The 115,343-nt window shown below is 69.0% G+C and carries 87 protein-coding genes and 19 pseudogenes; 55 read left to right on the top strand and 51 right to left on the bottom strand.

Going from position 1 to position 115,343, the window contains the following annotated elements; all coding sequences use genetic code 11:
* Window positions 1-95: 95 nt before the first annotated feature.
* On the bottom strand, window positions 96-707 hold the full coding sequence (locus tag ADK64_RS15245) for a TetR/AcrR family transcriptional regulator (RefSeq protein WP_053659125.1): 612 nt from the start codon (window positions 705-707) through the stop codon (window positions 96-98).
* A gap of 144 nt (window positions 708-851) precedes the next feature.
* Between ADK64_RS15245 and ADK64_RS15240 the strand changes: the two genes are divergently transcribed.
* Both ADK64_RS15240 and ADK64_RS15235 read left to right on the top strand, forming a co-directional pair.
* Window positions 852-1,586 carry an SDR family NAD(P)-dependent oxidoreductase gene (locus ADK64_RS15240; RefSeq protein WP_053659124.1) on the top strand — a complete coding sequence of 245 codons (735 nt, stop codon included), beginning with the start codon at window positions 852-854 and terminating at the stop codon, window positions 1,584-1,586.
* Between the two features lie 33 nt (window positions 1,587-1,619).
* The gene (locus ADK64_RS15235) at window positions 1,620-2,243 is read left to right on the top strand and encodes an NADPH-dependent F420 reductase (protein ID WP_053659122.1); all 624 of its coding nucleotides are present in this window, start codon (window positions 1,620-1,622) and stop codon (window positions 2,241-2,243) included.
* Between the two features lie 125 nt (window positions 2,244-2,368).
* Here the strand turns inward: ADK64_RS15235 and ADK64_RS15230 are convergent, their stop codons facing one another.
* The 8 genes and pseudogenes from ADK64_RS15230 to ADK64_RS15190 form a co-directional block, all read right to left on the bottom strand.
* Complete coding sequence (locus ADK64_RS15230; RefSeq protein ID WP_053659119.1) at window positions 2,369-2,941, bottom strand: DUF6262 family protein; 573 nt, start codon at window positions 2,939-2,941, stop codon at window positions 2,369-2,371.
* On the bottom strand, window positions 2,938-4,797 hold the full coding sequence (locus ADK64_RS15225; RefSeq protein ID WP_234384581.1) for a tyrosine-type recombinase/integrase: 1,860 nt from the start codon (window positions 4,795-4,797) through the stop codon (window positions 2,938-2,940). Before ADK64_RS15225 ends, ADK64_RS15230 begins: the two co-directional genes overlap by 4 nt.
* A 269-nt stretch (window positions 4,798-5,066) precedes the next feature.
* Window positions 5,067-5,890: pseudogene (locus ADK64_RS44975) on the bottom strand (IS3 family transposase); the annotation flags it as partial.
* 112 nt (window positions 5,891-6,002) lie between these two features.
* The gene (locus ADK64_RS15210) at window positions 6,003-6,437 is read right to left on the bottom strand and encodes a hypothetical protein (RefSeq protein WP_053659117.1); all 435 of its coding nucleotides are present in this window, start codon (window positions 6,435-6,437) and stop codon (window positions 6,003-6,005) included.
* A gap of 82 nt (window positions 6,438-6,519) precedes the next feature.
* Window positions 6,520-7,494 (bottom strand): hypothetical protein, encoded by a 975-nt coding sequence (locus ADK64_RS15205; RefSeq protein ID WP_053659112.1) that lies wholly within the window; start codon window positions 7,492-7,494, stop codon window positions 6,520-6,522.
* Between the two features lie 471 nt (window positions 7,495-7,965).
* Entirely contained in the window at window positions 7,966-8,952 is a 987-nt protein-coding gene (locus ADK64_RS15200; RefSeq protein WP_053659110.1) for an MsnO8 family LLM class oxidoreductase, read from the bottom strand.
* A gap of 425 nt (window positions 8,953-9,377) precedes the next feature.
* Complete coding sequence (locus ADK64_RS15195; protein WP_053659107.1) at window positions 9,378-9,842, bottom strand: hypothetical protein; 465 nt, start codon at window positions 9,840-9,842, stop codon at window positions 9,378-9,380.
* A gap of 29 nt (window positions 9,843-9,871) precedes the next feature.
* Window positions 9,872-10,855 (bottom strand): annotated as a pseudogene (locus ADK64_RS15190) (IS256 family transposase); the annotation flags it as partial.
* A gap of 274 nt (window positions 10,856-11,129) precedes the next feature.
* On the opposite strand from ADK64_RS15190, the pseudogene ADK64_RS47260 reads away from it, so the two are divergent.
* From ADK64_RS47260 to ADK64_RS15175, 6 genes and pseudogenes are all read left to right on the top strand, one after another.
* Window positions 11,130-11,353: pseudogene (locus ADK64_RS47260) on the top strand (MerR family transcriptional regulator); the annotation flags it as partial.
* Window positions 11,354-11,907: 554 nt separating this feature from the next.
* The gene (locus ADK64_RS15185) at window positions 11,908-12,441 is read left to right on the top strand and encodes a hypothetical protein (RefSeq protein ID WP_053659145.1); all 534 of its coding nucleotides are present in this window, start codon (window positions 11,908-11,910) and stop codon (window positions 12,439-12,441) included.
* A gap of 92 nt (window positions 12,442-12,533) precedes the next feature.
* Complete coding sequence (locus tag ADK64_RS15180) at window positions 12,534-13,064, top strand: WD40 repeat domain-containing protein (protein WP_053659105.1); 531 nt, start codon at window positions 12,534-12,536, stop codon at window positions 13,062-13,064.
* A 99-nt stretch (window positions 13,065-13,163) separates the two neighbouring features.
* A pseudogene (locus tag ADK64_RS47255) lies at window positions 13,164-13,286 on the top strand (FHA domain-containing protein); the annotation flags it as partial.
* Window positions 13,287-13,384: 98 nt separating this feature from the next.
* Window positions 13,385-13,531: pseudogene (locus ADK64_RS42925) on the top strand (RICIN domain-containing protein); the annotation flags it as partial.
* Window positions 13,532-14,204: 673 nt separating this feature from the next.
* The gene (locus ADK64_RS15175; protein WP_053659103.1) at window positions 14,205-15,107 is read left to right on the top strand and encodes an FG-GAP repeat domain-containing protein; all 903 of its coding nucleotides are present in this window, start codon (window positions 14,205-14,207) and stop codon (window positions 15,105-15,107) included.
* A 138-nt stretch (window positions 15,108-15,245) separates the two neighbouring features.
* On the opposite strand, the gene ADK64_RS15170 is transcribed toward ADK64_RS15175, so the two are convergent.
* On the bottom strand, window positions 15,246-15,656 hold the full coding sequence (locus ADK64_RS15170) for an IS110 family transposase (RefSeq protein ID WP_234384587.1): 411 nt from the start codon (window positions 15,654-15,656) through the stop codon (window positions 15,246-15,248).
* A gap of 166 nt (window positions 15,657-15,822) precedes the next feature.
* On the opposite strand from ADK64_RS15170, the pseudogene ADK64_RS48640 reads away from it, so the two are divergent.
* The 3 genes and pseudogenes from ADK64_RS48640 to ADK64_RS15160 all read left to right on the top strand — a co-directional run.
* Window positions 15,823-15,951 (top strand): annotated as a pseudogene (locus tag ADK64_RS48640) (ATP-binding protein); the annotation flags it as partial.
* Window positions 15,952-16,411: 460 nt separating this feature from the next.
* Entirely contained in the window at window positions 16,412-17,239 is an 828-nt protein-coding gene (locus ADK64_RS15165; RefSeq protein ID WP_420712977.1) for a polysaccharide deacetylase family protein, read from the top strand.
* Window positions 17,236-17,667: a hypothetical protein gene (locus ADK64_RS15160; protein WP_234384580.1), complete on the top strand. Its 432-nt coding sequence runs from the start codon at window positions 17,236-17,238 to the stop codon at window positions 17,665-17,667. The genes ADK64_RS15165 and ADK64_RS15160 overlap by 4 nt, the downstream gene beginning before the upstream one ends.
* A 152-nt stretch (window positions 17,668-17,819) precedes the next feature.
* Here the strand turns inward: ADK64_RS15160 and ADK64_RS15155 are convergent, their stop codons facing one another.
* On the bottom strand, window positions 17,820-18,023 hold the full coding sequence (locus ADK64_RS15155; RefSeq protein ID WP_053659098.1) for a cold-shock protein: 204 nt from the start codon (window positions 18,021-18,023) through the stop codon (window positions 17,820-17,822).
* Window positions 18,024-18,605: 582 nt separating this feature from the next.
* On the opposite strand from ADK64_RS15155, the gene ADK64_RS47250 reads away from it, so the two are divergent.
* On the top strand, window positions 18,606-19,574 hold the full coding sequence (locus tag ADK64_RS47250; RefSeq protein ID WP_053659095.1) for an RNA polymerase sigma factor: 969 nt from the start codon (window positions 18,606-18,608) through the stop codon (window positions 19,572-19,574).
* Window positions 19,575-19,728: 154 nt separating this feature from the next.
* Window positions 19,729-20,367, top strand: a complete 639-nt coding sequence (locus ADK64_RS47245; RefSeq protein ID WP_053659093.1) for a hypothetical protein — start codon at window positions 19,729-19,731, stop codon at window positions 20,365-20,367.
* Between the two features lie 307 nt (window positions 20,368-20,674).
* Here the strand turns inward: ADK64_RS47245 and ADK64_RS47240 are convergent, their stop codons facing one another.
* A complete protein-coding gene (locus tag ADK64_RS47240) occupies window positions 20,675-20,977 on the bottom strand; it encodes a phosphotransferase family protein (RefSeq protein ID WP_234384579.1) in 303 nt (100 codons plus the stop codon).
* Window positions 20,978-21,569: 592 nt separating this feature from the next.
* On the opposite strand from ADK64_RS47240, the pseudogene ADK64_RS48980 reads away from it, so the two are divergent.
* Window positions 21,570-21,709: pseudogene (locus ADK64_RS48980) on the top strand (IS256 family transposase); the annotation flags it as partial.
* Between the two features lie 162 nt (window positions 21,710-21,871).
* On the opposite strand, the gene trpC reads toward ADK64_RS48980, so the two are convergent.
* Both trpC and ADK64_RS45910 read right to left on the bottom strand, forming a co-directional pair.
* Window positions 21,872-22,780 (bottom strand): indole-3-glycerol phosphate synthase TrpC, encoded by a 909-nt coding sequence (gene trpC, locus ADK64_RS15130; protein ID WP_107092997.1) that lies wholly within the window; start codon window positions 22,778-22,780, stop codon window positions 21,872-21,874.
* Between the two features lie 39 nt (window positions 22,781-22,819).
* Entirely contained in the window at window positions 22,820-23,011 is a 192-nt protein-coding gene (locus tag ADK64_RS45910; RefSeq protein WP_159046255.1) for a hypothetical protein, read from the bottom strand.
* On the opposite strand from ADK64_RS45910, the gene ADK64_RS46650 reads away from it, so the two are divergent.
* Window positions 23,010-24,041, top strand: a complete 1,032-nt coding sequence (locus tag ADK64_RS46650; protein WP_199829616.1) for a hypothetical protein — start codon at window positions 23,010-23,012, stop codon at window positions 24,039-24,041. The genes ADK64_RS45910 and ADK64_RS46650 overlap by 2 nt on opposite strands.
* Window positions 24,004-24,762, top strand: a complete 759-nt coding sequence (locus tag ADK64_RS15120) for a FadR/GntR family transcriptional regulator (RefSeq protein ID WP_053659087.1) — start codon at window positions 24,004-24,006, stop codon at window positions 24,760-24,762. Before ADK64_RS46650 ends, ADK64_RS15120 begins: the two co-directional genes overlap by 38 nt.
* A 125-nt stretch (window positions 24,763-24,887) precedes the next feature.
* On the opposite strand, the gene ADK64_RS47235 is transcribed toward ADK64_RS15120, so the two are convergent.
* From ADK64_RS47235 to ADK64_RS15085, 7 genes are all read right to left on the bottom strand, one after another.
* The gene (locus ADK64_RS47235) at window positions 24,888-25,301 is read right to left on the bottom strand and encodes a universal stress protein (RefSeq protein WP_234384578.1); all 414 of its coding nucleotides are present in this window, start codon (window positions 25,299-25,301) and stop codon (window positions 24,888-24,890) included.
* A gap of 480 nt (window positions 25,302-25,781) precedes the next feature.
* Window positions 25,782-27,560, bottom strand: a complete 1,779-nt coding sequence (locus ADK64_RS15110; protein ID WP_053659086.1) for an RICIN domain-containing protein — start codon at window positions 27,558-27,560, stop codon at window positions 25,782-25,784.
* A gap of 139 nt (window positions 27,561-27,699) precedes the next feature.
* Window positions 27,700-29,436 (bottom strand): amylo-alpha-1,6-glucosidase, encoded by a 1,737-nt coding sequence (locus ADK64_RS15105; RefSeq protein WP_053659084.1) that lies wholly within the window; start codon window positions 29,434-29,436, stop codon window positions 27,700-27,702.
* Window positions 29,437-29,520: 84 nt separating this feature from the next.
* Entirely contained in the window at window positions 29,521-30,345 is an 825-nt protein-coding gene (locus ADK64_RS15100; protein WP_053659082.1) for a carbohydrate ABC transporter permease, read from the bottom strand.
* On the bottom strand, window positions 30,342-31,322 hold the full coding sequence (locus ADK64_RS15095) for a carbohydrate ABC transporter permease (RefSeq protein WP_053659080.1): 981 nt from the start codon (window positions 31,320-31,322) through the stop codon (window positions 30,342-30,344). Before ADK64_RS15095 ends, ADK64_RS15100 begins: the two co-directional genes overlap by 4 nt.
* Before the next feature lie 20 nt (window positions 31,323-31,342).
* Complete coding sequence (locus ADK64_RS15090) at window positions 31,343-32,590, bottom strand: sugar ABC transporter substrate-binding protein (RefSeq protein ID WP_053659079.1); 1,248 nt, start codon at window positions 32,588-32,590, stop codon at window positions 31,343-31,345.
* Window positions 32,591-32,730: 140 nt separating this feature from the next.
* Window positions 32,731-33,744, bottom strand: a complete 1,014-nt coding sequence (locus ADK64_RS15085; protein WP_053659078.1) for a LacI family DNA-binding transcriptional regulator — start codon at window positions 33,742-33,744, stop codon at window positions 32,731-32,733.
* Window positions 33,745-34,168: 424 nt separating this feature from the next.
* Here ADK64_RS15085 and ADK64_RS15080 point away from each other — a divergent pair, with 424 nt between their 5' ends.
* Window positions 34,169-37,834, top strand: coding sequence for a LamG-like jellyroll fold domain-containing protein (locus ADK64_RS15080; RefSeq protein ID WP_078992659.1), 3,666 nt, complete (start codon window positions 34,169-34,171; stop codon window positions 37,832-37,834).
* Between the two features lie 314 nt (window positions 37,835-38,148).
* Here the strand turns inward: ADK64_RS15080 and ADK64_RS15075 are convergent, their stop codons facing one another.
* Window positions 38,149-39,195 carry a LacI family DNA-binding transcriptional regulator gene (locus ADK64_RS15075; RefSeq protein WP_234384577.1) on the bottom strand — a complete coding sequence of 349 codons (1,047 nt, stop codon included), beginning with the start codon at window positions 39,193-39,195 and terminating at the stop codon, window positions 38,149-38,151.
* 196 nt (window positions 39,196-39,391) lie between these two features.
* Here ADK64_RS15075 and ADK64_RS15070 point away from each other — a divergent pair, with 196 nt between their 5' ends.
* From ADK64_RS15070 to ADK64_RS15045, 6 genes are all read left to right on the top strand, one after another.
* Complete coding sequence (locus ADK64_RS15070; protein ID WP_053659073.1) at window positions 39,392-40,711, top strand: ABC transporter substrate-binding protein; 1,320 nt, start codon at window positions 39,392-39,394, stop codon at window positions 40,709-40,711.
* Window positions 40,712-40,720: 9 nt separating this feature from the next.
* Complete coding sequence (locus ADK64_RS15065) at window positions 40,721-41,653, top strand: carbohydrate ABC transporter permease (protein WP_053659071.1); 933 nt, start codon at window positions 40,721-40,723, stop codon at window positions 41,651-41,653.
* Window positions 41,653-42,471, top strand: a complete 819-nt coding sequence (locus tag ADK64_RS15060) for a carbohydrate ABC transporter permease (protein WP_053659069.1) — start codon at window positions 41,653-41,655, stop codon at window positions 42,469-42,471. The genes ADK64_RS15065 and ADK64_RS15060 overlap by 1 nt, the downstream gene beginning before the upstream one ends.
* Before the next feature lie 8 nt (window positions 42,472-42,479).
* Window positions 42,480-44,840: a beta-glucosidase family protein gene (locus tag ADK64_RS15055; protein WP_053659140.1), complete on the top strand. Its 2,361-nt coding sequence runs from the start codon at window positions 42,480-42,482 to the stop codon at window positions 44,838-44,840.
* Between the two features lie 134 nt (window positions 44,841-44,974).
* Window positions 44,975-45,103, top strand: a complete 129-nt coding sequence (locus ADK64_RS48425) for a hypothetical protein (protein WP_267888549.1) — start codon at window positions 44,975-44,977, stop codon at window positions 45,101-45,103.
* A gap of 92 nt (window positions 45,104-45,195) precedes the next feature.
* Window positions 45,196-46,731, top strand: a complete 1,536-nt coding sequence (locus tag ADK64_RS15045; protein ID WP_053659065.1) for a glycoside hydrolase family 43 protein — start codon at window positions 45,196-45,198, stop codon at window positions 46,729-46,731.
* 325 nt (window positions 46,732-47,056) lie between these two features.
* Here the strand turns inward: ADK64_RS15045 and ADK64_RS15040 are convergent.
* From ADK64_RS15040 to ADK64_RS15005, 8 genes and pseudogenes are all read right to left on the bottom strand, one after another.
* Window positions 47,057-48,248 (bottom strand): annotated as a pseudogene (locus ADK64_RS15040) (ricin-type beta-trefoil lectin domain protein); the annotation flags it as partial.
* A gap of 74 nt (window positions 48,249-48,322) precedes the next feature.
* Window positions 48,323-50,305 carry an alpha-L-fucosidase gene (locus tag ADK64_RS15035; RefSeq protein ID WP_053659063.1) on the bottom strand — a complete coding sequence of 661 codons (1,983 nt, stop codon included), beginning with the start codon at window positions 50,303-50,305 and terminating at the stop codon, window positions 48,323-48,325.
* A gap of 52 nt (window positions 50,306-50,357) precedes the next feature.
* A complete protein-coding gene (locus ADK64_RS48420; protein WP_267888550.1) occupies window positions 50,358-50,459 on the bottom strand; it encodes an arabinofuranosidase catalytic domain-containing protein in 102 nt (33 codons plus the stop codon).
* 54 nt (window positions 50,460-50,513) lie between these two features.
* Window positions 50,514-50,927 (bottom strand): annotated as a pseudogene (locus ADK64_RS47225) (arabinofuranosidase catalytic domain-containing protein); the annotation flags it as partial.
* A 191-nt stretch (window positions 50,928-51,118) separates the two neighbouring features.
* A complete protein-coding gene (locus ADK64_RS15020; RefSeq protein ID WP_053659058.1) occupies window positions 51,119-52,753 on the bottom strand; it encodes a glycoside hydrolase family 27 protein in 1,635 nt (544 codons plus the stop codon).
* A gap of 519 nt (window positions 52,754-53,272) precedes the next feature.
* Window positions 53,273-54,370: an endo-1,4-beta-xylanase gene (locus tag ADK64_RS15015; RefSeq protein ID WP_078992657.1), complete on the bottom strand. Its 1,098-nt coding sequence runs from the start codon at window positions 54,368-54,370 to the stop codon at window positions 53,273-53,275.
* A 75-nt stretch (window positions 54,371-54,445) separates the two neighbouring features.
* Window positions 54,446-55,582, bottom strand: coding sequence for an SGNH/GDSL hydrolase family protein (locus tag ADK64_RS15010; RefSeq protein ID WP_053659056.1), 1,137 nt, complete (start codon window positions 55,580-55,582; stop codon window positions 54,446-54,448).
* A 294-nt stretch (window positions 55,583-55,876) separates the two neighbouring features.
* Window positions 55,877-57,313 carry an arabinofuranosidase catalytic domain-containing protein gene (locus ADK64_RS15005; RefSeq protein ID WP_053659138.1) on the bottom strand — a complete coding sequence of 479 codons (1,437 nt, stop codon included), beginning with the start codon at window positions 57,311-57,313 and terminating at the stop codon, window positions 55,877-55,879.
* Window positions 57,314-58,393: 1,080 nt separating this feature from the next.
* Between ADK64_RS15005 and ADK64_RS15000 the strand changes: the two are divergent.
* From ADK64_RS15000 to ADK64_RS14990, 3 genes and pseudogenes are all read left to right on the top strand, one after another.
* Window positions 58,394-59,100, top strand: a pseudogene (locus ADK64_RS15000) (glycoside hydrolase family 6 protein).
* A gap of 161 nt (window positions 59,101-59,261) precedes the next feature.
* Complete coding sequence (locus ADK64_RS14995) at window positions 59,262-60,536, top strand: glycoside hydrolase family 6 protein (protein ID WP_053659054.1); 1,275 nt, start codon at window positions 59,262-59,264, stop codon at window positions 60,534-60,536.
* Between the two features lie 1,123 nt (window positions 60,537-61,659).
* Window positions 61,660-63,558: an alpha-L-fucosidase gene (locus ADK64_RS14990; protein WP_234384576.1), complete on the top strand. Its 1,899-nt coding sequence runs from the start codon at window positions 61,660-61,662 to the stop codon at window positions 63,556-63,558.
* 329 nt (window positions 63,559-63,887) lie between these two features.
* Here ADK64_RS14990 and ADK64_RS14985 read toward each other — a convergent pair whose 3' ends face one another.
* Both ADK64_RS14985 and ADK64_RS14980 read right to left on the bottom strand, forming a co-directional pair.
* On the bottom strand, window positions 63,888-64,625 hold the full coding sequence (locus ADK64_RS14985) for a X2-like carbohydrate binding domain-containing protein (RefSeq protein ID WP_053659050.1): 738 nt from the start codon (window positions 64,623-64,625) through the stop codon (window positions 63,888-63,890).
* A gap of 615 nt (window positions 64,626-65,240) precedes the next feature.
* Window positions 65,241-66,146: a LysR family transcriptional regulator gene (locus ADK64_RS14980; protein WP_053659048.1), complete on the bottom strand. Its 906-nt coding sequence runs from the start codon at window positions 66,144-66,146 to the stop codon at window positions 65,241-65,243.
* A gap of 146 nt (window positions 66,147-66,292) precedes the next feature.
* On the opposite strand from ADK64_RS14980, the gene ADK64_RS14975 reads away from it, so the two are divergent.
* Together ADK64_RS14975 and dctA are read left to right on the top strand one after the other, a co-directional pair.
* Window positions 66,293-67,411: a PrpF domain-containing protein gene (locus tag ADK64_RS14975; RefSeq protein WP_053659046.1), complete on the top strand. Its 1,119-nt coding sequence runs from the start codon at window positions 66,293-66,295 to the stop codon at window positions 67,409-67,411.
* Entirely contained in the window at window positions 67,408-68,826 is a 1,419-nt protein-coding gene (gene dctA / locus ADK64_RS14970; protein WP_053659044.1) for a C4-dicarboxylate transporter DctA, read from the top strand. The genes ADK64_RS14975 and dctA overlap by 4 nt, the downstream gene beginning before the upstream one ends.
* 425 nt (window positions 68,827-69,251) lie before the next feature.
* Here the strand turns inward: dctA and ADK64_RS14965 are convergent, their stop codons facing one another.
* Both ADK64_RS14965 and ADK64_RS14960 read right to left on the bottom strand, forming a co-directional pair.
* Complete coding sequence (locus ADK64_RS14965; RefSeq protein WP_159046254.1) at window positions 69,252-69,644, bottom strand: hypothetical protein; 393 nt, start codon at window positions 69,642-69,644, stop codon at window positions 69,252-69,254.
* A gap of 468 nt (window positions 69,645-70,112) precedes the next feature.
* A complete protein-coding gene (locus ADK64_RS14960; protein ID WP_053659040.1) occupies window positions 70,113-71,603 on the bottom strand; it encodes an RICIN domain-containing protein in 1,491 nt (496 codons plus the stop codon).
* A 371-nt stretch (window positions 71,604-71,974) separates the two neighbouring features.
* Between ADK64_RS14960 and ADK64_RS14955 the strand changes: the two are divergent.
* The 3 genes and pseudogenes from ADK64_RS14955 to ADK64_RS14945 all read left to right on the top strand — a co-directional run.
* A pseudogene (locus tag ADK64_RS14955) lies at window positions 71,975-72,274 on the top strand (RICIN domain-containing protein); the annotation flags it as partial.
* Window positions 72,275-72,445: 171 nt separating this feature from the next.
* Entirely contained in the window at window positions 72,446-74,398 is a 1,953-nt protein-coding gene (locus ADK64_RS14950) for an RICIN domain-containing protein (protein WP_053659036.1), read from the top strand.
* 293 nt (window positions 74,399-74,691) lie between these two features.
* Window positions 74,692-75,417 (top strand): glycoside hydrolase family 16 protein, encoded by a 726-nt coding sequence (locus tag ADK64_RS14945; protein WP_053659034.1) that lies wholly within the window; start codon window positions 74,692-74,694, stop codon window positions 75,415-75,417.
* Window positions 75,418-75,953: 536 nt separating this feature from the next.
* Here the strand turns inward: ADK64_RS14945 and ADK64_RS14940 are convergent.
* Window positions 75,954-77,111: a non-reducing end alpha-L-arabinofuranosidase family hydrolase gene (locus ADK64_RS14940; protein ID WP_107092994.1), complete on the bottom strand. Its 1,158-nt coding sequence runs from the start codon at window positions 77,109-77,111 to the stop codon at window positions 75,954-75,956.
* 657 nt (window positions 77,112-77,768) lie between these two features.
* Window positions 77,769-77,912, bottom strand: a complete 144-nt coding sequence (locus ADK64_RS48975; RefSeq protein WP_420712978.1) for a DDE-type integrase/transposase/recombinase — start codon at window positions 77,910-77,912, stop codon at window positions 77,769-77,771.
* Between the two features lie 704 nt (window positions 77,913-78,616).
* Here ADK64_RS48975 and ADK64_RS14935 point away from each other — a divergent pair.
* From ADK64_RS14935 to ADK64_RS42875, 7 genes and pseudogenes are all read left to right on the top strand, one after another.
* Window positions 78,617-79,883 (top strand): annotated as a pseudogene (locus ADK64_RS14935) (thiamine pyrophosphate-dependent enzyme); the annotation flags it as partial.
* The gene (locus ADK64_RS14930) at window positions 79,880-80,989 is read left to right on the top strand and encodes an enolase C-terminal domain-like protein (RefSeq protein ID WP_053659030.1); all 1,110 of its coding nucleotides are present in this window, start codon (window positions 79,880-79,882) and stop codon (window positions 80,987-80,989) included. The pseudogene ADK64_RS14935 and the gene ADK64_RS14930, both read left to right, overlap by 4 nt.
* An 89-nt stretch (window positions 80,990-81,078) precedes the next feature.
* Entirely contained in the window at window positions 81,079-81,636 is a 558-nt protein-coding gene (locus ADK64_RS14925; protein ID WP_053659027.1) for a hypothetical protein, read from the top strand.
* A gap of 37 nt (window positions 81,637-81,673) precedes the next feature.
* Complete coding sequence (locus ADK64_RS44950) at window positions 81,674-82,174, top strand: hypothetical protein (RefSeq protein ID WP_053659025.1); 501 nt, start codon at window positions 81,674-81,676, stop codon at window positions 82,172-82,174.
* A gap of 33 nt (window positions 82,175-82,207) precedes the next feature.
* The gene (locus ADK64_RS46640) at window positions 82,208-82,363 is read left to right on the top strand and encodes a DUF6131 family protein (RefSeq protein ID WP_199829614.1); all 156 of its coding nucleotides are present in this window, start codon (window positions 82,208-82,210) and stop codon (window positions 82,361-82,363) included.
* A 284-nt stretch (window positions 82,364-82,647) separates the two neighbouring features.
* Window positions 82,648-83,148: a hypothetical protein gene (locus tag ADK64_RS14915; protein WP_053659023.1), complete on the top strand. Its 501-nt coding sequence runs from the start codon at window positions 82,648-82,650 to the stop codon at window positions 83,146-83,148.
* Between the two features lie 101 nt (window positions 83,149-83,249).
* Window positions 83,250-84,412 (top strand): annotated as a pseudogene (locus tag ADK64_RS42875) (complex I subunit 5 family protein); the annotation flags it as partial.
* A gap of 311 nt (window positions 84,413-84,723) precedes the next feature.
* Here ADK64_RS42875 and ADK64_RS14900 read toward each other — a convergent pair.
* A complete protein-coding gene (locus ADK64_RS14900) occupies window positions 84,724-85,479 on the bottom strand; it encodes an SDR family NAD(P)-dependent oxidoreductase (protein WP_053659017.1) in 756 nt (251 codons plus the stop codon).
* 128 nt (window positions 85,480-85,607) lie between these two features.
* Here ADK64_RS14900 and ADK64_RS14895 point away from each other — a divergent pair, with 128 nt between their 5' ends.
* The 3 genes and pseudogenes from ADK64_RS14895 to ADK64_RS14885 all read left to right on the top strand — a co-directional run bounded on the left by ADK64_RS14895 (window position 85,608) and on the right by ADK64_RS14885 (window position 89,367).
* Window positions 85,608-86,042 carry an Rrf2 family transcriptional regulator gene (locus ADK64_RS14895; protein WP_053659015.1) on the top strand — a complete coding sequence of 145 codons (435 nt, stop codon included), beginning with the start codon at window positions 85,608-85,610 and terminating at the stop codon, window positions 86,040-86,042.
* A 130-nt stretch (window positions 86,043-86,172) separates the two neighbouring features.
* Window positions 86,173-86,292, top strand: a pseudogene (locus ADK64_RS14890) (transposase); the annotation flags it as partial.
* 807 nt (window positions 86,293-87,099) lie between these two features.
* Window positions 87,100-89,367 carry a SpoIIE family protein phosphatase gene (locus tag ADK64_RS14885; protein ID WP_234384575.1) on the top strand — a complete coding sequence of 756 codons (2,268 nt, stop codon included), beginning with the start codon at window positions 87,100-87,102 and terminating at the stop codon, window positions 89,365-89,367.
* A gap of 79 nt (window positions 89,368-89,446) precedes the next feature.
* Here the strand turns inward: ADK64_RS14885 and ADK64_RS47215 are convergent.
* Window positions 89,447-89,634: pseudogene (locus ADK64_RS47215) on the bottom strand (PhoU domain-containing protein); the annotation flags it as partial.
* Between the two features lie 212 nt (window positions 89,635-89,846).
* Between ADK64_RS47215 and ADK64_RS14880 the strand changes: the two are divergent.
* Together ADK64_RS14880 and ADK64_RS48970 are read left to right on the top strand one after the other, a co-directional pair.
* Window positions 89,847-91,931 (top strand): SpoIIE family protein phosphatase, encoded by a 2,085-nt coding sequence (locus ADK64_RS14880; RefSeq protein ID WP_053659013.1) that lies wholly within the window; start codon window positions 89,847-89,849, stop codon window positions 91,929-91,931.
* A gap of 348 nt (window positions 91,932-92,279) precedes the next feature.
* Window positions 92,280-92,573, top strand: coding sequence for a SpoIIE family protein phosphatase (locus ADK64_RS48970; RefSeq protein ID WP_053659011.1), 294 nt, complete (start codon window positions 92,280-92,282; stop codon window positions 92,571-92,573).
* Window positions 92,574-92,698: 125 nt separating this feature from the next.
* Here the strand turns inward: ADK64_RS48970 and ADK64_RS14870 are convergent, their stop codons facing one another.
* A complete protein-coding gene (locus tag ADK64_RS14870; RefSeq protein ID WP_053659009.1) occupies window positions 92,699-94,042 on the bottom strand; it encodes an erythromycin esterase family protein in 1,344 nt (447 codons plus the stop codon).
* A gap of 384 nt (window positions 94,043-94,426) precedes the next feature.
* The gene (locus ADK64_RS14865) at window positions 94,427-94,807 is read right to left on the bottom strand and encodes a winged helix-turn-helix transcriptional regulator (RefSeq protein WP_053659008.1); all 381 of its coding nucleotides are present in this window, start codon (window positions 94,805-94,807) and stop codon (window positions 94,427-94,429) included.
* A 75-nt stretch (window positions 94,808-94,882) separates the two neighbouring features.
* Between ADK64_RS14865 and ADK64_RS14860 the strand changes: the two genes are divergently transcribed.
* On the top strand, window positions 94,883-95,812 hold the full coding sequence (locus tag ADK64_RS14860) for an NADP-dependent oxidoreductase (protein WP_053659006.1): 930 nt from the start codon (window positions 94,883-94,885) through the stop codon (window positions 95,810-95,812).
* Between the two features lie 898 nt (window positions 95,813-96,710).
* On the opposite strand, the gene ADK64_RS14855 is transcribed toward ADK64_RS14860, so the two are convergent.
* Complete coding sequence (locus tag ADK64_RS14855; RefSeq protein WP_234384574.1) at window positions 96,711-96,974, bottom strand: hypothetical protein; 264 nt, start codon at window positions 96,972-96,974, stop codon at window positions 96,711-96,713.
* 566 nt (window positions 96,975-97,540) lie between these two features.
* On the opposite strand from ADK64_RS14855, the pseudogene ADK64_RS14850 reads away from it, so the two are divergent.
* Window positions 97,541-98,058, top strand: a pseudogene (locus tag ADK64_RS14850) (transposase family protein); the annotation flags it as partial.
* A 7-nt stretch (window positions 98,059-98,065) separates the two neighbouring features.
* Here ADK64_RS14850 and ADK64_RS14845 read toward each other — a convergent pair.
* Window positions 98,066-98,290 (bottom strand): annotated as a pseudogene (locus ADK64_RS14845) (GNAT family N-acetyltransferase); the annotation flags it as partial.
* Window positions 98,291-98,325: 35 nt separating this feature from the next.
* On the opposite strand from ADK64_RS14845, the gene ADK64_RS14840 reads away from it, so the two are divergent.
* A complete protein-coding gene (locus ADK64_RS14840) occupies window positions 98,326-100,149 on the top strand; it encodes a hypothetical protein (protein ID WP_053659002.1) in 1,824 nt (607 codons plus the stop codon).
* Window positions 100,150-100,340: 191 nt separating this feature from the next.
* Here ADK64_RS14840 and ADK64_RS48965 read toward each other — a convergent pair whose 3' ends face one another.
* The 3 genes and pseudogenes from ADK64_RS48965 to ADK64_RS14830 form a co-directional block, all read right to left on the bottom strand.
* Window positions 100,341-100,550 carry a helicase associated domain-containing protein gene (locus ADK64_RS48965; protein ID WP_420712974.1) on the bottom strand — a complete coding sequence of 70 codons (210 nt, stop codon included), beginning with the start codon at window positions 100,548-100,550 and terminating at the stop codon, window positions 100,341-100,343.
* A gap of 15 nt (window positions 100,551-100,565) precedes the next feature.
* Window positions 100,566-100,856, bottom strand: a complete 291-nt coding sequence (locus ADK64_RS48960; RefSeq protein WP_420712973.1) for a hypothetical protein — start codon at window positions 100,854-100,856, stop codon at window positions 100,566-100,568.
* A gap of 443 nt (window positions 100,857-101,299) precedes the next feature.
* Window positions 101,300-101,665: pseudogene (locus tag ADK64_RS14830) on the bottom strand (GDP-mannose 4,6-dehydratase); the annotation flags it as partial.
* A 295-nt stretch (window positions 101,666-101,960) separates the two neighbouring features.
* Here ADK64_RS14830 and ADK64_RS14825 point away from each other — a divergent pair.
* Window positions 101,961-102,767, top strand: a complete 807-nt coding sequence (locus ADK64_RS14825) for a hypothetical protein (protein WP_053659000.1) — start codon at window positions 101,961-101,963, stop codon at window positions 102,765-102,767.
* A 41-nt stretch (window positions 102,768-102,808) separates the two neighbouring features.
* On the opposite strand, the gene ADK64_RS14820 is transcribed toward ADK64_RS14825, so the two are convergent.
* Together ADK64_RS14820 and ADK64_RS14815 are read right to left on the bottom strand one after the other, a co-directional pair.
* Entirely contained in the window at window positions 102,809-103,306 is a 498-nt protein-coding gene (locus ADK64_RS14820; protein ID WP_053658998.1) for a hypothetical protein, read from the bottom strand.
* A gap of 109 nt (window positions 103,307-103,415) precedes the next feature.
* Window positions 103,416-104,582, bottom strand: a complete 1,167-nt coding sequence (locus ADK64_RS14815; protein WP_234384573.1) for a nitric oxide synthase oxygenase — start codon at window positions 104,580-104,582, stop codon at window positions 103,416-103,418.
* Between the two features lie 288 nt (window positions 104,583-104,870).
* On the opposite strand from ADK64_RS14815, the gene ADK64_RS45895 reads away from it, so the two are divergent.
* On the top strand, window positions 104,871-105,260 hold the full coding sequence (locus tag ADK64_RS45895) for a hypothetical protein (protein WP_159046251.1): 390 nt from the start codon (window positions 104,871-104,873) through the stop codon (window positions 105,258-105,260).
* Between the two features lie 232 nt (window positions 105,261-105,492).
* Here ADK64_RS45895 and ADK64_RS14805 read toward each other — a convergent pair whose 3' ends face one another.
* From ADK64_RS14805 to ADK64_RS14795, 4 genes and pseudogenes are all read right to left on the bottom strand, one after another.
* Window positions 105,493-107,355: an NAD-binding protein gene (locus tag ADK64_RS14805; protein ID WP_053658994.1), complete on the bottom strand. Its 1,863-nt coding sequence runs from the start codon at window positions 107,353-107,355 to the stop codon at window positions 105,493-105,495.
* A gap of 107 nt (window positions 107,356-107,462) precedes the next feature.
* Window positions 107,463-108,041 (bottom strand): DUF4118 domain-containing protein, encoded by a 579-nt coding sequence (locus tag ADK64_RS47210; protein ID WP_234384572.1) that lies wholly within the window; start codon window positions 108,039-108,041, stop codon window positions 107,463-107,465.
* Window positions 108,014-108,277 (bottom strand): hypothetical protein, encoded by a 264-nt coding sequence (locus ADK64_RS47205; protein WP_234384571.1) that lies wholly within the window; start codon window positions 108,275-108,277, stop codon window positions 108,014-108,016. Before ADK64_RS47205 ends, ADK64_RS47210 begins: the two co-directional genes overlap by 28 nt.
* Window positions 108,277-108,648 (bottom strand): annotated as a pseudogene (locus ADK64_RS14795) (sensor histidine kinase); the annotation flags it as partial. The pseudogene ADK64_RS14795 and the gene ADK64_RS47205, both read right to left, overlap by 1 nt.
* A 243-nt stretch (window positions 108,649-108,891) precedes the next feature.
* On the opposite strand from ADK64_RS14795, the gene kdpF reads away from it, so the two are divergent.
* From kdpF to ADK64_RS42855, 7 genes are all read left to right on the top strand, one after another.
* A complete protein-coding gene (kdpF, locus tag ADK64_RS42190) occupies window positions 108,892-108,981 on the top strand; it encodes a K(+)-transporting ATPase subunit F (RefSeq protein ID WP_063789906.1) in 90 nt (29 codons plus the stop codon).
* A gap of 37 nt (window positions 108,982-109,018) precedes the next feature.
* Window positions 109,019-110,683 (top strand): potassium-transporting ATPase subunit KdpA, encoded by a 1,665-nt coding sequence (gene kdpA / locus ADK64_RS14790; protein WP_053658990.1) that lies wholly within the window; start codon window positions 109,019-109,021, stop codon window positions 110,681-110,683.
* Complete coding sequence (gene kdpB, locus ADK64_RS14785; RefSeq protein WP_053658987.1) at window positions 110,683-112,815, top strand: potassium-transporting ATPase subunit KdpB; 2,133 nt, start codon at window positions 110,683-110,685, stop codon at window positions 112,813-112,815. Before kdpA ends, kdpB begins: the two co-directional genes overlap by 1 nt.
* Before the next feature lie 21 nt (window positions 112,816-112,836).
* The gene (gene kdpC, locus ADK64_RS14780) at window positions 112,837-113,472 is read left to right on the top strand and encodes a potassium-transporting ATPase subunit KdpC (RefSeq protein ID WP_078992652.1); all 636 of its coding nucleotides are present in this window, start codon (window positions 112,837-112,839) and stop codon (window positions 113,470-113,472) included.
* A gap of 118 nt (window positions 113,473-113,590) precedes the next feature.
* Window positions 113,591-114,295: a response regulator gene (locus ADK64_RS14775; protein WP_053658985.1), complete on the top strand. Its 705-nt coding sequence runs from the start codon at window positions 113,591-113,593 to the stop codon at window positions 114,293-114,295.
* Complete coding sequence (locus ADK64_RS14770) at window positions 114,292-114,711, top strand: DUF3592 domain-containing protein (protein ID WP_159046250.1); 420 nt, start codon at window positions 114,292-114,294, stop codon at window positions 114,709-114,711. The genes ADK64_RS14775 and ADK64_RS14770 overlap by 4 nt, the downstream gene beginning before the upstream one ends.
* 512 nt (window positions 114,712-115,223) lie before the next feature.
* The coding region (locus tag ADK64_RS42855) for an SDR family NAD(P)-dependent oxidoreductase (protein WP_159046249.1) at window positions 115,224-115,343 on the top strand (120 nt) is incomplete at its 3' end.

Genomic DNA, 115,343 nt, shown 5'->3' with positions numbered 1-115,343 from the left:
CCGGCGATAGAGCTGCAGGCTCGCCGGTTCGCCTGGAATCACGGCAAGCACTTGGAGTCGCTGCGCAAGGATACGTGCGGCTGCGCAGGGCCACGTTAGCTCGAAAATTCCTCCCGTCGCCGGTCATCGCTGGCTGTGGCGGGGATGGCGTTGTCGATGAGGACGGCGGCGATGGCGGCGGCGGTGGGGAAGGCGTCGGCGTCGAGGACCCGGGTGCGGGCCGCGGCGCCGTCGAGGAGCAGCGCGAGCTGCTCGCCGAGTTGTTCAGGGTCGGCGGCGCCGGCTTCGCGGGCGGTGTCGGCGAGCCGCGCGGCGACGGCTTTCTTGTAGTCGCGTGCGTACTGGGATGCGGGGTGCTGGGGGTCGTGGAGTTCGACGGCGGCGGCGATGTAGGGGCACAGGGGGGTGGTGGGGGGGATGTCGAAGGCGGCGAGGAGCCGTTCGCGGGGCGTGAGGTCGGTGCGGTCGAACACGCCCGACAGAACGGAGGGGTCGAACCGGCGCAGGTACTCGGCGACGAGTTCGTCCTTGCCGGTGAAGTGCTGGTAGGCCGTGCGCTTGGACACCTCGGCCGCCGCGCAGAGCTGGTCCATGCCGGTGCGGTTGATGCCCTGCTCGCGGAACAGTCGCTGGGACGCGCTGAGGATGCGCTCGCGGGCGCCCCGGCCGCGGCGGCGGCCCGTGGGGCCCTTCTCCAACTCCGTCATGGGTCCATGGTACCCCCGTTGGGTAACGACCGGTGTACATAGTTTGCGCCCCAGCCGCTCGCCCCGTACCGTAAGCACACAGGGCGGTGTACATAAAACCGTCGTCCCAGGTGCACACGGCACCACCGACCCCAGGGAGCAACCATGGGAAAGCTCGACGGCAAGGTCGCGGTCATCACCGGCGGCACCACCGGCATGGCGCTGGCCGGCGCGAAGCTGTTCGTCGACGAGGGAGCGCACGTCTTCATCACCGGCCGCCGCCAGGACGCCCTGGACGCGGCCGTGAAGCAGATCGGCCGCAACGTCACCGGCGTCCAGGGCGACGCCGCCGACCTGGACGACCTGGACCGCCTGTACGACACCGTCAAGCGGGAGAAGGGCAGCCTCGACGTGCTGTGGGCCAGCGCCGGCGGCGGCGAGCCCGCCCCGCTCGGCGAGATCACCGAGGCCCAGTTCGACACCTGGTTCGGGCTCAACGCCCGCGGCACCCTGTTCACCGTCCAGAAGGCCCTCCCGCTCTTCAACGACGGCGGCTCCATCCTCATGACCGGCTCCAACGCCTCCCTCGGCGGCTTCCCCGGCTGGAGCGTCTACGCCGGCAGCAAGGCCGTCCAGCAGGCATGGGCCCGCGTCTGGCTCAACGAGCTGAAGGACCGCCGCATCCGCGTCAACGTCCTGACCCCCGGCCAGGTCGCCACCGCCAAGCAGGAAGAACTCTTCGACGAGGCCACCAAGCGCCAGTTCGAGTCCCTCATCCCCCGCGGCCAGATGGGCCGCCCCGACGAAATCGCCACCGCCGCCCTCTTCCTCGCCTCCGACGACTCCAGCTACGTCAACGGCATGGAACTCGTCGCCGACGGCGGCACCACCGCCATCTGAACCGGACAACCCCCAACCAGGGCAGGACATCTCATGAGCAACATCAGCATCATCGGCACCGGAAACATGGCCCGCACCATCGGCGCGCGGGCAATAGCGGGCGGCAACACCGTCGAGGTCATGGGCCGCGATCAGTCCAAGGCCGCTGACCTGGCCAAGGCTCTCGGCGACGGCGCCACGACCGGAGAATGGGGCACCGCGCCGGCCGGGAACATCGTCATCGTGGCCCTGTTGTACAACGGTGTCGTGCCGGCCATCGCCCAGTACGGAGACGCACTCGCGGGCAAGGTCATCGTCGACATCAGCAACCCCTTCAACTCCACGTTCGACGGCCTGGCCCACCGCGAGGAGACCTCCATCGCGCAGGAAGTCGCCAAGGCTGCCCCGGCCAGCGCCAGCGTGGTGAAGGCGTTCAACACCATCTTCCGCCAGGTCCTGGAGAAGGGCCGGCCCGACGTCTTTATCGCTGGCGACAGCGCGCAGGCCAAGGCAAGTGTGGAAGCGTTCATCGAGAGCCTCGGGATGCGCCCGCTGGACGTCGGCGGCCTGAAAATGGCGCACTGGCTGGAGGGAGCGGGCGTGGTCACGGTGGGCCTCGCCAACCACGGGGTGGGGAACTTGGACTTCGCCCTCAGCATCACCGAACTTCCCGCCTGAACAAGAGGTTGACGGATCACCGAAAGGACCCGCCAAGTAAGGCCGTGGCGAGTCGGCGGTAGCCGTCCTGTACGCCGTCAGGTCGATGACCGCCCCGTCCCGCCGTGCATCGGCCGCCTGCGTCGTCATGTGGGTGGGGCGGTGATCTGCGCTTCGAGCGCGGCGATGCGCTTGTCGGCGAATCGCGCGTTGTCTCGGGCGGCAGCGAGACGTCTAGTGAGGCGGTCACGTTCGGCTGTCAGCGCCCTGACCTCGCGTTGCAGGGCGACGTTGGCGCTGGTGATGCCCACGACGTCGGCGTCGGTCCATTCGCCCTGCAGGGCAGCAATCTGGCCGAGGAGTTCCGCAATGCGTTCTCGCTGATTGACGACCTCCACGTTGGTGTTCTTCAGGGCCTCCTCGGTGTTGAGCGCCCGCTCCCGCCAGGACGCCTCAACCGCCTCGCACTGGGCTTGATCGGTCTGTGCTCGCAGTCCACGGGCCCGGCGGATGGCCTCAGCGACGATGGTGCGGGCCTCGGTGTGTTCGTAGAGGAAGGTGCGCGAGACGTCCGCTCGCCGGGCGACCGCGGCCACGGTGATCGGGCCGCCGCTCTTGGCGAGCTGGTCGACGACGCTCTTGATGCGCACGAAGCTGGCTTCGGTCTTCTGGCTGCGGGCCCGCAGAGCCTGGGCGGTGCGGTGCGATGAGGCGGTCATGCGGTTTCCTCGTACGAGTCGGTGCCGTCGGGGTCGATCGCGGCGAGGTCACTGGCCTTGAAGGCGAGCGTCCACATGCGGTCGAAGTAGTCCTGGGGCCGGCGCAGGTCCAGGGCGAGCGCGTCCTCCAGCATGCCGAGGCCGGCCAGCGCCTTCTCCAGGCCGCCGATGGCGCGAGCAGTGGGCTCGAAGACGCTGTGGAGGTAGTCGGCGGTCCGGTCGTCCGGGGCGCGTTCGGCCAGCGAGGCCCACTGCTCGGCCTTTCGGCGCCAGTACAGGAGGTCGGCGCCGGACATCACGAACCTGTCGCAGTTGTGGCAGTCCAGGTCCCACGGGCACGCGTCCCCGCGCACCACGGGCTGGTAGGTGCAGAATCCACCCTCGGCCGGGGTGCTGCGGCGCGCGAGGTCGATCGCCATGGCCTGGGCCTCGGCCCGGGTCATGTGCTTGGACGGCGAGGCGAGCAGCAGGCCGGGCTCCGCGGAGCCCGGTCCGCTGACCCAGACCCGCTCGAGTGCGTCGTCGACCTCCGAGGAGGCGACCTTCGCGTAGTGCTCGGCCATCCGTACGGAGATCTGGCCGAGGTACTGCTTGATGTGGTGCAGGCCAGCACCGTTCTTCAGCAGGTTCGTGGCGAGCGTGTGGCGGCCCTGGTGTGGCACCCAGGCGCCGATGTCCAGCGCCTCCAGCCAGTCCCGGAAGGCGTCACCGAAGATGCTGTAGGTGATCGCGACCGTGCCGTCCGGATTCTTGTGCGGCGAGGGGAACACGGCGAGGCCCTTGCGTTCCTTCGGGCCGGGGCTGCGGCCGTAGAGGTCCTCGAAGCGTTCGACGGTGCGCTGTTTGCGCAACTCCAGCCGCTCGTAGAGGCGTTGCGGGACGCGGATGGCCTCGTCGAGGTTGCCCACCTTCGTCTGGTCGTGCCAGAGGAAGGGGACCTTGCGGTGGATCGAGGTGCACTCCAGCAACAGTTCGGTGATCTCCGAGGCCCGGCGGCCGGTGAACACCAGGGCCTCCCAGATGTCGCGATAGCCCATGTCGTTCGGGTCGAGGCGGTCATCCAGCAGCTCCAGGTTCGACTCGTCGGCCAGGGCCCGGGCCACCGGGTCGGGGAACGGGTTGCGGGTGCGGTCGGCCCGTTGAGCGGTCGGCAGGGCGATGATGAACTCCCGGGGCAGCCCGATGCGTTCGGCGTTCCCGCTCTCGAGGGCGTCACGCAGGATCGACCGGGCCTCGTTGAAGACATTGCGGCGGGTGTAGCCGGTGACCTTCATCGGCCGTCCATCCCGGCTGATCGCCAGCGACGGCAGGCCCTCACGCGCCCGCTTGTTGTGATCGGCCACGAAGCGCTGCATGTGATCCGCGGTGAGCGCAGTCGGCTCGTGGCCGCCGCCGGGCGCGACCGCGGTCAAGAACACGCCGAGCTCAACGCACGCCTTGCGCCCGTTCTCGATGTGCTGCGGGCTTCGCGGGGCCTGCGGAGAGCGCAGGCGGCGAGCCACACGGTCCCAGAGAAGATCACGCAGCCACCGCTGCGGCACGTCGGTGAAGTCGAAGTGGCTGGAGCGGCGTTTGTAGCGGATGCCGTAGTGCACGGTCTCCAGGAAGCCAGCCTCCTTGGCCTCCTGCTCAGTGACGTAGACGATCCGCAGCTCGGGGGCGGTCTCCTTGAGAATCCGCCGCTCATGCTCGGCGAGCGCCGCCGGGTCGGATAGCAGGTCGAGCACAGAGTTCACGCCGCGCAGGCGAGCCAGGTTCGCCACCGCCTGGATGTGCCACAGCGGCCAGGCCGTGCGCTGGGCCTTCTGGGCATGGGCCAGCAGCCCGAAGCGGATCTCGGCCTGGACCAGCGGCACAAGGCCCAGGAGATTGACGGTGCCGGCGCGCGAGGCGGGGCGGGCGGTGCGGCACCACAGCCGGAAGGCATCGGGGTCGGTGCAGTTGATCTCGACGGGCTCGCGGCCGACGACTCGGTCACCGCCCCACCCTGCCGGTCTCTGGGCTCCCCCGGGCCGTCCGTCATGGCGGGCACCCGCGCACCCGGCCCGAACACCTCTGCGCTGGGTGGGGGTGATTCCTCAACGAGATCGTCAGGTCATGTACACGGTACGTCGATGGTGTACGTGCGCTGGCCGATGGCCATGTCCAGCGCGTTGACCACGAGGGTGGAGTCCTGCCGTGAGTCGATGGACCAGCCCACGATCCTGCGGCTGAACGCGTCCAGGACCGCCGCGCAGTACACCCACCCTTCCCTGGTGCGGTGCTGCGTGATGTCGGTGACCCACAGCCCGTCGGGACGCAACCGATGGAACTTGCGATTGACCAGGTCCTCGGCGGTGACGATGCCACGCAGCCGCTTGATGCGCACCGGTCCGGGCAGGCCGTGGATCCCGGCCTGTGTCATCAGCACCGACACGGTCCTGGTGCAGACCCGGATGCCCATGCCCAGGGTGAGCTCGGCGTGGATGCGGCGGTAGCCGTAAGTGCCGCGGGAAGCGACGTGAACCTCGCGGATCAGCCCGGTCAGCCAGTCCCGCCGTAGCTGCCGTGGAGTGGTCGGTGTGCGCTTGTGCTTGTAGTAGTTCTGCCGGGCGACGCCAAGGATCCGGCAGCACCTGTTGACCGGTGCCCCGGCATCGACGAGTCGGTCGATCACCGGGTAGAGCCTCTTGGGGCCGGCTTGTCCTCGCCGAGGAACTTCGCCGTCTGCCGGACGATCGCCAGCTCGGTTTCCAGCTCATGGATCCGCCGGCGAGCGGCCCGCAACTCAGCGGACTCGCTCGACGGCGTTCCCGGTCGCCGCCCGTTGTCGATGTCGTCTTGCCGCAACCACTTCGACAACGTGACGGGATGGATGCCGAACTCCACCGCTGTCTGTTTGGCCTGCTTGCCGGCGCGGATCAGCGCGATGGCGCGTGCCCGGAACTCCGGAGGATAGGGACGAGGCATGACTGCCAGCCTTCCGTGAAGGGCTGTCAGTTAGCCACCAGAACTGGAACCTGAGAGGTGGGGCAGGTCAGTGTCAATTATCCGTGCAGCAGTCCCAACCCTCAGAATCAAGCTAGTGGCCTGTGACCTCGATCGTGACCTTCCACCTGTGTCCTGACGGGGTCGTGCTGGTCAGCACTGCCGTGCCGTCCGTGGCACCCATGAACATCGCGGGGGTGACGCCGACCGGCGCGGTCATCACGCCCGTGTTCGCGGGCGCCAGCACGCCGTTCCCGCTTGCGTGGACTGGTTGCCACCGGCCGCTCTTCCCTGCGGTCAGGAAGACGTCCACCCGCTGACCGTGTGGCAGGCAGTACACGCCACTGTGCTGCTGGGTCAGTTGCCCAGCTGAGTGTGGCAGCACGTCGTCCGGCAGCTTCGCGCAGGCTGGATGAGTCGACGCGGTCGAGGTGTGTGCCGGGGGCGCCGCCACGGCGTGTATGCCGGCGGTGCAGGCGGACAGCAGAGCGGTGACCACGAGAGTCAGGGCGGGCAGGGCTCGGTTCACGATCGTGCTCCTCGGATGAGGCCGGAGGCCGAGACCGCACCGGTGATGGCTACGGTCTCGGCCTCCGGATTCGGCGGCGGTGTCAGTGCTGGTTGCTCGCGCTGGTGTAGGAGACGACGCAACCGCCCGCGCCACCGTTGAAGTTGTTGCTCCACAGCGACTGCACGGCGAAGTTCGCGCCGTTCAGGCTGGCGATGGTGGACGCGCCCTGGCCGCTGGAGATCCAGGCGCACTTGTCGCCGGTCTCGTAGCCGGTGCTGTCCGTCCAGCCGCTGCTGGGTGCCGGGTCGGTGAGGGTCTCGGCGTACTCGTGGCCGCCGACGATGGTGATGCCCTCGGTGGTGCCGTTGACTCCGGACGAGCCCGTGGAGACGAAGTTGGCACCGCACCCCGTACCGGCATCCGTGATGTACGGCATGTTGGTGTAGGGCAGGTCGGCCCCTGAGCCGGTGGTGGTGTGGTCATGCCAAGCGCAGTACTGCGTCTTGAAGCCGCTGGGCGCAACGCCCTGCGGCAGGTCCACGATGACCTCGGCGTTGTCGCCGGAGACGCCGAAGTGAGCGGCGGCCTTGACCGCCTCGGCGGCTATTGCGGCGTTGCTCGGTCTGTTGGCGACCTTGGACGAGCTGTCGAGCCAGGTGCCGCCCACGGGGTTGGAGGCCGGGTGGCCCACCGCCGTGCCGGCGCCGTTGCACTGGGTGGTGCCGACGGCCACGCCCTGGCAGTACTGGGTCTGCGAGTTGGACCAACTGTCACCGCTGCCGTAGGCGTGCTGGAAGAAGTTCAGCTGCAGCGCGGCCTCGCCCGAGGGGTCGTTGGTGACCGTGGAGCCGGTGCCCCACTGGTTTCCCCAGTAGACGACGTAGATCTGCGGGTTGGTGACGACGTTGCCGCCGCCGTAGGAGAGGTTGCCGGCCGTGGCAGTTGCGGCCTGTGCGCCGTGGGTCTTCATCTGGTGGTGCGGGGCGATTTCGCTGGCCCCGGCGGGTGCGGCGGCGGCGAGACCGACGACGGCGAGCGCGGTGGCGCAGCCGGCGGCAAGTACAGAACGAAGCACGGTGGTGCCCTTCTCTGTCGGGTGGACTTGCGGGAGGGCTGTGCAACGCCGCTGGCCAGGCGGCTCGTTGGTGTCACCACGTTGGAACGTGCCTTGCGCCGGGAGACGTTAGGTGATCGTTCCTCTGTCGTTCAAGACTGCCTCATCAGCCTCAGAGCGAACTCAGAGGTTCGGGTAACACAGCTCAACGGGCCAGCGGCCCGCTGTCGTAGCTTCCGCCGCCGACGTCCCGACTCCCCTTCCGGGCGCATCACCGGGATGGCGGCCGGGCCGGCCGGGCCAAACACTTCCCGCGTCTACGCTGGCGGAGCCAACGGCGGCGTGTGTCCGACCAGGTGGAAGACCCCCCGGGCCGCACAGCGCTTGAGGGGTGGGACGATCTCGCGTCGGGTCGGTTCTCGCCCTCCCTGATGCGGCGCGCGGCAGCCCAGGTGGGCGGGCCAGGACAGAAGGTTCGGTGCTGCGCGGTTGTCACAGTGCTTTCGTGGCCTCGCAGTGCTTCTTGATGAGGTCGTAGGAGCGCACACGGGCGTCGAGGTCGTAGACAGGTGTGGTCAGCATGAGTTCGTCTGCTCCGGTATCGGCGGCCAGTTGCGCGAGCCGGCGCACGACGGCCTCGGGCGACCCGCACGCCTGCTGTGCACGGAAACCGGCAAGCGCTTGCCGTTCCTCCGCCGTGAAAGGATGGGCGGCGGCATCCGCGGGCGTGGGGAAGGGAATCTCGCTCAGACCTTTGAGCAGCCCGGCCTTGACGACGTCCATGGGCCCGGCTCGCCACGCCGCTTCCTGCTCCGTCTCAGCGCATATCGCCTCCACGCACACCACAACCCGGGGCTGCTCGCACCAGCGGGACGAGATGAACGCCGCACGGTAGCGCTCCAGCACCGTGAAGGTGTTGTCGGGCCGGATGTGGTGTGCGACGGCGATCGGCAGGCCGAGTCGCGCGGCGAGGGCGGCACCTGCGGTACTGGAGCACAGCAGCCATGGCTCCGGCAGCGGGCCGAGCGCCACTTCGTCGACCAGAAAGGACAGGATCGCAGCGACGTCGTCGTGGTACTGCGCGTCCGTCGCCGGTCCGGCTCCGCGGCGCAATTCCCGCGCGGTGGCCTCGTCGAAGGTGCCAGGGCCGCGGCCGATACCCAGGTCGATGCGGTCCGGGTGCAACGCGGCCAGTGTTCCGAACTGCTCTGCCAGCGTGATGGGCGCATGGTTGGGCGCCAGCACTCCGCCCGACCCGAGCCGGATGGCTGAGGTCGAGGCCGCCGCATGAGCGATCAGCACCACCGGTGGAAACGCGCCGATCGCGGGCGAATGGTGGTGCTCGGCATACCAGATCCGGTGATACCCCAGCAGTTCGAGCCTGCAAGCGAAGGTGGCGGTGTCACGCAGGGTGTCCACGCCACAGGTCCCTGATTCGACCACCGCGACTTCCAGCGCTGAAATCGGCACATCGATCATGCCGTCAGCATAGGGATCGGTGTGCGCCTCAGGTGCGGTGGTCCCCACCGCTGCGTTGCCTGGGCCGGTAGGTGAAATCTGTGCGCCAGTTGCCTCCGGTCCACGATCGCCGCACGGCAGACCGGCGGGGCTTCGTCGTGCAGTCAGGTGTCACACAGCCCCTATGAGCGGGGTCCTGACTGTGGCGGTCTGACCAGGTGGAAGACCTCCCGGGCCGCATAGCGCTTGAGGCAACGGACGATTTCGCGACGGGTCTTACCCTCTTTGATCCGGCGCGTAGTAGTCCTGAGTGCGCGGGTCGACCCTCAAGCGAGTAATTGTCAAGATGTGTGGATGAGCAGGCTTGGGCAGGGTGAGGTCCCGAGCTTGTCTCGTTAGTCGGCCGTGAAGTTGCTCGATTCCTCCCCGCGATACGGTATCCATCGCTACCCGGGCCGGAACACTTCGTAGTCGGCGCTCAGGTCAAGTTCCGCATGGAGCTTTTCGCTGAGTACGAGCCCGTGGATGCTGCCTTCGTTCAGTTCATCTGACCACTCGCACCTGAGCTCAGCAGGGTCCAGGAGTGATTCCGGATCCCAGCCGACTTTGGCGGCGACATATCCATGGAACTGGGCGAGCAGTTCGTAGAGTTGGTGTCCCAGTTCGGTCAGGTCTGCTGCGGTGAGCTCGAATCTGGGGAGGCTGCCGTCCAGGCCACAATGCCAACTGACGGCCACGGGCAGGATCGAGAGCTCGATGTATGAGCCCACCTTCGCCAGCAGCGGCCGGTGGAGAGGGACGCGGTGGGCGCCCGCGCGAAGCACCCATGGCTTGGGGTCGATGCGGGCGGCAGCCTGTGCCGCCTCGGCGTCGTCGCCGAAGTTCACCACGAGCTCGAAACAGACCGCCACGGTTCTCCTGCCTCCCCAGCCCCACGCCCTCACGCGGCCCGTGTTTCGGTACGTTCGACGAGGATGCCATTCTCGAACCTGGCGCCCGCGCGAACCAGGGGCACCAGGTGGGATCCGGTGATCGCCCGCCAGCGGACCGGGGCGGACTCGACGAGCTTGAACACCATCGCGAGGGCTGCGGCCGGGCTTCCGGCGCCGCGGGTGACCTTGGTGCGGAGCTTGACCGTGGAGAAGGTCGACTCAATCGGGTTCGTGGTCCGCAGGTGGATCCAGTGCTCGGCCGGGAAGTCGTAGAACGCCAGCAGTTCATCGGCGTCGTCGGTGATCTTCCCGACGGCCTTGGGAAACTTGGCGCCGTACGTCTTCGCGAACGCCTCGATCGCCTTCTCGGCGTGCGCGCGGTCCTCGGCGTCGTAGATCTCCCGCATCGCCGTCGTCGCGCCCGGCTGCGCGGACTTCGGCAGGGCGTTCGTGACATTCCGGGCCTTGTGGACCCAGCACCGCTGGTGCCGGGCAGCCGGGAACACCTCCACCAGCGCCTTCCACAGCCCCATCGCGCCGTCACCGACGACCAGCTCGGGATCACGCATGCCGCGCCTGCGGCAGCCGCGCAGCAGGTCGGCCCACGACTCGGTCGACTCACGCAACCCCTCGGCCAGCGCGATCGGCTCTTTGGTGCCGTCCAGCCGCACACCCATCAGCACCAGGACGCAGGAGTGCGCCTGTCCGAGCCGGACCTTGGGGTGCACCCCGTCCGCCCACACATACACGTAGTCGCTGTCGGCGAGGTCGCGCTGTTGGAAGGCGGCGTGGTCGTCCTGCCACTGCCTGGTCAGCCGGGTCACGGTGGCCGGCGACAGGCCGGCCGTCGAGCCGAGGAACTGCCCCAACGCGGGCACGAAGTCCCCCGAGGACAGCCCGTGCAGGTAGAGCAGTGGCAGCACCTCGCTGACCTTGGGCGACTTGCGGCACCACGGCGGCAGGATCTTCGAGGAGAACCCCTTGGATGACCCGGCATACGAGCCGAGGCACCCGCCGGTCGACAGCCGCGTCCCTGACGTGGTGGCGAAGTGGGGCCCCCGCGGACCGAGGTGCGCTGGTTCAGGCGGTTCCGCGGCCGGCTCAAGCCCTGCGGCGACTGGGACCACTACTACATTCCACCGCGACCCCCGCTGCTTCTCCTGCCAGGAGAAGCACTGGGACTACAACGCGGGCGTGGTCATGGACGGCTACTGGTGCTGCAAGGGTGCCCGTGCCTTGCGCGAGCAGGGACAGGAGCAACGGTGACGGCCCCTGCTGACTGCCAGACTCGCCCTGGACGACGTACGGGTGTTCCTGCCGTGCCTGGACGGCGATGTGACTGCCGCCCCCCGTCGGCCAAGGGTCTGCGGGTCGCATCGGAACGGCTGGCGGTCCTCAACGAGCGGATCGCTGCCCAGACCGAGGCCCGCGACCGGCTAGAAGCCGCACTCCGGCAGAAACCCGCCGACCTGATCCGCCCGGTGGCCTGACGGGTTGTCTCAGCGCAGAAGCCGAAGAACTCCGGAGCACGATCTTCATGAGCTGTTGGTAGTCCGGCGGCAGGACGTCCTCGCTGACACCAGCCTCCTGGTGCGGGACCAGCAGCACACCGCGGCCGCCCACCTGGGCAGGCACAGCCTGCGTCGGCGGCGTCTCCGCGTCCGGCTGGGCGTGCATGCGTTTCCCACACGCGCATCGCCACCGCGAGTCCCTCGCGCTCGGCACGGACCTTCTCGAGCCATTCGACCAGGAGCTTCTCCCCCTCGTCGAGTTCCGCCCGGCGGACTGCGACACGTTCGGCGACCTCGCTGATCTCCGTCATCCCACGAGCCTACGAAGGCACCCGCTCCGTGATCTGGAAACGAAGACGGCCCCTGAAGGCTGCCCGACGATCAAGACCCTCGACTCCCCCCCTCCACCAGTCCGAGGACCCCGCACCAGCAACACACCAGCCCATCTCACCAGCAAAAATCAAGACGGTAGGCCTTCAGTGATCGACTCGCGGACTGTCTCACTGCCCTCTCAGCTGACAGACTCTGCGACCATGGCGAACAGCGGACTGTGGGTCGGCATCCTCACCGCGCTGACTGCACTCGGAGCCAGCTACATCACCGCGCAGGCGACCTTCCGGGCAGCGCGAGCCCAAGTCGAGACAACCGCACGGGCAGAGGCTCTACGTGAGGAGCGTGAGCGGCGCCGAGCCGCGTATCGGGAGATGATGAGCCGCGTACACGCGTTCAACGTGGTCACGTGGCAGATTGACGACGTCGATGCAGCGCGCGACCGTGAGAGCAAGGACCGGCACCTGACGCAGATGTACGAGCGCATCGGCCCGGCCATTGGGGACATGAACAGGGCGATGCACGAGGTCCGGCTCGATGGTCCTGCCTCGGTGTCCGACGCGGCGGATCACGTACGGAACATGGCCCGGCGCGTACAGCAGCGGCTCAAAGCGTTACTCGATGACGCCAATACTGAGCACCGGGACGCGTACGACGCTGCCTACCGGGATTTCCGGGACACGTACGTCACGTTCATCGCCCTGGCGCGAGGAGCGCTGGAGGTCGAGAACCATTAACATGCTGCCCCCGCCCTCTCCGCGATCGGACGCGCTGGGGCCAAGAGCCCGTTCGCCCGCTGGCGGTCCCGCCGGACCAGTCGGGCGAGCGGATGTGGCACCAGACCGGGCGGCCTGCCGCGCTCCGCCTGCGTTTCAGTCCGGACAGCCGAACTCTGCTGGATTACGGCCCCTACGGCCTGTGGGGCTTCGACACCCTGACGGGCAGGCAGCTCTACTCGGTGGCGGGTTCGAACAACTACCACGTGCTGGCGACCACCGTCGGCAGCGAGCGGGCAGTGACCGTCGACTTCACGACGCTGATTGTGTTCGACGACCTTGCCACGGGTCGCGTCCTGCGCTCCATTCCCGACGAGGGCGAGACCAGAGCGCTCAGCCTCGCCGGTGACGGCCGGTTCGCCGTAGCCGGCGTTCGCGAATGGCAGGTCCGCGTCTGGGATCTGGACACCGGCCGACTGCTGCGAACGCTGGAGGGACATCCGGACACGGTGCGCACTGCGGCACTCAGTGAAGACGGCCGCAGGCTCGTGAGTGGCGACTGTCACGGCACTGTGCGGGGGTGGGAACTCAGCTCAATCGAATTCACGCGGGAGCCGAAGCCCGGGTGGGAAAGCCGCAGATAGCGTGACCCCGTCCGTGACGCTGACCCTCCGCGTCGGCTCGTCCGCCGAGGCCCACACCTTCACCCGCCGCACCACCTGCCTGGTCGGGCGCGGCGACGAATGCGACATTCGACTGGCCCCAAGCGGAAGGTTTCCCGCCATCATTGCTTGTTCGACATCAGCCCACCGCACTTGCGGGTACGAGATCTCGGCAGCCGCAACGGCACGTACGTCAACGGGAAGCCGCTTAAGGGGGGATACGCACACCGCACGGTGGGCAACCGCGGCGGCGGGCCTTACGACGTGGGCGCCAAGCAGGCACGACGCGCGACTGCAGCCCCCAGCAGTGGACGGTCACCGCAGCGCACGACATCGTCAATCCACAGGCGAACAAGTGCCTCGACGCGACTGGCAACAGCTCGGCCAACGACACCCGGCTGCAGATCTGGAGCTGCCCGGCCGGCGCCAACCAGAAGTGGACCGTCGGCGGAGCCGACACCACCGACGACGACCGGCCCGGCTCCCTCACCCGCCGGGCGGGTCGCGCCGCCTTCCGCTCGCCGACGGTCCGCGGTGCGGACAAGCCTCACCTGGGGAACCTTGGAGGTAGAGGTGGCCGATCGTTGGCTCCCACCAGAGTCGGCGCGCCATTTGTCAGCGGCAATGCACAAAGCCCCGAAACCGACAAGGCCGACGCCGCCTCGCTGTTCACGTGCCCGGAAACAGGGGCCCGTCCGCCATGAGACCGCCGTCGCCCCGGAGAGGATGTGCCCGGTGACGTAGCTCGCCTTGCCGGAACCCAGGTAACGGAAAGCCCCGGTGATCTCTTCCCGGACACCGCCGCCTTGGTGATGCGGAGGTCGTGACGGTGTGCCCGCGGCAGGCGGGGGGTGGCCAGCGTCTGGTCGAGGCGGGGGTGGAGATGGAGCGGGTTTCCGACCTGACGCAGGCGGTGGTGGCCGATGGTGGGGCCAAGCCCTGCGAAGCGGCCTTGGCGGCCCTGCCGCAGTGCTGTCCAGGCGGAATTGTGCGTTCCGTGCGCCACCGCAAAACCACTGAGCCAGAGGTGCAAAGATCCACACAATGATGCGAGTGCTCCCCACACCCGTGCAGGGCGCACCGCCTGATTTCCGCATACCTCATGCCTCATGGAGTTCATACGTGACCCAGATCTCCCGGCGTGCACGCGCCCTGACGCGTCTCGTCACCTCGGCGATCGCCGTCGCCCTGGTCGGTACCGGCACCGGCACCGCACTGGCCGACGCCTCTGCGACGACCGGTCCGGCGCAGAACGTCGCCCGAGGCGCCACCGCAGCCGGGCAGCGCAAGCCCACCCCCGCCGCGCCGTCCTTCTTCCTCTCCGGGATCCTGCCGTCGGGCCAGATGTACGTCTACATGCAAAACGGTAAGGGCGGCTTCGACGACCGGTCGGGCGCCTACGTCTGGCCGCACTTCAGGTACGGGGCGTCGGTCGACCCCGATCTGACCGGCTACCAGGACGGCGCGTACCACGTCATGGACGACGGCACGCTCAATCTCTGGCGCAGCGGGACCCTCAAGAAAGTGGCCACCGGCTGGGGTGAGTACAACGTCGTCTTCTCCCCTGGCACCCTGGGCGGTGCCAAGCACCCCGACCTGCTGGCCCGCGACAAGCAGGGTGTCCTCTGGCGCTTCCAGACCAGGGCCGACGGCACGCTGGCACCGCACGTCAAGGTCGGCCCCGGCTGGGACCAGTTCACTCAGATCACCGGCCAGGGCGACCTGACCGGCGACGGTAGGCCGGACATCCTCGCCCGGGACAAGCAGGGCGTCCTCTGGCTGTACAAGGGCACGGGCAATCCGCGGAAGCCCTTCGCGTCCCGCGTGAAGGTGGGTTCCGGCTGGAACCAGTTCAACAAGCTGGTGGCCACAGGGGACGTCGACGGCGACGGCCACAGCGATCTGCTCGCCCGCGATCTCCAGGGCAACCTGTGGCTGTTCAGGGGGACGGGCAGGACGGCCGCGCCCTTCAGGTCCCAAGTCAAGATCGGCACCGGCTTCAATCAGTACCGCGACCTCTTCTAACGCCCCGTGCAGGGGCCTGACGGGCCCCTGCACGGATTCCCGCGAGCGCTTCCATGGCTCCGAGCCCAACCCCAGCAGCGCTCGTTCCGTCAAAACGGGGTGTGGCGGTGCGCGCTACCGGTGCGCATGCGACAAGAATCATCGGTTGCCAAGTCCGGCAGGAACCTCCTCGACGAGCGGGCCCGGCCCCTGCGGGAACCGGTCGGTGGCCAGGGCCTCGTGGGCCGCGCGGACGGCATCGAGCATGTCCGTCTTGCGGCCTCCACGGACCGGCGGGCGCTTGGCGCGGCAGACCTCGACGACGCGTCCACCAGCGTCTTTCAGGAAATCGGCGAGGCCGGCGCCGTAACTGCCGGTTCCTTCGAGTGCCCAGCAGCGGCGGCCGGGTACGTGCTGGCGGGCGAACGCCAGCAGGCGTCGGTAGCCGCGGGTGTGAGCCGGTGCGTCGGTGGTTTCCAGGACGGCGCCTATGGGGCTGACGGCGGCTGCGGCGAGGGTGTCGCGGTGGGTGTCGACTCCGATGACGCCGTCGACTTGTTCTGCAAGCATGGTCACGCGGTTGTTCTCCTCCGGGCGGACGGGTCATGGTCGGCGTCGGCCTGGGTGGAGTCACCAGGTGGCGGAACTGTGATGGGGATGCGGCTGGTTTCGGCGAAGCGGACGTGGGCGCCCTGGCGGACGGTGAGGTGGCCGGGGGCCGGAGCGATGTGGGTGTTGGCGACAAGCGTTCGACGATGAGGTCCTGCCCACCGCCATCCTCGACCATTCCCTCCACCGCTGCGGCGTCATCTCCGTCAACAGCTCCAGCTACCGCCTCAAGAACCGGCTCGCTGCCATCGAACGAGGACCGCGACGACGCAGCCTGAGCCACCACCGCGTCAGGTCCGTCATCCGAAGCAAAGATCAACGTTCTTGTCGATGCACACACGAAGCACGGCTGAAAGGGCAGTTCGCCGAGTTGAAGGACGGCCCGAACACGCCCGCCCCGGCAGACGAACGCGTAGGACATGCCGCTTGACGCCTGCCGGCTCCCAAGACCAGGAAGCTGCACCCCCTGGACCTCCCGCACACGGCATGATCTCCCTCCCCGGCCACGACGCCATCCGGGCCGAACCGACGGTTCACATGACGGTCACGGCTCGCCGTGCCACCGACTACAGCTCCGCACTGCGTACCGAATTCACACCTGGCGATTGTCGGCTTTTATACGCGATCAGGTTAAATCCTCAGTGGATCATGGCCATAAGACAACTGGGGTCGGCGCAATGCAACGGTATACGGGTCGGGGCCGGTGGTACCGGCCGGTGACGGGAACGGTCGCAGCAGTCCTGGCGATCGGCGGGTGCAGCTCGAGCAGCGGCAGCGGAACCAGTCATGCCGCTGCCACCTCTGCCTCGCCTAGCGGCGCCGCCAGCACCGCGGCCGGTGCTCGTGACACCGCGCTCTGGCACAAGTGGGGCCTGACCCCGCTGCCGGCCCCTCCGCAGCCGCCGGCCGACAAGCCGGTGAAACTCTCCGCCACCGGAGCCGTCCCGGTCTTCACCCACCTCCCGACCTCGCAGAAGGTCGTCTTCATCACCGTGGACGACGGACAGGAGAAGGATCCGAAGTTCATCGAGATGATGCGGGATCTGCACATCCCGATCACCATGTTCTTGATGAACGACGCCATCAAGCCGGACTACGCGTACTTCAGATCCCTGCAGGCGCTCGGCAACCACATCCAGAACCACACCTTGCACCACCCCGTCATGAGCACCATCCCCCTGGCCCGCCAGAAGGAGGAGGTGTGCGGTGACCAGAAGATCCTCACCAAGGAATACGGCACCGCACCGCTGCTGTTCCGCCCGCCGTACGGCGCGTACAACAGCAACACCAAAATCGCGGTGGGCGAGTGCGGACCACGTGCGATCGTGTGGTGGCGAGAATCCATGCAGATCCGCAACATGCAGTACCAGGCAGGGGACAAGAAGCTGCATGACGGTGACATCATCCTGGCCCACTTCCGCGGGCCTAGCGAACTCAAAGGTGCCACGATGACACAGATGTTCGCCAACCTGCTCAGGCGTATCCAAGAGCAGGGATTCACCGTAGCGCGCCTGGAAGACTACATCCAGTCACCAGCCGGATGATCCCTGACAACTCAGCCACCCTTGGCCTGCCCGGCCGGGCAGGAAACGGAACCACAGTGGACGGGCGCCATCCGCCCGCAGCCTGGCGGATCACCCGCCGAGGCAATCGCGCTGACCTCGCGCGCATAGCCTCCACCAAGATCTGCAATGACGAGGAGTGGCTGACCGTCGCGCGCTACATCCGGCACGCGGCCAACAAGCTCGGTCCCGAACTGCCGCTATGCCTGCCCGGTGAGCCGCAGCAGTGCGGCCGGCCCACGCAGCAACACGTCATCGCATGGTCGGCCCACCTGAAGGCGCTCTCTCACCACCTGATCGAGCCGGCGACGCCGTCCGAGGCACGCGGTGCGCACGCGGCTGGCCCGATGTATCAGCGGCGCCTCGCCGAGCTGCGGACGCTCAGCGCCCTGACACGCAGTCCTCAGTGAGCTGAACGTGCGCCCGTCTCGTCACCCCCGCCGCGGACGGGCCGCCGCAGAACCCGTCCAACGGACACACCTCCCAGGCGCAACCGGCGGGCGGGAACGAAGAAATCCCAACCAGGCTGGACCCATCGGCCGGGATTTCTTTGCATGTGGCATTACGCGGGGCGGATGTTCTCCGCCTGCGGGCCCTTCTGGCCCTGCGTCACGTCGAACTCAACCTTCTGGCCTTCCTGGAGCTCACGGAAGCCCTGGCCGGCGATGTTCGAGTAGTGAGCGAAGACGTCCGGGCCACCGCCCTCCTGCTCGATGAACCCGAAGCCCTTTTCCGCGTTGAACCACTTCACAGTGCCCTTGGCCATGCGCCTGTCTCCTTCGAGCAAGCTTCAGGTCGTCACCGACGCGAAGATCCTTCTTCCCCGGAACTCCCCCGAGCTGACCGTCGGTTCGACGACCGCGACAGTCTCCGGTACCGGTCTCGCCATCGGCGGAGCGCGCTTCTCCGTCAGCCGGGCCGACGCCCACACCGTGCTCACCGCTCTCGCCTCCTCCGCCGCGACAGGACCGACACCCTCCCCGGTCCGGACCGGCCGAGCGGGCACGCCCCCGGGCGCCTCCACCGGCACCATGGCGGACACCGGCAGCAACTCCGGTGCTCTGTGGACCGTCGCAGGACTGGCGGGCGTCGTTCTCGCCGGCGTCGCCGCGGTCTTCGTCTTCGTACGCAGCCGCTCGCGTGTGCGTACGTCCCCGCGTCACTCCCGCTGCCCCCCGGCCGCCACGGATTCCACGGGCCCGCCCACAGCTGTCAGCGCTCACCCCATGCGATGGCATCGCTGCCGCGGTGTCTGCGATACCGACGGCGGTTGCCCGAGGACCCCCGCAGCCTGGCTCGTTCGGCGCGAGCGGGGCTTCGTACCCGCGGCAGGTCGAAGGGAGACCCGATGCCACAGCATGCCGCGCCCGCGGCCGACGTGATCGTCGCGGCTCGGGCGGGCGAACGCCACGCCCTGGAAGAGCTCAGCTCCCGGACGCTTCCGCTGGTCCACAGCGTCGCGGCGCGTGCGCACCCGTACCGCGACGACGTCGACGACATCGTCCAGGAGACGATGATGCGCATCCTGCGCGGCATCGGGGGACTGGAGCGCCCGGAGGCATTCCGATCCTGGGTGATCACCATCACCGTGAACGAGGTCCGCGACCACATCCGCAGGCGCGGCAGGAGGGAGACGCCGGGAGCGGCGTTCGACGCGGCCGAGCATCGGCCCGACCCGGCCGCCGACTTCACCGAGGGGGTCATCCTCAACCTGCGGCTGTCCGGGCAGCGCGAGGAGACCGTGCGCGCGACCCGTTGGCTCGACGAGGACGACCGGGAGCTGCTGTCACTGTGGTGGCTGGAGAGGGCCGGCCGGCTCGCCCGGACCGAGCTCGCTTCCGCTCTGGACTTGACCGGCCATCAAGCTGCAGTACGGGTACAACGCATGAAGGAGCGCCTGCACACCTCCCGCGTCATCGTCCGAGCCCTCGCGGCCAGGCCCGCATGCGGAGAACTGACCCGGCTCACCCTGGACTGGAACGGCGCCCCCAGCGGCCTGTGGCGCAAACGCCTCGGCCGCCATGTGCGCCAATGCCCGCGGTGCGTGCGCCACGAGGAAGGCATGCTGGCCCCGGAAGGACTGCTGGCGCCCCTGGCCCTCCTGCCCGTGCCGGCGGCACTGCCGGCCTGGCGCCCGTGGCTGTCCACGGGAACGCACACCGCGGCGGGCGACCATGCCGGCACCACGGCCCCTTCGGGCGGCGGAGGTTCCGCGACGACAGGGACCGCAGGGACGAGTCTCACCGCGAAGGCCGTGGTGGCGGCGAGTGCGCTGCTCGCCGTGGGCGGTGGCGTGCTCGTGTACGCGGCCCCCTGATCCAGCCCGTCGGAGCATCCGGCCACCGCCCCGACGGCTTCCGGCCCTGCACCCGCGCTTATCCACCGCATCCGCATCCGCACCACCGTCGCGGCCGGCACCGGTACTGGGCTCGGCCGTCTCGCCTCCCTCGCCCCGGCCTCGGTACGGGTCCGTGGTCGACACCGTGGACAGCGCGCCGCCGCCGGACCGGCCGCCCGCGGCATTGCCCCACCGCCCGCAGACCGCGGTGACGATGACGGGGCTCAAGAGGCACCTGGACGGCTACCAGCTCGTCCACCGTGGGGACACGGTGGTACTGCGCGGGAAGGGCTACTTCACCGTCCACTGGGACGTGATGTACGGGCTGCGCCCCGGGCTGCTGACCATGCCCTCGTGGACCGGACTGCGAGGAAGGCTGTTCCACGTGGCCTCGGGCGGCGGCCACCGCATGGACGATCGCCAGCCGGGCGCGACCGCCGACGGCACCTGGATGGGCAACAGGCAGCAGGGACTGATCACCCTCCCGCCGGGAGCCCAACAGATGTGGCAGAACGAGTACTACTACCTCGACGGCAGCATCACACTCCACCTCAACGAAACCCAGGCCGACTACAACCTCGACGTCCTGCCCTCCTCCCGGCAGCAGACAGCGGACGACATCGCCACTCCCCCGGCCCCGCACTCCGCCGACCGCGAACGGTACGGACTCGTGCGCGACACCGGCCGCGACGACGCCCCCGTACCGCAGTACACCACCCGCTCCACGCCGACCGACGCGGGCACCGTGCCCCAGCGCTCCGTCGTGTCCTGACGTTGCGCGATTTGCCCGGGCGGGGCGGTGCGAGGGTCCCCCACGCTCTGATCGACCTGCGCAGGAAGCCACCCCACAGCCCGGCCGACTACCGCCACGCGCTCACTGCAGTGCGCCTTCCAAAGCACCCTGATGATCGGAAACCCACTGACAGGCTCTCTGTACTTCCCTCACCACCCCGCCAGACCGAAGGCGGACCATGGCGACGTCTCCTGCATCAGCTGCAGTCTCGATGCCCCGCCAGCACCTGTCCTGCCACCACAAGACCGTGGACACAAGACGTTGCCGGTCCGACAACTCGTAGCTGTCAGCGATCAGTTTCATGCGCCGGGCCGCCTCCCCCGACGTCGGCCACGGCAGGGCCGAGACCGAGGTACTGCCAGCAGACATGAGCGATGTCATGGATCCGCGCACCCGGCGCCGCCAGATCCCAGTCGATGAACGCCACCGGCCGAAGCGCGCCACCGACCAGCGGATAGACCGTGTTCTTGGGCGACAGGTCGTTGTGACACACGGCCTCGTGGTCTCCAGCCAGCGTGGTGCCGGCCGTCAGGTCGTGGAACTCACGCACCAGCCGAGCGACCGCCACCAGGCTCTCGTCCGACGACACGGCAGCGGGCTGTCGCGGCTCCCACGCCACATGCCCGTCAAGGTAACTCAGCACTTCGCGACCCGTGTCGTCCGCACCGAGATACCGCGGAGCTCCGCCGCATCCACATGCTCCGAGCAACCTCAGCAGATCACCCACGAACCTCGTGCGAGCAGAGGCCGGACGGCGCACCGTGTCCCCGACACGAACGACCGCATTGACGAAACCTCCCGGCAAGGACGACTCAGGCATCCCTCCACCCTGCCCGATCACTGCCTCGAATTCTCAATAACTTGTCGCTTCCCCGATCTCGATGGGCGCCGTGGCCGCGCACCTGGACCGGACGAGCGCACGCTCACATGGCGAACTCTGCTGCGTTGGTGCCACGCCCCGCGTGGGCAGATCGCCTGCTGGTTGTCCCAGTCGATGGTGAAGGGCGCCTTGCCGAGGCCGTACCCCGCCTTGGCCTGGCTGCTGTGGTCGGCGGCGATGGGGCCGAGCGGAGTGATGCCGCGCACCCGTTGTGCCCGCTGGATCCTGGACGGCGGAGATGGTGGTGGCGGCCTGGATCACCAGCTCGGGGCGTTCTTCGTCGCAGGTTTTCGTGAAATGTGTGGTCGGCGACATGCTCGGACGGCAGATTCCACAGGTCAAGACGATACTGCTGGATGCGGCAACACACATCACCGCGTTCGTCGACGTTCCGCCGACGCACACTGCGAGAAGTTCTGGTCGACCAACTCGCTGGAACGGCAGGTCTTCGACCGACGCTGCGTCTCCGCAGGTACTCCGTGGCCGACCGCCCCCCGCCGAACCGGCTGAAGACAGCCCCGGCCTCCACAGCGGCCGGAGCCGAATCGGTCCGGTGGCTCGGCTCGTCATGTCCAGGCGCGCCACCGGCCGAGCCAGTCGCCGTTACCCCCCGGCCGCCTCGATGAACTCGCGCACGGCGCTGCGCGGGTCTCCCGAGCGCACCAGTTCCTCGCCGACCAGCACCGCGTCGGCTCCCCAACCTCGGTACTCCGCAACATCCTTTGGGCCCGTCACTCCCGATTCCGCGACCTTGACCGTGCCTTCCGGGATGGCCGTCACGAGGTCGGCGAAGACCTTGCGATCCGCGTGCAGCGTCGTCAGGTCCCGAGCGGTGATGCCGAGGAGCTCTGCGCCCGCGGCGATGGCGCGCCGCACTTCGTCGGCCGTGTGTGCCTCCACGAGCGGCGTGAGGCCCAACTCTTTGCACAGCCCCATCCGGTCAGCGAGCCGGCCGTCGTCCAGCGACACGACCATGAGCAGCGCAAGATCGGCGCCGTGCGCGCGAGCCTCCCACAGCTGATAGGGGTCGACGATGAAGTCCTTGCGCAGGACGGGCACATCGACCCGGGCGCGTACGGCGTCCAGGTCGGCGAGAGAGCCGCCGAAACGCCTGCTCTCGGTCAGCACACTGATGGCAGCGGCACCGCCGACCGCGTACTGGCTCGCGAGGGATGCAGGATCGGGGATGTCTGCTAGCGCACCGTTGCTGGGGCTCTTTCGCTTCACCTCGGCGATGACGGACACCCCGGGCGCCCGGAACGCGGGCAGCGGGTCGATCGCGGGTGCCGCGTCCGCTGCCCGGGAGCGCAGCTCCGCCAATGGCGTCGCGCGCTTACGCGCTTCCAGGTCTTCGCGGACTCCCGCGAGGATCCCCGCGCTGCCGCGGACGATGTGCCCGCCCGCCGGGTCGGCGGTGCCGCGGCCGACTCCCGCGAGCGCGAGTGCCCGGCTGTTGACGAGGCTGTTGTGGAAGTCCGAACCCTGCAGGTAGACCGGACGCCTGGTGTTCAGCGAGTCGAGCAGCGTCTTGTCTGCGACGGTGCCCGCGGGCTACAGGCCGACCGGGTTCCGGTCGGTGACGTGGAGCCAGCCGTCCGGGTCCTGAGGCGCCGTGGCGTCCAGCATCTCCTGGAGCATGGCGCGGAACTGCGGAACGGTCATGTTCTGTTTGCGCAGAGACGGGTTCAGGGACCGCATGGCCGCAGCGAGCGGGTGCATGTGCCCGTCCTGGAGGCCCGGCATGACCGTACCTCTGTGGGCGTCGCTGACGACGGTACGGCGGCCGATGCGACGGCGTATCTCCGCGTCGGACCCGACCGTGAGGATCCTTCCGTCGCTGCCGGCGGCCATCACCTGGGCCGGTGCGCCTCCCTGGGCTTCGGTGGACACCGGCCCGTTCAGCACTACGGTGGCCACCCGCGCCGGGGAGCGGCCGGTCGCGGCCCGGGCGGCCGTAGCGGTACCGGCAACCGCGAGCGCACCTGCTCCGGCCGCGGACAGGAACGTCCGCCTGCGCAGCGAGGACAGCGTCAAGACCTATGCCGACCTCGTCAAGCAGGGCCTGCTGCCGCAGCACATCACCCCGGCGCTGCTGATCGACGCCGACCTGGCCAAGAAGCCCCAGGCGGCAGCCGAGTACCTGCGCGACGTGCGCAGACGTTTCGCCGGACCGGCCACGCTGCGACTGACGACGGCCAAGGTGTTCCTCGACGGCGTGATGGAGTTCCCGGCCCAGACCGCCGCCCTGCTGACGCCCTACCCGGGCGCCCAGGGCAAGCCGACCGACCACCGCGGCGACCTGTGCGTCAGCGACCGGGACTACCAGACTCTTGTCGGCGCCCCGGACGCGGACGGGTGGCACATGCACGCGCACGCCATCGGCCACCGGTACGGCGACCCACGTGTTCCAAGTCCTCGACCGGTTCGCGGCCTCGGAACAGCTCCAGGCGCCTCGCCTGTCCGTGACGGCCTCCAGAACTCCGGGCTGCTCGCCCCACGACAGGCCGCCGAGGGAACACTGGACGAGCCGGCCCGCCGCGGCCATGGCCTCCCCCGGCACGCGTCCCAGTATCATCGACGTCACCCTGAGCATGCGAAACCACGAACAGGTCGAACGAAACGTGCAGCTTCACCATCGGCCCGTTCCCGGCGGTCTGTGAGTCGATCTTCGCGCTCGGGCCTGATGGACGTACCGGCGCGGGCCGGTCGCGGGCCGGTCGCGGGAGGAGTGCGCGGTGTCTTTGACAGACAAGGCCATCGAGCACATCCGTGAGCTGATCCGCAGCGGCGCGCTGCCTCCGGGTTCGAAACTGCCACCGGAGGCGGATCTCGCCGCCCAGCTGGGTCTGTCCCGCAACCTCGCCCGCGAGGCCGTCAAGGCACTGGCCGTCGCACGCGTGCTGGAGGTCCGGCGAGGTGATGGCACGTACGTGACCAGTCTGGAGCCCAGCCTGCTGTTCGAAGGCCTCGGCGGAGCCGTGGAACTCCTCCAGAACGACTCGGCCGCTCTGCTGGACTTGATGGAGGTCCGCAGGCTGCTGGAGCCGGCGGCGACCGCGCTGGCCGCCACCCGGATCTCCGACGAGCAGCTCGCCGAGGTCAAGCGCCATCTGGACGCCATGAGCGGGGCCCGGGACGACGTCGAGCAGCTCAACGCCCACGACGTGGCCTTCCACCGGGCCGTGATCTCCGCGACGGGCAACAACTCGCTGCTCACGCTCCTGGAGGGCATATCGGGCCGTACGCTGCGTGCCCGGATCTGGCGCGGCCTGGTCGACGATCAGGCCGCGGGCCGCACGCTCGCCGAACACGAGTCGATCTTCTCGGCCCTCTCAACCCGTGACGCCTTCCTGAGCCAGGCCGCCGCCCTCCTGCATGTCAACAACACGGAGCAGTGGTTGAGGGAACACCTGCACGCCTCGGAGTCACTCGTCACCGGCTCAGTGGGACGTCCACGGGGTGCTCCGGCGAAGCCCCGCCACCAGGAGGAGTGAGGAGCTCACAGGGGCCCACCTGCGGCCCCCTACCAAGCCATGTCGGCAGAGGGCCGGCTCGCTCCGGCATGAGACAGCGGGGCAGGAGATCGACAGCAGTCAGTTCCGGTGCCGGGTGCCTGCCGCTATCGGTGGTGCGGCAGGTGGGGTGGCAGGGCCGGGGTGGTGCCGATGCCGGGTGCGGGCTCGGGCCGCACCAGCAGGACGGGGCACGGGGCGTGGTCGACGATGAAACGGCCGGCATGCCCGAGGCTGCGCGGCCCGGGACGGGTCCGGTCACCGTCGCGGGTGAGGATGAGCAGGTCGGCGCCGTCGACCGCGGCGACGACCTCCCGCTCGACGCGGCCGGTCCGCTCGACATGGGCGCACGGACGGTCCAGACGCTGCGCGGACTCGGCCAGGAACGTCTCGGCGGAGGCGGCGGCCAGCTGCTTCTTCTGCGTGCCGGGGTCGCGTTTGCCATGGCCGCGGCCGAGCAGACCGGCGAAGGCACCGTGCGCCGCGCCCGGGACCTCGGCCGGGGTGACGTGGAGCAGCACGATGTCGGCGTCGTCGGGCGCGTGGGCGCGGACGGCGCTGCTTCGACATGCCGGCGAGGCCGATCTGCGGCACGTCGTCGACGGCTTCGACTCGCCCCGCTGATCACGTCGACGGCGCGGCGACGAACTCGCCGCGCTCGGCCGGGATGCAGCTGAAGTACTGCTCCGGGACCGCGACCTCGCCGGCCACGCTCCGGCGCCGGGGCGGCCGCTGCATCGTTCGACAAGGTGGTCCTGACCCGCTCTGGGATGCCGTCGAGGAGCACCTCGGCCGCTGGCACGCCGCCGGGACACCGGCCATGGGGGAAGCCACCGTGCGCGTGGCACCGGAGGGCCAGGGCAGCCACTGGTCAGGCTTCACGGCCGGCCCCGCACATCCGTCTCCCCCTTGGCGGGTGGGCGGGGCCTTCCGCTGCACGCGAGCGTTCCCAACTCCGGGTCGGACCTTGAGCCGTGACAGCTGTGGCAAGGTACCGGGCGTCAGCCCTTGCCGGAGAGGCGCCAGACCTGGTTCTTCTTGGTGCTCAGCACGTTCGCCGGGTCGCAGGTCCACTGGTGGATCAGCGCGCCGGCCGTGGTGGACACGTTGCTGACGTCGACGCACTTGCCGCTGTGGACGGCGACCAGTTGGTAGTCCTTGCTGTTGCCGAGCGCGGTGACGGGGTTGAGGGTGAACTGCTGGTTGGTGCCGCCGTTGCAGGTGTACTGGATGACGGCGGCGCCGTCGGCGGTGGACGCCCCGGAGACGTCGAGGCACTTGCCGCTGAGGTCGTTCACCACGGTGTACGTGTTCGTCTTGCCGCTCACCGGCTTGAGGTCGAGCATCTGCTGGTAACCGCCCTCGCAGTACCACTGCTGGTACTGCGTTCCGTTCGCGGTGCTCAGGTTGGTGTCGTCCAGGCACTGCCCGCTGTTCTCGCTGACGGCGACCGTGGCGACGGTCGTGTTCGACGGCGGGAGCAGGGTGACGGTGTAGCCGTCCTTGGCGTTCGACCAGGGGATGCTCACCGACGCTGCGTTGTTGCTGACACCCAGGGTGGTGTCGGAGATCGTCTCCGGTCCGGCGACCGCCGCGCCGTTGTCGTACGGGACACGCTGGACGACCGCACGGACCTGGTTGTTCTCCACGACCGACGTGGTGTTGAGGCCGGTGAGGTTGACGGTGACCGTACCGGTGTTGCCGTTGCTGCCGAGCAGGATCTTGGCGTTCTCGGCGGTGTTGTCCTTGGTGGCGAGGCCGTCGGTGTTGGTGCCGGGGACGAGATTGACGATGTTGCCGGTCTGCGAGCCGTAGTAGCGGTACAGGAACCACTCGCCGAGCGGCAGGTACTGGCCGGTGCCGTTCTTGGTGAGCAGGTTCGCCTCGTCGTCGTGCAGGCCCGTGCCGGAGGCCCAGTTGCCGCGCAGACCGTCGGCGCCGGCGCGCTCCAGGCGGCCGACGAACCAGGCGCCGCCGCCCGGGGACTGCATGGACAGGGTGGCGTACTCGTTGATCTGGTAGGGGCGGGAGTGGGGCAACCCGGCCGCTGACAGGACGGAGTTGGCGCGGCCGACGTCGGTGGCGGGGTCGCCCGGCTCGTCGTGCCAGCTGTAGATGTCGGGGGCGACGTTGTTGGCCTTGACGTAGTTCAGGTAGGTGGTCCACCAGGTGTTGGAGGAGTTCGACTGGGAGGCCGTGCTCGGTCCGACGATGAGCTGACCAGGGAAGGCTGTCCGGACCCGGGCGTAGAAGCGCGACCACATCTGCAGGTACTGCGCCTGCGAGGGCTTCCAGAAGCCGGCGCCGTCGGGCTCGTTCCACAGATCCCACTCGACGGTCATGTTGTTGGCTTTGACGTCGTTGATGAGCTGGGTGACGAAGTTGTCGAACTGTGTCCAGTCACCGTTGTCGCCCGGCCAGCCCTGGTTGGTGGTGCCGTCCGCGCCCCACAGGTCGTGCGGGAGCAGCACGAACGTGCCGCCGAGCGCGACGGTCCGTTTGTACTGCGCCAGGGTCGCGTTCCAGCGGGTCTGGTAGTCGGCGAGGCTGGTGGCGTAGCCGCCGCTGTTGAGCTGCGCGCCGCCGGCCCGCATGAAGTGCCACTTGATGTCCTTGAAGAAGTGGTCCTGCGGCAGCGAGCCGTCCGGCGTCATGCCGTAGATCATTCCGGAGGCGTGGTACGTCGGGGCGCCGCCGGCGGTGGCGAAGTCGACGGTGACGCTGGTGTCCGCGGCTTGGGAGGGGGCGGCGGGAACCAGGGTCGAGGCGACGGCGGTCATGAGGAGGACGACGGACGAGAGGGCTCGGCGTCTGGTCCGGAGGACGGTTCTGGGAATGGGCGACTTCATTGTGCGGCTCCTGGGGAGAGGAGAATGAACCGGGACCCGAGTGGCCCCGGGGCTGTGGGGAGGCAGTCGGTCAGTGGCCGTCTCGGTGTGCGTGCGCTTGCGCGAGGAGGAGGTAGCTGCTGGCGGTCCAGGTGTAGGCGCGGTCGCGCAGGCCCGTCCCGGTGAGGGCGTCGAAGTTCTCGGCGAAGCCGTGCGTCTCGCACAGGGCGCGGAAGCGGGCGCTGATGTCGTCGGCCAACCGGTGGTGGCCGGCACGGCGCAGGCCGTCCTCGACGAGGACGGTGGCCGGGGCCCAGATGGGGCCGCGCCAGTAGCCGTCGGGGAGGTAGTGCGGGGAGGTGGGCGGTTCGGTGGCCAGGCCGTACGGCGTCAGATGGGCCTTGATGCGGTCGGCCAGCGCGCTGCTGATCCCGCCGGGCAGGTGTTCGCCCAGCACGATGGGCATCAGGTCCAGGAGGCTGGCGCTGCTCCAGGTGTCCCCGGTTTCGGCCCCGCGGGCGACGAACCGGTCGCCGGTCCAGAGCTGGTCGAGCAGGGCCGTCTGTATCTCCTCGGCCGTGCGTGTCCACCGATCCGCTTCGTCCCGCCTGTTCAACTCCGTGGCCAGGTCGGCGAGTTCGTGCAGCTGGAGGATGAGGAAGGCGGCCAGGTCGGCGGTGACGACCACCCGCTCGGGGTCGAAGGTGGTGGCGTTGTCCCAGCCGCTGTCGTTGCCGTGCTGGTAGTAGGCGAGTTCGGTTCCTGGCGCGCGCCGCGCGGTGAGCCAGAAGTCGGTCCAGCGCGTCAACCGGCCGTACGCCGCGGCCAGTTCCGCCTGGCTGGGCGCCGTCAAAAGCCGACGACGAAGGTGGCCGAAGGCCCAGCCGTGGATGGGCGGCTTCACGAAGTTGTGGAGGACCTCTGAGTGAGTGACCGAGTCCGGCAGGGCCCCGGCGGCGTCCTGGTGGTCGAAGGGCAGGTGGAACTGGTCCAGGGCCAGTCGCGGTGAACCGGGGGCCAGCGCCAGGGCGTTGAAGCAGTGGTCCCAGCTCCATACCTTGTCCATCCAGTGCTTGGACATCAGCACGGCGGGACGGGTGACCAGGCCCGTCGGCGCCACGGTCGCCGACCAGACGACGTACGCGGCGAGTTCGGCTGCCGGGGTGGCGGACGAGCGCCAGGGGGCCACCGCGTCGACGAAGTCCCTGAAGGCCCCCTCTGCGGACTTCATGATGTCGTCGAAGGTCACCGAGGACTTGTACGGCGGGCGGGCTGTGTCGAGTTCCTCGACCGCGATCTCCCAGGTGCCGTCCGCCTCCGCGGTCACGGCGACACCGCGGTCGGCGCTGCCCAGGGCCTGGGCTCCGGCCGTCGCGGCGAGGGTGCCGGACAGCACGGTGACGCGGTAGCGGCGTCCGGTCTCGTACGACGTGAAGATGTGCGCGTCCGCCGCCGGGTCGTGGAAGAAGTACGTTCCGCTGAACGGGGTCAGGGTCTGTGCGGCGGCGAAGACGCCGAAGCCCAGGCCGTTCCCCCGCAGTCGTACGGTGTCCGGTGACTCGTAGGCAAGGTCGACGCGCCCGCTCGCGCCGGCCCAGCTGAGCAGGCCCGGTGTCGCCTCGACGCGGGTCTCGACACGCTCCCCCGCGGCCGGGTCCAGAGGGACCAGGCGCAGGACGGCGTGCATGCCGTTCTGGTGCGAGACAAGGTGGAGATCTTCGGCGTAGGTCTTCTCCGCGACGACGGGCGAGATGTCGAACCAGGAGCCGTAGGTGCTGAACGGGATGTCGTGGACGGAGAAGGCCGGGCCGGTTCGGACGGCGGTCATACGGTGGGACTCGTTTCTGGGGCAGGGGCGAAGGTCGGCCGACCCGCAGTCGGGTCAGCCGTCGTGCGGGAGTGGGAGGGGCTGTCAGTCCTTGACGGCACCGGCGGTCACGCCGGCGGCGACGTAGCGCTGGGCGAGGACGAGGATGACCGCGGCGGGCAGGGAGGCGACGACCGCGGTGGCCATGATGGCGTTCCACTGCTGGTTGTTGTTGCCGATGTAGTGGTAGATGCCGAGAGTGATCGGCTCGTGGGCGCCGCCGCCCGCGAGGGTGCTGGCGAAGACGAAGTCGGACCAGGACCACAGGAACGCGAACAGGGACACCGTGACGACGGCGTTGCGGCTGATCGGCAGGACGACGGACCAGAAGGTGCGCAGCGGCCCGGCGCCGTCGGTCGTGGCGGCCTGGAGCAGTTCACCGGGGATGCCGGACATGAACGCGGTGAAGATGAGGACGCCGAACGGGACGGCCAGGGTCGAGTCGGCGACGATCAGGCCGGGGACGGACTGGAGCAGACCGAGCTGGAGGTAGATGGCGTAGAAGCCCATCGCCATGATGATGCCCGGGATCATCTGGGCGGCCAGCAGGACGAAGTTCAGGATGCCGGCGCCGCGCGGGCGCAGCTTGGCCAGGGCGTAGCCGGCGGGAGCGGAGAGGGCGACGGTCAGGACGACGGTGCCCAGGCCGATGACGAGGCTGGTGCCGAGGTAGGGCAACTGCTCGTCGAGCACGGTGCGGTAGCCGGCCAGGGTGCCGTGCAGCGGCAGCAGGTCCGGCGGGCTCTTGCGCATGTCCTGGTCACGGGTGAGGGAGACGTTGAGCATCCAGTAGACCGGGAAGAGCATGATCCCGGTCAGCAGCACGCCGATCGTGGTCTTCGCCCGGTTGCGCCTGGGGCTCCGGCTCATGACAGCGCCTGCCTTCTCTGGGCCCGGACGTAGACCAGGCCGAAGACCAGGGCGACGACCACGAGCAGGTTGCCGACGGCCGCGCCGGGGCCGAAGGCGGGCAGGAGGTTGCCGAAGCCGAGCTGGTAGGACCAGGTGGCGAGGGTGGTGGACGAGTCCGCCGGGCCGCCCTTGGTCATGATCCAGATGATGTCGAAGACCTTGAGCGTGTAGATCAGACCGAGCAGCAGCGTGATCGCGGACACCGGGCGCAGCAGCGGGAAGGTGACCCGCAAGAAGCGCTGCCAGGCGTTCGCCCCGTCGATGGCGGCGGCCTCGTACAGGCTCGCGGGGATCGATTGCAGGCCGCTGTAAAGGACCACCAGGTTGAACGGGACGCCGATCCAGACGTTGGCGATGATCACCGAGGCCAGCGACCAGGACGGCGAGGTCAACCAGTCGACCGGCCCGATTCCGATGGCGTGCAGGGCGGCGTTGACGACACCCGACTCGCTGCCCAGCATCCACGACCAGGTGGAGGCCGAGACGATCAGCGGCAGCAGCCAGGGCACCAGGAACAGGGCTCGCAGGGTGGCGGAGAGCCGGAAGTTCTGGTTGAAGAACACCGCGAGTCCGAGCCCGATGGCGTACTGGAAGGCCAGGCACACGGTGGTGAACAGCGCGGTGTGGACCAGGGCCGGGGCGAAGGTCGGGTCGGCGAAGACCTTGCGGTAGTTCGCCAGGCCGGTGAACGGGGCGTCGCCCTGGACGAAGGAGCGGACGGTGTAGTCGCGCAGGCTCAGGTCGAGGTTGCGGTAGAGCGGGTAGGCGTAGAAGAGGGCGAGATAGACGGTCACCGGGGCGAGGAATCCCCAGGCGGCCCACTGGGTGGAGGTGGGCCGAAGGCGTTTCGTGGCGGGGGTCGGGGGCGGGACGGCGGCCGCCCCGTTGCGGACGTGCTCGGACGGGTGGTCCGACAGCTGTGTCGTGTGGTTCATCAAGGACCCTTGTGATCGGGCTACTTGGCGGCGGACTGGGCCGCGGACAGCGCGTCCTTGGGGGACTTGGACCCGCTGAGGGCGGACTGAACGGCCTTCCACATCTGCTCGGAGATCTTGGGGTACGTGGTGCCCAGGCCGTCGCTGGTGCGGCCCTTGGCCGCCTTGACCGCGTCGACCCACGGCTTCAGGTCGGCGTTCGCGGCCACCTGCTTGTCCTGGACCTCGCTGGTGGGGGCCACGTAGGACAGGGTGGTGTCGGTGTCGTAGAGGTTGTCGGCACTGGTCAGGCAGGTCACCAGCTTCTCGGAGGTGGCGTAGCGGCCGGTGTCCTGCTGGACCGGGACGGTCACGAACTCGCCGCCGGTCGGGGCTGCGGTGTTGCCGCCCGTGGCGGCCGGTATGGGCAGCACCCCGTAATCGAAGCCGGCCTTCTTGGCGCCTGCGAGCTGCCAGGTGCCGTTCTCGGCGAACGCGTAGTCGCCGCTGGCGAACTCCTGCCAGCTGGTGGTCTGGGTGTTGTTGAGCACCGAGTTGGGCGCGTAGCCGTTCTTCAGCCAGTCCTTCCACAGGGTCAGCGCGGACACGCCCTGGGAGGAGTCGAGTGCGGTCAGCTTGGCACCCGAGCCCCAGAACCAGGGCAGGAACTGGAAGCTGCCTTCCTCCGTGCCGATCGCTGAGAACGTGATGCCCTTCTTGCCCGCCTGCTTGACCTTGGCCAGCGCGGCCGTCAGCGACGTCCAGTCCTTGACCGAGGCGATGTCGACGCCTGCCTGCTTCAGCACCTTCTTGTTGTAGTAGAGGGCGAGGGTGTTGGCGCCGATCGGCGTGCCGTACGTCTTGCCGCCCGACTGGCCGGCCGCGAGCAGATTGGGGTCCACCTTCGAGGTGTCCAGCTTGGTGTCGTCCGTCGTGGTGAGCACGCCGGCCTCAGCCAGCGTGGACACCATCGGGTTGTCGACGATGAGGACGTCCGGCGAGTTGCCCTGCTGCGCCGCCAGGAGGGTCTTGTTGCCCAGGTCGCTGGTGTCGAAGGCGGTCCGCTTGATCTTCACTCCGGCCTTGGTGCCGCACTGGTCCAGCAGCTTCGCCCAGGCCGAGGTCTTGTCGAACTGAGGGTAGGGGTCCCAGACGGTGTACGTGCCGCTGCCGGGACCCTTGGTGCTGGTGCCGCCGGAGCCGGAGGAGCAGGCGGCGGCACCGGCGGCCACGGTCATGACGGCCAGGGATGCGGCGGTCAGACGACACTGTCTGGAGAAGCTGTTCATTGCGAGGGTTCCTTTGGTCTGGGCATGCGGGTGCCGACGGCACGGGGTGATGAGGAGGAACGGGCACGCCGAACAGCACCGATGAGCTGTCGGTCGATCGGCGGTGGAGTAGGTCCACGGGGGCTACCCGTGGAATGGGGTCAGGACGCCGTAGCGGGCCCGGTGCTGGCACGCAGGGAGATCGGCGGCACGAGGAGATGGTTCCGGGGCGGTACGTCGGGGTGGTCGAGGCGCTCCACCAGCAGGTCGACGGCGCGCCGGCCCATCTCCTCCGCCGGCACGTCGGCGGCGGTGAGCTGCGGGGTCACCGTCTCCGCCCACCGGCCGGCGACGACCCCGGTGACGGAGAAGTCGCGCGGCACATGGCGGCCCGCCTGGGCGAGCCCGCGGTAGAGGCCGCCGAGCGCGGCCTCGTTCAGCGTGACCAGGGCCGTGGTGGCCGGGTCGTCGTGCAGGATCTGTTCCAGGCAGGCCTGGCCCGATGCCGCGTCGTCCCCGCAACAGTACGTCCGCACGGTCAGCCCGCGTTCGGCCGCGGCCTTGGTGAAGCCGTCCAGGCCACGATGCGCGGACTCGTATCCGGCCCGCAACAGTTGCTCGGGACGGTTGACGAAGGCGACCCTGCGGTGGCCGAGGTCCGCCAGGTGGTGCACGCAGGCCGCCGCCAGCGCGGTGTGATCCAGGCCCACCCACCAGCCGCCCTCCGGATGGGCGGTGCGGCCGATGGCGACCGAGGGGAAGTCCAGGGCGGCCAGGTGATCGACCCGGTCGTCCTCCAGTCTGATCTCCATCAGGATCGCCCCGTCGACCCTCCGCTCCCCCAGCAATCGCTGGAACGAGCGGTCGCTGTCCACACCGCTCGGTGACAGCAGCACGTCGTAGTCGTGGGCCGCGGCGGCCTCCACCACACTGCCGATGAAGTCCAGCTGCATCCCGGTGTAGTGGTTGCCGGCCGGAGGGAACACCAGGCCGATCGTGCTGGTCCGGCCGTTGGCCAGGGCGCGTGCGCTGGCATTCGGGCGGTAACCCAACTCGTCGATGACCTGCTGGACCTTCCGGCGGGTGTCGTCCGAGACCGGGCGCTTGCCGCTCAGCGCGTAGGAAACGGTGCTCCGTGAAACACCGGCCCGCCGCGCGATCTCACCGATATTCACGACGACTCCTTTTTCGAACCGGTTCGACTCTACGAAGAGGGAGCGGGTCGCCGGTCGTGAGGGCGTGGAAACGGATCAGGAGCGAGAGCCGGTCGTCGAACCGGTTCACGTGAAGTGAAGGTAGGAACTCCTCGAACTCCTGTCAACACTCCTGGATCAACCTCTCCGACCCGTATCGCTCCGAGGAGAACCTTGTGTTGAAGGGATTGCTGGTCAGCCTCACCGGTGCTAGCTTCCCGAACCCGTTCGATGAAGCAATCCTTCCCACAGCCATGGACGCACGCCGCGCCTGCCCCCGAGCGCAGGGGCACGAACCCCGCCATCCAGAAGATTTGCCCAGTACCGCTCGCCGCGCCACCGAACCGGTTCGACGCACACGCCGCCATCGGGATCCACGTATGTGAGGACTCGGAGGACCCCATCCATGCCATTCGCTGACAGATCCGCCCGGCGACGCCGGGGGCCGGCCGCCGTGGCCGTCGCTCTGGGCGCGGGCCTGCCGGTCGCGCCGGCCGCCCCCGCCCAGGCGGCGGACCCGCCCCAGCCGGCCGCCCACTACACCTTCGACCAAGACGACCTGGCCACTGGGAAGATCGCCGACAGTTCCGGCAACGGCCTCACAGCGAGCCTGGTGAACGGCTCCACCGCCCAGTCCATCGCGGGCGCGGACGGCGGGAAGGCTCTGGCCTTGCCCGGCGGGGCGCCCGATTCGGATGGTGCGTACCTCCGTCTGCCCCGCGAAGTGCTCGGGGACGCGGCGGACCTGACGGTCTCCGCCCGCGTGACATGGAGCGGTGACGCCTCGCCCTGGCAACGGATCTTCGACCTTGGCACCAACACCACGAAGTACCTTTTCACCACCCCCTCCGATAACGGTGGCGTGCTGCGCACCGCCGTCACCACCGGCGGTGGCGGCGCCGAGGCCCAGGTGAGCGGCTACGACGCGCTTCCCGCGAACCAGTGGCGAACCATCACCGTCACGCTCGACAGCTCCGCCCGGCGCGTCACCGCCTACCTCGACGGGGTCGCAGTGTCCTCCGCCGCGACCGACGTCAGGGCCAAGGACCTACTGGACAGCTCCGCCACAGCCGCCGGTTACATCGGCAAGTCCCTCTACCCGGACCCGCTGTTCAAGGGCGCGATCGACGACTTCACCGTATGGCACACCGCGCTCACCCCCGACCAGGTGGCCGGTACGGTCGAGCACGTGCCCAGCCTCCGGCAGCTCTCGCAGACGTCGTTCGGCGTGCGTACGACGACGAAGACCGCCCCGTCCCTCCCGGCCGCCGTCCGCTCCTCCTTCTCCGACGGGTACGACCGCGACACGCCGGTCGTCTGGGATGCCGTACCGTCCGAGAAGTACGCCCGGCCGGGGACCTTCACGGTGGCCGGCACGGCGGCCGGGCGCGCGGTGGAGGCGACGGTCACCGTCGTCCGCGAGGGACAGCTGGAGGTGGATCTCGGCTCGGACACCGGCGCCTTCCACGGCGGCGCCTCCGGCACCCTCTACGGCGTGTACGGGCCGGACGTCCCCACCAACAACCTCATCGAGGGGATGGGCCTGCGCACGGTCTCCACCAAGGCCCAGGACGGCCCGCAGCACCCCGGCGCCGACGCGCTGGACGTGGTCAAACCGCTCGCCGACTCCACCCACGGTGACGTGTACGTCTACATGACCGACGTCCACCGCGGCTTCCCGTACGAGTGGCCCGGCGACACCCCAGAGGAGAGGCTCAGACTCTACGAGGAGAAGATCGCGAAGCAGGTCGACCAGGTCCTGCAGCTGCCGAAGCAGTACCAGGACCACATCGTCTTCGTGCCGTTCAACGAGCCCGAGGGCAACATGTTCGGCACCGGCGAGTGGAGCTACGACAAGGTCAGCTGGCTCACCGACCCCAGGGACTACTTCGCCGCCTGGGACGAGGTCTACGAACTCATCAAACGCAGGATGCCCAGTGCCCGCATAGCCGGCCCCAACACCAGTGTTCTGTTCGACCAGGTGAAGGGCTTTCTCAGCCACGCCCTCGCCGCCGGCACCCTCCCGGACGTCGTCACCTGGCACGAGCTGAGCCACCCGGAGGCGGTGCGCCAGAGCGTCGCCACGTACCGGGCCTGGGAGAAGGAGCTGTTCAAGGGCACTGGCAAGGAAGGCACCCAGCTCCCGGTCAACATCAACGAGTACGCCTTCAACTACCACACCTCGGTGCCCGGACAGATGATCCAGTGGGTGTCGGCGATCGAGGAGTCCAAGGTGGACGCCGACGTCGCGTACTGGAACATCGACGGCAACCTCTCCGACTCCGCTGTGCAGTCCAACCGCGGCAACGGCCAGTGGTGGCTGCTGCACTCGTACGCCTCGATGAGCGGGCACACGGTGAAGGTGAACCCGCCGTTCCCCGGCCAGAACTACACCATGCAGGGCGTGGCCACGCTCGACAAGCAGAAGAAACAGGCCCGGCTGCTCTTCGGCGGGTCCAACGGCAAGGGCCACATCACCTTCGCGGGCGTCCCCAAGACGGTCTTCGGGCATCGCGTGCACGCCTGGGTGCGGGAGATCGAGTGGAGCGGCCAGGTGGGCGACAACTCCGGGCCGAAGCTGCTCACCGAGACGAACCTGAAGGTCGGTGACGACGGCAAGGTCGTCGTCGACTTCGGCGAGGGCGCGCTGCCGAGGCTGAAGGAGTCCTCGGCGTACGAGATCGTCCTCAGCCCGGCCGGCGGGGCGAAGGGCACTCAGTCACCGCCCGTGCGCTGGCAGGGATCCTACGAGGCGGAGGACGCCGCCCACACCGGGTCCGGCTACTCAAAGAACGGCCCGGAGGGTTCGACCGCCGATGTGTCGAAGTTCTACACCTCCGGCGGCTACGACGTCGGCGGGCTGCGCACCGGCTCGGATGTCACGCTGGACTTCGGCGTGGACGTGCCCGAGGACGGCACCTACGACCTGAGCGTCTTCGCCAACTCCCTGAACACCTACGACAAGGTGAAGGAACAGGGCCCCACCAACGTCTTCCTGCGGGTGGACGGCACGGCGGACAGCGAACAGCAGCTGTTCCTGCCGCTCGGCTACAAGTGGGTGGTCTGGGACCACACCGACACAAAGGTCCGCCTCCCCAAGGGCAGACACACCCTCACACTCGCCGCGAAGAGCCTCGACGGCAAGCGCGCGACCAAGGGGGACGCCATCGTCGACCGGCTCACCTTGTCCCTGCCGAGCGCGTCGGCGGCCACCGAGGTCTACGAGGGCGAACTGGCCTGGACGAGCGGCGGAGCGCGTCCCGTCTACGACCTGCCGGAGCACACCGGGACCCCTGCCACCGGCTCGGGCGCGGTCCGGGTCGCCAAGAACCAGACGGCCACGTTCTGGGTCTACTCGCCCGCCGACCGAGAAGCCACTCTCAAGGTCGACACACTCGGCGGAGGGGACGCCCGGCTCTCCGTCAACGGGCACGATGTCCTGCGCCTGTCCAAGGACAAGGACGAGGTGGCCGTCTCGCTCTCGGGCGGCATCAACAAGGTGACGGTGACCGGCGGTCCGTCCGCCACGTTCGTCGACCGGCTCACGGTCGGACTCACCGACGGAACACTGAAGGCGCGTACGTACGAGGCGCAGGAGGCCAAGCTCAGGGGCTCGGCCATGCTGACCCCGCTGTCCCTGGCGACCGACGGCACGGCGATCACCGGGATCGGGGGCGATCCGGGCAACGGGAACACGGCGACGTTCACGGTCGAGGCGGACGCGGCCGGCCTGTACGCACTGCGCGTCCGCTACTCCAACCCCGAGCAGTCGCAGGCCACCCACTACAACCCCGACCCGCTCGCCCGCCACGCCGATGTCACCGTCAACGGCGGCACGGTGCAGCGTGTCAGCTTTCCGCACACCTTCCACCGGAACAACTTCTGGGAACTGACCGTCCCGGTCCACCTCGAAAAGGGACAGAACACGATCACTTTCCGCTCCGAGGAACTGCCGAACTTCGACGGGACGACCTACGCCTCGGACACCTTCCCCGGCATCCTGCTCCGCTCCCGCTACGCACCGCTGATCGACCGGGTAGCCATCGCACCGTACGCACGGGAAGTGCGGTGAGCTGATCACCACCGCCGGGCCGGTGCGCAGGCAATCCGCGCCCCGAGTCACCACTCCCCTGCGGCCGGCCCGGCGATTCAGCAAGCATCCGCTTTGGGCTGTGCCGATGGCGGTTCGAGTCGCCGGAGGCGCAGTACAGACCCGGAACGGGGACGCAGCGACACCGACTCACCCCATACCCCATGAAGACGAACTGGTTCGGAAACCAAGCCGCGCCTGCCCGACGACCACGCCGCACCACCTACGAATCCCCAGATCCCCGACGGAGTCGCTCAATGGACCCAGGGCTCGCGGTACGCGACCGGAGCGATGCGTCACCTGCTTTCGAAATTTCGAAGGTGCCGGCGCTCAGTGGTGGCCGGGGGCCGGGCTGTGCTGCTGCGCTCGACCAGGCTGGTAGCCAGGTCTACACGCAGCGCGGACGGCGGGTTGCCCCGGGCGAGGTCGATCACCATGCGCGCGGCGACTTCGGCCATCTCGGTCAGCGGCTGGCGGACGGTGGTCAGGGGTGGGCCGACCCACCGGGCGATGGGCAGGTCGTCGAAGCCGACTACGCTGAGATCCTCCGGGATTCGTAGGCCCAGCTCCCGCGCGGCCTCGTAGAGGCCGAGCGCCTGCAGGTCGTTGCCGGTGAAGATCGCCGTGGGCCGGTCCTTGCGGCGCAGCAGCTCAAGGCCCTCCCGGTAGCCGGTTTCGTGGTGGAAGCTGCCCTCGCGGATCAGTTCGGGATCGAAGGCGACGCCGGTCGTCTCCAACGCGGCCCGATAGCCGTCGATCCGGGCGCGGCTGCACATCATCCACCGTGGGCCGGCGACCATGCCGATGCGCCGGTGGCCCAGGTCGAGCAGGTGGCGGGTGGCGGCGACGCCGCCGTTCCAGTTGGTCGTTCCGACCGCCGGCAGGTCCTGACCGGGATCCCCTGCCGGGTCCATCACCACGAACGGGATGTCACGACTGGTCAGTTGTGCTTGCTGGGCCCTGTCGAGCCCGGACAGCACCAGGAGCACGCCCGTGGGGCGGCGGGCGAGCACCCCGTCCAGCCAGGACTGCCCAAGGCTGAGCCGGCCCGAGGACTGCGACAGGACGACGCTCATTCCCTCCTCGCGGACGACGTTCTCGACCCCGCGGATGACCTCCATCGCCCAGGCGCTCTCCAGCTCGTGGAACGCCAGCTCCAGCAATGGGCTGGACGGGGCGCTGTTGCCGCGGCGCCGCTGGTAGCCGTACTGGTGCAGCAGTTCCTCCACCCGCTCCCGGGTGGAGGAGGCGACGTCCGCGCGGCCGTTGAGGACTTTCGAAACAGTCGGTGTGGACACTCCCGCCTCGCGCGCGATTTCGGCGAGTGTCGCCGCTCTGGTCACGATCCCTCCTGTGCTGCCCTGGTGCGCGACGTACGAAGTCCTTGCGACTGTACGGGACGGATGCCAGCTGGTCAGGGCTTCGCCGTTACGCCCGTATCGAGATGGGCCTGCCAGATCCTTGACGGCGGTCGATGTGACGCCTAGGTTTCCCGCATCATTCGGAACTTGCTTCGAAACTATCGACGGATGGCGAGCCATGGGTTCTCTTCGCGTGACCGTTCACAACAGTGCAACCCGGAACAGATTCGTCGCAGTAGCGGCAGCGACCGCGCTGGTGCTCGGTCTGACCGCCGCATGCGGGTCCAGCGGCGGCTCCAACTCCGGGACGATCCACGTCCTCGTCTACGGGGACGCCGCGAACAAGGTCGAGAAGCAGATCGTCGACACGTTCAACAAGACCTCGAAGGTCAAGGCGGTGCTGGACACCATCCCGGGCGCCGACTACCAGCAGAAGCTCAACACGATCATCAACACCCCGCAGGCCCCGGACATCTTCTTCAACTGGGGCGGCGGCAGCATCGCGCCCTTCGCCAAGAAGAACCTCCTGCTCCCCCTGGACGACATGATCGCCAAGGACCCGGGGCTCAAGTCCCACTTCCTCCCCTCGGTATTCAACACCGCGGTGGTCGACGGCAAGTCCTACGGTGTCCCGATGCGGGGAACGCAGCCCGTGCTGCTCTTCAACAACAAGAAGGTCCTGGCGAGCGCCGGCCTGAGCGTCCCGCGGACCTGGGACGACCTGATCAACGACGTCAAGGTGCTCAAGGCCAAGGGCCTGACCCCGATCGCGCTCGGCGGCGGCGACCAGTGGCCCAGCCTCATGTGGTTCGAGTACGTCTTCGACCGGGTCGCCGGACCGGACCTGTTCCAGAAGGCGCTCGCAGGTGACAAGAGCGCGTGGGCCGGCCCGGACAGCCAGAAGGCTCTGGGCATGCTGAAGCAGCTGATCGACGCCGGCGCTTTCGGCGGCAGCTTCGACTCGGTGAAGTTCACCGACGGCGGGTCCCCGGCGCTGCTGGCCAAGGGCAAGGCCGCCTTCGAGCTGATGGGCTCCTGGGAGTACTCCACCCAGCAGTCCAACAACCCCGACTTCGCCAAGAACGACCTCGGCTACAGCGCCTTCCCGACCGTCAGCGGCGGCAAGGGCGACCCGAAGGACGTCGTCGGCAACACCAACAACTTCTACTCCGTCGTGAAGAAGACCCGGCACCCCGACGCCGTGGCGGCCTTCCTCAAGCTCATGTACTCCGACGAGTTCGTGAAGGCACAGCTCGGCATAGGCAACCTGCCGACCACCACCAACACGGCCAACTTCCTGTCCACCTCGGCCAGCCCGGACTACTCGCAGTTCCAGTTCGGCCTGGTCAAGGCTGCGCCGTCGTTCCAGCTGTCCTGGGACCAGGCCTACCCGCCGGCGGCGGCCACGCCGCTCCACACGGCCGTTCAGAAGTTCTTCGACGGCAAGAGCGACGCCAACGGCTTCATCCAGGCGATGCAGTCGCTGTCCAATTCCTGAGTAGGACCGATGAGCTCACTCTCTCTCGCAGCCGTGTCCGGCCGCCGCCTCAAGGCACGCCGGGCCGGCGTCGGGGTGACCCGCCCGGGCTTCGCCTGGGCGATACCCGCGACCCTCTTCTTCCTGCTGTTCGCGATCCTCCCGCTGGTGCTGGTCGCGGTGCTGTCCTTCACCAGCTGGGACGGCGTCACCGCGCCGCACTTCAACGGCCTGGCGAACTGGACCAAGCTGATCCACGACCCGGTGATGACCCAGAGCATCTGGCTCACCGTCGTGCTCACCGTGCTCGGGGTCGTGACGCAGACGCCCGTCAGCATCCTGCTGGGCGTCTGGGCGGCCGGACCCCAGCGCAACCGGGCCGTGCTGTCCGCGATCTTCTTCGTCCCCCTGCTGCTCTCGGCGACCGCGGTCTCAGTGCTGTGGCGCGCCCTGCTCGACCCCAACTTCGGCATGCCGGGCCAGCTTCCCTGGCTGTTCGGCAACGGCAACCTGTTCGGCAGCCAGGCCGGTTCGATCGCGGTGCTGACCTTCGTCGGAATGTGGCAGTTCACCCCCCTGCACGCACTGCTCTACCAGGGCGGCGCCCGCGCGGTTCCGCAGGTGCTCTACCAGGCCGCGGCGATCGACGGGGCCGGCACCGTGCGGCAGTTCTTCCACATCACCCTGCCGCAACTGCGCAACACAATGATCACCTCGATGATCCTCATGGTCGTCGGCGGGCTCACCACCTTCGACACGGTGCTGATCCTCACCCAGGGCGGCCCCGGCACGGACACCACGGTCAGCGCCTATTACATGTACGAGCAGGGCTTCAAGGAATTCGACTTCGGCGCCGGCTCGGCCATCGCGCTGGTCCTGGTCGTGGTCGCCACCCTCATCTCCCTGGCCGTGGTCCGGCTCTCCGGCTACGACAAGATGCGCAGCACGGCGGAGGGGATCTGATGCGACAGCGCCCCAACTACCTTGCCGGGCTGGGCTCCCTGATATGGCTCGCTCTGGTCGGTCTGCCGCTCTACGTGCTGCTGATCGCGACCCTGCGCACCACCTCCAACTACTCCAGCCAGGGCCCGCTGAGCTTTCCGTCGCAGCTGACCCTGAGCAACTACTTCAACGCGTTCTCCAACGGCTTCGGCCAGGACTTCCTCAACACCCTGATCGTCACCGTCAGCGTCGTCGGCATCGTGCTGGTGGTGGTGCCGCCGCTCGCCTACGCCATCGTGCGCGCCCAGGGCCGGACCATCACCGTCGTCTTCCGGTTCTTCCTGCTGGGACTCGCGATCCCCGCGCAGGCGGTGATCGTTCCGATGTTCTACGTGATCAGCCAGGCCGGGCTCTACGACCACCTGATCGGCGTCATCCTGCCCACCGCCGCTTTCTCGCTGCCGGTGTGCACCCTGGTACTGACCGGGGCGATGCGCGACATCACCCCCGACCTGTACGAAGCCATGGCGATGGACGGAGCCTCCCCGCGGCGGGTCTTCAGGCAACTGGTCCTGCCGCTGTCGAAAGGCGGGCTCTCCTCCATCGTCGTCTTCTCGGCCCTGCAGGCCTGGAACGGCTTCCTCTTCCCACTGATCCTCACCCAGTCGGACTCGACCAAGGTGATCACCCTCGGCCTGTACAACTTCCAGACCGAACACGGCGTCGACGTCCCCGGACTGCTCAGTGCCGTGGTGCTGTCCATGCTCCCCATCTTCGTCGTCTACCTGTTCGCCCGCCGCGCCCTGGTCCAGGGGCTCATGGGGGTCGGAGGAAAGTGACCGGCAACATGAACCCCGCCCCCGAACTCGCCACCCCCGCGTGGCGGGACGTCTCGCTCGACCCCGCGATCAGGGCCGACGCCCTGATCGCGGCGATGACCCTGCGGGAGAAGACAGCGCAGCTGGTCGGCGTCTGGGTGGGCGCCTCCGACGAGGGCGGCGAGGTCGCCCCGCACCAGCACGAGATGGAGGAGCCGCCGGACCTGGACGAGCTGCTGCCGCACGGTCTGGGCCAGCTGACCCGGCCGTTCGGCACCGTTCCCGTGGACGCCGCCGTCGGTGCGCTCTCGCTCGCCCGCTCCCAGCAGCGCATCGCCGCCGCCAACCGCTTCGCCATCCCGGCGATCGCCCACGAGGAATGCCTGGCCGGGTTCGCGGCCTGGGGGGCGACCGCCTACCCGGTCCCGCTGTCCTGGGGAGCGACCTTCAACCCCGAGCTGGTGCGCACCATGGCCACCACCATCGGGACCGACATGCGCGCCGTCGGCGTCCACCAGGGCCTCGCCCCCGTACTCGACGTGGTGCGCGACGCCCGCTGGGGCCGCGTCGAGGAGACCATCGGCGAGGACCCGTACCTGGTCGGCACCATCGCCACCGCCTATGTGCAGGGCCTGGAGTCCGCCGGGATCGTCGCCACGCTCAAGCACTTCGCCGGCTACTCCGCCTCGCGGGCCGGCCGCAACCTCGCGCCGGTCACCATGGGCACCCGGGAGCGCGCCGACGTGATCCTTCCCCCGTTCGAGATGGCGCTGCGCGAGGGCCGACCACGCTCGGTCATGCACGCCTACACCGACACCGACGGCATCCCCTCGGCCGCCGACCAGGAACTGCTCACCGGTCTGCTCCGGGACACCTGGGGCTTCGACGGGACTGTGGTGGCGGACTACTTCGGCATCGCCTTCCTCAAGCTCCTGCACGGCGTCGCCGGAAGCTGGGACGAGGCGGCCGGGCTCGCCCTCGCCAGCGGCGTCGACGTCGAGCTGCCGACCGTCAAGACATTCGGACAGCCGCTGCTCGACGCGGTCGAGGCCGGCACCGTCCCCGAGGAACTGATCGATCGTGCCCTGCGCCGGGTCCTCGTCCAGAAGGCACAGCTCGGCCTGCTCGACCCTGACTGGAACCCGCTTCCGCAAGCGATCTCCGGAGCGAATCCCACCGTTCCCGAGGCGCTGCGCGGCAGCGTCGATCTCGACCCCCCGGCCAACCGGCGGCTGGCGCGCGAGCTGGCGGAGCAGGCGGTCGTGCTGCTGCGCAACGACGGCACGCTGCCACTCGGCCGCCCCCGCCGGATCGCGCTGATCGGCCCCAACGCCGACACCCCGACGGCCGTGCTGGGCTGCTACTCCTTCCCCGTACACGTCGGCTCACAACACCCCGGGGTTCCGACCGGCATCGCGCTGCCCACGCTGCGCGAGACCTTGGCGGCCGAGTTCCCCGACGCCGAGATCTTCTCCGCACCTGGTGCGGCAGTCGACGGCGACAGCACGGCCGGCTTCACCGAGGCGGTCACGGCGGCCCGCGCCGCCGACGTCGTGGTGCTCGCCCTCGGGGACCGCGCCGGCCTGTTCGGCCGCGGCACCAGCGGCGAGGGATGTGATGTCGCGTCGATGCAACTGCCCGGCGTGCAGGAGCAGTTGCTCGACGCCCTGCTGGATGCCGGCACACCTGTGGTACTCGTCATGCTGGCGGGCCGCCCCTACACACTGGGGCGCGCCGAGACAGAGGCGGCGGCGATCCTGCAGTCCTTCTTCCCTGGGGAGGCGGGCACCGAGGCGATCGCCGGCGTGCTCAGCGGGCGGGTGAACCCCTGCGGACGGTTGCCCGTGAGTGTGCCGCGGCACAAGGGTGTCCAGCCCTCCACCTACCTGGCAGCCCGGCTGGCCCAGGACAGCGACGTGTCCAGCACCAGTACCAGCGCTGCCTACGCATTCGGCCACGGGCTCGGCTACACGGAATCCGAGTGGTCCGCGCTCGACGTCGGCGTCGCGGAGACCGGCACCGACGGCAGCTTCCGCATCGCCTTCGAGGTCTGCAACACCGGCGAACGCTCAGGCTGCGAGGTGGTGCAGTTCTACCTGCACGACCCGGTGGCCTCGGTGGTCCAGCCGGTGCAGCGCCTCGTCGGCTACCGGCGCCTCCCGCTCGAAACCGGGGAAGTCTGCCGGGTCCTCCTGGAACTGCCCGCGGACCTGGCCTCCTTCACCGGCCGCGGGGGCCGTCGCATCGTCGAGCCAGGCGAGCTGGAGCTGCGGATCTCCGCCAGCAGCACCGACCACCGCATCACGGTCCCGCTGCACCTGACCGGCCCGGTCCGGGAGGTCGACCACACCCGCATGCTGCACCCCGTGGTCACCGTCGAGCGCCGCTGACGCGACGAAAGGCCGCGCGTGTACACCGACCTGCCCGAGGCCCAGCTGCGGCGCTATCACAGCAGCCGGACCGGACCGGACGACCTCGACGCCGACTGGGAGGATCCACTCACCCAGGCCCGGTGGCCGCAGGCATGTGCTGGAGAACCTGCTCGGGGGCCAGCGAGTACGCCCACCTCCAGATGGACACGCGCGGGCAGGGCTGCGGGGTGGAGCGGCCCGCCTCCTCCGGCCGCGGCCCGGTGATCGGCTTTCCGAACTGACGCGGACTCAACCCGGTGAACCTGCGACCAGCGGTCACGGCACCTCCTGGACTCGCTCCACGACGTCGGGCGGCCCGAAAGGAACACATTCTGTGCATACATACGACAACCCTGTGATCAGCGGGTTCCACCCCGATCCGAGCGTGTGCCGGGTCGGTGACGACTACTACCTGGTGTGCTCCAGCTTCGAGTACTTCCCCGGGCTGCCGCTCTTCCACAGCAAGGACCTCGTGCACTGGGAGCGCATCGGCAACGTGCTCGACCGGCCCGAGCAACTGCCGCTGCCTCTCCCGGGTGCGAAGGCGTCCGGCGGCCTCTACGCCCCCACGATCCGTCACCACGACGGCCGTTACTGGGTCATCAACACCAATGTCGACGGCGGCGGCAACTTCGTCGTCTCGGCCGAGCGGCCCGAGGGGCCGTGGAGCGACCCGGTGTGGATCGACCTGACCGGGATCGACCCCGATCTGGCCTGGGAGGAGGACGGCACCTGCTGGTGCGCCTTCTCCGGGCCCGAAGGCGGCATCAACGTGGCCAGGATCGACCCGGCCAAGGGGGAGGTGCTGGAGGGGCCCTTTGCCACATGGTCGGGCAGCGGCCTCAAGTACCCCGAGGCTCCGCACCTCTACAGCATCGGCGACTGGTGGTACCTGCTGATCGCGGAAGGCGGCACCGAACGCGGCCACAGCGTGTCCATCGCCCGCGGCCGCTCGCCGCGCGGCCCCTGGGAAGGCGCACCCACCAACCCCCTGCTGTCCCACAGCGGTACCGGCCGCGCCATCCAGAACACCGGCCACGCCGACCTGGTGGAGGCTACCGACGGCAGTTGGTGGATGGTGCTGCTCGGCGTCCGGCCCCGTGGCTTCACGCCCGACGTGCACGTGCTCGGTCGCGAGACGTTCCTGACCCCCGTGGAGTGGGACGAGGACGGCTGGCCCGTCGTCGCGCCCGTACCCGAGAGCCACACGGCCCCGGGCGGGGTCTGGCACCCCGTTCCGGCCCTGCCCGCCCGCGACGACTTCGACAAGTCCGCTCTCGCGCCGCACTGGATCTCGCCGTTCAGCCGCCCAGAGGGCTCCTGGTCGCTCACCGAGCGCCCTGGTTGGCTGACCCTCAGAGCCACCGGCACCACCCTCGACCGCCCCGGATACACCTTCGTCGGCCGCCGCCAGCAACACCACGACTGCCGCGTCACCGCTGCGATCGACCCGGGTACGGGACGCGGCGGCCTCAGCGTGCGCATGGACGAAGCCCACCACTGCGAACTGGAGGTCGGGAACGGACAGGCCGGCGTCGTCGCCCGGATCGGTCCGCTGCGTCAGACCGTGGCCAGCCGACCGGTCCCGTCCGGACCGCTGACCCTCACCATCGCGATCCGTACGTCCGACCTCGTGCCCGCGTCCCCCGAACTCACCGATGGCGGGCCCACCGGCCCTGACACCATCGCCTTTTGGCTCGGCGACCCCGACGCCCCGGACACCCAGCCACTCGTCGAACTGGACGGGCGCTACCTGTCGACCGAGGTCGCCTGCGGCTTCACCGGCCGCGTTGTCGGCATGTACGCCATCGAGGGCGCGGTCGCCTTCGACTGGTTCGAGTACACCCCGGCATCGGCGCCCTCCGTTTGATGCTCGGCCTCCGGCCACGTGCGACACCTGCGTCCGCGCGGGCGTCGCACGCGGCATGCCGCTGGACCGCCGTCAAAGGAAGTCACCGGCGTACTCCGCGAGCCCACCGTGGGACGGCCTGGCCACGCTCACCACCCCCGCCACTGCCAGCCGTATCCGGACCGCCCCCCGGTGCACCAGTTCCCGCGAGAGCGCCCGCAACGGGCCGGATGCCGCGGCGTTTCCCGTCAGCAGCGCGCAGGGGGTCTGCGCGGCTCCGGCTCGGCGTGCGTCGAGGTCTTCGGGGCCAGGCAGGCATGGTGCCCTGTCCGACCCCGGCGTGTCCGTTCTCCAGGCGCCAGTGCTGGTTCGCACCGCCCGTGCAACTCCACAGCTGGACTCTCGTCCCGTGCGCGGTCCCCTGGCCGTTTGCGTCCGGGCAGAGCCCTGACTGCACTGCTGTGATCGTGCCGTCGGGATTGACGCTCCATCGATGGTCCCGCCTGCCCGCTGCAGTCCCGGATCGCCGCGGTGGTGCCGGTGCCCGCGGACTGGCTGACGCCCAGGCAGTCGAGGCAGCGCCCCTACTGCTGACTGACGATCTCCTGGTTGCCGGAGGGCGGCGGCGGATGCGAGCCGAACCGGGTGAGGAACTGCCACACCGCTGCCGACGTCCAGGTGCGCCAGCCGTCGCCGGTGGATCCGTCGACCGGTCCGGGGTCGTGGCCCGCTCCGTCGAACGCGGCCCAGACCACGGGGTATCCGGACGTGCATCCCAAGTAGGTGGTGATGATGTGCGTCAGGCTTCCGTACACCGGCTCGGGCGGGTTCCGCGGAGTACAGCCGTTCGCCCGGACGAAGGTGTCGCGCAGTGCCCGTCCCGACGAGATGGGCAGCACGTTGTCCCTGATGCCGTGCAGCCCCATGTAGGCGATGCGCTGGTTGCCGCCGTTGCACCCGCTGAGGTTCGCGCCGGAGTACACGGCGACCGCGCGGAAGACCGTCGCCCGGGAGCAGGCGAGGGCGTACGACATCGCACCGCCGTAGCTGAAGCCGGCGGAGAACAACTGGGTGGTGTCGACGCACAGACCTGCTTCGATCCGGCTGACCATGGCGTCGACGAAGGCCATGTCCTGGCCGCCGGAGTTGGCCCAGCCGTTGCCTATGCCCTGGGGAGCGACGAAGATCGTACCGTTGTTCGCATTGTCCGCCAGGCGCCGGAGGCCGTAGTAGGACCAGTTGTATCCGTCCGTTCCGCCCGAGTCGACGTCGCCCGCCGTGCCGCCCCGCCAGTGGAAACCGAAGATGAGCCGGTAGGGGTGGTTGCTGTCGTAGCCGGCGGGGACCCGCAGTATGTAACTCCGCGTCTGGCCTCCGCTCTGAATCGTGTGTGTACCACTTGCCAGCGTCGGGGCCTTGCCGCAGCCGGCGGTCGCCACGGCGGCGCCGGTGGTGGCCGACGCGGGCGCGCCGAGGCCGCTGCTGAACGAGGTGCCCGCGGCTGACAGGACGAGAAGTATCGCGGCAGCGACGGACATCAAGAGCGGTTTGCGTTTCATGCACTCCTTCTTCCCTGGTTGAGGGACGGGGACGGAGCGTCGGTCGCCGGGGGTCACACGCCGGTGATCATCCACTCGTTGTTGGTGCTGGAGTTCGGAGTCCACATCACCGCCGTCGAGCCCACCGTGGTGCTGCCGCTGCCGTCGAGCGCGGTGCCGGTGCCCCGGTTGACGATCTGGTAGCGGTTGCCGCCGAGGCTGCTCAGCGACCACTGCTGGTTGGTGCCGCCGTTCCAGGCCGCCTGCCGGACGGGGGCGCCGTCGGCGGCGTTGCCCCAGCTGTCGGCGGCCATGCCGTTGGTGCGGTTCATGATGCGGTAGTAGCCGTTGCCGAGGTCGATCAGCTGCCATTGCAGGTTGGCGCTGCCGTCGTAGTTCCACTGCTTGAGGTTGGAGCCGGAGGCGACGTCGCCTCCGCTGTCGAGCACCAGTCCGGTGGTCGCGTTCGCGATCCTCACCCAGGTCGTGGAGCCTCCCGGCGCGCCCAGCACGGGAATCTCACCGGAGAAGGTCAGTTTCACCGTGTACGCCAGGGCGCTGAACGGCGGGTTCGACGAGGGCATGGCCAGGTGCAGACCGGAGGCGTCCTGGGTCGGTGCGGGCAGGTCGACGTAGGTACCGGCGGCATTGTCGAGCAGTCGGGCGCCGGTCAGGCTGCTGAGGTTGATCTGGTTCGAGTTCAGCGTGGTGATGGTCACGGTGCCGCCCTGCCAGCCCAGCGCGGTGACGTAGAGGACCTTGTTGTCCTGGCTTCGGGTGAACCGGATGTCCTGCGGTTTGCCGGCCACCGGTCCGCTGAACGCGCCTCCCCCCATCTTGGTGGGACCCTCCCCGTAACTCGTCCAGGAGCGGGTGCCGTAGACCGCCTCTCCGAAGCGACCGAGCCAGTCGCCCATGCCGAGCAGGATGGACCGCTGCTCGGAGGGGATGGTGCCGTCGGCCATCGGGGCGATGTTCAGCAGCATGGTGCCGCCCTTGCTGACCCGGTCGATCAGTGAGTGGAGCAGTGCCTGGGTGGAGTAGTAGCCGATGCCCACCGTGTAGCACCAGCTGGAGGAGGAGATGCTGTCGTCGGTCAGCCAGTAGGGCGTGAGCAGTCCTGCCGGGCCGCCGCGCTCGAAGTCGAAGACCTCGCCCTTGTTGTCGAATCCGTCCTTGTAGGTCGCGACGACGTCCTTGTTCCAGGAGACGGCCCGGTTGTAGTAGTACGCGAGGAACTGGAGCCGGTCCGATTCCAGCACCAGGTCGAGGTCGAAGTCCTGCCAGATCAGGTCCGGTTGGTAGCCGTCGACGACTTCGACCAGCTTGTCGTACCAGAGCTGGTTCTCGGCGGCCGGGCCCTGCTGGCCGAAGAGGACGCGCAGGGTCGGGTCCGACTGGTTCGGCACATGGTCGTAGTAGCCGTTGAAGTGGTAGGCGTGGTGGAGGGAGGCCATGAACTTCAGTCCCTGCCCGCGGATGGCCTGCGCGTGCAGCCCCACGAGGTCGAGCATGGGGCCGTGCCGAACCGAGTTCCACGGGTTGGAGCGGCTGTTCCACATGGAGAAGCCGTCGTGGTGCTCGGCGACCGGGCCGGCGAACCTCGCGCCCGCGGCCCTGAACAGCTGCGCCCAGGCGTTCGGGTCCCAGTTGCCGCCCCGGGAGGCGAGCTTGGGCGCGAACTGCACGTGGTCGCCGGCCTTGTTGCGGGCTCCGTCGATGAAGTTGTTGTACGGCCATACCGAGGGGTCGCCGTAGGTGGCGATGTGGTGCTGGTTCTCGGCCGAGCCGCTGATGTACATGTTGCGCGGATACCACTCGTTGCCGAACGCGGGGACGCTGAAGACGCCCCAGTGGTAGTAGATGCCGAACTTGGCGTCCTGGAACCAGGCCGGGGCAGGAGGGTGCTGGTCCACGGAGGACCAGCTCGCGGTGTAGCTCGCGGGGCCGTCGGTCGCGGCGGCCCCGGGGGCGAACCGCAGCATGCCGAAGGCCGTGGCCGCGCCGGTCGCCGCCAGCAGCCGGCGCCGGCTGATCGGGAGGGAGGAGGAAGTCATGCGGAGCCTCTCAGCGTCATCGACGGGGTTGGGTGACTCGGCCGTCACCGGATCAGTTGCGCGTCCACTTCTGGTTGCCGTTCTCCAGGTCCGCCTCGACCCACGGGCCGCTGCCGGTGCACCCGCCGAACCAGCAGGCCGTGCCCCAGTAGATGTGGTCACTCCGCTGGCGTGGCCCTGCCGGTAGCCGACGCCGGGCGGTGACCTTGATGCCGAAGACCTGGTGGCCGGCCGCGGTCACCGGCAGGGCCATGGCGTCCGTTCCGTCGTCGGATCCGCCCGGGCCGGGGCCCTTCCAGTAGCCGCCCCGGGAGATGGGCGGGTCGTTGTGCCTGGCGGTCTGGTCGTAGAGCTTCGTGATCGTGCACGGCGTGCCCGCGCAGAACGACGCCTAAGACGCGGCGTCGGCATACACGCCCGCGCCGAGCACCCCGATGTCGCGGTAGCTGTGGTCGGAGGCCCGCTGGATCTGGTGGAGCGGCCCGTTGTGCGACGAGAAGAGCGCCTTGGTCGTGGAGTTCGCCGTCACGCACGGCGTACCACCCGCGGCATGGATGTCACAGCGCGGCGACGCGCCGCCCGCTGAGGCGTTCGCCGGCGCCGTTCGGACCGCGGAGGACATGCTCGTCCGCGGGGATGTGGCGAACGCCGGGGTGCGCAACGCGGCCGGGGCCATCGCCGGGGCGATCAGGAGCACGGCCGGGAGTCGCCTTCGTCGGCGAGGGCTTGCTGATCCGGGCGAGGAGACCTCCTTTGTGGCGGTGTCGCCGCGCGGCGGTACCCGAACTGCCGGTGGCCGAGGGAAGGGATGAGTCATCCCAGCGTCCACCGCTGGTTGCTCCCGCCGTTGCAGGTCCACAGCTGGGCGAGGGTTCCGTCAGCCGTGGCCCCTCCGGTGACGTCCAGGCACAGGCCGGACTGGACTCCGGTGATCGTGCCGTTGGAGTTGAGCGACCACTGCTGGTTGGTCTGGCCGTTGCACGGCCAGATCTCCACCTTCGTCCCCGGGGTGGTCTGGTTGTCGTAGGCGTCCAGGCACATCTGGCCGCTGCCGGAGTAGACGGTGAGCTGGTCGGAGGCGGTATGTGTCCAGGTCTGGTTCGCGCCGCCGGTGCAGCTCCAGATCTCCACCTGGGTACCCGCGGTCGTGGTGGAGTTCGGTACGTCCAGGCACTTGGCCGCACCCACCGCGTGCAGCTCACCGGTAGCGCTGGTACCACCGCCGCCGGTGCCGCCCGCGACCCGGTACATCACCGTGCCGTGCGCCGGTACCGAGGCGCTGATCGTGCCGGAGGTGGTCGAGGACGCGCCCGACCACAGGTCGGTCAGGGTGTAGGTCGAGGCCCCGGTCTTCCCGATCGCGGCCGCGGTGGTGGTGATGGTCGCCGTCGAGTCCGTCTCGTTGAACAGCGCCACCGACACGTCCCCGCCCGCCAGCGGCTTGGCCAGCACGTCCAGGCCGCCCGAGGACGACACCATGGTCCCCTGTTTGCCGAGGGGGTCCTGGTCGACCGCGATCACCCGGGAGTTGGTCAGCGTGGACAAGGTGTCCGCACTGGCCGAGGCTATGTTGGTGCCCGCGATCAGCGGCGCGGCCATCTCCGCCCACAGACTGAACTCGCTGCGGCTCTCGGTCGCCGTCAGCGAGCCGTTGCCGACCTCCAGCATGTCCGGGTCGTTCCAGTGGCCGGGGCCCGCGTAGGAGGCCAGTCCCACATTGCTGTGGAAGATCGACAGCATGCTGGAGTACGTGGAGGTGATGTCCCCGGTGGTGCGCCAGCTGTTGCCCACGCCCGCGCCCCAGGTCCACACGTTCTCCTGGCCCCAGTTGCACAGGCTGAACAGGATCGGCCGGCCGGTGGCCGCCAGGGCGTCCCGCATCGCGGTGTACCGGGTCTGCGCCGGTGCACCGGTGTTGTTGCAGTTGTCGTACTTCAGGTAGTCCACGCCCCACGACGCGAACGACTGCGCGTCCGTGGTCTCGTGCCCCAGGCTGCCCGGGTATCCCGCGCAGGTCTCGGTGCCCGCGTCCTCGTAGATCCCGAGCTTCAGCCCCAGCGAGTGCACGTAGTCCGCGGTGCCCTTGATGCCGTCGGGGAACTTGGCCGGGTCCGGCACCAGGTGGCCGCCGGAGTCGCGGTTGTGGGTCATCCAGCAGTCGTCGATGTTGACGTACGAGTATCCCGCCGCCTGCATGCCGTTGGTGTGCATCGCCTGGGCGGTGGATTTGATCAGCGACTCGGAGACATTGCAGCCGTACGCGTTCCAGTCGTTGAAACCCATCTGCGGGGTCAGCGCGAGCCCGTTGCCGAGCGCCGCGGCGGGCTGCGCCGTGCCGAGGGAGAGGACGGGAGCGGCCACGGCGACCAGCAGGGCCGAGAACGTGAGCGCCAGGGTTCTCCGCAGGGACAGCAGTGAAGGCAGCGGCCGAAGGCGCCTGGCTGGCATGGTGGTTGTTGGCATAAGCCATCTACTCCTGGGGCGAGTTGAGAAACTGACGGAGAATCAGTGGCAGTCAGCGGTGACGTAGACCTGGACCTCGTGGTGGGTCGCGTCGGAGGGGTGGCGGGCGACGACGGCTCCTTCGTGGAAGGTGCCGGCGCTCGGGTTGGCGCCGCCGGGCTTGCAGCGGCCGCCGCCGTTACTCAGGACGGCGGCTTCCCGAGGGGCTCCGAACGGCGTCGAGCGCTCCCGTCGGCGCGCCCGAGAACCTGCACAGGGAACACTCAGACATCCCATGTCACATAGTGATCCCATAAGGTCCAACGCTCTGTCAATAGGGGTGACTTGGTGGTTGAGAGCCCGATACATCCCATGTCTACTGTCTGGTGAGGCAGCAGTGACGGCATGTCGAAACCCGCGTCCGGATACGGCATCCGTGCCGGGCGCGGGTGTTCGTTCGCAGGGCCCCGACCGGTGTGCTTTTCAGCAGCCCGGGGAGCAGGAGCGCGCTGGGCGCCTAGTACGTCACCTGAGGGTCCAGTGCTGGCCGGCGCCGCCGCTGGAGTCCCGGACCTGCGGGGTCGTACCGTTCGCCGTCTGCCCGCCCAGCGCGGACAGGACCGCCTCGTAGGCGGGCTTCTTGCTCCCGGCCGCATCGAACAGCAGCGGGTTCTCCCCCGTCCGCCACGAGTCGCTGTCCCTGATCCCCCACACCGTCATACCGGTGCAGCGGGCGACGTTCATGCACGCCTTGACGGTGTTCGCGTACGCCGTGGGCGACGCCTGCGCGATGTCCAGCTCGGTGACCTGTACGTCGACGCCGAGCGAGGCGAAGTTCGACAACGTGGTCCGGAAGCCGACGGGCGGTCCGCCGGCGCCGAAGTGGGACTGGAAGCCGACGCAGTCGACGGGCACTCCGCGCGCCTTGAAGTCACGCACCATGTTATAGACACCCTGGGTCTTGGCGTCCGACCAGTTCTCGATGTTGTAGTCGTTGTAGCAGAGCTTGGCCGCCGGGTCGGCCGCCCGTGCGGTGCGGAACGCCTCCTCGATGAAACCGTTGCCCAGCACGTTCTGGAAGACCGAACTGCGGTGCTGGCCACTGCCGCCGTCGGCGAAGGCTTCGTTGACCACGTCCCAGGCGTAGACCTTGCCCTTGTAGTGGTTCATCTCGGTGATGATGTGCTTGTCCATCACGCTGCGCAGGGTGTTCGCGTCGGTGATGGAGCTGACCCAGCCGGGCAGTTGGGAGTGCCAGACCAGCGTGTGGCCCCGCATCCGCTGGCCGTGCGCGCTGGCGTGGTTGACGATCCGGTCGGCCGGCCCGAAGTTGAAGTTGCCGCGGGACGGCTCGGTGGTGTCCCACTTCATCTCGTTCTCCGGGGTGATCATGTTGAACTCCCGGTCGAGAAGCGTGGAGTACACCGAGTCGCCGAGCTTTCCGGCGGCCACGGCCGTGCCGAAATAGCGGCCGCTGCCGGCTGCCGCCGTGCCCAGCGTGCCGGAAGCCGCGTGGGCGTCGGGGGCCGCCGTACCGGCCAGGACCAGTACCGCGGCGGCTGTCGAACCGATGGCCGAGGCCAGGACTTTGCCCGGACGGGGCCCCTCGTTGAACCAGGACATGATGGATCGATCTCCTCGTGTGGGGGGAAGTCGCCGATCACGAGACAGGCGACTTGTGGAGTCGGCTCACGCGGCTCAGGAGACCGGCAGAGCGGTCCACTGCTGGTTGGCACTGCCGTTGCAGTCCCACAGGGTCAGTTGCGTACCGTCCGTGGCAGACGCACCGGGGTCGTCGAGACAGCGGCCGGAGACCGGATTGCGGTAACCGCCGTTGTACGCCTGCCATTGCTGGTTGGTGCCGCCGTTGCAGTCCCAGATCTCGATCTTGGTGCCGTTGGCGGTACCACCGCCCGTGGCGTCGAGGCACTTCCCGAGCGCCCGCAAGGTGCCGTCCGAGCGCGCGGACCACCACTGCGCGTCGGCGCCGTTGCAGGACCAGATCTGCACGGCGGTTCCGTTGGCGCTGTTGCCGCCGTTGACGTCCAGGCACTTCCCCGCGACCCCGGAGTGCACCGGCACGCCCACGGAGACAGGCGCCTTGATCCAGCCTGCCGCGTCCGCGGCCTGGACCCCGGCGTTGAAGGCGTCCGCCATCTTGGTGTAGCCGTTGTCGTTGGGGTGTAAGGGGTCGGACAGGTCCGCGGTGGTCAGAGCGCTCATGTCCACCAGGCGCACATGCTTGCCGGCAGCCTGCTCGGCCTGGACGATGCCGGGCAGCTTGGCGTTGAAGACGGGGCGGGTGGCCTCCTCGGTGCTGCTGGTGGAGACGATCAGGGTGCCGACGAGGACGGTCGCGTCAGGGGCGTCGGCCGTGATCTGGTCGATGAGCGCGTGGAGCCGTTCGGCAGCGGGCTCAGCCTGAGCGCCGCCGTTCAGATCATTGGTGCCGATCTCCAGGGTGATCACGTTGGGCCGGTACCGGGCCAGCACGGAGTCCGCGATGCCGGCTATCTGGTCGATATGCCAGCCGGAGTGGCCTTCGTTGTCCGGGTCGGACATCGTGCCGTTACGGCCCGACCCCACGAAGTCCAGGGCATGCCCTTCGGCCGCCAACCGCTTCCACAGGAAGCCCCGGTAGCCGTTCCCGGACGGGCTGCCGACGCCCCAGGTGATCGAGTCGCCCAACGGCATCAGCCGCAAGGGGGCGGGTGCGGCGGCCCGCACGGCGGACGGCGACGCCCCGGTGTCGGTGGCAGCCGCGGCGGGCAGGGCGGCGCCCATGCCGAGCGCCGCCGTCAGGGCTGCGGCCAGAGGTACCGAGTACTTCTTCATTCGCATTCCTCACGAGTGGGGGAAACAGCAGAGGTTGAACAAGCTGCCGCTTGTGTTCCGGAAGGCGTACGAGCCGTCGGACTGCTGTAGCGGCAGCCACCGGCTGTTGGCCGCTCCGCCCGGGGCCTGCTGCACGATGTCGGGGCTGCGGGGGCGGCCCACAGGCCACGGAGCGGTCTGGCTGTGGACATGCTCGTCCTCCGGTGCTGGCGAGTGTTGTCCCGTGGTGTCGAGGCCTGGTGGCGAGCGGTCCGTGACCGGCGGTGAGCCGGCCACGGACCGGAGCCGTTCAGGTCAGTCGAGGCTCCATCGCTGGTTGGATCCGCCGTTGCACGGCCACAGTTCCGCGAGGGCGCCGTTGGCCGTGGAGGCGCCGGTGACGTCGAGGCAGAGTCCGGACTGGGTGCCGGTGACCGTGCCGTCGGAGTTCAGCTGCCACTGCTGGTTGGCGCCGCCGGTGCAGGGCCAGGTCTCCACCTTGGTGCCGGCGGACGTCTGGTTGTCGTACGCGTCCAGGCACATTTGGCTGCTGCCGCTGTAGACCGTCAGCTGGTTGGACGACGTGCGGGTCCAGGTCTGGTTGGTGGCGCCGCTGCAGTCCCAGATCTGCAGCTGGGTGCCGGCCGTGGTGGACGAGTTCGGCACGTCCAGGCACTTGCCCGCGCCCACCGCGTGCAGCGCTCCGGTGCTCGTCCCGCCTCCGGAGGACGAATTGCCGTATCCGGCCGCGGTGATGTTGGCCTGGACGGCGCTCTCGGTCGCGTCCGACGGGTAGCCGGAGGTCATCACCCCTTCGTAGAAGGTGCCTTGGGCGCCCTTGCTGTTGTCGCCGCCGGTGCCCAAGATGATGGCCCCCTGCTTGCGCATCGGGTTGTAGCCCGAGACGTTGGGACGGGGCCCGTCGTAGAAGGTGGACAGCCCGCCGGACTGCGCGTTGCCGCCACGGATCGCCCAGTGGTTCGCCCCGCCCTTGATGATGGCGGTCGCGTACCGGTAGTCGATGGACGGATCGCCCGCGTTGTAGTGCTGGTTGACTCCGGAGAACAGCCCGTTCTCCAGGTCGGCCATGATCCACGGACCGTTGCCCGAACCATAGCCCCACACCTTGATGTTGCCGAAGTAGATGGCCTCCATGGTGCCGTTGCCGTCGTCGTTGCTGTTCGTCTCGGCGTTGCCGTAGTCGAAGCAGCAGCCGCCGTTGTAGTGCGTGCCGTCGAAGATCGCGTACATGCCCTCGGGGCTGTCCCCGGTGGCGATGCCGTTGGTGTGGTTGTTCCGGTAACCGGTGCCGGGCGCCACGAAGACGCCGTAGGCCTTGTGGCCGCCCACCGTGGTGGGCGCGGCGGTCGCGTTCGCGAGGTTGTCGGGCCCGCCCGCGGCGCCACCCGCGGGCGCCTGGGTGAGGTTGTTGCCGCGGCCGGACTGGTCGTAGACGATCGTGATCAGACACGTCGTCCCCGAGCAGAACGAGTCCTGGGCGGCGGCGTCGGCATACCCGCCCGCGCTCAGGACACCGATGTCCCGGGTGGTGTTGTCCGAGCCACGCCGGACCTGGTAGAGCGGCCCGTCGTACGAGGCGTACAGCGCTCGCGTCGTGCTGTGCGCCGCCACACAGGGCGTACCGCCCGCCGCGTAGATGTCGCACGGCCCGGAGGCGGCGGCCCGCGCTGTGCCGGCCGTGGCCGTGGCGCCGATCAGAGTTCCGGCGACGAGCGCGGCCGCGGCCCCCATCCGGGCGACCATGGTCCGCCGAGAGCGCCGAGAGCGGGGCGAGCCTCCGGGCGCAAGGACGTGTGCCTGGTCAGGCACACTTTCTGGCCTGCCACGGTGTCGTACCGCCGCGAGTAACCGCCGGACGCCACCGCGGCCGGACAGCAGCTGACGTCTTGCACGTACGGTGCCCATCTGATCTCCCCACCGTGCCGACGCAACCCGGCCGGGCTTGGTGTTGGTGGCGTCGGCGCATCCGGAAGCGCTTGAATGTGCTGTCTTTTCCGCGAGATTGCAGAGAGGTTTCGGGGGGAGACGGTGCCCCCGATTTCGCGGCACTGTCAAGGGTCTTGGAGCCCCTTCCACAAACCTTGTCGCGGAATCGATTCGACGGCTGGATCCCAGCGGGTCAAGGTCGGCCGACGCATCTGCGCGCCCCGCATCTTGGCCGGCAGATGACGGCGTGTCCGCCGGCCGCGCGGGTATGCTCGCCGACTGGTCCCGGACCATCCGGATGACCTGCCATATCGCCGGTGAACAGGTGCGCAGCCAACAAACCCGGATGCCGGGCCACCGGTTCCGCGTGCACCGGCCGTAGCGGCGGGGGTCGCCCCGGCGTCGGCATCTGGCTTCGCCCCACGCCACTCCATTGACCCCGCACTCCTCCGGCCGTAACCTCCTCTGTCGAAGCGCTTGCGTAGAACCGGTTCGCACCACACCTTGTGCAAGACGTGAAACGCGTGACGATCGTGACCACGGGACGGTACCGGCCCGGTGTCATTCCCCGCGGGCTCATGGCACTCGGACACTCTTCGTCCACCTGATGCCTTCACGACGCCCAGACACCGGTGAGGCACCGTGGCGGCCAGGGCACTCGTCCAGCACCGCTTGAGACCAGTCCGTCGGGTGACTGCGACGCCGTACGCCAGCGCACCGCCGCAGACTCATCACCCCTGTGCCGCACAGCCGCAGTGATCCGGCACCGGGATGAAGGTCCTGCCCCCTGATTCAAGACCTTCGTCGACAACGGCACCCACCACACCGAGTTCCTCCACGCCGGGAGCGGGCGGCGCGTCCCTGCCAGGAAACCGAGGTACAGCCATGCGCCGCAGACTCCGCGCCCTCGTGGCCTCGTTCTTCGCCCTGCCGCTGGCGCTCGCTGTCGCACCGTCCGCTCACGCCGTCGACCCGGCCACCATGACCAGCGGGTTCTATACGGAATCCGACTCCAGCGCGAAACGGTCGGTCGCCGCCAACCCCGGTGACGGCCGGGCGTCCGCGGTCAACGCCTCCCTCGCCGACACCCCCATGGCCCACTGGTTCGGCTCCTGGAGCGGCACCATCGGCACCGCCACCGGTGCCTCCGCGGGCGCGGCCGCCTCCCGGCACGAGCTGCCCCTCCTCGATGCCGGCTACCCGGGCTGGGCGAGCCCGGCGACCATGGCCCAGCACCTCCACGAGGCCGGCCTCCGCCTGGCCCACGGCTTCTCGCTCAACATCTCGAACTACTGCACCACGGCCGAGAACATCGCCTACGCAGCGTCGTCAACAGCGAGTTGCGGACCCGCTACGGCTACACCAAGCAGTTCGTCCAGGACACCAGCCGCAACGGCAACGGCTCCAACGGCCAGTGGTGCAACCCCTCGGGCCGCCGCATCGGCACGCCGACCCAGCCACGCGGAGGCGTCGAGATGCTCCTGTGGATCAAGATCCCGGGCGAGTCCGACGCCAACTGCGGGGTCGGAGTCGGCTCCTCGGCCGGACAGTTCCTCCCCGAGGTCGCGTACAAGATGATCTACGGCTACTGATCCCGGACCCCGTGACCTGGTGCGTCCCTGCCCGCCACAGGGACACGGGCGCCGTTGGCCACAGCCCGGCCGGGTCCACCGCGCACCGCCTTCCGCTCAGGCGGTCGACAGCCCGCCCGGTGACAGACGCTCCCCCATCCATCCACCGCCCAGGAGCAGCCATGAAGTCACGCCGCCCCCGGCGCCGCGCGGCCACCGCCATCGCGACGCTCGCCCTGTGCGCCGCCTTCACCGCGACGCAGGCGCAGGCCACGCCCACGCAGGACGTGATCACCCCGGCCACGAAGTTCTACTCGGACCCGCACAGCAAGGCGGCGAAGCAGGCCCTCGCCGACTTCAGGAACGGCGACATCGAGGACGCCACGAACATGGCCAGACTCGCGAGCTGGCCGCAGGCCGAATGGTTCACCGAGGGTACGCCCGACGAGGTACGCGTCAAAGTGCACAAGCTCGTCCACCGGGCCCGGACCGTCGGCCGGACCCCCGTCCTGGTCGCCTACGACATACCCGGCCGGGACTGCTCCCAGTACTCGAGCGGCGGAGCCGCATCCTCCGCCGCCTACCACCAGTGGATCGACGCCTTCGCCGCCGGCGTCGGCGACGACGACGCGGTGATCGTCGTGGAACCCGACGGCCTGGCCAACCTTCCCAAGGACTGCGGGCCCACCACCGACCCGACCGGCGAACTCACGGCCGCCCGCATCACCGACCTCGCCTACGCCGTCAAGACCCTGAAAGCCAGACCGCGCACCGCGGTGTACCTGGACGCCGGCAACGTACAGTGGCGGTCCGTCGGCGACATCGCCCAGCGACTGCAGGACGCCGGGGTCCAGTACGGCGACGGATTCGCCCTGAACGTGTCCAACAACCACCCCACCGACCACAACGCCAGATACGGCACCTGGATCGCCAAGTGCCTCTGGTACGCCACCGAAGGCCCCGAGCAGGCACACGGGCACACCGACTGGTGCGCCAGCCAGTACTACTCGTCCGCCGCCCCCAACGACGGCGCCCCCGGCGACGCCGTCTCGCCCACAGACCCCACCACCTGGCGGTGGACCGACGCCTGGTTCGACCAGAACGTGGACACCGCACCGGCCGACGAGCTGCGTCACTTCGTGATCGACACCAGCCGCAACGGCCGGGGCGCCTGGACCCCGCCGGCGGGCAAGTACAGCGGGGACCCGGAGGTCTGGTGCAACGCGCCCGGCCGCGGTCTCGGCCCACGCCCCACCGCCGACACCGGCGTCCCTCTCGTCGACGCCTACCTGTGGATCAAGACCCCCGGTGAATCCGACGGCAGCTGCACCCGCAGCACCGGCGGCACGATCGATCCCGAGTACGGCATCGTCGACCCGCCCGCCGGCGCCTGGTGGCCCGACCAGGCCCACGCACTGGCCCGCAACGCGGTACCACGCCTGACGTTCAACCGCTGAGCCCGGTCGGACGCCCCGTACGCGTCGGCCCGCCGAGCCCGCTTCCTCTCCAAGTCGCCGATCACCGAGCCGGTGTGGGTAGGACTCGGTTGCTCGTGCCGGTCGCGTACGGGATCGCGCCGGGTGAACGGGGTAGGGGGCGGCCTGCGGCCGAACTGCCGACGCGGGACTGGGCGGTGCACCATCGGCTCGATCCCCCGAACGGACCGACATGTAGACAGAGACCATGAGGCGAGGCAGGCCGCGCGACAGCGTCGACGCCGCCACAGGCTGATGCTGGGCACCACCGTCGCGCTGACCGCCGCGGGCGGGGGGCTGGCCGCTCTGGTCCTGGCGCTGCTCCCCGATCGCAGGGCCGGCGCCGGGACCCCGCCACCACCCAGGCGATCACGACGACCTCGCCCAAGGCGGGCAGCCCGACCGCGCCGGGAGCCCCGGCCGGGACAGGAACGCCGACGGCGACGGGCACGGCGACCCCGGCGCACGCTGCTGCGGGGCGATCAGAATCACGGACGTCTACGGTGAACGGCCGGCCATCACCGGGATCGCGCTACGGCGGGACGTCGAGCAACCGACCGGGGGCCAGTTCTCGCGGCACTGATCGCACCGTTGTCACGTAGCCGAGCAACTCGACCGGTCGCCTGCCACAGGCGTGGCAACCAGTCGGCGAGACGCTCCCGGAAACCCGCCGGTCCGGGCGACCGGTCGCCGGCTCGTACCAGGGGAAGACGGTGTTCAGTTCCGACGCCACGCCCGGGTCCCCCAAATCCGAGGTGTCCCACACCGGTGCGGAGGTCTTCGCGGGGTGTCCGGCACGATCGCCTTTCCCCATCCCTCGCCTGCTGCCGCCGCCATTCCGACACCTTCGGTCGAGTGGAGTGGGGTGATTTGCATCGTGTCACTGTGGACGGCTCCGTTCCATCCCCGTCAATACATCCGATGTCATTGCCCACCATCAGGGAGGCTTGTCGGCCAACTTCTGCCTTTCCGCACCTACATGCGTCACGAGACTCGACAGAGACGGCACCTGCGCCTGTTAATTCATCCAATGTCTCGGAAGAACGGCCGAACAGGAGGACCTACGTTGCCGGAATCCACGTCGCGCAGATCGGTACTCGCTGCCATGGCCGCCATGACGGTGGCCGCCGCGGTCGGTTCCGTCACGGTGGCGGCACCCGCGGACGCCGCGCCCGACGCACCGTTGCCGCTGCCGCTGCCGCTGCCTGCCCTGCGGATCCCGAGGACCGACATGGGAGTCGGGCAGCAGCCCGATTCCGCGATCAAGTGGCTCCAGGACGCCAAGCTGGGCATGTTCATCCACTGGGGCGTGTACTCCGGCCCGGCCAAGGGTGAGTGGTGGATGCACAGCGCCCCGATCACGCCGGCGGACTACCGGAAGTTCGTCACCGACGCCACCGACGAACAGTTCACCGCGGACGCCTATGACCCGACGGCCTGGGCGCGACTGGCCAAGGACTTCGGAGCGAGGTACGTGACGCTGACCACGCGCCACCACGACGGCTTCGCCCTGTGGCCGCTGAACCATCCCAACAGCTGGAACTCCGGCCAGGCGCCGCTGGGTCGTGACTTCGTCGGGGAATACGTCGCGGCGGTGCGGGCGGCGGGTCTGAAGGTGGGCCTGTACTACTCGCCGATCGACTGGCGCTATCCCGGTTACTACGACGTCCGCGGCACCCACTGCGCACCCAACCCCTGGAACTACACCACCGATCCCGCGCACAAGGAGAACGCGCGGGTCATGAAGACCGAGGTGTACCAGTCGGTCAAGGAGCTGGTCACCCGGTACGGCCCGATCGACGACCTGTGGTGGGACGGCGGCTGGCTGGCGGAGCAGGGCAGCGACGCGGACGCCGCGTTCTTCTGGGAGCCCGGCCGGTACCGCGACCCCGCCAACGAGTGGCCGGTGGACGCCGCCTACGGCGAGACGGACGGCGACGGCAGGCCGCTCGGCCTGATGGGCATGGTGCGCAAGCACCAGCCCGGCATCGTCGCCACCTCGCGCTCGGGCTGGACGGGCGACTACGCCAGCGACGAGGGCCCTTCCGTCCCGAGCGGGGCGATCCGCACCGGCCTCGTCGAGAAGGTGTTCACCGTCGACGGCACCTGGGGTTACAACTCCGGTGCCACCGTGATGAGTTACGGCACCGCCATGGACATCCTGGTCAACTGCTGGGTACGGAACATGACCGCGATGGTCAACGTCGGCCCGGACCGGCACGGCACGGTGTCCGACGCCCAGGCCGGGCTGCTGCGGCGGATCGGCACCTTCATGGCGTCCTGCGGCCGGTCGGTCTACGGGACCCGCGGCGGCCCGTGGAACCCGGTCGACGGCCAGTACGGCTTCACCTGCAAGGACGACACGTTCTACGTGCACCTGCTGCCCGGCTACAGCGGAACCTCGTTCACCACCCCGCCGCTCGGCGACGCCAGGATCGTGCGGGCCTTCGATGTGCGCACCGGTGCCGCCCTGGCGTACTCGGCCGGCGGCGACGGCCGGGTGACGATCAACGGCATCGACCGCACCGCCCATGCCGAGGACAGCGTCGTCGGCGTCACACTGGACCGGTCCGTGCAGCCGGCCGACATCGCAGCCGGACGGACGGCGACGGCCGACAGCGAGGAGTCCTCGAAGGGCAACACCGCCGCGAGGGCGGTCGACGGCTCCACCTCGACCCGGTGGTGCGCGAACGACGGCGGCACCGGCCACTGGCTCAAGGTCGACCTCGGCTCGCCCCGGTCGCTGACCGGCACCCGCATCGCCTGGGAACTGGACGGGGCCAACTACCGTTACTCGATTGAGGGTTCCGTCGACAACCGCAGGTGGAACACGCTGGCCGACGACACGGCCACCACCAGCACCAGTCAGGTCCAGGTCGCCTTCTTCCGGAGCCGGGCACGGTATGTGCGGGTCACGGTCACCGGGTTGCCTTCCGGGGCATGGGCGTCCATTCGCACCTTCGAGGTCTACGACCGGCCTTTCTCCGCCGACCTGGGATCATAAGCGCCGGAGTGCCGACCCAAGGGGCTTCGGCCGCGACAGCCGAAGCCCCGATTCCCGGGAACATCATCCTCAGGAGGTGACGAAGACCCGGACGTCCCAGGCGCCGAGGCCCACCGATGTGCCGACGGGAATGGCGCGGCCGTCGAGGACGGCGGTCAGCTCACCGGGCGCAGGGACGGCGGCTTCCTGCCAGCTCCAGCCCGCCTCCCAGCGTCCACGCCGCCTTCAACCACTACGCGGGGGCGGACAGGAGCATGCAGGGGGAAGAGGCCCGCCCGCCCGCAAGCGCCGGCCTCCCTCCCCGGACGGAACGTGTCACCGCGGGTCGGTCAGGCCGTCGTACCGGTGACCGAGGTTCCGGACTTGGCCATGTAGTACGTCGCGGTGGTGCCGCTCCAGAAGTGGAAGGCGAGCTTCAGGCGGTTGCCGGACAGGGTGTAGTCCCGGCCCTTGGCCACGTCGGTGCCGCCCTGGCCAAGTCCGCGGAAGGCGGCGCCGTTCGGGTTCAGGGTGAGTGTCCGGTCCGTGACCGGTCCGTCCCCGGGGACGAAGACCATGTCCGAGGAGGCGGTGCCCGAGGTTGTGGTCCAACTCCACCGGATCTGCTGGAACGGTCCGGGGTCGTGCCACTTCATCGAGGTGCGGTCGAAGAAGGATCCGTTGTCCCACAGGAGCGTGGCCACGCCCCGGGTGCAGGCCGCGGCGCCGAACGCCTCGAAGTACTTCAGCATCTCGCCGCGCTCCACTCCGCCGGACGGGCCGAAGTCGCAGCCGAGCACGCCGTACTCGCCGAACATCGTGGGGATGCCCCGGGCCAGGAAGGTGTCATGCACCCGCTTGAAGACCTTGGCCAGGTCGGTCCGGGCCGGGCCGTCGAAGCGGGTCTGGCCGGCGAGGTTCACGCTGAACGGGTAGCAGCCGTCGTAGTGCACGCTGGCGACCATCCGCGGGTCGTGAAACGACCTGATGGTGGCGGCCAGGTCGTCCATCAGGGACTGGTTTGGAGTGTCGCCGAGCGTGGGCAGCACCAGCAGCCACTGGGCGTTGCCTCCGCCCGATCCGCGCACGATGTCGTGGAAGGAAGTGGAAGCCCTGAGCGCGGATCTTGTCCATCAGGGACTTGGTCACGCACGGCATGCCCCATGAGGTCTCGTCGGGGACGGCGTCCAGGCTGTTGCCGAGGTTCCAGCCCGGCTGCATCGCCGCCACGGCCGCCGTCACGCCGTCGGGGTACCCGGGGCGCCGCGGACGCCTGGGGCCGGGAATCGTCGCCGAAGGTCCCGAAGACCGCGCCGTAGGCCAGAAGGCGGCCACCGTCACGTTCCGGTTACCGTGTGCCGGTGGGGGTGACCAGGAGGCTGCAGGGCATCGCCGGTGCAGTGGGCGGGTCCTGGTCCGAGATGGTGAGGTCGGGGAGGCGGCGGGGGTGAGGGTGCCGCGCAGGTGCTCCTCGCCGGTCAGGCGGGCGGCGTCGGCGGTGTGTGGAGGGTGCGGGCTTCGCAGGTGATGGCGTGTTCGGGGCCCTTGACGCCGATGACGGTCTGGCGGGTGGTCATGCCCCGGCGCGACGGCGTGGGCGCGCTGTTCGGGGCCGGCCTGGCTGCAGTTTTCCGTCACCAGCGTGCTGACGGACAGGCCGGGGTTGCGTGGCCGAGGCCGGCCGCGGTGGGCGTGGTTCGGTGTCAGACAGTTCGGGCTGCGGCGGTGTCGCGGAGGAGTCCGGCGAAGGTCAGCGCGGCAGGGGTGAGAGGGTGGTCGGCCATGCGAACCAGGAGGATGCGGCGGACGGGGGCCGGCGGCTGGAGCGGCAGGACGTTGACGCCGGGGCGGATGCCCTCCAGGGCCAGGGTGGGGGCGAGGGCGACGCCGATGCCGGCGGCGACCATGGCCTGGGCTTCCTGGTAGTCATGGGCCTCGTAGGCGATGTGGGGCTCGAAGCCGACGGCGCGGCAGCCGCGGACGAGGGCTTCGGCCACCGGGTGGTGGTCGGCGCGGGTGATCCAGGGGTCGTGTGCGAAGTCGGCGAGTGAGGCGGATTCGCGGCCGGCGAGTGGATGGTGGTCGCTGACGAGAAGGGCTGGCGGATCATCCAGGAGTGAGGTGACGACGACGTCCTCCCGGTCGATTCGGCTCCAGTCGTAGTCCCACATCAGCGACATCTCGATCTCCCGGTTCTCCAGCATCGTCCACAGTCCGGCGATGCGGGCGCTGCGCACGGTCAGCCGTACGTCGGGGTGGGCGTCCCGGAAGGCGATCACGGCCTGCGGGAGGAGCGAGGCGCCGACGGTGGGGAAGGTGCCGATGCGCAGCGTGCCCGCGCGCAGACCGGCGAAGTCGGCGAGTTCGTTTTCCGCGGCCTGTAGTTCGCGTTCGATCCGTTGCCCTCGTTCGGCCAGCGCCCGTCCGGCGTCGGTGAGGGTGACGCCTCGGGCGTGGCGTTCCAGCAGAGGTTGTCCTGCCTCCGTTTCCAGGCGGCTGATCTGCTGCGATACCGCTGACGGTGTGTAGTTGAGGGCGCGGGCCGTCGCCGTCACCGAGCCGCGCCGGGCGACCTCCGTGAACAGCAGGATGCGCCGGACGTCGAGCATGCCGCCACCTCCAGCGTTCACTTCACCTTAATAGCCATGCAGATTTCCGAGATTGTACTTCACGCTGCCGTAACCCACCGTGGAGGACACCACGCACGGCGAGACCGTCGGTGGACTTCCCCTTCCATGGCTGTGAGGAGTCAGTTGTGCTGCGTCTGCAGGGCGAGATGATCCGCGGAGGAACCAGCAAGTGCTGGATCTTCGACCACCGCGACGTGGCCGCCACGGGCGTGGACGTCGACGCTCTGCTGCTCGCTGCCTTCAACGCCGCCGACCCCCGTCAGATCGACGGCGTGGGCGGCGCCTCCTCCACCACCTCCAAGGCCGCCGTCGTACGGGCGTCGACACAACCCGGTGTGGATCTCGAGTACGCCTTCGCGCAGGTCGGGATCGGCGACGAGCGCGTGGAGTGGGCCAGCAACTGCGGCAACTGCGCCACCGCCGTGGCCCTGTACGCCGTCCACCACTCCCTCGTGCCGATCACGTCGGACACCACGACCGTCCGCATGCTCAACATCAACACCGGGGCCCGCCTCACCGGCACGATCCCCACCCCCGCGGGCGTGGCCCCGGAGGAGGGCACGGCCGTGGTGCCGGGTACCTCGGCGCGGGGCGTGCCGGTCCTGCTCGGGTTCCAGGACCCTGCGGGCTCGACGACCGGCCGCGCTCTGCCGACCGGCCGGGCACTGGACGAGCTGACCGGATCGGACGGCCCCGTCGAGGCATCCCTGGTCGACGCCGGCGCTCCGGCGGCTTTGTTCGAGGCCAAGGCGTTCGGCCTCGACGGCACGGAATCCCTCACCGCGTTCGCCACCGCAGTGCCCCCGCTGACGTTGCTGCGCCGCCAGGCAGCACTGGCCATGGGCCTGGCCCGCGAGGGCGATCCGGTCAGCCACGCGGTGCCGAAAGTGGGCATCGTCGCCCGCCCCACCCCCTATCGCACCACACAGGGCATCCTCGTCAACCAGGACGAGTACGACCTGGCCGTGCGCATGGTCTCCATGCACGCGCCGCACCCGGCGATCGGCCTGACCTCCGCCGTGGCCCTGGCCACGGCAGCCGCCACCCCTGGCACCCTCGCCCACCGCGTCGCCCGGCAGACCGCCGACGGCACGCTGCGCCTGGGCACCCCCGCCGGCGTCGTCACCACCCAAGCCGTCCCCTCACCGGACAGCGAGTCCCCCACGGTGCTGCTGCACCGCGCCGCCCGGCGTATCGCCCGAGCCGAACTCCTCGTTCCCGTCCTGGAAGGACGCCCCGCATGAGCCGCAACGACGCCGCCCCGGGTACCGTCACCGCACCACCGGGCCGCATCCGCCGGATGCTGTCCCACCTCTATGTCCAGTGCCTGATCGCCGTCCTCCTCGGCGCCGCCGTGGGCGGGCTGTGGCCGTCCGTCGGCACTGACCTCAAGCCGCTCGGCGACGGCTTCATCGCGCTGGTGAAGATGTTCATCGCGCCGATCATCTTCTGCACGGTCGTCCACGGCATCGCCTCCATGGGCAACGCCCGCGCGGTCGGCCGTGTGAGCCTGAAGGCTCTGGTCTACTTCGAGGTCCTGACCACTGTGGCCATGGTGATCGGCCTGGTCGTCGTCAACGTCGTCCAGCCGGGCAGCGGTCTGCACATCGACCTCTCGACCCTGTCCGCGAAGGGCCTGCCGTCGGAGGCGACCACGGCCCACGAGGGCTTCGCCGTCTTCCTCCTCGCCATCATCCCGGCCACCCTGGTCAGCGCCCTGACCGGCAACGAGATCCTGCCGGTGCTGCTGGTGTCCGTGCTGTTCGGCTTCGGCCTGCACGCCGGCGGAGAGGACGGCCTGAGCATCGCCCGGGGCGTCGAGAAGTTCTCCTCGGTCCTGTTCACGCTCATCCGCTGGATCATGCGGCTGGCCCCCATCGGCGCGTTCGGCTCCATGGCCTTCACCATCGGCAACTACGGCCTGGGCACCCTGCGCCACCTGGGCCTGCTGGTCGGCTCGTTCTGGCTGACCGCCCTCCTCTTCGTCCTGGTCGTCCTCGGGACCGTGATGCGCCTGAACGGACTGCGGCTGCTGCCCTTCCTGCGCTACATCAAGGAGGAACTGCTGATCGTCCTGGGCACCTCCTCCACCGAGCCCGTCCTGCCGCGCATGATGGCCAAGCTCCAGCACGCGGGGGCCTCGAAACCGGTCGTCGGCATCACGCTGCCCGCCGGGTACTCCTTCAACCTCGACGGCACCGCCATCTACCTGACCATGGGCTCGGTCTTCCTCGCCCAGGCCCTCGGCATCCACCTCGGCCTCACCGAGCAGCTGACCATGCTCGCCGTCATGCTGCTCACCTCCAAGGGCGCCGCAGGCGTCACCGGCTCCGGCTTCATCGCCCTGGCCGCCACCCTCAGCGCCGTCCCGCACGTCCCGGCGGCCGCCCTCGCGTTGATCTTCGGCGTCGACCGGTTCATGTCCGAAGCCCGCGCCCTGACCAGCCTGGTCGGCAACGGCGTCGCCACCCTGGCCGTCGCCCGCTGGGAGGGCGAGCTGGACGAGGACCGCGCCAAGGCCGTCCTGCGCGGCGAGATCCCCTACGCCCCTGCCCCCGCCCTTTCTGCGGTGACAGTCGAGCCCGATCCGAAGCAGACGCCCGCACCCGACGCGACGATGCCCGAACCAACCCGCGACCCCGTCCCCGCCACACGTTGACCTCCCATGGGCGGGCCGGTCCGGGGCGTCTGCTGTGGACCCGCCCGCCCACTTCTCAACGGGACGTCGTACTCACCGCCCAGACGACGCTGCCCGCACCAAACCCTTAAGACTCGGTACGCGATTCAGGTCGGGCGCGCTGACCTCGTCGATCGGCTGGTGGCGATCAGCAGGCGATCCGGCGGGCGAGCACGAGTTCGCCGCTGGAGCGGCCGCCACATCTCCCCCTCGCCGATCGTGTGTTCCCCGCGGATCCGTGTCCGGGACTGCCGTCAGCGCACCTCCCCCGCCGAGCAGCTGCGGCCGTGTCCTTCTGCTCCGTCTTGTCGGACACGAACGCCCCACGGCCGGGCGTCCGGCCGTGGGGCGGCGGACCTGGGTCTCGGTGCTTTATCAGCCGCCGGAGGATCACACACGATGAGCCTTCACCTCGACGAACGGCGAGGCAGGTGTACGGGCGCTGTTCGAGGCGCGCCATCAGACATGTGTGCCAGCACGCCAGTCGGGGAGCGTCCAGTGGAAGGCCCGCCCGGCGGGCAGCCGGCCGCCGGCTCCGGCCGGCCCGCGTGCAGCTTCTCGCCCAGCAGCGGCACCAGCAGCTCCAGCGGACAGTCCTGGAGCAACATGGACACGTCACAGCGGCCGATCCTGGCCCTCTCCGCGATCAACAGCGCGACCATCTGTGGTCGGACCAGCCGCGCTCCGGACAGCAGCGCACCGAGCAGCCGTCCGCCGAAGGCCGCCGCCCCGTCCACACTTTCCTCGCCCATGGCCCGGTCCGCCACCACCTTCCTGCCCCGGCTCCGGTCACCGCGCACGTCTGGCCGCTCCGTCTGCGGTTGTGGAACTCCGACCTGACCGCCGATGTCACCTTCGCCTCCGTGGGCACACTCGCCAGGACCGCCCGCAGCGACGGACGGCCACCACCACTGCGTACAACGGGGCTACGGCATGCCCGCTGAGCACCTCGGTGACCACCCCACCCGCCACCGCGGAGGACGGCACGAGCGCCCAGACCACTGTGAGCCTTTGCCTGGGGCCGCTGGACAGTTCGGCGGCGACCACTCGTCGTAGCGCTCGTATCCGAGGACGCTGACGGGTCGCGGACTCGGTCCACGTGGGGCAGTCGGTGGGCGGCGGCGAAGTAGCGCAGGTGCTGCTCGACGGTGACGACCTGGCCGCCGTGTACCGGATGACGAACTCCTCGGCCGCGTGGCGGCGTTGCGGGGTCAGGCACACGTGGCCAACGCGGTCGTTGATCCGCGCCAGTGGTTCTCGCGCACCCGTCAGGAAAGACTCCACTGCTGGCTCGTCGCGCCGGTGCCCGCTTCCTGGTCCACGGCCGCCCCGCTGGTGGTCGAGGCGGTCGCGACGCCGATGTCCAGGTCGCTGCCCACGCCGACGAGCATGTAGGTGCTGCCGGTGTAGCTGCCGACGAGGTCGAGGAACCATTCCTGGTTGGCGCCGCCGTTGCAGGTCCACTGCTCCAGCTGCAGGCCGGCGGCGGTCGACTGGTTCGGCACGTCCAGACACAGGCCGCTCTTCACGCTCCTGAGCGTGTAGATGTTGTCCGCCACCCGCGTGAGCGTCCACTGCTGATTGGTACCGTCGGTGGACGGCCACTGGATGATCTTGGCGCCGTTCGCCGTGGAGCCGCTCGACACGTCCATCGGCATGGAGCTGTTGACGTTCTTCAGGGTGTGGACGCCCTCAGCGGGGATCCCGCTGCCGGCCGTCCAGGTTCCCGCTGCGGTGTCGAGTGACCAGGTCGGGTACTGGCCGAGGTTCACGGTCGTTCCCCTGATGGTCAGGGGCAGCCAGATCAGTTTCGACGCGCCGAGGTCGGAGGTGTTCCAGCGGTCGCCGGCGTAGATGTAGGTGGTACCGGAGGAGCCCTGGACGGTGATGACGTTCGCCGTCTGGCTGCCGTAGGTGTGGGTGCCCGGTGCGGCCAGGTCACGGAACGACGACCAGGGGCCGCCCAGTGACGTGGTGGTGGCGTAGATGTTGTCGTTGAGGCCCCAGCCCGTCAGGTGCGAGCCGAAGACGTAGTAGGTGCCGTTGACCTTGACCATGGCGGGCGCCTCGACACTGCCGCTGCCGCTGCTGCCGAGCACCGCCACAGCGCTGTCCACGGACAGGTAGTCGGCGGACAGCCTGTCGATGCGCAGGCCGTTGTCGCGGTCCTCGCTCAGCAGATAGGCGGTGCCGTCGGTGTCCTGGAACAGGCCGAGGTCACGGCTGAGGTTGCCCAGCGGCCGGAAGCTTCCCCGGTAGGTGTACGGGCCGCACGGGGTGCTGCTGGTGGCCACGCCGACCTTGGCCTCGGAGTAGTTGGTGCTGTCGATGTGCATGTACATCACGTAGGTGCTGGTGGAGGCGTTGTAGATGACCTTGGGTCGCTCCACGACGCGGCTCGGCCCAAGGTCGCCGCTGTTCTGCTTGGCCAGGGCGACGCCACGGTGGGTCCAGTTGGCCAGGTCGGTCGAGGTGTAGCACGGGATGTCCTGGAACGACGTGTCCGACGACGTCTCGCCGGTCTTGTCCTCGCCGAAGCCGTACCAGGTGCCGCCCACCTTGATGATGCCGAGGCCGTGCAGTTGGAGCGCGTTCCCGTTCTGATCGGTGCGTACGGCGCCCGTGGTGAACGACACCGAGGCCGCGTGCGCCTCGGCCGCCGGAAGTAGGAGCGCAGCAATGCCTCCCAGCAGGGTCAGGAACGCGGCGGCTCTGCGCCGCCATCGGCTGGCGGACGTCCGGGGAACTCCCTTGAACATGTGCGTCCCTGTCTGTCGAGGCTGACGATCCCTTGATGTCGGCGGGAACCAATGAGAGTCGTGACATGTTCGCGGCGTCAAGGACGGCGTTCGAATTTGTTTAAGCTTGACCGCCTTAACGGTGCATCCAGTTGGGCCCACCGGGGCCGCAAGTAGGCCGGACTGTCCAGGATTTCGGACATGCAAGAGGCGGACACGAGGGGTTGACCTCTGGATCGGGGCGGGCGTAGAAACCTTGCCACGGTCAGAATCTGTTACTTGCTGGTTGAGTTTGTTGGAAATCAGACCCATGCGAGGTGGACCGACTGTGAATGCGACAGGGCGTCAGGAACCCTCCCGCCGTAGGGTGCTCAAGGGCGCGGCTGTCGCCGCAGTGGCAGGCGGTCGAGGTAGGCGGCGGCTACTACAAGCTGGTCAACCGCACCAACGGCATGGTCGCCGACGGCTGGGGGGCCACCGGCAACGGTTCAGCCGCCAGGCAGGCGCCATGGAACGGCGGCGCGACCCAGCAGTGGACGATCACCCACCGAGGCGACGGCCGCCACACGATCGCCAACCGCACCACTGGCCTGGTTCTCGAGGGCGGTGGCGACGTGGCCTCGGGCTCCGCCACCAACCAGTGGGTCTACGGGAGCAGCACGAACCTGCTGTGGACCTTCACGGCGCTGTGACTCTCGCGCTGGCATGACAAGCGGATACGGCGAGCGGTCTGCCCGTCGGCGGTGACCGAGGTGTTACTGCCGGAGACGACGACGCGGGTGACGCCTTCGTAGCCGTATGCGCCGCGCGCCCCAACCACGTCCCCCGACACATCAGAGCCACCCGAATCCGGGAGTACACCCATGTCGTCAGGAAGAAGACTGTCCCGCCGTACCCTGCTGGGCGCCGCGGGCGCCGCTGTGGCCGCGAGCGCGCTCCCCGTGGTTCCCGGCTTCTCCCGCCTGCTCCCCCAAGCAGCCGCCGCGGACCTCCAGACCAATCTCAGCAATCTGGTGAACATGCGGTTCGGCATGTTCAACCACTTCAACATGGGCACGTTCACCAATCAGGAGTGGGCCTCCCCGCGCCAGAACCCCGCTCTGTTCGCGCCCACGGCGGTCGACTGTGCCCAGTGGGCGGCGGCGGCCGCGGCGGCGAAGATGAGCTACGGCGTCCTGACCACCAAGCACCACGACGGCTTCTGCCTGTGGCCCAGCGCCCACAACAACTACAACGTCGCCCACAGCTCCTACAAGCAGGACATCGTCGCGCAGTACGTGACCGCTTTCCGGTCCCGGGGCCTCAAGGTCGGCCTGTACTTCTCCATCTGGGACCGCACCTACAGCGTGCAGGCCTACGACACCCGCCACAAAGTCGCCTCCGGCCAGGCCATCCAGCCCGGCGACATCACCTACATCCTCAACCAGATCACCGAACTGCTCACCAACTACGGCACCATCGACATGTTCGTCACCGACGGCTACGCCTGGCAGATGGGCCAGCAGGCCGTGCCCTACCAGCGCATCAGGGAACATGTGAAGTCGCTGCAGCCCGACATCGTGATGATCGACCACGGCGGGCTGTCGGTGCCCTTCCTCGGCGACGCGATCTACTTCGAGGAACCACTCGGCATCACCTCACCGGCAGGCAACACCTACGCATCGCTACAGGGCCAGACGATCAGCAACGGGTGGTTCTGGCATCCGACGACGCCCACGACCGATCCGATGAGCAGGGACTCGATCCTCTCCCACCTGGCGGACCTGGAGCCCAAGTACACCTCGTTCATCCTCAACTGCCCGCCCAATCGCAACGGCGTGCTGGACACCAACATCGTCAACCGGCTCTCCGAGGTCGGCGCCGCCTGGAGCGGCCCGCACACCTCCCGGCCGCCCCTGCCCACCCAGATGCTCCGCGCCGAACACCCGGTCACCCCCGTGTCCGCCTACGCCACCGCGTACCACACCGGCGAAGGCCCCCTGAACGCCATCGACGGCCTCAGTGACCGGAACTTCGAGACCTGCTGGTCCACCTGGAACCTCCCGCTGCCCCAGAGCATCACCATCGACCTCGGCGGCGTCTGGAGCAACATCTCGACCCTCGAGTACCTGCCCAAGCAGTGGAACCGCACCAACACCACCGACGGCGACATCACCGCCTGCACCATCTGCACCATCTGCACCAGCACCGACGGCATCACCTTCACCCAGGTCGCCACCGCGCGCTGGGCCGGTGACCACACCACCAAAGTCGTCGAATGGCCGGCCCGCAACACCGCTTTCGTCCGCGTCCAGGTCACCGCCGACACCGGCGGCTACGCCAACATCGGCAACCTGCGCATCGGCGGTCGCACCGCGACACCCACCCTGGTCTCCCCCCTCTTCCCCGGCGACGGAACCATGTACCGCCTCGTCGCCCACCACAGCGGCAAGGTCGCCGACGTCTCGGGGGGCGGCACCGCCGACAACACCCCCATCCTGCAGTCGTCCTGGCGGAACCAGGCCAGCCAGAAGTGGACCATCGCCCTGGCCGACAGCGGCTACTACAAGATCCGCAACGTCAACAGCGGCAAGCTCATGGAAATCGGCGGACTCTCCCGCGTGGACGGCGCGGGCTCCGACATCTGGGTCGACACCGACGCACCCCAGCAGCACTGGGCCATCACCCCCACCGGCGGCGGCTACCACCTCCTCACCAACCGGCTCAGCGGGCTGTCCCTCAACGTCGACAGCGGCTCCACCGGCGACGGAGCCGCCGTCAACCAGTGGACCTACTCCGCCATCCCCCGGCAGCAGTGGCAGATCATCCCCTCCTGACAGGGGATCGAAAGAGACGTGCACCCGCGCGCTCAGATGCCGAAGGCAACGCACATCCCGGGCAGTTGGTCGAGGGAAGACGCCAAAGCGCTGCTGGAGTACGGGCCTGCATCCAGGTGTGGTCAAGCCAGGACGCGGCACCTGACCGATCCCTACGCGTCTTCAACTCCAGAAACCACGAAGCGATCCATGCCGCGCGTCTTGTTAAATATTGAACGGACTCCTAGAGTCCGGCGATAGAGGGAGTGCGGGACAGCTCCCACACCCCATGTCATCCGAGCGATGGAGCCGCGATGCCAACCGCACTTCTCAGTCCGGGACGCCTGATAGTTGCCGCCTCGGCCGCGCTGTCACTGCTTCTCCTGGGACAGCCGCAAGCCCACGCGGCGTCCTGGGGAACTCCCCAGACCATCAACGCGTGGAACACCGTCAACGGACGGTGGACCGCCAACAACGAGCTGGAGACCTACACTCCCGACTGCGTCTGGTACGAGGGGAACACCCTCGTCATCAAGACCTACAAGTCGGGCAGCACGTACTACTCGGGCCGCGTGGAGTCCAAGGCGCTCTACGGCTACGGCACTTACAGCTTCACCGCGAACATGCCCAATGGCCAGGGCCTCCTGCCCGCGGTATGGGCCGCCTACCTGAATCCGTGGCTGCCCGAGTTCGACGCCGCCGAAATCGTCGGTCAGAACCCGAACACCGTTTACCAGACCTTCCACGACCCCAACAACACCCAAACCCAGTTCTCGAAGACGAATTCTGCGGGCTGGACCAACAGCTACCACACGTACTCATTCACCTGGTGGCCCGATCACATCGACTTCGCCGTGGACGGCACCGTCACCGGCACCAAGTGGTACACCACTGCCCCGGGTGTCGGGATGCACTTCATCGTCAACACCGCCGTCGGCGGCGACTGGCCGGGCGACCCCAACAACTCGACATGGGCCACAGCAGACGGCGCGAGGTACCTGAAGGCCTCCTCGATCACGTACACCCCGTACTATCCGTGAGTGGTTCCGCTTCAGGACCCGAACGTGCGGGATGCCGAAAGGGTGCTGGTCGGCGCCGTCGTGGGAGCGTCACAGGTCTCCGTTTGCTGCCCATGTAAGCGGTGCCATGGACGAAGACGTGTGGCCCCGTCCGCGATCCACAGGTCACCGGTGACGCCCGGAACCGCCCTGAGCTGCCCGTCAACCAGGCCGGCGGCCCGCGCGGTGGAGTGCCTCCCGCTGTTGGTGCTGGTGTACGGGTGCCGCCGCGGTGGTCGAGAGGAACGGCAGCGGAAGATCGTCGCGCTGGGCGGCGGCCACGACCCGCTCACCAACCGGGTGAGCGGGATGGCCCTGCGGCGTCCGCGGTGGCGTCGTAGCGCTTCGGTCCGTACCCGCGATGAGAGTCCACAAAAGAGAGGAACCCCAGCCGACGTACGGCTGAGGCTCCTCGGGGCGGCGAGTACCGGTCAGCAGGTGAAGTTGCCCACGCCGTGGACCGCTCGTCTACGCGTCGGCACACCGCACCGCATCGCGGCCACCGTGGATCAGGCGGCTCAGCGCTGCAGGGTGAGGAGACCCGGCCGCCACGGCAGTTGGTCGTAGGGGCCGCTCGCGGTAGGGGACTTGCCCTGGTAGAGGAACTGCAGGTTGCAGGGGTCGATGGTCATGGTCTGGTCGGGGTTGTTGCGGACCAGGTCACCGTGGCTGATGTCGTTGGTCCAGGTGGCGCCGCTGTTGGCCCTGCCCGCGAAGGGGTTGCTCTCGCCGGCGGCCTGCGGAGTCCACGAACCGCTCAGGCTGGAGGCCGTGAACGAGCGGAAGTAGCGCTGCTCGTTCGCACCCCGAGCCTCGACGATCATGAGGTACTGGTTCTGGCCCTGGACCTTGTAGACCTGCGGCGCCTCGAACAGGTTCTTCACCGAGTCGCTCATGACCGTCGTGTACGACGAGCCGAAGTTACCGGGGAAGTTCCCGATCGGCATGCTCGCCCGGTAGATCTTGCCGTTGTCACCGGCGAAGAACAGGTACATGTTCTGGCCGTCACCGATCAGGGTCTGGTCGATCGGGGCGGAGCCGGGGATGCTGCCGGTGAACAGCGCCTGAGGCGCTGACCAGCCGTTGGGGTTGGTGGGGTCGCTGGAGGTGCGGTAGACGAAGGGCGAGGCGCCCCACTGGGACGCCAGCACCCAGATCTTCTTGGGCGCGAAGTAGAACAGCGTGGGCGCCACCGCGGACTGGCTCATCCCGGTCTGTCCGACCGACGCCATGTCCGACCAGTTCGTGAAGGGCGCGAACGCCATCGAGCCGTACCCCGACCCCGACACGTTCGACGCGTAGACCAGGTGCCTGCCGTTGTAGACCACGTCGGTGAAGTCCTTCACCGAGACCCACCCGTTCGCCGACTGCGCCAACGCACCCGTCGACGTCCACCGGTACGTGGACGGAAGAGAACACGTACTGCCCGTGCCGGTCAGGCCGGTCCACTTCTGGTTGCCGGCACCGTTGCACGTCCGGATCTGCAGGGACGTTCCGTCGGTCTGGCCGGCGCCCGGCACATCGAGACACCGGCCGGAACCAACACCGCGTAAACCACCGCTGTTGGCCGCCTGAGCCGGACCGGCGACGAGCATCGCCGCCAACGAGACCAGGGCCGCGGCCACGGCGGCGAGCACCACAGACAGATGTGTGCGGCGGGAACTACGTCTGCGCATGGGGACCTCGTATTCCTTGAGTGAGCGGGTTTCCGGTCGGCCCCGTCGCAGGCTGTGCGGACCTCGACGCGACGCGACCGTGTTCGATATACCGAACATAGGTCGAAGTATCGAGCAAAATGGATGATAGGGATTCGGTGAACAGCGTCAATACCTCTCGCATGATTCGCGAGCCGCAGCATTCGCAGGCTGAATCCAGGCGGCTTCATGTTCCGCGTTGTGCAGGCTTTTGGCGTGAGGGGCAGGTAGCAGTGCAGGAACGGGGCTGGGGCTCCGAGCGAGGCGGGCAACTGGCAGGCCGGTGCTTCGACTTCGGCGGTCTGCAGCGCGGTGAACGTCGGAGGCCGGCCGACCCGACCGCCTGAGGTCGGCCATGGCGGAGCGCCATCGTCGCCCGCCGGCCAGCCCGGTGCGGGGACTTGTGGCCGTAGGTCAGCCATCTTCTTGAGCCGGTGACACTCGGCAGCGGCCAGTTCCAGGGCACGGCGGAGCACACGAGCACGGGCAATGGCCGATCCCTCGCAGTTCTTGAAGAAAGTGCCCATACCGCGGGCAAGCGCGCGTGCCGCCACGTTGTGCTGACTCCTCGCGTGCCATGCTGACCTTTCGCTGACGCCCGAGGGTCTGCGATACCTCTGACCTGGAAAGAACCGCCAATCACGTGATATATGGCGGGAGTTCGGTTCGCAGGTGGTTCGCGATCTGCCAGCCGACGATCACGCGGGAGTACACATCCAGGGCGAAGGCGACGTATGCCCATCCCGACCAGAGCCTCACGTAGGTCGTGTCGGCCACCCACAGCCGGTCGGGCCGGTCGCAGTGAAGTCGCGGTCGGCCAGTTCCGGCGGCCGGGGCGCCGACGGCTCCCGGACCGTGGTCCGACGCCGCTACCCGCGGATGACACCCCTCCAGGCGCCAGCTCGGCCAACAGCCGCTCGACGGTGCAGCAGGCCACGTCGATGCCCTTCCACACGAGCGCGCGGGGAGATCCGGCGGACGCCGTAGGTGTCGCCCGATTCCGCGTGGATCACGGGGACATCGCCCTTCTACGCCGCCCGCACCCCGACCTGACGGCCTTCGAGGACTGGCTGCACCACACCGGCTGGACGGGATGACCACCCACACGTCGAGACCGAACACGGCACGCACGACACAGCCCGTCACTCCGGACCGTGACCGACACCGGCGCGAGATCCGGCCGACCTGGCGTGACGCGCGCGCCGCAGTTCTCCGTTTCCGGCGTCGGGTAGATTCAGGGTGGACGGCGCGGGTGGCAGTGGTCGTCGGAACGACGCCGGGTGGCATCGACACACTGGCGACCCAACGCCGAAAGTTCCTCAGCACCGGGTACGACCCTCTCCCCGATGGCTCTGTCCACCGTCCTGCCCAACAACGCCGTTCGCATCACTGCACACGCAGGGGGCTGTCTCCGGTGAGGCTCGGTGATACGACGCAGACGAGCACGCCCGGGTCAGCCAGGACCGATCCGTCGGGCAGAAGGTGTACATCGAGCCAAGTCCGTTACAAGCATTGACCATGACGACCGGACCACGGCGGTGCCGGACGACGAGGACGTGCGACGTGCCGCCGATGTACTCAACTCGGGCGGGAAGACGGCGGTTTTGATCGGCCAGGGCGCGCGCGGCGCGCGAACGGAGGTCACGGAGGTCGCCTAGCGGCTCGGCGCCGGGGTCGCCAAGGCCCTGCTGGGCAAGGACGCCCTGGACGACGACCTGCCACGTCACCGGCGCGATCGGGCTGCTGGGCACCCGGCCGTCGTACGAGATGATGCGCGACTGCGACACACTGCTCGTGATCGGTTCGTCCTTCCCCTACACGCAGTTCCTGCCGGAGTTCGGCCAGGCACGGGCCGTGCAGATCGACATCGACCCGCACATGGTCGGGCTGCGCTACCCGTTCGAGGTCAACCTCGTCGGCGACGCCGCACGCACGCTGCGCAGGCTGCTGCCGCTGCTGGAGCAGACCGAGGACCGGGCGTGGCAGAAGACGATCGAGGACAACGTGGCACGCTGGTGGCAGGTGATGGAGCGGCGGGCCGCCGTCGAGGCCGACCCCGTCAACCCGGAGTACGTCACCCACGCGCTGAGCGGACTGCTCCCGGACGACGTCATCCTGTCCTCCGACTCGGGCTCGGCGGCCAACTGGTACGCCCAGCACCTGAGGCTGCGCGGCGCGATGCGCGGTTCGCTGTCGGGGACGCTGGCCACCATGGGGCCCGGCGTGCCGTACGCCATCGGCGCGAAGTTCGCGCACGGCGACCGGCCGGCGATCGCCCTGGTCGGTGAGGGGGCGATGCAGATGAACGGCATGGCCGAGCTGGTCACCGTCGCCAAGTACTGGCGGGACTGGGCCGATCCGCGACTGATCATTGCCGTCTTCAACAACCGGGACCTCAACCAGGTGACCTGGGAGATGCGCGCGACGGAGGGCGCCCCGCAGTTCCTGCCCTCGCAGTCGATCCCCGACGTCGGGTACGCCGATTTCGCCCGCTCGCTCGGTCTGGCCGGCATGCGGATCGATAAGCCCGACGGTGTGACGGGTGCCTGGGAGGCCGCCCTCGCGGCGGACCGCCCCTGTGTGCTCGATTGCGTGACCGACCCCGCCGTACCACCGATCCCGCCGGGCGCCACGCTCGACCAGATCGCAGCAGCCGCGGCATCCGTCCTCAAGGGCGACAGCGACCGGGCCGCCATGATCCGGCAGGGCTTCAGGGCCAAGGTTCAGGAGTTCCTGCCTGGAGGCCACCGGTGACGGTCGCCCGGCCGGTGGAACGCCTGGCCAGCGAGGTCTACGCCGTCCCCACCGAAACGCCCGAGGCGGATGGCACCTTCGCCTGGGACAGCACCACCCTGGTCCTGGCCACCGTCCGCTGTGGGACGGTCACCGGCCTCGGCTACACGTACGCCCCGCCCGCCGCGGCCCGTGTCGTCGACGGCCTGCTCGCGGACGTCGTCACCGGCGTCTCCGTGCTCGACGTGCCCCGGGCGACCGAGGCCATGGCCCGCGCCGTACGCAACGCGGGTCTGCCCGGTGTCGCGGCCCAGGCCCTCTCCGCCGTCGACATCGCCCTGTGGGACGCCAAGGCACGTGTGCTCGGCCTTCCTCTGGTCCAGCTTCTCGGAGCGGCCCGCGACGAAGTGCCCGTCTACGGCAGCGGCGGCTTCACCGCCTACGACGACAGCCGTCTGGAGCGGCAGTTGCGCGGCTGGGTAAAGACGGAGGGCATACCGCGCGTCAAGATCAAGATCGGGGAGTCGTGGGGCCGATGCGAGGACCGGGACCTACGCCGCGTCACCCAGGCGCGCGCCACCGTGGGGCCCAAGACCGGGCTGTACGTGGACGCCAACGGCGGCTACGGCATGAAGCAGGCGGTCCGTGTGGCCGCGGGCCTCGCCGACGAAGGAGTCGTGTGGTTCGAGGAACCTGTCTCCTCCGACCATCCCGATGCCCTGGCCGCCATCCGCGCCCAGGTCACGCCCGACGTCACGGCCGGAGAGTACGGCTACACGCTGTCGTACTTCCGGCACATGCTCGCCGCCCGCGCCGTCGACTGCCTCCAGGCCGACGTCACGCGGTGCGGTGGCATCACGGTATGGCTACGCGTCGCCGCTCTGGCCCAGAGCCACGGCCTGGAGATCTCGGGCCACTGCGCCCCGCACGCCCACGTGCACGCTGCGGCCACGGTGCCCAATCTGCGTCATCTGGAATGGTTCCACGACCACGTCAGGATCGAGCGGCTGCTCTTCGACGGCACCTTGGACGCCGAGGGCGGCTCCCTCGGCGTCGGCCAGGCACAGGCACCCGGCCTGGGCCTGAGCATCGCCGGCGAGCGAGCAGCCCCCTACCGAACCGGTTGAAGGGACGCGTACGCCTTTCCACGAAAAGGAGTAATTCACACAGACCGGGAACACGGAAAACATCGGATTATCCGGAAGGAGGTGGCTCGATGTCCACCGGCACACTTCTGGCGATCGTCATTCCCGTCGCGGTGGTCGTCGTGCTGATCGCCGTGGGCCTGGCTCTCTTCATGCGGCACCGGGCCCTGCGGGAGCGCTACGGCCCCGAGTACGAACGGACGGTCGACGCCGCCGACAGCAGGCTCGCCGCCGAGCGCGAGCTCAGCGCGCGCGAGAAGCGACACGACAAACTCGACATCAAGCCCCTGCCCGACCGTCTCCGCGAGCGCTACACACGGGACTGGGACCACGTGCAGCACGAGTTCGTGGACCGCCCGGAGGACGCCGTGCACGACGCGGACCGACTGGTGACCTCCGTCATGCAGGAACGCGGCTACCCCACCGAAGGCTACGACCAGCAGCTCAAGGACCTTTCCGTGGAACACAGCCGCACCCTCGAGCACTACAGGGCCGCCCACGAGATCGACACGCTCAGCGAGGGCCACAAGGCCACCACCGAACAGCTGCGCAGCGCCATGGTCCACTACCGAGCACTGTTCGACGAACTTCTCTCCGACGGCGGCCAGACCCGCCACGTCCCGGCGTGACATCCCGGCAGCCGGGACCGATGGACACGGAGCAGTTATGCAACACGACGACACACCGCACACCACCGACAGCGGACTGTCCACCGAAGACCTCGCACAACCCCGCGAGACCGACGCAGCCCCGAGCACCGCCCCAACTCCCCCGGTCTACCCGGGCGAGGGCGAGGATGCCAAAGGGGCGGACGCGTCCGACGACACCACGTTCCGCGAGACGAAAGACCCCGCGACCGCCGATGCGGCGAAAGCACGGACCGGGGACGCGGACGAGATGCCGCAATTGTTGACGGCCGAGGACGCGGACGACTTCCGCAATCGCTGGGAGAAGATCCAGACCACGTTCGTCGACGATCCCCCTGACGCGGTGCAAGCCGCGGACAGCCTGGTCGCCAACCTCATGCAGACGCTCGCCACGACGTTCGACGAGCACAAGAAGACGCTCGAAGAACAGTGGAGCCGGGGCGGGCAGGCCGACACCGAAGCCCTGCGTATGGCCCTGCGGCACTACCGCTCTTTCTTCAACCGCCTGCTCACCACCTGAGAAACTCACCAGCCGGAGAGAAAGAAGCGCGCCATGATCGCACTCGGCGTGATCCTGCTCATCGTCGGATTCGTCCTGCACATCGGCATCCTGTGGACGATCGGAATCATCCTGCTCGTCGTCGGCGCCATCCTGTTCCTTCTCGGGTCCGTCGGCCACGCCATCGGCGGCCGACGCCACTACTGGTAGGCACGCCCGGTTCCACGAGGCGCGCCGCTCGCCGAGGCCGATGGCGGCACGAGCAGTCCCGTCGGTGGGTGCCTCCATGCCGCCCACCGACGGGACCACGTCTGCCACAGCCGACATCCGGGTGATATCCGATGCCGTGGGTACCCGCGTCCGCACACGATGCTCCATCGCGGTGATGCTCGGCCCGCGGGGTCGCTCTCCCCGGCGTGCGCAGGGCATGGCATGGCGGTGGCGGCGCGCGGTACACGTTGCTGGTCCACGACGGCTGTGGGTGAGGAGGGGTGATGCGCAAGGCACCGGCGGCACTCGGCGAGGTACTGGCCTGGTGGGCGGTGCTGGTCGTCGTCAACGTCCTGTTCATCAGCACCGTCTCGCCCCTCGAACTCGTCGTCGTCGCGGGCGGATCGCTGATCGCGGCGGTCGCCGCACGGGCCGTCCACACGGCGTCCGGTGCCCGGCTGGGCGGCACCCGGCGATGGGGGGCGGCCGCGCTCGCGTGGCCCGGCGCGGTTCTCACCGACCTGAGCAGACTGTGCCGGGCCACCGCGCATGCCCTCGGCGGCCGTTCCTCGCAAGGGAGCCTGAAGATGATGACGCTTTCCCCCGGAACGGGTGCCGCGTGGGCCTGCGCTCTGCTGTCGTCCACCCCCGGCGCGTACGTCGTCGACGTACACGCACGCGAACCACGGAGGACGGGGAGAGCCTCGCAGACAGCCGTCGCGCACTTTCTCTCCGATGGCCGTACGAGCCTGGAGGATGTGCTCACCGAAGGGATGCGCCGGTGAACGCCTGGCTGCTGGCGATCGCAGTCCTGCTGGCCCTGGGCATGCCCCCGTGCGTCTGGGCCGCCGGCCGGGACTCGGCGGTCGAGAGGCTCGCGGGTCCCAGCCTGGCGACCTCCGTCGTCACCGCCGTCCTGCTGCTGACGGCTCAGGGGTTCGGCCGTAGTTCCTTCGCCGCCCTCATCCTCCTGTTCGAGGCGGGCATGGTCGGCTTCGCGCTGACCGGTGACCTGTTCGACGCGTTCGTCTTCTTCGAGCTGATGGGCGCGGTCGCCTACGCCCTGACGGGCTATCGCATCGAAGACCACACGGCCGGTGCAGGGTTCCCTGGTCTTCGGTGTCGTCAACTCTCTGGGCGCATACTGCCCGTTGCTCGGCATCGGGCTGGTCTACGCCCGCACCGGTGAGCTCGGTCTCGCGCAGATCGATGTGCAACTCGCCCGGCACCGCCCCGATGTCCTGCTGTCCGCGGCCTTCGTGCTGATCGTCACCGGGCTGCTGGTCAAGGCGGCGGTGGTGCCCCTGCACTTCTGGCTTCCGGACGCCCATTCCGTCGCGCCGACCCCCGTGTGCATGCTGCTTTCCGGCGTCATGGTGGAACTCGGCGTCTACGGCACCGCACGCGTCTACTGGGTCGTCTTCTCCGGACCGCACGGCATCACGCACGCGCACCTGCGCGCCGTGTTCGTGGCCGCCGGGGTGCTGACGGCACTGATGGGGGCCGTGATGTGCTGGCAGCAGCGCCACCTCAAGCGGCTGCTCGCCTTCTCCACCGTCGGGCACGTCGGCCTCTTCCTCGTCGGCACGGCACTGCTCACCCCCGCCGCGACGGCCGGCACCGCCCTGTACGTCGCCGCCCACGCAGGGGTCAAGGCGGCGCTGTTCGCCACGACCGCTGTCCTGCTGGACCGGTACGGCTCCGTCGACGAGCACGGGCTGTACCGGCGCGGCCGCGATCTGCCGTTCGTCGGCGCTGTTCGCCGTGGGCGGTCTCGGCCTCGCCGGTCTGCCACCGTTCGGGACAGCCCTCGGCAAGGCTGTCGCCGAGCATGCCGGTGAGGACGAATTCCCTTGGCTGCCCGCGGTGTTCGGGCTGGTCTCGGCGCTCACCGGCGGAGCCGTGCTGCGCGCCGCCGGCCGGATCTTCGCCGGCGCCGGGCCCCGGCCGCGCGACCGGTACGCCGGTACGGAGACCACCGGCGGCGGTGAGGAACCGGAGATCCGCGATCCGCAACGCCGGGTTCCCGTCCCCATGTGCCTTGTCGCCCAGGAGGCGCCCCGACCGTCGCCCAAGGCCGGCCGGGTCGTCCGGCCACGGGCGGGATGCCGTCGACGAGGTCGAGGGATTGGGTGATGTCGTTGACTTGACGGCGGTCGTGATGACGTGCTGCGTGGTGTCCTTGCCGTCGCAGATCAACCGGTGCTTGCTGTCCGCCTTCCGCCGGTCGGCCGGTGACGGACCGGTCGCGGCTCCTCTCTTTCGCGCGCACGTGGGAGTCGTCCGCGCACGCGCGGGTCGTTGGCGGTGCGCGCCCCGAAGGCGCGATCTCCTTCGGGGCGCGCGGCAGGGGTTCCGGTTCAGGCGTTGTAGCCACCGTGGGCGTCCAGCACCGCGCCCGTGACGTACGACGCGGCGGGGCTCGCCAGAAAGGCGATCGCCGCGGCGATTTCTTCGGGGTGACCCATGCGTTGCAGAGACAGCGAGCCGACCAGGGCCTTGAGGGTCTCGGGGTCCGGCCCTTCCATGCCGCCCTCCATCAGTCCGGCCTCCACGACGTTGGCCGTGATGTTGCGGGGCCCGAGGTCCCGTGCGACCCCCATGGTGTACCTCTCGATGCCTGACTTGGTCGCCGAGTAGTCGGCAAGGCCTGGGGCACCGACCCTGGAGCCCAGTCCGGAACTCACGGTGATGATGCGGCCGCCCGCGCGCAGCACTCGGGAGGCGGCTCGGATGACGGCGATCACGCCGAGGTAGTTGGTGGCGTGCATCCGGTCCAGTGCGGCGGTGTCTGCGTCCGGGTCGTCCACCGTGCGGCCCTGCTCCACCGAGATCGCCGCGTTGTTGACGAGGATGTCCAGGCCGCCGAAGTGCGCGACCACGTCGTTGATCAGCGCCGACGCCCGACTCATGTCCGCCTGGTCGGACTTGAAGGCGACGGCCTTCGCTCCCTTGCCGTGCACCTCGTCGACGACAGCCTGCGCCTGCTTCTCGGAGCTGACATAGGTGAAGGCGACGTCGGCGCCTTGCTCGGCGAGCAGCCGTACGGTCGCGGCCCCCAGTCCGCGCGACCCCCCGGTGACCAGGGCGACCTTGCCCGTGAGTGGCTTGCTCATTCTTCTCACCTCGTTGATTGACCCTTCCCGGCAGTCGCAACACTAATTGTTACGACAGCTTGTTACAACCTTAGTTGTTACGACTGTGTTGTCGTAACATAAAGCGTTGCGGCAGAGAGGAAGGGTTCATGAGCGCCAACAGCAGGTTGACCATTGCCGCCCACGCGCTGACCTGGATCGGTCTCTACCAGCGCCAGGGCCATGAGGTCGCCACCTCCGAGCAGATCGCGACCAGCGCGAACACCAACCCCGTGGTGATCAGGCGGCTGCTCGGCGAGCTGCGCAAGGCCGGGCTCGTGGAGTCCCGGCGGGGCGTGGGCGCGGGCTGGTCGCTGGCGCGCGAGCTGGGGTCGATGACCCTGCTCGACGTGTACGAGGCAGTGGAACCCGGCCCGCTGTTCGCGATGCACCGCACCACCCCGGACCAGGGATGTGTGGTGGGTTACGGCATCCAGCCGGCGATGCAGGGCATCTACGAGGGCATCGAGGAGACCCTGAGACACGAACTGGCCCGCGTCACGCTCGAGAACGTACTCCGGGACGTACTCGCGGCGCCTCGCTAGCCTCCCCGTTACGCCCTGACATCACCAAGAGTCCTACGAGCTCATAACTTGATCTTGTTGAAGTGCCCTGGTCCGGCGTGACCGATGAGACGATCCCGCTGTTCGGGAGGATGTGAGCACTCGGCCGTGGATCGTGGACGACGACTTGTGGGCGCTGATCGAGCCACTGCTGCCGCCCTGGCCGGAGAAGTCGCCGGGCCCACGGCCAGTGGCGGACCGACTGTGTCTGCAGGGCATCCTGTACGTCCTGCACAACGACATAGCCCGGCAAAACTGGGCCTGCTGCACGATCGGGTGAGCTCTCGGCGGTCGAAGGACTCACCCGGCTCGGATCATCTCGCAGCTGAGAAACCGCTGATCCACAGGTACTGACGATTGCTCCCCGCTGCCACGCCGGTCCGCACGGATCCGCACCGCCTCGGTCAGGGCCCGCTCGGTACCGCCCTTGCCGAGCCCGGGGACTCGCCCAGCCCACCACCGTGCCGGCCTGACCCCGGCCGTCAGCATCTTCGACCAGGACCAGCATCTCGCTGCGCGAGTCCGCGTCAATCGCCGCGAAGGCGCACTCGTACGCCTCCGTGACCGTGGCCATCGCCGGATCCACCACTGTCCTCGTCTGGGAGCAGCGCAAGCACCGCGGGAAGATCGGCGCGGCTCGCGAGACGCAACGTCACAGTACGCACGGGCTCGGCGGCAGCACCCATGACACCGAAGCTAACCGGACCCTCAGCCCACCGCCCCCGACTCGCGATCACGACCGGAGACAGGCCCCAGCTAGACCCCGCCTGCTCGCGGGGCGCAGTGTCAGGGCGTCGTTCCTCCCGTGCCGAGTCACTGATCGATATTTCACATATCGCCTGATAATGGGCATGCGGAGTATGTGGTGGGTTCGACACCAGCGAGGAGCGAGATGGACACCTCGAGCGGTCTTGGCGGTGGCGGATCGTTGTCGTTCAGCGGCGTGGCCGCCGTTGTGGTCGACGGAGACGGGGTCGTGCTGCGATGGTCACGTACTGCTGCGGAGTTGCTCGACCGTACGGCGGCGGAGGTGTGCGGCATGCCGGTCGCTCAGCTGGTCGAAGCAGTGCACCGGCGTCCTGACCCGTCCGGCGGCGGCAGGGTTCCTGTGACCGGGCAGGCAGTGCTCCGGCACCGCTCCGGTCGGCCGGTCGACGTCGCCTACGACGCGTTGCGGCTGGACGGTTCCTCCGAGGTCCTGGTCCTGGCCGCACCCGTTCAGTTCGCGAGCGACTGGGCACAGGACACGGCCTTCATGAGCGCATTCCTCGCCCAGGACCGGATCGGGATCACCCTTCACGACACCGACCTGAGCATCACGCGAACCAACCTTGCACCGGGCACACTCGGTGCGGAGGGCGCGACGGTCGGTGGCCGGCTGTGCGAGATCGTATCCCCCGAGGACGCCGATGACGCCGAGGCCGCGCTGCGCCGAGTGCTGGACACCGGCGAGCCGCTGATCGACCGAGAGCTGCGGGTGCGTTCGCGACGGGGGCTCGGCCGGCAGCGCGCGCTGTCCCTTTCCGCCTTCCGCCTGGAAGACGACAAGGGCCGTTCCACCGGTGTCGCCGCGGTCTTCACCGACACCGCCGCGCGCGGGCGCCGCCAGGATCTGCGCCACGAGGCATCGGCCCGGATCGGCGGCTCCCTCGATGTCCTGCGCACAGCCCAGGACCTGGTGGACGTTCTCGTCCCGGCTTTCGGGGACCTTGCCTGGGCGAGCCTCGCCGAGCCCGTGCTCGACGGAGACGAGCCCCCGAAGCTGTCCGGCGCGGGATCATGGCACATGCGCAGGGTCGCCGCAGCCTCGGCGGGCCCCTGGCCCACCGGGTTCGGACCGCCGGGCGTCGCGGATCCGCCGATGCCGGACCTGCCCGTCCTGCGCCGGGTCCAGCGCGGTGAGACCGTCCTCGTCCCCGACCGGGCGAGCGCGCTGGCCATGGCCGAGGACCACTCGGAACTCGTCCCGCTCCTCATCCCCGAACACGGGCATTCGGCTGTCTCCGCACCCCTGTTCGCCCGCGGCCTCGTGCTCGGAGCGGTCGCCGTCTGGCGCACCGGGCACCCGGAGGCATTCGACCAGGCGGACGCGGATCTCCTCACGGAGATCGCCTCCCGCGCCGCGCTGAGCGTGGACAACGCCCGCCGCTACACCCGCGAGCACCGCGCCGCCATGGCCCTGCAACAACGCCTGCTCCCACGCGCCACGACGGACCATGCGGCCGCCCAGACCGCGGGTCTGTACCGGCCGGCCGGCGGCGGGGCGGACATCGCAGGAGACTGGTTCGACGTCATTCCTCTGCCTTCTCTGCGGGTCGCCTTCGTCATCGGCGACGTGGTCGGCCACGGGCTGCACGCCTCCGCCACCATGGGCCGGCTCCGTACCGCCGTACAGACCCTCGCCGATCTGGAGATGGAGCCCGACGAACTCCTCACCCACGTCGACGACCTCGTGCAGCAACTCGCCGGTGAGGCGCCCCACGGCCACCAGGAGGCGGTCGGCGCCACGTGCCTGTACGCCGTGTACGACCCGGTCACCTGTCGCTGCGCCCTCGCAAGCGCCGGGCATCTGCCCCCAGTTGTGGTCCAGCCCGACACAGGCGCCCACGCCGTCGAGATCTCCCCCGGCCCTCCCCTCGGCGTCGGTGGCATGCCGTTCGAGGTCACGGAAATCGTTCTGCCCCCAGGGAGCGTTCTTGCTCTATACACCGACGGACTGGTCGAACGTGACCATGACGACCTCGACGCCGGTATCCGGCGGCTGACGACGGACCTCGGTGCTCTGTGCCGCCCCGACCGGCCCCTGGACGACATCGGCCGCGCTCTCCTCGCCGAAGCCGGCGGCGACACCGCACCCCGTGACGACATCGCGCTGCTCGTCGCCCGCACGCGCGTGATCCCGCCGGACAACACCGCGAACTGGGAATTCCCCGCCGACCCCACCATCGTGGCCGACGCCCGCAGAGCGGTCACCCGTCAGCTCTCCGCATGGGGGCTGGAGGACGTCGCGTTCACCACGGAACTCGTGGTCAGCGAACTGGTCACCAACGCCATCCGTTACGGCGGCGCCCCGGTCGGACTACGGCTGATCCGCGACAAGACGCTGGTCTGCGAGGTCTCCGATCCAAGCAACACCCAGCCCCGCCTGCGCCGGGCGAAGACCACCGACGAGGGCGGTCGCGGCCTGTTCCTGGTGGCCCAGCTCGCCGCGCGCTGGGGCTGCCGCTACGGCCGCTCCGGAAAGACCATCTGGGCCGAGCAGCCACTCGCCCCCGCTACCACACCCGCCGGGTTCCCGGAGGCGTAGGCGTGATGGAGGCCCTTGCCGCGTAGGTAATCGATCATGCCCTGTATGCCCTTGTCGGTGGAGGGCCACGGCGTACAGGTCACCGCCGATCCGTGCATCCGCCTCGGCGGCCAAGCCCCATGGCGTGGTCGGCGAAGCGTTCGTAGTAACGGCCGACCCCAGCGTGACGTCGGCGGCCGTTTCCACTCCGTGTTTCCTCGGGTCGTCCATCAGGTGCCGGAAGATCATGCGGTGTAGCTCGTCCATGCGGTCGCCGTCCTGTCTCAGCAGGGAGGTGACACCACGGTTCGCAGGTCGGTAGCGACGGGCTGCTGCCGGGCCGGCAGGGCGATTGCCCGGGTCCTCCAGATCCAGGGCGTGCACGGAAGGCCGTTCCAGGCGGACCATGGAAGCCAAAGCACTCCCTAGGTACGGGGCAGGCCACGGGCCGGCGCGAGCGGAGGCGCCCCTGTGGTCCATCGCATGGAAGGAGCGCCCGTGTGAGCGCAGCCGATGGGCGTCCGGGTGACACCGGCCAGCCGGAGGGGCAATCGTCGCAGCCGAGTGGGCTGATGGATCTTCTCGGCGTTGCTGCGGTGCTGTTGGATGCCGATGGGCGGATCGATTTGTGGAGCCCGGAGGCCGAGGCCCTGTTCGGCTATACCGCTGAGGAGGCACTCGGGCAGTACGCTGCGCCGCTGCTCGTTCACGAGCAGCAATGGGATCTGATGATCAAGCTGTTTGCCGAGGTCATGGGTACCGGGGAGAGGTGGGCCGGGGCGTTCCCGATCCGGCACAAGGACGGCAGCACTCGCTTGGTGGAGTTCCGCAACATGCGGCTGCTGGACAGCCTCGGTGACTTCTACGCCCTTGGTCTGGCCACCGACAGGTCAAAGCTTCGGGAGGTCGAGAGGGACGTCGCCCTGTCCACCCGGCTGATTTCTCAGTCGCCCATCGGGCTGGCGATCCTCGATACCGAATTGCGGTACGTGGCCGTCAACCCCGCTCTGGAGCGAATGCACGGCATTCCCGCGGAAGACCATCTGGGCCGGCACTACCGAGAGATCATGACCGCGGCGAAGTTCGAGGGGCCGGAGGCCGGGATGCGGCAGGTCCTCAAGACCGGGGTCCCGATGGTTGACGAGTACACCATCGTCGGCCACACGCCCACTGACCCGCGCAAACACGCCTGGTCGATCTCGTTGTACCGGCTGGAGGACCCCCGGGGGCGGGTCCTCGGGGTGGCCGACCTGGTGGTGGACGTCACCGACCGTTACCAGGCGGCGACGGAGGCCGCCGAGGCCCGCCGTCGCCTGGCGCTGATCGCCGATGGTTCCGCCCGCATCGGCACCACCTTGGAGGTCGAACAGACCGCCCGAGAGCTGGCCGGCGTCACCGTTCCCGAGCTTGCCGACATGGCGACGGTCGACGTCCTCGACTTCGTCCTCGACGAGCACCGCCCGCCCTCGGGTGACGGCCCCGCGCTCTTCCGCGCCCTCGCGGTGCAGGCCGCCTATGCCACCGAAGCCGTCCAGGCCGCGGACCCGCCCGGCGAGATCGCTGCTTACGACGCCGACCGCCTGCCCACCGAATGCGTACGCACCGGCCGGCCGATCCTGATCTCCCACCTGGATGACACCAACCTGGCCCGCATCGCCCGCGACGACAGCGCCGCCACGCTGCTGGCCCGCGCCGGCGTGCATTCCTACATGCTGCTCCCGCTCACCGCCCGTGGCCAGATCCTCGGCTTCCTGGGGCTGAGCCGGGCCCGCAACCCGCAGCCCTTCAGCGAGGACGACCTCGCCCTCGCCGGTGAGCTGGCCTCCCGCGCCGCCGTGTGCATCGACAACGCCCGCTCACACCAGAGCGTGCGCAACGCCTCCGAAACCCTTCAGCGCAGCCTGCTCCCAGACCACCCGCCCCACCTCCCCGGCCTGGAAGTCGCCTCCCGCTACCGGCCCGCCCAGGCCGCCTACGAGGTCGGCGGCGACTGGTACGACGTCCTCCCACTCGACGGCGACAAAACCGCACTGGTCGTGGGCGACGTCATGGGCAGCGGCATCGACGCCGCCGTCACCATGGGCCGCCTGCGCACCGGCACCAGCGACTTCGCCGACCTCGACCTCGACCCTGCCCAGGTCCTCCAGCACCTCGACAAGATCACCTCAGGGCTTGAGCAGTACATAGCCACCTGCGTCTATGCCGTCTACGACCCTCACCGCGCGGAGTGCCACATCTCCGTAGCCGGCCATCTGCCCCCCGTCCTGGTACGCAGCGGCAAGCGCCCGGAACTGCTCGACCTGCCGACCGGTGCCCCGCTCGGGGTCGGCGGCGTCCCTTTCACGACCACGACCTTTACCGTCGGCTCCGGTGATGGGCTGGTCCTGTACACCGACGGACTCGTCGAAGTCCGTCATCACCCCATCGACGAACGCCTCGACACCCTCCTGCGCCTGCTTGACACACCCGACCTCACCCCGGAGGAAACCTGCGACCGACTTCTTCACGAACTCCGGATTCCCGCTGACCCGGATGATGTCGCCGTCCTCATCGCACGCATGCAACCCTTCGCGTCCGACTCTTGACATACGGCCCGGTCCGGCCGGTCACTCCACTGATCACCGGCGCGGCGGTGCTGGAGACCTGTGACGTTCACCCATGCCCCCCGCTCCCCCACCCGCTCGCACCGGTTGTGGACCTGGTCCTGGACGGCGCGCGAGGATCCGACGCTTGTACTGATGGGGCGTCAGGTGATTCGGGAGGCGGGGCGCGGCGGTCTTCACGCGTTTCAGGGGCGTGCATGCGAACGGGACGATGCTGGCCCAGGAACTCGTGGCCCGTGCCGGCGTCTGCATGACAATGCGGGGCGGTACACGCGGGAAAAGGCGACTGCGCTGGGACCGCAGCGCAGTCTGCTTCCGCAGGAGATGCCGGTGCTCGGTGCCGTGGAGGCGGCGGCGCGCTATGTGCCTGCGCGTGGCCATACGGTGCTGGGCGGCGCCTGGTTCGACGTGATCCCGCTTTCCGGCGCGCGGGTGGCCCTGGTGGCGGGGGATGTCGCCGGGCACGGGCTGCAGGCGGCGGTGGCCATGGGACGGGTGCGCACAGCGGTGCGCACCCTGGCGGATCTCGATCTGTCGGATGCCGGGGCGAGGCGGGATGTGGTCCCGGATGGGCAATGCCTGATGCTGTCTCAGCTGAAATGGTCCGGTTGCGCTCGCCTGTGATTCGGTCTGAGGCGAGCGGGATCGTCGCATTGCCGCGCGACTCGGCGCCGCCCCTGTTGTCGAAGGCGAGGGTCCCGGTGACGCTGTCGCCGTGCAGCGGCGGACGCCCGGCTCGCGCTGGGGCGCTATAGTTTGCTCGCCTCTCGAACGGTGTGGAGGTGGACCAGGACGTCGTAGGCCTCGCCGATGGCGATCTCAGGCGTCTTGTCGTTCGGGTACTGCGTGCCGACGCTGTATACCGGGCGCGAGACGTCCAGCCAACTGTGGGCGGCGGCAGGGGCCTTGCGCAGGTCGGCGTAATAGTCGCGGTACCGGACCTGGTCGAGCGTGTACTCGTTCGTGCCGGAACCGGCCGGGCCGACGGTGAACTTCTTCCACGCGCCGCCGAGCGCCTCGTCCTTGGAGAGGAAGGAGCCCCGGTCGAAGGTGGTGCCGATGGCGAGGTAGTCCGTGCCCAGGGTGTCGCGGAGGAACGAGCCCTGCGTCTTCGGGTACGTCGTGGGATCGGAGGCCGCGTAGCCGACGTGGTCGTTGTGGGCCGACAGCAGGATCCTGCCGCCGGTGCGCCGCTGCCACCATGCCGTGGTCTCGGCCATCACCTGGTCGCGATAGCGCTCCATGGCGGTCAACGATTTCGGGTCGCCGGGGTTGAGGGTCAGGAAGGTGTAGGTCTGGGCGATGTTGCGGGCGTTCTGCGCGGCGAACTCCGCATCCTCACCACCCGCCGATCCCTGATGCTCCACCAGTTCCAAGACCTGCTGTGCCCTGGCCGCATTCTGCTGCCGCTCCGCAAGCGGCCTCTCCAGGTAGGCGATGGCGTCGTCAAGAGGGCGCAGGCCGGAAAGGAGCTCGTTCAGGGGCGCCACGGATTCCGGACGGGTCCGCCGGACATAGTCAGTGACGCTGTCAAAGACGCGCTCGTCGAGCCTGGGCGCGCCGATGTCGTCGCCCAGGAAATGGACCGGGCGGTCGGGGTGCTGGCGGTTGTGATCGCGCATCCAGCGAACGAGGCTCACGAACTCCTCGCGGTCCCAGGGAGATCCAGCCATCACCTCGTGCACGACCTGCCGCGCATCGCGGTCACGGTCACCACGCTGGAGGTAGTCGTCGATCCGCAGTCCCGCCGACCAGCTGATCTCCAGGGCGAAGGTGGTGAATCCCTTCCGCTCGACAAGGTAGCGGAAGACCCGGTCCTTCAGGGCGAAGTACTCGTGCGAGCCGTGCGTGGCCTCGCCCATGCCGACCACCCTGGCGTCGCCGACCATCACCCCCAGGGCCCGCAGATCGGCCGTGCCGGTGCCCGGCTCCGTCGACCGCAGCGGATGGGCAATCCGCTGCAGAGCCCCGACGGGGGGTGACGCGCCGGTCGCCGCGGACGCCGCCGGTGCTGCGTACGCGGTCGCCGCAGGGGCCAGCATCGCGGCCAAGGCAACAGCCACGGCCGCGATCCACTTTCCATTGCCCTTCATGTGACCACTCCTCAACGTGCCTGGTGCCAAGCGCTGCTGAGAAGATCGTCACGCGTGCGGCGGTCCGGGCGCGCTGGGGCCAACCCAACACTTTCCCGGGGGACAACCCCATGACCCGGATTTCGGGATCAGCCGCTCTGGCCCTGCAGGGGCGGGCTGTGCAGTGTTCTGCCCGGGGCATCCTCGTAGAGCGGTGTGCATCGTGAAGTCGCAGGTCACGGGTCTGGTGCGAATGGCGAGTTGAGTACTCGTGCCGGTCGGCGGACGATGACCATGGCGTAGATCACCGGGCAGGTCCGGCTCCGGCGTGATGCCGGGTGCGGCCGCGCCCATCACCGGCCCCCGCCTACGATCCGTCAGCAGGTCGCTGCCCTGGCTGGGGCCTCAGTCGCTATGGGCGACCGGCTCGGGGTCGGCGTCGAGGGCATCGAGCACTGCGTCGCCGTTCGCCCTCGCCCACTCGGTCAGCATGTGGATCGGATCGATCAGCGTCGCCCCGAGCGGGGTGAGCTCGTACTCGACGCGGGGCGGCACCTCGGCGTAGGCGTGGCGGCGAACGAGTCCGTGCGCCTGGAGCCGTCGGAGCGTTTGGGTGAGCATCTTGCGGGAGATGCCGCCGATCAGCTCGATCAGCTCGCCATGGCGCACCGGTCCCTTGCTGAGGCCGTAGAGCACGACCACCGTCCACTTGTCGGCGATGAGCTCGACCGCCAGACGCGCCGGACAGTCGGCGAGAAAGGGATCACCGGGACCGAAACCGCTCATGGCGCCAAAGGTACCTGCTGGTTCCTATCGGAAACCTAGCCTGGGTTCTCACCCCCCTCCAATGCCAGGAGAGTCATGCGAGTCATCACCCAGGAGACGCTCGGCGGTCCCGAGGTGCTCACCATCGTGGACGCGCCCGAGCCCCAACCCCTCCCGACCGAGGTTCTCGTCCGCGTCAAGGCGATCGGGCTGAACCCGCTGGAGGCGCGCCTGCGCGCCGGCGAGTTCCCGCTGATCGGCCCGCCGCCGTTCATCCTCGGCTGGGACATCAGCGGCGTGGTCGATCAGGCGCCGCAGACGTGGCGGTTCAGGCCCGGCGACGAGGTGTTCGGGATGCCGCTGTTCCCGCGGGCGGCGAACGCGTACGCCGAGGTCGTGTCCGTGCCGGCGTTGCACCTGGCACGCAAGCCGGCGTCGCTCTCGCACGTCGAGGCGTCGGCGCTGCCGATCGTCGGACTGACGGCGTGGCAGGGCCTCGTCGACCTCGGCGGCGTGAGGGAGGGCGACCGCATCCTGGTCCACGGCGGTGGCGGCGGGGTCGGCCACGTCGCGATCCAGATCGCGAAAGCGCTCGGCGCGCACGTGATCGCGACCGCCAGCGGGAGCAAGCGAAAGTTCGTCGAGGGGGTCGGCGCCGACGAGGTGATCGACTACACGGCGGTCGACTTCACCGAGGCGGTCCGCGACATCGACGTCGTGCTCGACACGATCGGCGGCGACACCATCGAGCGGTCGCTCGAGGTGCTCCGCCCAGGCGGTCACCTGGTGACGGCGGTCGCCGAGGAGGATGCGGAGCTCATCGCCAAGTACGAGGCGGCCGGCATGCGCTTCAGCGGCATCGCGGTCGACCCCGATCCGGTCGGCCTGCGAGGTCTCGTCGAACTCGTCGAACAGGGCAGGCTCCGGGTCCACGTGCAGGAGACGTTCCCGTTCGAGCGCGTCGCCGACGCCCACCGGCTGCTCGACGCAGGTCACCTCCAGGGCAAGCTCGTCCTCACCGTCTGATCCCATCGTGGAGCCTCGCGTCCCACGCCGGCAACGGCGTCCGCGGACCCAACAGGGGCCACGGCAAACGTGGGCTCGAACGCCGCTGGCCGGGACGTCGTCAACTCCGTCGCCCAGAACATCTTCATGGAGAACGGCGTCGGGCTGCCGCCGGAAGCGTGCGGCCCGGTCACGCAGGTGCAGGCTCCGGCGGGCCTGTGCGACGTGCCGGGAACGGGACTGTTCGTCGGCCGCACCGACGCCCTCGACCCCCTGGACGCGGAATTCGCCACCCCGGGCGGCGTGGTGGTCCAGGCCGTGCACGGGCTCGGCGGGTTGATCGAGATCATGTTGATCTGGCAGGTGGCGTTCGCCTGCGGCGTCGCCGCCACCCCCGCGGTGGTGGCGGACGGGGCGGTCTTCATGGTGAGACTTCTGACGATCTGTTTTCGCAGGACTGTCTCCCTGAGTCGGGGCGCGAGGAATCGTCAGCAACTGACCTGCTCTCGCGCCGCGTTGGCCGCATCCAAGCACGGACTTCTGACAGCCGGCACCCGTTTTGTGACGGTCCAGGATTTGCTGTCCGGAGTTTCGGCCACACTGCCCCGCGTGAAGTCGCTGCAGGTGAACGCAGCACAAAGCAACGCGAGCGGCATGCGCGCCTGTGCCGCTCTCGCCAGGACACGCCGTGTGTACCGCGCCACCGGGCACGTCTCACGAACGCTCCGAAAAACGTTGCGCCCGCTCCAGGAACAACCCTGGCGTCACGACCGTGTCAGCAGGCCAAAGGCCCTCCCACCATCAGGGCCGCACGCGCCACGCACACCCCGAGCGGAAATTGTCTCAACTCCGGCTCCTTCCAAAGCTCGGTGGAGCAGATGCCGGGCGTCGTCGCTGCGCACCGCAGCATCGGGTGCGCTCAGTGCCCTACCTCCCGGCCACGGTGCGGTCCGGGCCCCTGCGGTCGGTGCGCCTGCTGGTCGTCCTCGCGCACCGGGTGCACTCCGTCGGCGTCGTCCTGTTCTGCGAAGCGGTCCGCGTGGGCGCGGGAGTCGTCGGCCGCCTTGGTGAACGCGTCCTGGAGGTGGCACAGCCGCTCGGCCGTGAGATCGAGGGCTTCCACGTCCGTGCGGGACTCCCGCAAGGCCCGCAGCGCCGCCAGGTCGATCGTCTCCCGGATCACGGCGTTGAACACTCTGGCCGGTTGGCCGGGAGTCGGGCCGCAGCGGCAAACGAGCCAGGCGTCGGACGGACCGGTCCTGTCAAGCCGGAGGGCCGGTTCCGGCCTGCGAGACGTGCGCGGCGCCTACCGGGCGAAGGGGGCTGCGAGGTGTGCGGGGCAGCGGTCAGCCCGACCTCAGCACGCATCCCACCAGGACGCCCACCCCGTGATTGTTGGCCATCGCGCGCAGCATGATCCCCCTGCAGGCGTGGCAAGCGCCATGCGGCGCAGCGCGGCATCCCGACCGCGCGGAGCGTACCGGCCGGCAGGGCGCCGACCAGGCGGCAGACGACGACCGAGTTGCCGCCGCCGGTCGGGTTCCGGCCCGCCATGCCCGCCGCCTGCACAACCGGGTCGGCTGCGACCACGCAATGAGAATCCGACAGCCTCAGTGTGACAGGAGAGGAGTTTGTCTCACCACGTTGTCCCTTGGGCCGGACAAGGGCCATCGTCAATGAACCCCTTTCATCCTGTGCCTCAGGAGTGAAATGGGCTGGCCAGGTGGGGTGACATGGCGAAGCCCCTCGTGGGCGCCTGGGCTACACGAGGCCCTGGTCGGTCTAGGGGAAGGCGACTTCGTCATCGTCGACGGGACGCTGATCCCCACCGACCGCGTCAGGGCGGACGAGCCGTACTACTCGCAAAACACAAGAAACACGTCATGAACGTCCAGGTCATCGCACGTCCTGACGGCACGCCGCTCTGGTTCTCGCGGGCGACGCCGGGACGGACCCATGACCTCACCGCGGCCCGTGCTCACGGGCTCATCCAGGCCTACCTCTCACGCCAGATCCTGGTCCTGGCCGACCGCGCGTACCAGGATACCGGCGTCACCGTCCGTACTCCCTACTACGGCCATCGTGACCTGCCCGACCATTACCAGCGGTACAACGGCGACCACGCACGTCTCCGTGCTCCCGGTGGACGCGCCTTCACCCGCCTCAAGTCCTGGCGGCTGCTGCGGCGAGCACGCTGCTCGACCACCCGCATCGGCAGGACCGTGGCAGCCGTGCACACCCTCCTGACCTGCCAATACACAGGATGAAAGAGGTTCAGTGGGCGGGAACCGGCTCGGACGACGGCTGCCACTCCCGCCTGATCAGCCCGTAGACCCACGAGTCAGAGACCTCGCCGTTGACGACGCAGTCCTCCCGCAACGTCCCTTCACGCACGAAGCCGAGCTTCTCCAGCACGCGGGCAGAAGCCATGTTGCGCGTATCGGTCTCGGCTTGGACGCGATTGAGGTCCAGCGTGTCGAATGCCCACCGCAGCAGAGCGCGCGGCCTCGGTAGGATGCGATGTCGATCTGCGCATGACAGATCCGCAACTCACCGTCCGGGGGGACTTCTACGTGAGACCACGCCTGTTCATCTCCACGTCGGTCGCGGCTGGCTTCCTCGCCACGCTGGCCCTGCCGGGCCAGGCCCTGGCCGGGACCTCGGTGCCGAGCTCTACGCCCGTGACCACCGCCGACACGCCGACGGCTGACGCCACGGGAGCACCGACAGCCGGCGACGCTCCCACTCTGCCGGACGGACAGGGGCCGGTGACACTCACCAAGCAGATGTCCGGTCTGCCCTGGGCCACCGCCGCCCCCTTCGACTACACCAACGACCGCGCCAACTTCCGTGTCTCCGCACGGTCGTCCGGCAACGGCGCGACGGTCACATCGCTCACCGCCCGCTTCTATCCGCTGAACGCGCCCGCGGACGCGGCACCCGTACTCACCGTGGCGGACTTCGAGTACGTGGACGCGGGTGTGTGGCGGGCGACGAACCCGGTCGTGCTGCCTGCCTTTGGCGCCTACCGGGTTGCGCTGGACGTTCGCGACGACCATGGCTACGACGTCACGCTGCCCGCCGGCGGGACGGTGGAGTACCAGCAGGTCGTTCACTTCAGCCAGTACACGCAGAGTGTCCCGTCGAACTTCGACTTCGACCACCGGACCGTCACCGTCCACGGAGCCCTCACCCTGACCGACCCGGGCACAGGCCACGTCAGCCCCTTTTCGGGCGCCACCGTGTCCGTCTACGGGAATATCAGTGGCTCTTCGCCGAAGGCGACGACGGGTGCCGACGGCACCTTCACGACCTCGTTCGATGCCAACGGCATGATCCAGACCTCCGGCGAATACGAGCCCGGCCGCGAGGACAGCTGGACCCACACCCACGCGTATGCGTACCTCCCCCAGCCTGACCTTCCCGCGTCCGAACCCACCCGGATCCGGTTTACCTCGCCACCGGACATCAACGTCCCCGCCGGCGGCACGGCCACCGTGACCGGCGTCGTGGAGCGCAAGGTCGGCGACGCCTGGCTCCCCGCTCCCCGCACATTTTTCGACCTGTCAGGCCCGCAGACCGGTTCCGACTGGATCTCCAGTGGCTTCAGCGACGACCAGGGAGCATTCCGCATACCGGTCTCCCAGGCCGGGGCCTACCAAGTCCGTGACGAGGCTACGGACTTCCTACAGCAGAGTCCGGCCGAAGGCATCCGAGTCCACATTCCCCAGCCCGGAGCCCAGTTCACCAGCCTCAGCATCTCCCAGGACGCCACAGGCCACGGCCTTATCGCCGGCCATCTCACCCTGGGACAGGCTGGCCCCCCGCCCAACGGCACGACGGTCCAGGTGCAGTACTCCGCGGACGGCAAAACCTGGCACAACGCAGCTACCGCCACGGTCGGACGCCAGGGCCTCGGCAAGGACGAATTCCTCTGCGACGTCCGCCAGGGCAGCAACGCCAACGGCTACTGGCGCGTCTCCTTTCTCGGCAACCGCGACTGGTTGCCCGTCACCGGCAAGGCGGTGCACCTGTGGCGCACCCCCACCCGGATCACCGGCGGCAGACCGAGCACCACACACGCGAGCCAGAACCAGAAGCTGGCCTTCTTTGGGAGCCTCCAGCAGTCCTCCACAGGAACATGGCACGCCTACGGCCACGCCACCGTGCGCCTGTGGTTCCAACCGACCGGCAGCAAGACCTGGCACCTCATGTCCACGGCCACCACCGACGCCCGCGGCCAGTACAGCCTCAGTGCCAAGGACACCAACAACGGCACCTGGTACGTCGCCTACCAGTCCCCCGATACCCACCATCTCAACTCGGCGAGCGTCCACACCCGGGTCGGCGTCAAGTAGTCCACTCGCCCACTGCGCTCGGCGCTGCCCAGCCGGGAGCACCCGGCCGCGGACCTGCCCTCCGGGCGGCCCTGTGGCCGGGTCGGCGACGATCTGCTTCGTCAACCGCCCCCTGCGCCACGTGTCCGTCTGGACATTGACTGGCTCGGCTGACCCGCCCGCGAACAAGCAAGGTGCTCGTCCGCACGCGGCTACACCCAGCGCATCCCGATCGCGGACAGCTGCCCGATCCGTTCCGGGGGCAGCGTACGGGCCCGGCTGCGCTGCTTTCCGATCCATGCCCCGAGCCAGAGCTGGCGCTCCGCCTGGTCCTCGCCAACGATGATCCGTTCGATGTGCTTCCTGGGCACCCGAACGTGCCCCTCGCGCTCGAAGAACTGGCGGGCGGCCTCGTAGTTCATCGCCCACTGGTCGGCCTACGTACGGCGCGGCTGCCGCTTCTCGTCCTCGGCAGCGGGCTCGATCCCGAGGATCTGCTCACACATCCACTGTTGGACGGTGGTGAGGTTGTCCCAGCCGTACCGGACCGAGCGCACCCACCTGCCGAGGTCCTCGGCCTGGCGCACGACGTCGCCGGGCGACGTGGGCAGCGCGTGGCCGGCGTCCAGGTGGAGCCGGACGAGGTGGAAGGCGCGCTGCCACTCCACCGGCCAGGCCGGGCACGCCGGGTCGATGTCCTCCAGCTGCTCGATGCGGCCCTCGTCCATGTCGTCGCGGGCGTAGAAGCGGCGGGCGTCGGCGATCCCTTGCCCGAGGGCCTTCAGCCGGTATCTCGCGTTCCGGACCGCGCAGTTCTGACCTTGCCGCCTTTGCTTGCAATAAGAGCGGTAGACGCCAAGAACGATGCGAATCTGACGACAGTTGTCGTGCTCAGCGGTCCAGAAACCCCCTGGTCAGGGTGCCGGGTTGACGACAACTAGCTCGCTCCGTCTCAATCACGGAACTGCGGGCAGAGCCGCTTTCAAGGAGCGCCGTCACTCCGCCTGGTCGTCGCCGCCGGGCACGCGGTAGGTGAAGGGCACCTTGCTGCCCTTGGTCGGTCGGTTCGCGGCGTCCCGGTCCGGCTTGCGTCGATGTCCTCTCGTACGGGCTGCACTTCTGGAACCCGGCGGGTGTGAATGCTCATGTGGATCCGTCCCGAATCATCGGCCCTCGCCGCCCCGCCACTCAGCCTGCTCACCATCCGGACCGCCTCCAGCATGCGCAGCACGCCGTTGCCGTTGGCCTCGGTGACGAGTCCAGGCTGTTGCCACGACATGGGGACGAAGGAGACGGCACCCAGGTTGTAGACCTCGTCCGGCTGGACGAGGTCCACCGCGGAGACCAGACTGCCCTGGTCCATCAGATCTCCGTCCATGAACCGCAGATCCGGGATCAGCCGGCTGATGCGGTCCTTGCGCGGGTTCGCCTGCCCCCGGACCAGTCCCCAGACGTCGTATCCCAGCGGGATCAGATGTTCTGCCAGGTAGGACCCGTCCTGCCCGGTCACTCCGGTGATCAGCGCACGCTCGGACATCATTTCCCTTCCACCGCCACGGCCTTCTCGGAGTGCCAGCGAATCAGCATTGGGCCTAAGGAATGTGCGAGACTCCGGCCGCACACTGCGGCAGGAGTCGGAAGATTTCCGCTACAACACACTGGACACCATGCGGGCGACAAGATCCGGAGCCCGCCCGGACCGACGCCGTGCGAGCCACGGACGCCGTCATGGCCGGTTGGCGCACTGGCCGCGGCACCTGGTCCGCCGTAGCGTGATCCCCCAGCGGCCGTCCCGGCCGGCCACCATCCCTTGCGCCAGGACCGGAGTACTGATGTCCAGGTCCCACCCTGCCATCGCGGAGCTGCACGGCATCTGGCGGCGCGCACTCGCCCGCGAAGCGGACGGCTCGACGGACCGCGTCACCATCACCACGTGGGTCCAAGGCCCCTCGCTCTTCGGGGACCTGCGGCAGCCGCCCGCTCTCGACGGCGTCGTCGGAAGAGCGTTGCTGATGGACTTGGACCGACCGCAGCTGCTGGCGCTGTGCGGGCAGAAGGCGTTCGCCGGCACCTTGGAGGAGGACGGCGGCGCCTTCATCTGGGTCCGCCGGATCGATCTCCACCCGTCGTCACCGCTTCCCGACGCGGGCACCCTGCACTGGACAGACGGGGTGCTCGTCGAGGAGGGCCTGCACGAGGCCTATGTGGAGCACTGGGAACTCCTCGAGCAGGGCGGCCCGGCAGCCGCCCTGCTCGAGGATCCGCTGGAAGGCTGTGCGGGGGTGCTGGTCCGGGTGGGCTCCTGGTTCGGCTACGCCCGGGACCGGCCTGTGCCGCTCCCCACTCTCCTGGTCCCGCTCGTCGAACAGGTCGGCGGTTGCAGTCGCCGCGCTGAGGCGGCAACGCTGTTGGACTGCGAGGTGTCCATCGGCCGGGTACACGCCGGGCGGTGGAAGATCGTCCGCTCCACCCTGCCGCATCGCGTCGGGACCCAGCTGCGACCCGAGCTGAGACCCGGTGGGGACTGGCTGCGGGTCCGCGATACGGATCGGCTGGGGCGTGCCCGTCCGCGTGATTGGCAATTGGCTCGGGCCGAGGGCCCGGTGTCGCTGCTGACGTCCGGGGACGCCCAGAGGTGAGCGGTGCCCCTGTCCGAGGGCGTGCGCAGCGCCGCTCACGGTCAGGGCGGGAGCGTACCGAGTCCGGACTGGCCCGACCGGCGCCCCAGCAGGATCAGCAGGGTGACGCAGAGCGTCAGCAGATAGCAGGCGAAGCCTGCGGTGGTGAAGGTCCAGGTGCGCAGGGTGATGAGGGTCAGCACCGCGCTGAGGGCCATGAGGGCGTAGACCGTGCGCTCCTCGGTCTCAGGGTGGCGGTAGCACTTCACGACCGTGGGGACGGCAGCGCAACCGTCGGCCAGGATGCTCAGGGCGAGCGTGCTCTCCGCCTCCGCGGTGATCCACCAGCCGACCAGTGCGCCAAGGGAGAGGGCCGCGCAACAGAGTTCGGACCGTGTCGGACGGGCGCTGCGGAACCCCGGACGGCTGAAGACGCACAGGAAGACCAGCAGCGGGCCGAGCCCCACGCTGAGGGTGGTGAGGGCGGGCAGGCCTGCGTGGCGCGCGACTTGGGCGGTGAAAGCCACGCCTGGCGCGAGGGCCCACAGAAGCCAGGTCACGGGGTTGGGCCGGACCGATCCGCGCAGCGTTCGCAACGCATAGACGCCGCTGCCACAGAGGTTGAGAACCGCCCCGGTCGGCACCGCGAAAGAACTCAGCGGCACCCGCTCATCCCTCGGTACCGCCGGCCGGCCAGGGCACCGGCTGGGGAGAGAAGTTGGGAAGCACCCTGGTGGGCTCGTACCGTCGCTGCCAGATGGGAGTGGTCGAGCCGCTGGTGGCGGGCACGATGGCGGACCAGTCGGCCGGGCAGCCGCGGCCGCTCTTGTGTTCGCGTTCCTCGTGGCGTACGAACTGCTTAGTGGCGAAGTGGTGGTCGATGATGGACACCCCGGCCTGGTCGTAGGAGTGCAGCACGGCCGAGGTGAGTTCCAGCAGCGCACGGTCGCGCCACAGGGTGCGGTCCCGGCCGGTGTCCAGGCCCATCCCCTCGGCGACCTGCGGGAGTTTGTCGTAGCGGTTGGTGTCGGACAGGTTGCGGGCGCCGATCTCGGTGCAGGTGTACCAGGCGCTGAACGGTGCCAGGGGGTAGCGCAGGCCGCCCAGCTCGAGCACCTGGTTGGAGATGGTGGGAAATGCGTGCCAGCGCAGTCCGAGCCGTTCGAACCACGGGTAGTCGGGGTGGCTGATGCGCACCTCGGGGACCGCGTCCTGCGGCAGGTCGAATAAGCGGGGTTCGCGTCCCGGCCACTGGATGACCAGCGGCAGCACGTCGTACTCGGTGCCCCGGCCGCGCCAGCCGAGCCGCAGCACGGCCTCGGTGAGATCCACCGTCTCGGGGTCGCCCACCACGGTCCCGTCGTGCTGCCGGTATCCGGCGTAGCGGATGAGCTGGCCGTTCCAGACCCTGGGTCCGGGCCGGTCGGGCCTGCTCGGGGCGAAGACACTCAGGAGCATGCGCACTTTTCCCCCGTTCCAGGCCAGCCGGAGATGGTCCACGAGAGCTTCGAACAGGGCGCCCTCATCACGGCCGTCGGCCCCGACGTCACGGCAGTCCCGGGTCTCCAGCCCCTTCCAGTAGAACTTGCCGATGCACTGCGGGTTGTTCCGCCAGGCAATCCGGGCGCCGAGGCAGAGCTCCTCAGAGCTCTGCCGGTACGTATCCGTCGCGTCGAGCTCGGCCCTTATCTCTGTGGTCCGCCGCTCCACGGAATCGGCCGGGAGGTGTCCCTCAGCGGCGAGTTGGCTCACCAGGTCCTCGGCTTCAGCGACCACCTGCCCGGCCAGCCGGGAAGGGGGTGTGGAAGGTTGTACGCACAGACGTGAGGTCTTCACGATGAGCTCCCTGTCAACTGCGAGGATGGGGCACCCAGTTCACGTGTACGAAACATCTGCCGGCAGCCGAACACTACGCACAGACAGCCACGGCACGAACCCTGGCACCGTCCCTTTGACGGGACTCATGCGCGCCCTTGACAGCTGCGGAACCGCCGGCGCGACGCAAGGCGCGTGACGGGGTGCTGGAGAACCCGTAGGCCGATTCCCACCGTCACATCGTCCGGATACAGAACCAGGAGGTGGCATTGGCGGTCCGCATCTACAGCAGTGACGAGGAACGCGATCTTGCATCCGTGGACGGCGGTCTGCTGGATGCAGTCGCCGCCTGCGCAGGGTGTTCTACTTCTTCGCGCACAGACCAGCATCATCCGCGAAGGCCAGCGGGAGCCGTTGAGAGATGCCGTCCAGGCAGCGGACGGACACCAGCAGGTCTGTTCGCACCTGTTGCTCGCGCAGCAGCCGGCGCGAGGTCGCGACGCCCCGAGGGGCCGCGTCGAGATCGATCCCGAGGCCCTGATGCGCAACCCGCAGCCGTGGATCCGCCTGAACGAGGGCGCGCAGAAGGCAGCGGCCGACGCCCTGCTGCTGTGCGGGCAGACCACGCTGCGCCGCCTGTCCGCCCGCATGGACCGCGAGACCGCGCAGGCCGTGTTCAAGGCCTCCGGACTGGGCTAAGGCCGCAACGGCGTCTGTTCTGACCGGCCCGAAGGCGACGGAATCTCAGGGCTGGGCCGTCCCCGGCCGGGATGCGATCGAACACAAAATTGGATCTGCCGCCTGTACCCGTGCCGTCCGCTTCCCCGTGCGGCCGTTGGCACCGGACGGTGCCAGACGATATGACCTCATCACTGCTTGATACCGGCAGAGTTCACGGGACCCGCTCTTCCACCGTGCGACGTGTCGACGCTCAGTCCCTCCGGTTCGTCGGGTGCGGCTGAACGCCCGTCATGAGGATGTCCAGCCCGCGCCGCGAGGTCGCCAGAACCACGCGGTCACCGGCCCGCAGCACCCGTCCCTGCGACGGACGCCAGTCGAAGCCGGAGAGCTCCGGACGTAGTCCGGTGAGGGTGTCCATGGAAGAGGCCTCCGCCGCGGGGCTCACGGCCCCGACGGCGAGGATCCGCCATTCGTTCACCCGGAACGCCTCGTGCACCGAGTGGCCCTCCAGCTCCGGGTGCCCCGCGACGTCCACGCAGGTGAACAGCAGCGATCCCCGCTCCACCGGCATCAGACCGAGCACATGACGGCCCATCATCGCGGCGGCGAAGGACGGAGCTGCCAGCGCGGAAACGCTTCTGCTGCGGGTGAGGGCGTCAGGGTACGAGGCGCGCAGGGTGCGCTGGACGGTCGCCGCGAGGTCGTCGTCGTAGAGCCGCATGACCACCCGCACCTGGGGATTGGTCTCGCGGGCGGCCATGACGATGTCCAGGTTCTGGACGTCGTCGCGGGTGAGGACGAGCAGCGATCGGCTGTGCCGGACCCGGGCCAGATCCACCACACCAGGGGCGGTGGCATCCTGCAGGATCAGCGGCACACCGAGCTCGCGGGCGAGCGCGACACCGCGCGCGTGCGGGTCGCGTTCGATCACCACGACCTGGTGGTCGGTGGTGCGCAGTCGGGCCAGCACCCGCGTACCGATCTTCCCCAGGCCGACGAGGACGATGTGGCCTGCCGTCCCCTCGTCGGGAGGGTGGCTCGCGGAGGCGGCACGGAAGGCTTCGGTGGCGTTCAGCGTGGCGGCCACGACGAGCGGCAGCACGGCCAGGCCGACGAAGCCGGCGACGAGCTGGAGGATGCGCCGGGCGACGGGCTCGTCGGTGGCTGGGTCGCCCATGGTGAAGATGTCCAGCATCGGCAGGTACAGGTTCTTCCACCACGGATGTTCGTCCGCGAACAGCGCCGTGGCGGCGGCCAGGGCCAGCACCATCGCGCCGAGCGCGCCGAAGACGGCGGTGACCTCGCGGGAGAGGAAGACTTTCCACGGCAGGTGCGCGAGGCGGGCCCGCAGCCATGCGCCGGTACGGCCACGCCGGCTGCGGCGAGCCGGTTCGGGTGCGTGGTGATGGGTGACCTCCTCCAGCATCAGCCGACCGTGCGTGAACTGTCGGTGGTAGGCGGTCCGGGTGTCCGGCAGCAGCTGGGTGCCGTCCTCGCCGGGCGTCTCAGGGCTGTCCTGGCTCGCCGGGTCGTCCTGGTGGGCACCGGAGAGAACCGCGAGGGTGGCAAGGTCGGTGGTCCGCGACGGAGCCCCGGCCGCACGTACGACACCGCGGAACACCTTGCCCTCCACCTGGAGGGTGTGCCCGTGGCCGACGGCGGCGGCCGCCACAAGTTCCGGTACGGCGGTGTCCGTGTCCGACAGCACCGTGGTGGAGGTGTCCCGCGACGGGTCCTCGAACAGGCCGGCGGCACGGTCCAGCAGACGTTCCAGGTGACGTCCGCGCTCGCGGTGGAACATCCGCACCACCAGCCGCACTGACGGGTTGAGGGTGCGGGCCAGCAGCGCGGCGGTCATGTTGACCTGGTCGTCGCGGTAGGTGAGGGCCAGCGCGGCAGCTCGCTCGACACCGGCGGCCCGCAGGGCACGCTCGTCCGGCCGCGCGGAGACCAGCAGCTCGACCGGCGAGCGCGGGTCGTCGTGCAGCACGGCGATCCGGTCGCCGTACTCGTCGTCCCGGGAGGGCACCACCACCGTGACGACCTCGCCGCACACTGCGTCCAGTTCGAGCGCAAGGCGGTGCGCGAGACCGTCGTCACCGCAGATCACCATGTGCTGGGAGCGTTGGCCAAGTTCAGTGCGAAGGTGGAGAGTTGAGGTCACACCGAGGAGGAACGGCGGGAGCCGCGGCGCCGTTCCGTCAGGCGGCGGATCCGACGTCAAGATCGTGTCAGGGAATCCGTCGTGCTCGGCCTCACTACTCGCGGACCGGTCCTGACGTGTCCAGCGCGGCCCCCGTCTGGTCGGCCAGCATCACCGCGACCATACGGGCCTGGAGCGGGGGTACGTCGCCGGGTCCGGGGGGTGAGCAGGAAGCGGCCATCGCCGTAGGTGCGCAGCTCGATCTCGCCCTCGGGCCAGTCGGCATCCGGGGTCGAGGTACGTCGGCCCACCGTTACGCTGCCGTCCCTCTCCAGGCGCGGCGGACGGCCCATGAGCGATCCGTACTCGAATCGGCAGGCGCGCAGGCCGAGCAGGTCGGTCAGCTCGCCGCGCACGTGGTCGACCACGGTGTCCGCCGAGTTGGCGGACTGCACGAGGTCGGCTGTGCGGTGGATCCGCGCCAGGAGGGCGGCAGCCGTCACCGTCATGACTCCCAACCAACGTACCATTGAGGCAAGTTGGGAGACGATCACGCCTACCGCGAGCAGCAGCACCGCCGTCTCGTTATCGGCCGAGGCGGTGATGTCGAAGGTCTGATACGGCCGGGTCAGGAAGAAGTCGAACCAGGCCCCCACGGAAAGCGCCGCGACCACACCCGCCGACGGCTGCCCAGCGCGGCCATGGCGACGAGGAAAAGGGCCGCGTTCGTGTGCGTGAGGCTCGTGCGGAACGGGACGAGCACCAGGGCCACCAGGAACGGCGCGGCGAGCCCGGCCGCCAGGGCGATTCGGTCGCGGGGCGTCCGGGTCCGGGGCGTGAGACGGATTCCTCGCCCACGGTGCGGTTTCCAGGTACCGGTCAGGGTGCTCATCACGCACCTCCTACAGTCTGCCCGGTCGGTTCGGCACCCACCATCTGCGCCGAGAACGACAGCGACACCACCATCGTGAGACCGCCGCCGGGAGTGCCCTCGGGGCCAAGGGGCCCGTCCATCGCCTCGGTCAGGCCCCGGGCGAGGGCGAGTCCGAGGCCGAGGCCGGTGGTGTTGTCGGTGTCGCCGAGCCGTTGGAAGGGCTCGAAGAGGCGGTCGCGGCCGTCGGCGGGCAGCCCTGGCCCCCGGTCCACCACCCGCAGCTCCACCCTCCCCGCCAGGGCACTCGCCGTGACCAGCACCTTCCTGCCGGACGGGGTGTGCCGGGCGGCGTTGCCGACGAGGTTGGCGATCACCCGCTCCAGCAGCGGAGCGAGTCGACAGGCCACCGCATCAAGGACTCATCAAAAAAATGGCACAAGTCATTACAAATCCGCTAATGACACTCGCCAAACGACCGGCACAGAACTGTTCTGAATGAGCCGGATTTCACCGACATCATCCTTTCCCGTCGTCGCTACGGGGGTGTCACACATGTCGGATCTCGGATTCATCGTTCTCGTCATCGCCGCGTTCGCCCTGATCGGTCTGATCGCCAAGGGAGTGAGCCGGCTATGAGCCTGGAGAACACTGTCGGCCTGGTCGTCGCCGTCTGCTTGGTGATCTACCTCGTCCTGTGCCTGATCTTCCCCGAGAAGTTCTAGCTGCGACCGACACGGTCCGTAGCCGAAGAGGTTCTCCATGAACGCCACTCTCGCGGGCTGGCTGCAGATCATCGCCCTGGTCGGTGCACTGGCCCTGACCTTCCGCCCACTCGGCGACTACATGGCCCACGTCCTCACCTCCGCCCGTGACTGGCGCGCGGAGCGTCTGGTCTACCGGGTCGGCGGCGTGCACGCGGACGCCGAGCAGACATGGCCTGGCTACCTGCGCAGCGTTCTCGCGTTCTCCGTGGTCTCGGTGCTGTTCCTCTACGGCTTCCTTCGGCTGCAGAACCATCTGCTGCTCTCCCTCGGTACGAAACCGGTCGCTCCCGATCTGTCGTTCAACACCGCGGCTTCCTTCGTCACCAACACCAACTGGCAGGCCTACTCGGGCGAGTCGGCCCTGGGCCATCTGGTGCAGATGGCGGGCCTGGCGGTGCAGAACTTCGTCTCGGCGGCGGTCGGGATCGCCGTGGCAGCAGCCCTGATCCGCGGGTTCACCCGGAAGAAGACCGACCGGGTCGGCAACTTCTGGCAGGACCTCACCCGGATCGTGCTGCGGATACTGCTGCCGATCTCGCTGGTCATGGCGATCGTGCTGGTCGCCGCGGGCACGATCGAGAACTTCCACGGATTCGAGTCGATCACCACCATCGCCGGGCAGCACCAGTCTCTCCCCGGAGGCCCGGTCGCCTCCCAGGAGGCCATCAAGGAGCTGGGCACCAACGGCGGTGGCTTCTACAACGCCAACTCCGCCCACCCCTTCGAGAACCCCAGCCCGTTCACCAACTGGCTGGAGATCTACCTCCTGCTGGTGATCGGCTTCTCGCTGCCGCGCACCTACGGCACGATGGTCGATGACAAGCGGCAGGGCTACGCCATCGTCGCCGTGATGGCGCTGATCTGGGCCGCCTCGGTGGCCATCGTCACCGCCAACGAGCTGCACAGTGTGAGCAGTTCGGCCGGACATGCGGCAGGCGGGATGATGGAGGGCAAGGAACAGCGCTTCGGGATCTGGGCCTCGGCCCTGTTCGCCGTGTCCACCACCCTGACGTCCTGCGGTGCGGTCAACTCCTTCCACGACTCGTACACGCCGGGCGGCGGCGGCCTGACGATCTTCAACATGATGCTCGGCGAAATCGCGCCCGGCGGCACCGGATCCGGCCTCTACGGCATCCTGATCCTGGCCGTCGTGGCGGTCTTCATCGCCGGCCTCATGGTAGGCCGCACGCCCGAGTACCTGGGCAAGAAGCTGCGCGGCCGGGAGATGAAGTACGCCTCGCTGTACATCCTCACCACCCCGGCGATCGTGCTGGTCGGCACCGGCATCGCGATGTCCCTGCCGGGCGAGCGGGCGGCGATGCTCAACCACGGTCCGCACGGCTTCTCCGAAGTGCTCTACGCCTTCACCTCCGCCGCCAACAACAACGGCTCCGCGTTCGCCGGGCTGAGCGCCGACACCGTCTGGTACAACACCGCGCTCGGGCTCGCGATGCTCCTGGGCCGCTTCCTGCCGATGGTGTTCGTACTGGCGCTGGCCGGATCGCTCGCCCAGCAGCAGCCGGTGCCCGTCACCGCGGGCACGCTGCCCACCCACCGGCCGCAGTTCGTCGGCCTGCTGTCCGCCGTGATCCTCATCGTCGTCGGCCTCACCTACCTGCCCGCGCTCGCGCTGGGGCCGCTCGCGGAAGGGTTGCACTGATGCCCACCACCACCTTGGAAGCCGCGGCGCCGAAGGACCTAGCGGAGGCCGGAACGCACCGTATCTCCGCGGGAATGCTGGAGCCCAGGCTGCTTCTGGCCTCCTCCCCCGACGCCCTGCGCAAGCTCGACCCGCGCCTGATGGTCAAGAACCCGGTGATGTTCGTGGTCGAGGTCGGCGCCGTGCTGACCACCCTGTCGGCGATCAGGGACCCGAGCGTCTTCGCCTGGGTGATCACCGTCTGGCTCTGGCTGACCGTGGTCTTCGCCAACCTCTCGGAGGCAGTGGCGGAAGGACGTGGCAAGGCGCAGGCGGAGACGCTGCGCCGGGCGAAGAAGGACACCATGGCCCGCCGTGTCATCCGTGACGGGCAACCTGGCGCGCCAGAGGTCACCGAGGAGGTTCTCGGCACCGAACTCCGGCTCGGCGATCACGTCGTGGTCGAGGCCGGCGAGATCATCCCCGGTGACGGCGATGTGGTCGAGGGCATCGCGAGCGTGGACGAGTCCGCGATCACGGGCGAGTCGGCTCCGGTGATCCGCGAATCGGGTGGCGACCGCTCCGCCGTGACCGGCGGAACGAAGGTGCTCTCCGACCGCATCGTGGTACGGATCACCTCGAAACCCGGGGAGACCTTCATCGACCGGATGATCGCACTCGTGGAGGGTGCGGACCGACAGAAGACACCCAACGAGATCGCGCTCAACATCGTCCTGGCCTCGCTGACCATCGTGTTCCTGGTCGCCGTGGTGACCCTGCAACCGTTCGCCGTCTTCGCCGGCGCCGAGCAGTCCATCGTCATCCTGGTGGCGCTGGTCGTCGCCCTGATCCCGACCACGATCGGCGCGCTGCTCTCCGCGATCGGCATCGCGGGCATGGACCGGCTGGTGCAGCGCAATGTGCTGGCCATGTCCGGGCGCGCCGTGGAAGCCGCGGGCGACGTCAACACCCTGCTCCTGGACAAGACCGGCACCATCACCCTGGGCGACCGGCAGGCCGCCGAGTTCCTGCCGGTCAGCGGCGTGGACCTGGAAACGCTGGCGGACGCCGCCCAGTTGTCCTCGATGGCCGATGAAACGCCCGAGGGGCGCTCGATCGCGGTCCTCGCCAAGGAACGTCACGGGCTGCGCGCACGGGCCGAGGGCGAACTGACTCATGCCGAGTTCGTCCCGTTCACCGCGCAGACCCGGATGTCCGGGGTGGACCTCGACGACGAGTCGGAAAACCGCTCCCTGCGCAAGGGCGCGGCCACGGCGGTGATGCGCTGGGTCCGCGAGCACGGCGGCCACCCCACGGACGAGGTCGGCCCGCTGGTCGACGGCATCTCCGCGACGGGCGGCACGCCGCTGGTCGTCGGCGAGGTGGCACGGCGGGGAGGTGCCGAGAGCGCCCGGGTCCTCGGTGTCATCCACCTCAAGGATGTCGTCAAACACGGCATGCGGGAGCGGTTCGAGGAACTGCGCCGCATGGGCATCCGCACGGTGATGATCACCGGTGACAACCCGTTGACCGCGAAGGCGATCGCGGAGGAGGCGGGCGTCGACGACTTCCTCGCCGAGGCCACGCCCGAGGACAAGATGGCCCTCATCAAGCGGGAGCAGGCCGGCGGCAAGCTGGTCGCGATGACCGGTGACGGCACCAACGACGCGCCCGCGCTCGCCCAGGCGGACGTCGGCGTGGCGATGAACACCGGCACGTCGGCCGCCAAGGAGGCCGGCAACATGGTCGACCTCGACTCCAACCCGACCAAGCTGATCGAGATCGTCGAGATCGGTAAGCAACTCCTCATCACCCGGGGCTCGTTGACCACGTTCTCCATCGCCAACGACATCGCCAAGTACTTCGCGATCATCCCCGCGATGTTCGCCAGCGTCTATCCGGGGCTGCATCATCTCAACATCATGGGTCTGCACAGCCCGACCTCGGCCATCTCCTCCGCGATCATCTTCAACGCGCTGATCATCATCGCTTTGATCCCGCTGGCCCTCCGCGGCGTCCGCTACCGGCCCTCGTCGGCGGCCGCGCTGCTCAGCCGCAACATCTGGATCTACGGCCTCGGCGGCCTGGTGCTGCCCTTCCTCGGTATCAAGGCCATCGACCTCATCGTCCAGTTCGTCCCCGGACTGCACTGACCGACAAGGAGGGCGATCTTCGTGCTCGGCTCTCTCGCCCACGTGGTCCGCCATCACCTGGCGGCGCTGCGCATGCTGCTGGTGTTCACCGTGATCACCGGCATCGCCTATCCGTTGGCCGTCACCGGCGTCGCCCAGGGCCTCTTTCCGTACCAGGGCAACGGATCCGTGATCAAGGACAACAGACGTCCGGTCGCCTCCGCCCTCATCGGCCAGAACTTCGATCTCCCGCTGCGCAAGGGCCAGACCACGGCGGCACCCGACCCGAAGTGGTTCCAGCCCCGCCCGTCCGCGGCGGGGAGCACCGGCTACGACCCGACCAGCTCCGGCGCCTCCAACCTCGGCCCCAACAACGCCACGTTGATCGGGACGATCGCGCAGCGCCGGGCCACCGTGGCCGCGTTCGACGGCGTTCGGCCGAGCAGCGTTCCCGCCGACGCGGTCACCGCCTCCGGCTCCGGTCTCGACCCGGACATCTCACCCGCGTACGCCTACGAGCAGGTCAACCGGGTGGCGAAGGCCCTTGCGCTCGACCCGGCCACGGTCCGAGGGCTCGTCGCCGCGCACATCAGCGGCCGTCAGCTGGGATTCCTGGGTCAGGAAAGCGTCAACGTCGTCCGGCTCAACCACGATCTGGCCGCGTTGCGGCAACGATGAGCATGCACCGCACACCATGCGCCACGCTGTCCGGTCCCGCGAGCTCCCCCCTCGTGCGACCGGGCTGCGTGACTCCTGGCGCGAGGGGCCCGTCCGGCGCAAGGAGAGTGAGACAGAGATGACGCGACGCGTGCTGGTCGTCGACCACGAGCCGCAGTTGTTGCACGCCCTGGACGTCAGTCTCACCGCGCAGAGCTACGCCGTCGCCACCGCTCCCGACACGACCAGCGCCCTCAGCCTGGCCGCCGACAAGCCCCCGGACGCGGTCATCGTCGACCTCGACCTGCCGGACCTCGACGGCACCGACGTCATCACCAACCTGCGATCCTGGTCCTCCATACCGGTCATCGCGCTGTCGGAGCATGCGGCGCCCTCGGATGTCGCCGGTGTGCTGGACGCGGGCGCCGACGACTACGTGACCAAGCCGTTCGCCATGGAGGAACTGCTGGCCCGACTGCGTGCCGTGCTGCGCCGTTCGGACTGCTCCGGCGGACCTCGGACCGTCACCGTCGGCGAGTACGTCATCGATCTGGCCGCCTACACCGCGGTGAGCGACTCGGGCCACGGCGAGCCTGTCCACCTCTCCCCGACGGAATGGCGACTGCTCGCGCCCCTGCTGCGCAATCCGGGACGGCTGGTCACCGGTCGCCAACTGCTGCGCGGCATCTGGGGGCCGGGCCATGACGAGCACTCCAACTACCTGCGCATCTATATGTCGGCCCTGCGCCACAAACTGGAGCCGGCCCCGGCCCATCCGCGCTACCTCATCACCGAGCCCGGCATCGGCTACCGATTCGAGCCCGGCGGAGGTGTGGACAGGTGAGCATAGCAGACACAGTCGTCATGGCGGTCTTCGCTGCCTGCGGCGGTTGCGTGATGGCGCTCGCCGGACTCATCGGCCTGCACCAGACCCGCAGGATCGAACGCACCGGCGTCAAGGCCTGGGCACTGGTCAAGCACAATCCTCAAGCACGTTGCGACGATCCCTCGTCGCCACGCCCGCTGCTGCAGTTCAGCACGGAGGCCGGCCAAGTGGTGGAGATCGGCAGCCCCGTACCGGCGACACGACGGCGGCCACTGCACCACGGCGACACACTGCTGATCACCTACGACCCGGCCGACCCGGGCACCATTGTCGTCCACAACCGCGAACGACGATTGCTGGACCACGGGTTCATCACCGCCGGAGCCCTCGTGCTCCTGCTCGCTGTGGTGCTGATCGGCTTCACAGTGCTGTAGTCCGTGCTCTGCATTCCTACGGCCGCGCCTGCGCGCCCTCATCCACCCCCGAGGACAAGCTCGCGCTGATCCGGCGGGAATCGGCATCAAGCCGATCGGCCTGCTGATCTCGGGGGTGCCCGGCCTCGGCTGAGCCGCGTCCGCCCGTCGGGCTTCCCGTCAAGGTCCCGTATGCGCACGTCAGGACCCCGTCAGAGACCGGCGTTTCGCCTTGCCCGGCGGTTGCGGGACGGCTTCCATGGGCGACGTGAACAGCGCCTGGCTCCTGCTCGACCGGCCGCCGAGTCCCGCTCGGCCGTCGCGTCGCGAGCCGTGCTGACCGGAAGCGTCCGCGCCACCCGGCATCGCGATTACGTCGACGCATGCCGCGGCGGCGCCGCGTCCCGCCGACGCCGCTTTCCGTGACCCGAGGGGCGCCGTGATCGGCTCAGGCGCCCCTCGCCCACCCTTCTCCACCGCACGTCCGCCCCCTTTGACGGGCCGCGCCGGCGTGCCGCTACCCGGATCGGATCATGTCCAACTCCACACTTTCGTCCCGTACCGTGCTGGTCACCGGAGCCACCTCCGGCATCGGCCACGAGACCGCGCGGCAGCTCGCCGAACGCGGCGCCACCGTGCTGCTGCACGGCCGT

The sequence above is a fragment of the Streptomyces sp. MMG1121 genome (assembly GCF_001280015.1).
Taxonomy (GTDB): domain Bacteria; phylum Actinomycetota; class Actinomycetes; order Streptomycetales; family Streptomycetaceae; genus Streptomyces.
The sequence above is the reverse complement of the archived record's forward strand: the minus strand, read 5'-3'. Positions and strand labels throughout refer to the sequence as shown.

Coding starts and splice junctions, on each gene's coding strand:
- ADK64_RS15090 (WP_053659079.1), bottom strand. CDS start 32,590: ATGAACAGCTTCTCCAGACAGTGTCGTCTGACCGCCGCATCCCTGGCC.
- ADK64_RS46640 (WP_199829614.1), top strand. CDS start 82,208: ATGATCGCACTCGGCGTGATCCTGCTCATCGTCGGATTCGTCCTGCAC.
- ADK64_RS15245 (WP_053659125.1), bottom strand. CDS start 707: ATGACGGAGTTGGAGAAGGGCCCCACGGGCCGCCGCCGCGGCCGGGGC.
- ADK64_RS15070 (WP_053659073.1), top strand. CDS start 39,392: ATGGGTTCTCTTCGCGTGACCGTTCACAACAGTGCAACCCGGAACAGA.
- ADK64_RS14870 (WP_053659009.1), bottom strand. CDS start 94,042: ATGAAGGGCAATGGAAAGTGGATCGCGGCCGTGGCTGTTGCCTTGGCC.
- ADK64_RS15095 (WP_053659080.1), bottom strand. CDS start 31,322: ATGAACCACACGACACAGCTGTCGGACCACCCGTCCGAGCACGTCCGC.
- ADK64_RS15005 (WP_053659138.1), bottom strand. CDS start 57,313: ATGGGGGCCGCGGCCGCGCTCGTCGCCGGAACTCTGATCGGCGCCACG.
- ADK64_RS15155 (WP_053659098.1), bottom strand. CDS start 18,023: ATGGCCAAGGGCACTGTGAAGTGGTTCAACGCGGAAAAGGGCTTCGGG.
- ADK64_RS15200 (WP_053659110.1), bottom strand. CDS start 8,952: ATGATCGATGTGCCGATTTCAGCGCTGGAAGTCGCGGTGGTCGAATCA.
- ADK64_RS14865 (WP_053659008.1), bottom strand. CDS start 94,807: ATGAGCGGTTTCGGTCCCGGTGATCCCTTTCTCGCCGACTGTCCGGCG.
- ADK64_RS15055 (WP_053659140.1), top strand. CDS start 42,480: ATGAACCCCGCCCCCGAACTCGCCACCCCCGCGTGGCGGGACGTCTCG.
- ADK64_RS14805 (WP_053658994.1), bottom strand. CDS start 107,355: ATGGTGATCTGCGGTGACGACGGTCTCGCGCACCGCCTTGCGCTCGAA.
- ADK64_RS47205 (WP_234384571.1), bottom strand. CDS start 108,277: ATGAGCACCCTGACCGGTACCTGGAAACCGCACCGTGGGCGAGGAATC.
- ADK64_RS15180 (WP_053659105.1), top strand. CDS start 12,534: ATGTGGCACCAGACCGGGCGGCCTGCCGCGCTCCGCCTGCGTTTCAGT.
- ADK64_RS15080 (WP_078992659.1), top strand. CDS start 34,169: ATGCCATTCGCTGACAGATCCGCCCGGCGACGCCGGGGGCCGGCCGCC.
- ADK64_RS14915 (WP_053659023.1), top strand. CDS start 82,648: ATGCGCAAGGCACCGGCGGCACTCGGCGAGGTACTGGCCTGGTGGGCG.
- ADK64_RS14995 (WP_053659054.1), top strand. CDS start 59,262: ATGAAGTCACGCCGCCCCCGGCGCCGCGCGGCCACCGCCATCGCGACG.
- ADK64_RS14885 (WP_234384575.1), top strand. CDS start 87,100: ATGCCGGTCGCTCAGCTGGTCGAAGCAGTGCACCGGCGTCCTGACCCG.
- ADK64_RS44950 (WP_053659025.1), top strand. CDS start 81,674: ATGCAACACGACGACACACCGCACACCACCGACAGCGGACTGTCCACC.
- ADK64_RS15100 (WP_053659082.1), bottom strand. CDS start 30,345: ATGAGCCGGAGCCCCAGGCGCAACCGGGCGAAGACCACGATCGGCGTG.
- ADK64_RS15160 (WP_234384580.1), top strand. CDS start 17,236: ATGATCCCTGACAACTCAGCCACCCTTGGCCTGCCCGGCCGGGCAGGA.
- ADK64_RS48965 (WP_420712974.1), bottom strand. CDS start 100,550: ATGAACTACGAGGCCGCCCGCCAGTTCTTCGAGCGCGAGGGGCACGTT.
- ADK64_RS14925 (WP_053659027.1), top strand. CDS start 81,079: ATGTCCACCGGCACACTTCTGGCGATCGTCATTCCCGTCGCGGTGGTC.
- ADK64_RS15185 (WP_053659145.1), top strand. CDS start 11,908: ATGGCGAACAGCGGACTGTGGGTCGGCATCCTCACCGCGCTGACTGCA.
- ADK64_RS14895 (WP_053659015.1), top strand. CDS start 85,608: ATGAGCGCCAACAGCAGGTTGACCATTGCCGCCCACGCGCTGACCTGG.
- ADK64_RS14825 (WP_053659000.1), top strand. CDS start 101,961: ATGTCCAGGTCCCACCCTGCCATCGCGGAGCTGCACGGCATCTGGCGG.
- dctA (WP_053659044.1), top strand. CDS start 67,408: ATGAGCCGCAACGACGCCGCCCCGGGTACCGTCACCGCACCACCGGGC.
- ADK64_RS15230 (WP_053659119.1), bottom strand. CDS start 2,941: ATGACCGCCTCATCGCACCGCACCGCCCAGGCTCTGCGGGCCCGCAGC.
- ADK64_RS14945 (WP_053659034.1), top strand. CDS start 74,692: ATGCCAACCGCACTTCTCAGTCCGGGACGCCTGATAGTTGCCGCCTCG.
- ADK64_RS45910 (WP_159046255.1), bottom strand. CDS start 23,011: ATGCCGGGCCTCCAGGACGGGCACATGCACCCGCTCGCTGCGGCCATG.
- ADK64_RS14960 (WP_053659040.1), bottom strand. CDS start 71,603: ATGTTCAAGGGAGTTCCCCGGACGTCCGCCAGCCGATGGCGGCGCAGA.
- ADK64_RS14900 (WP_053659017.1), bottom strand. CDS start 85,479: ATGAGCAAGCCACTCACGGGCAAGGTCGCCCTGGTCACCGGGGGGTCG.
- ADK64_RS15020 (WP_053659058.1), bottom strand. CDS start 52,753: ATGCCAGCCAGGCGCCTTCGGCCGCTGCCTTCACTGCTGTCCCTGCGG.
- ADK64_RS14860 (WP_053659006.1), top strand. CDS start 94,883: ATGCGAGTCATCACCCAGGAGACGCTCGGCGGTCCCGAGGTGCTCACC.
- ADK64_RS15235 (WP_053659122.1), top strand. CDS start 1,620: ATGAGCAACATCAGCATCATCGGCACCGGAAACATGGCCCGCACCATC.
- ADK64_RS15110 (WP_053659086.1), bottom strand. CDS start 27,560: ATGACCGCCGTCGCCTCGACCCTGGTTCCCGCCGCCCCCTCCCAAGCC.
- ADK64_RS14980 (WP_053659048.1), bottom strand. CDS start 66,146: ATGCTCGACGTCCGGCGCATCCTGCTGTTCACGGAGGTCGCCCGGCGC.
- kdpB (WP_053658987.1), top strand. CDS start 110,683: ATGCCCACCACCACCTTGGAAGCCGCGGCGCCGAAGGACCTAGCGGAG.
- ADK64_RS15015 (WP_078992657.1), bottom strand. CDS start 54,370: ATGTCCTGGTTCAACGAGGGGCCCCGTCCGGGCAAAGTCCTGGCCTCG.
- ADK64_RS15010 (WP_053659056.1), bottom strand. CDS start 55,582: ATGAAGAAGTACTCGGTACCTCTGGCCGCAGCCCTGACGGCGGCGCTC.
- ADK64_RS48425 (WP_267888549.1), top strand. CDS start 44,975: ATGTGCTGGAGAACCTGCTCGGGGGCCAGCGAGTACGCCCACCTCCAG.
- ADK64_RS46650 (WP_199829616.1), top strand. CDS start 23,010: ATGACCGTACCTCTGTGGGCGTCGCTGACGACGGTACGGCGGCCGATG.
- ADK64_RS14840 (WP_053659002.1), top strand. CDS start 98,326: ATGACAGATCCGCAACTCACCGTCCGGGGGGACTTCTACGTGAGACCA.
- kdpF (WP_063789906.1), top strand. CDS start 108,892: ATGAGCCTGGAGAACACTGTCGGCCTGGTCGTCGCCGTCTGCTTGGTG.
- ADK64_RS14940 (WP_107092994.1), bottom strand. CDS start 77,111: ATGCGCAGACGTAGTTCCCGCCGCACACATCTGTCTGTGGTGCTCGCC.
- ADK64_RS14775 (WP_053658985.1), top strand. CDS start 113,591: ATGACGCGACGCGTGCTGGTCGTCGACCACGAGCCGCAGTTGTTGCAC.
- ADK64_RS15170 (WP_234384587.1), bottom strand. CDS start 15,656: ATGCTTGCAGAACAAGTCGACGGCGTCATCGGAGTCGACACCCACCGC.
- ADK64_RS15060 (WP_053659069.1), top strand. CDS start 41,653: ATGCGACAGCGCCCCAACTACCTTGCCGGGCTGGGCTCCCTGATATGG.
- ADK64_RS15240 (WP_053659124.1), top strand. CDS start 852: ATGGGAAAGCTCGACGGCAAGGTCGCGGTCATCACCGGCGGCACCACC.
- ADK64_RS47250 (WP_053659095.1), top strand. CDS start 18,606: ATGCCACAGCATGCCGCGCCCGCGGCCGACGTGATCGTCGCGGCTCGG.
- ADK64_RS48960 (WP_420712973.1), bottom strand. CDS start 100,856: ATGGACGAGGGCCGCATCGAGCAGCTGGAGGACATCGACCCGGCGTGC.
- ADK64_RS14990 (WP_234384576.1), top strand. CDS start 61,660: ATGGCCGCCATGACGGTGGCCGCCGCGGTCGGTTCCGTCACGGTGGCG.
- ADK64_RS14950 (WP_053659036.1), top strand. CDS start 72,446: ATGTCGTCAGGAAGAAGACTGTCCCGCCGTACCCTGCTGGGCGCCGCG.
- ADK64_RS15065 (WP_053659071.1), top strand. CDS start 40,721: ATGAGCTCACTCTCTCTCGCAGCCGTGTCCGGCCGCCGCCTCAAGGCA.
- ADK64_RS15105 (WP_053659084.1), bottom strand. CDS start 29,436: ATGACCGCCGTCCGAACCGGCCCGGCCTTCTCCGTCCACGACATCCCG.
- kdpA (WP_053658990.1), top strand. CDS start 109,019: ATGAACGCCACTCTCGCGGGCTGGCTGCAGATCATCGCCCTGGTCGGT.
- ADK64_RS15035 (WP_053659063.1), bottom strand. CDS start 50,305: ATGACTTCCTCCTCCCTCCCGATCAGCCGGCGCCGGCTGCTGGCGGCG.